This window comes from Bradyrhizobium sp. UNPA324 (genome assembly GCF_006658635.1).
In the GTDB taxonomy this organism is placed as follows: domain Bacteria; phylum Pseudomonadota; class Alphaproteobacteria; order Rhizobiales; family Xanthobacteraceae; genus Bradyrhizobium; species Bradyrhizobium nanningense.
The window spans coordinates 4373751-4486612 of sequence record NZ_LFJD01000004.1 but is presented as its reverse complement, the minus strand read 5'-3'; the positions used below and the strand labels follow the sequence as shown (position 1 = coordinate 4486612).

Here is a 112862-nt window from a genome sequence, read left to right as displayed (position 1 = left end):
CGCAGGGATAGTTTTCGACCAGGTTCCAGCGATAGGCCTGAAGCTTGTGAAAGACATGCTCGGCTAAGCCGGGCGGACCGAACAGCTGCACCGATTTCTCGTGCCCGACGAGCAAACGCAGCAGATGGTCGAAGCCAACGAAATGATCGATATGCGCATGCGAGACAAAGACCTGGTCGACGCGTCGGATCTTCCGTGGCGCCAGTGAAGCAATCTCTCCAATATCGAACAGCAGACTTCGCTTCTCGAACAGCGTTTCGACATAGACTGTCGGATCGCCGTAGCGGCCGTTAACGAGGCTCGGATGGAAAAGCGGTCGCATGACGAGCTATTCTGCTGCAACAGTTCCCAATGCGTCTCCCCTCATCTTAGCTGACGGCGATGGATTCCGCACCGGGCAGGACCGAGCTAGAATACATCATTCGGATCGAGGAGAGAGCCATGAAACTCGTTTCAAGCGCCTTCGCCGATGGTGCCGCAATTCCGCGACGGTTTACCTGTGACGGCGAAAATCTTTCGCCACCTCTGCAATGGAGCGACGCGCCGGAGGGGGCGCGGAGTCTTGTCCTGCTCTGCGACGATCCCGATGCGCCTGCCGGCAAATGGCATCATTGGGCAGTCTACAACGTTCCGCCGGCGGTCACGGAATTTGCGATCAACGCTGCGCAGAACGCCAGAATGAAGCAAGCCGTCAACGATTTTCGGAAGGTGGGCTATGGCGGCCCGTGTCCACCGCATGGCCATGGGCCTCATCATTATCACTTCCGACTGCTTGCCCTCTCGATCGAGGGCCTGCCGGCAAAGGCCAATGCATCCTGCGCCGACGTCGAGCGAGAGGCGCGCAAGCACGTGATCGCGGAAGCGACCCTCGTCGGTTGGTATGAGAGGTAGGCCGGCGAAAAAATGCCCTAGATGTCGTAGTAGAGATGGAACTCGTAAGGGTGAGGGCGCAGCCGGATTGGATCGACCTCTTTCTTTCGCTTGTAGTCGAGCCAGGTTTCAATCACATCCGCGGTGAAGACATCGCCGCGTAGCAGGAATGCGTGATCGCGCTCGAGCGCGTCAAGTGCCTGATCCAGCGATCCCGGCGTCGACTTCACCTCGTTCGCCTCCGCAGGCGGGAGGTCGTACAGGTTCTTGTCGATCGGGCTGCCCGGGTCGATCCGGTTGTCGATGCCGTCAAGGCCGGCCATCAGCATTGCAGCGAAGGCCAGGTAGGGATTGCAGGACGGATCGGGTGAACGAAACTCGACGCGCTTTGCGCGCGGATTCGGCGAATACATCGGAATCCGGCAGCAGGCGGAGCGATTGCGCTGGGAGTAGACGAGGTTGATCGGAGCTTCATAACCCGGCACCAGCCGCCGGTAGGAGTTCGTGGTGGGGGCGCAAAGCCCGCACAACGCCCAGGCGTGGCTCAATAGCCCGCCGATATAGTAGCGGCCGAGCTGGCTCAACTCGGCATAGTCAGCTTTGTCGTAGAATAGATTGGTCTCACCCCTCCACAGCGATTGGTGAACGTGCATGCCCGAAGCGTTGTCCTCGAACAGCGGCTTTGGCATGAACGTCGCGGTCTTGCCGTGCTGATGCGCGGTGTTCTTCACCACGTATTTGTAGATCATCAGATTGTCGGCCATGCGGGTCAGCGTGGTGAAGCGCATATCTATCTCGTTTTGACCGCCGGTCGCGACCTCATGGTGATGGGCTTCGATCTGGATCCCCAGCGATTCCATCGTCAGCACCATTTCGGTGCGTAGCGCCTGCATGCTGTCGGTTGGGGGAACGGGAAAGTATCCCTCCTTCGGGCGCGGTTTGTGGCCCAGATTCGGTGCTTCCTCTGCGCCGGTGTTCCAGCTGCCTTCGCTGGAATCGATTTCGTGCATGGCGTAGTTGATGCCCTGTCCGTAGCGTACGTCGTCGAATACGAAGAACTCCGCTTCCGGGCCGAAGTAGCTCGTATCGGCCCGCCCGGTGCCCTTGAGGTGGGTTTCGGCTTTCTGGGCTATGTAGCGGGCGTCCCGGCTATAGGATTGGCCGGTCACCGGGTCTCTGATGTTGCAGATGAGGACCAGCGTCTTTGCCTGACTATAGGGGTCTACGAAGGCCGTCGCCGGATCCGCGACAACCAGCATGTCGCTTTCCTGGATCTCCTGGAAGCCGCGGATCGATGAGCCATCGAATCCAATGCCCTCATTGAGGGCATCGGCATTCACCGCGCTTGGCGGGACGGAAAAATGTTGCCACATCCCCGGCAGGTCGGTGAACCGCAAATCGATCATCTGGACGTTGTCGTCCTTGATCGCCTTCACGAGATCGTCGGCTGTCGCACATTTCGCAACCATGGCTTCGCTCCCAGATCAGCGTCCTGAGATCGCGTTGCCGTTCGGCCGCAACCGAGCGGCTTGCGACGGACTGTGGTCCACGTTCAACGCTGGCGCCGCGTCAGCCTCAGTCCGGCATGGCGCAGCTCGCAGTCAGGCAGTTTTGCGCGCGCGGCGGCCGCTTCAGCTTTGGTGTGGCCCGCGCATGAGCTTCATGGCGTCTTCGATATGCCGCCAGGTTCGGGCCAGTTCGAGCTCGCCCTTTGACTCGAGATCGATGGCGTTTTGGGCGGCTTCGGCAATGGCTTTGGGGCCATGTGCTTCCAGCAACTGCCGCGCATAGTCGTGGATTTCCATTTCTCGCATGGCGTCATCTCCCTCTTGTTCCGGGCGCGAACTGGGTAGGCCGGGAGCGGTAGACATTGACACCTGTCAAGCTCGGACAATCTGCATCCTGGTGCGCCGCACTCGCAAGGGCCTTTGCAGGGCATGGGTGGCCAGGATTGAACGCAGGTTCCGGACCGGCAGTCGCGGCAACACAACGCAGGCCGGAGGGATGATTCTTCAACGGTGCGCCCCATATAAATACCAGAGGGGAGGTGAGCATTATGCGCATCCAACATTGGCAAGACGCTGCCAGCCTGTTGGTGGGCGTGTGGCTGGTCCTGTCGTCCTTCGTCCTGGGTTCATCCGGGGCGGCGGTCTGGATCACCATCGCGCTTGGGCTCGGCGTCATGCTGTTTGCCGTAGAGGCCTTTGTCATCCCGTCTTACCTGGAAGAGTGGGGCGAAATGCTGCTGGGCCTAGCGCTGTTGCTGGCGCCTTGGACCATTGGCTATGACCAGGCGTCAACCACGGCGAGCAGCGTATTGTCTGGTCTGCTGGTGATCCTGCTCAGTGGCTGGGAGCTGATGACCGATCGTGACTTCAGCGCCTGGTGGCACGATCGCTGGCATCACCCGGCCGGCTGAAACAGCAATCGGCCGAACTCTCCGCCGACCGCTATGCGCCGGCGGCCGGAGGCGAGGCTCGACTTGACCATGCCGCGGACAACGTGTGGGCGTGACGAGGATCCGAATGATCGTTATCGCGCTGAGGGGCCGATGCGGCCATGGTGCAGGGCCTTGCGGTCCTGCACCAAGACTATTCCGTCACGATGCCGTTCTGGGCTCGATCGGTTGCCAGATGCTGATCTTGCGCGTCTCCGGCATTAGGAAGACAGCGAGCACGAAGCACACCGCAGGCACCGCAATCGGGTAGATCAACGCGTAGCCGATGCTCCCGGTCGCCGCAAAAGCCGCCGACGTGATGAACGGCACCAATCCACCACCCCAGCCGTTGCCGATGTGGTACGGCACCGACACTGACGTGTACCTGATCCTGCCGGGAAAGAATTCCGCCAGAAACGCGCCGACCGGCCCGTACACCATCCCGACATAGCAAACCAGGATGAAGATAATGAAGATCGCAATGGGGTAGTTGATGTTCCCGGGCTGCGTGACCGTTCCCAGCCATAGGTACAGCGGATAGTACGTGATCGCTGCGAGCAACATGCCGCCCAGGATTACCGGCTTGCGGCCGATCTGATCCGACAGCCAGCCGAAGAAAATCAGGCTCGGTGTGGCAATCAGCAGCGCGGCTCCCACGATGTAGGCGGAGGTCAGCGGGTCCACCTTGGAGACCTGCTGAAGGAAGTACAGCGCCCAGAACTGACCGCTGTACCACACCACGCCCTGTCCGATCAGGACGACGATTGCGATCCCGATGAATTTGACGTTCGAGCTGAGGAAAGCCTCCTTCCACGGATTCGTCGTCATCTGGCCGCGGGCCCTGATCTCCTGGAAGATCGGCGTCTCCTGGAGCTGGAGCCGAATATAGATCGCGATGGCTACCAACAGGAATGACACCAGGAACGGAACGCGCCATGCCCACTCGTCGAAGACCTGATTGCCGAACCAGGTCCGTGTCAGGATGATCACGCCCAGTGACACCACGATGCCGAGAGTCGGAGAGGTCTGTAGCCAGCCGGTGTAGTAGCCGCGCTTGTCATCCGGCACATGCTCCGCGACATAGGTGATGGCGCCGCCATATTCGCCGCCCAGGCACAGACCCTGGATCATGCGCAAGCCGAATAGAACGAACGCCGCCGTGAGACCGATGGACTGGTAGGTCGGGATCAACCCGATTGCCCCCGTACCCAATCCCATTCCGCTCAGCGTGACCAGGAATGTATATTTTCGCCCGACCCGGTCGCCCATCCATCCAAAGAGGAAAGCCCCCAGTGGACGGATCAGGAATCCTGCAGTGAACAGCGCGATCGTGCTGAGGAGGGCTGCAACCGCGTGGGTCTGCTCGAAGAACTTAACCGACAGAACTGCGGCCAGGCTGCCAAAGATATAGAAATCATACCATTCGATGACGTTTCCCACCGACGCGGCAACAATCACGCGGCGAAAATCGCTCGGTACTTGAACTGCCATGTGCTGCTCCTATCAAATTCAAACGCTACTCCTGGCGCCTTTCAGCGCCCATTCGCGGCGGCGTACGACGCTACAGGCGAGAATTGCGAGTTGCGTCCGCTGGTCTCAGGGCTGCTTGAGTCACCTGAGAAAGAGCTCCAGCGGTCTCTTCGGTACCGCGAGCTATCACGCCTGCCCGTCGGCCGGGGAGGCGTAGAAGCAGTGTAATCCTGCCGGGGCTGGCTTCTTATGAGACTTTCGGCTCAATCGACCTGAAGCGAGGCTGCCCCGATCCGAGATGGAACGGTCGCCCATCGCGCCGGACGGTTTTGTCACGAACGAACGGAAAGGCCTCTCAGACGTTGTGTGGGTCCAACAAGGATCCCACCATGCAGAACATCGCAGAGCATATGGAAGTCATCGGCGCCGACGGCGTCCATGTCGGCACCGTCGACAAGGTCGAAGGCAACCGCATCAAGCTGACCAAGAAGGACAGCGGTGAGGGCAGCCACAAGGGCCATCATCATTTCGTCGACAAGGGCCTCGTTGCCGAGGTCGAGGGCAACAAGGTGCGGCTGTCGGCCAAGGCGTCGGTGGCCGTGACGATGGAAGAGGAAAAGTAGGGGCGCCTTCCCGCGTTCCCGATCTGTACCGCTATTCGCCTGACCGCACGTTCCGGTAGCTTCAGTGCCAATCGCGTCGCGTAAGGTGCAGGGAAATGGCGGAGCCGGGCCGGCCAGTACGCGCCCAGGGAGTTGTCGGGACGTGGCCGGTCGGCCGCGCTGCGCCCGCCCGCGGCTTTGTTCCGGCCGGCTTTGGCATCTGGCCTGCGATCGTCGAGACATTGCGGGAGTGGGCCCGCGCCGAAGCTGGCCCCGGGCGCCTGCTACCGTGGGTGCCGGTCGCCTTTGGCGGCGGCATCGCGCTGTATTTTGCCGCCGATCACGAGCCGGTGCTGTGGGTTGTCGCCACGACGGCCGCCGCACTCCTGCTCGGCGCGATCCTGTTGCGGCGGAGCCGGCTGTTCGCCGCGGCGCTCATGATTGCGGCGGTCGCTTCCGGCTTTGCCGTGGCGACCTGGAAGACCGCGCGCATCGCGCATACCGTTTTGGCAAAACCGCTCTATTCGGTGTCGCTGTCGGGATTCGTCGAGACGCGCGACATCCGTGAGCGCACCGATCGCTTCGTGCTGCGCGTCACCGCCATGGAGGCGCAGCGCAGCGACGTCAAGCTGGAACGCGTCCGCCTGTCCGTGCGCAAGGGCACCGCGCCCGAGGTCGGCAGCTTCGTTCAATTGAAGGCGCGGCTGATGCCGCCGCTCTCGCCGATGCGCCCGGGCAGCTACGACTTTTCGCGCGACATGTTCTTTCAGGGCATCGGTGCCTCCGGCTTCGTGATGGGCGCGATCACGGCTTCAATACCGCCTGATGAAGGCGGCCTGCGGCTGCGCTATGCCGCCTTCATGCAGGGCCTGCGCGATGCGATCGATGCCCGCATCCGCGTAACCCTCGAGGGCGACAACCGCGCGATCGCAACCGCGCTGCTCACCGGGCGGCGCGATACGATTTCCACGCCCGTCAATGACGCGATGTTCGTCTCGGGACTCGGGCACGTTCTGTCGATCTCCGGCTATCACATGGCGGTGGTCGCGGGCGTCGTCTTCTTCGCCGTGCGCGCGCTGCTGGCGCTGATCCCGGGCCTGGCCGTCGGCTTCGCCATCAAGAAATGGTCGGCCGCCGCCGCGCTGGTGGCGGCTGCGTTCTATCTGCTGCTCTCGGGGGCAGAGGTCGCCACGCAAAGATCGTTCTTCATGACGGCGGTGGTGCTGATCGCGGTGATGGTCGATCGCCGCGCCATCACCTTCCGCACGCTGGCCGTGGCGGCGCTGATCGTGCTCGCGCTTGCGCCGGAGGCGCTGGTGCATCCGAGCTTCCAGATGTCGTTTGCGGCAACGCTCGGGCTGGTCGCGCTGGTGCAGATCGGCATGCCGAACCTGTTCGCATCGCCCGATCATTCCGCGACGGCGCGCGTCGCGCTGTGGGGCGGCCGCGAGATCGCGATGCTGTTCCTGGCCTCGCTGATCGCGGGGCTTGCGACCACGCCCTATGCCGCCTTCCACTTCCACCGCGTCACGCCCTACGGTGTGCTCGCCAATCTCGGCGCTATGCCGGTGGTCTCGGCGCTGGTGATGCCGGCGGGGCTGCTCGGCCTGCTCGCAGCGCCGTTCGGGCTCGACGGCATGTTCTGGTGGCTGATGGGCCTCGGCATCGACTGGATGGTCGCGGTTTCGCGCTGGGTGGCGGCATTGCCGGGCGCAGTGGGCCACATCCCGGCGTTCGGCATCGCGCCGCTGATCGCAGCGAGCCTCGTCATCATCCTGATGGGCCTTTTGCGCACGCCCTTACGCTGGGGCGGTGCCGTGGTGCTGCTGACTGCCATCGCCTGGGGCCTGTCGGTGCGGCAGCCCGATATTCTCATTGCCGGGGACGGCGCGAGCGTTGCCGTGCGGGGCGGGGACGGGCGTTTGCACCTGATCAGGGCGGGCAAGGACAATTTCCTGCTGAAGGAGTGGCTGGCGGCCGACGCCGATCCGCGCGATGCCGGCAATAGCGCGTTGGCCGAAGCGGTGTCGTGCGACGAGGCCGGCTGCGTCACACCGCTCGCCGACGGGCGGCTGGTCGCGCTGGCCTCGCGCATCGACGCGCTGGCGGACGATTGCAGCCGCGCCGCGCTGGTCGTGACGTCACGGTCTGCGCCACCCGATTGCGCGGCGATGGTGGTGGACCGGCAGCGGCTCGTCCGCCAGGGCGCGCTGGCTCTGACGCAGCGTGGCGACGGATTTGCGGTCCAGGCGGTGAGGGCGAGGGGCACGAACCGTCCCTGGTCGCCGGCGGCCGCCGGCGAGGGAGATTTCGAAGGAGCCCTCATGCCGAGGGCGGCAGCTCCGCGCAGCAAGGATGCGACCCCGTCCGAGGCCGATCTTCAGGCGGAGGACTGAGCCCCTGTCAGCCCATCGGCAGGGGCGTGACCGGCGGCTGGCTGTCGGCGACGATCTGCGGCTTGTGCTCGCGCTCGCCGACCGCTTGGGTCACCGGCAGCTGCAGCACGGTTGCGCGCTGGCCTTCGACGAGCTGAGTCACCAGCACGTACTTGCCATCAGGGAATTCGATCGCGTCATGATGGCGATCGGGAATGTGCGGATCGATCTTGCCGAACTTGCCGACGCGGGAGTTGACGGTGCGCGTCCAGATCCAGCGATTGTCGTAACGGACGTTGTCGGCGAAGGCGAGCTCCGTTCCCGGCAGCAGGCAGACCGCAACGGAGAGATCGGCCTCGGAGGCGAAGCCGCGCGTCGAGGTGCCGCGGAAGGTTGTCGTGACGATCGTCTCGCCGACTTCAGCGGGGCGCGTCGCGACGGCATGCAGGCTATAGTCACACATCGGGTGCTCCTCATGCGAAGATAGCGACCCGCACCCCTCTTGGAGGCGCAGGCCTCTGTCAGAGTATAAGCACCAACGCTCTGCTTGGTTGTAGGCGAATCTGCGGCTGGGATCCGTGCGCTGCGATCACATTATCTTTCCCGGATTCACTAGGAACAAAGCGGGCTGCAGTGCATTTGGACGGCGTCGTGTCAATGTCGTCGTGTCAATGACGGCAAATGCGACAGCCTGCATCCCAGCGCGATCGCGAGACTGCGTAATTGCATTGCGGGCGCTGCGGCGTGCGGCATTCACTGCCGAGTTGTTGCGGACATGGTGATGCGCTTGCGCGGCAGTGTCCCCGCGTGCCCATCCGCAATCAGCTCCGCGACGGCTGCATCTGCATCCAAACGATCCAGCGCTCGGCTGTCCTCTCGAACCCGAAAGGCCGTGAAGCGATGTTGCTTGGTGCAGTCCGCCGAGGATGTCGCCTGGAGGAGGGGGGCGGATAATCTGTGCAGAACCGGAAAGACTATCCAGCCGGAGCGGACATTCATCCGCTCCAATCTCTGATCGGCGATGCCGATCGAAGGAGCACGTAGGCGCCAAATGCTTCCGGATCGAGTCCTTTCCGGAATTAGTACTTCCGGTAAAGCCCGATCAGCTTGCCCTGAATCTTCACGCGGTTCGGCGGCAGGATGCGCACCTCATAAGCGGCATTGGCGGGCTCGAGGGCGATCGAGGCGCCGCGGCGGCGGAAGCGCTTGAGCGTGGCCTCCTCGTCGTCGATCAGCGCCACCACGATGTCGCCGGTATCGGCGCTCTCGTTGCGCTGGATCAGCGCCATGTCGCCGTCGAGGATACCGGCTTCGACCATGGAATCGCCGCGCACCTCGAGGGCGTAGTGCTCGCCCGAGCCGAGCATGTCGGGCGGCACGCTGATGGTGTGGCTGCGGGTCTGCAACGCCTCGATCGGCGTACCCGCCGCGATGCGGCCCATCACGGGCACCGCAACGGGCCGCTCGCCCTCGTCCACGGATGGGCTGGAGCTCGCGCGGATCTTACCGAGATTGCCCTCGATGACGCTTGGCGTGAAGCCGCGCCGGGCGCCGGCGGCAGCCTGGAGCTCCGGCAGCTTGATCACTTCGATGGCGCGGGCGCGGTTGGGCAAGCGGCGGATGAAGCCACGCTCCTCGAGCGCGGTGATCAGGCGGTGGATGCCTGACTTCGAGCGCAGGTCGAGCGCATCCTTCATCTCGTCGAAGGAGGGCGGCACGCCGCTTTCCTTCAAACGTTCGCTGATGAACCGCAGAAGCTCGTATTGTTTGCGCGTTAACATCTCGACCAAAGTCCCCCGGTTGATGTCGTTCGATTCCGAGACGATGAGTTCAGCGATAAGCCGCTACATGCTCGAAACAAATCATGAACGGACACTATATGTTCGATACATGTTCCGCAACTGCTTAATTTACCGTGAACGAAGCGAAACTCGCGCAATGCGTGTGGCCGAGCGCTCAGACGGGGAGCCGTAGCACCTCGCAAGGGCTGCCGGCCTCGGCCTTCGGCGCGAACGGTGGGCGCACGAGAAGTACCTGTGCCGCAGCAAGATTCGCAAGCAGAGAGGAGTCCTGGTGGCTGACGGGAATAGCGACGGACGTGCCGTCGTCGCGCAGCTCCAGGCGCGCGCGCAAGTAATCCTCGCGCTGGTCGTTGGCGCCGAGGTCGCGGCCCAGCACGGCGCGCTCGCGACGATGATGAATCACTGAATGGCCCGACAAAGCGCGAATCAGCGGCACCATGAACAGGAACGCGCACACGTAGGACGACACCGGATTGCCGGGCAGGCCGATCACGCGCATCGCGCCGAGCCGTCCGTGCATCATCGGCTTGCCGGGCCGAATCGCGATCTTCCAGAAGGCCATCGAGATGCCTTCGCCCCGGAGCGCCTGCTGGACCAGATCGTGGTCGCCGACCGACGCGCCGCCGGTCGTGATCAGGATGTCAGCGCCGCTCTCGCGGGCGCGGCGGATCCCGGCGGAGGTGGCCTCCATGGTGTCCGCGGCGACACCGAGGTCGATGGTCTCGGCGCCCTCGCTGCGGGCGAGCGCGTGCAGGGCGTAGCCGTTGGAATAGACGATCTGGCCGTGCCCGGGCGTGGTGCCCGGCATCACCAGTTCGTCGCCGGTGGCGAGGATTGCGACCCTCGGGCGGCGGCAGACGGCGAGCTGCGGGTGGTTCATCGCGGCCGCAAGCGCGAGATCGCGCTCTGTCAGACGGGTTCCCTTGCGCAGGAGGACGTCGCCTTCACGGAAATCGACGCCGGCCGGGCGGATGTGCCGTCCGGTGATCGCGGCTTCCTTGATCGTGACGCTGGTGCCGTCCGCGACGGTGTCCTCCTGGATCACGACCGCGTCCGCACCGTCGGGTACGACGCCGCCGGTGAAGATCCGCACGGCTTCGCCGGCGCCGACCGCTCTCGCGAAAGGACGGCCGGCTGCGACCTCGCCGATCACAATCAGCCTGGAATCGATCGTCGCCGCATCAGCCGCGCGCACGGCATAGCCGTCCATCGCCGACATGGCCTGCGGCGGCTGGGTGCGCCGCGCCGCGACATCGTGCGCGAGCACGCGGTGATAGGCCTCATTGAGCGCGACCATCTGTTCAGGCAGCGGCTCTGCCCCCGCCAGCACCGCAGCAAGGGCATCGGAAACCGGCATCAGGGCCACAGGCGACTCCGCAACAAATCAAGGCTGGATCGGCATGGTTCTAGCCGAGCGGAGGGACCGACGCAAAAGGGGCCCTCAGTCGAGCGAGAAGACGCACCTCGTTTCGGCGCAACCTGGGCTTATCTTTCCGTCGATGACAAAGTTGCTCGAAGAGGCACTCCAAGCCGTGCGGCAGCTTCCTGCGGATAGCCAGGACGAGATCGCGCGCGCGATGTTGGCTCTGACCGGCAACGTAGGGGAGCCCGAGGAAATCGACCCCAGCCATCTTCCTGCGGTCCTTGAGGGGCTCGCACAAGCGAACCTCCGGCAGTTTGCCTCTGACGCCGAGATCGAGGCCGCGTTTCACCGCTTCGAGCGATGAAGCTCAGATTCACACCACGTGCTGCACAAGATCTGATTAGCATTGCCGACTATGTTAGGGAGCGCAGCCCGCGTTGCGCGTGCGCGCTGCGATCCTCGAATCGCTTCAAAATCTTGTTCGCTTCCCGCGACTTGGGAGGCCACAGAAAGTCGAGGGCGTGCGCAAGCTGGTGACGCGACGGTACCCTTGTCTTGTTTACTGCCAACTCGACGAAGAGGCTGGTGAAATCGTCATTCTGGCGATCCGGCATCCCTCGCGGGAACGAGAGCACTCGGACGCCTGAGGCCGCTTTTGAGTCCGTCGCGGCATGATCCGGAAGGCGAGACAGACCGGGATGAGGATGACCACAGCGAGCACGAGAAGGACGAGCGCCACGGCCAGCGTCGGTCAACGTGCGCTCGGATCGTTCGGGCTGACGTCCAATGCGACGTCGGGAGGTTTAGGGCCTTGGTCCTTGTCGGGGAGCGGATCGGCCTGCGATTTCAGGTCGGCAGCCTTGCTGATCAGCTTGGCGGACAGGTCAGAATCCGAGGTGTTTCTTGCGAATTCAAGCAGGAGAGAGGCTTGCTTGGTGAGGTAGGTTTTGCCCAACACGTCGATCAGTCCGATGTAGAAGTCCCAACGGACTCAAGAGTCGGAAGGGCGGTATTCCGTTCCCGGAACTCTGTATAAAAATGCACAAAGTGATCAAGTTCCACACTTTCGGAAAATTAGTTCCAGGAAGCCCTGCTCGCAGCTGGCTTCTGGTGACGGCGGGCTGGCGTCAGATGCCCAATGCTTTCAAGGCGTTGCCGACGTCGCGCGGCGACCTCACGTGCACTGCTGTCAATCCACGCGCCCGCGCCCCCTCGATGTTCTCTTCGAGGTCGTCGAAGAACACGATGCGCCCCGCAGGCAGGCCGATCGCGGCGACCACATGGTCGAAAGCCTCCGCGTCCGGTTTGCGCAGGCCGATGCTGGACGACAGATACAACTCGCGGAAATGACCGAGCAGATCGGCATATGCCTTAGAGAAATGATCGACATGCGGCCGGTTGGTGTTGGAGAAGGCGTAGAGCGGCATCTGTTTCGCTGCGCGCGGCAACAGCTCGGCGATGTCAGGCATCTCGCCGGCGAAGATCGCGTTCCAGCCTTCGAGGAACTGCGCGTCGGAAATCGCGATCCCGAGCGAGGAGCGCAGCGAGGCGAAATAGTCCGCGTCGCTGATCTTGCCCACTTCGTGCAGCCGATAGGCTTCGCTATCGCGTACATAGCGCGCGACGATACTTTCGGGTTGGCAGCCGGCATGCCCCGCCCAGCAGGCGATCGCCTTGGAGAAGTCGATGTCGAGCACCACGCGCCCGAGGTCGAACAAAAGCGCATCCGCGCTGCCGGGAGAGATCGATGTCATTGCGTCCTTTTCACTCGGTATCTGCCAATCAGTACCGATAAGGCTCGTGGTCGAACAGCGGGAATGCGCTGAACACGCTCGGCGCGTTGGTGGCGGTCGCCGGATGCAGGCAGGCTCTGTCGATCTCTGCAAACGACGTGGCGCCGAGCAGGCCGAGGCAGCGCAGCACCTCGTCCTCCAGGAGCTCCAGCATCCGCGCGATGCCGGCTTCGCCGGCCGCCGCCAGCGCCCAGCATTGCAGTCGGCCGATGCCGACCAGATCTGCGCCTGCCGCGATCGCCTTGACGATGTCGGTGCCGCGACAGATGCCGCCGTCGACCATGATCTTGGCGCGACCCTTCACGGCTTCGACGATCTCGGGCAGCACATGCATGGCACCGCGGCCATGGTCGAGCTGGCGGCCGCCATGGTTGGAGACATAGATCCATTCGACGCCGTGATCGACCGCGATCAGGGCGTCCTCGGCGGTGGCGATGCCCTTCAGGATCAGCGGGATCTTGAACTTGTCCTTGATCATCTTCACGGTCCGCCACTCCAGACCCTTCTGGAAATCGCCGCCGGTGGCGCGCAGGCGGCTCTCGCGAACGTAGCGCTTGGCGATGTCGCGTTCGCGACGGCTGTAATGGGCGGTGTCGACGGTCAGGCAGAACGCGGCGTAACCGTTCTTCTCGCTTCGGCTGACGACATCCGCGACGAAGGAATCGTCGCCGCGAACATAGAGCTGATAGAGCCGGAGCGCATCGGGCGCGGCCTCGGCGGTCTGCTCCAGGCCCGGCTCGGACACCGAGCTCAGCATGTGCGCCGCACCGAAGGTGCCGGCACCGCGCGCGACGCTCGCCGCACCATCCGGATCGAAGATTTCGAGCGCGCCGACGGGAGCCAGCACCACCGGAAGGCGCATCTTGCGGCCGAACTGCTGAACCGAGCCATCCACCTTGCGGACATCGCGCAGCACGCGCGGGCGAAAGGCGATCTCGTCCAGCGCCATGCGATTGCGGCGCATCGTGGTTTCGGTCTCGGCGGCGCCGACGATGTAGTCCCAGGCGTTCTGATTGAGGTTGGCCCGCGCTTTCCGGACGAATTCGTGCAGATTCTGGAACGGCTCGTTGCTGGCGCCGAGTTCGACGTTGCGTTCCGGCCGGATGCGGGGTGCTTCGTTCATTGTTGTCCTCCCGAGAATTTGAAGCCTTATGCCATCGCCTAACCCGTCCAGCCCTCCAAAACTATCCTAAAATTGCATAGCTGCGAGGCGTGGACCGGCCGATGATTCCCCTTGCGGGTGGCCAGTCCTGTAACGTTGCCAAAAGTTTAGGTCCGGGCGAAAGCGATTTCTGCGGTGGTCCCGTGGGCGTGGCATCCCGGCCTTGAAGAAACCAGAATGGTATTGTGAGAAGCGGACTGGATCGCCAATTGCATGGCGCCTCCCAAGTCTCGAGAGACAAGCTTAAAGCGAACCGCCCAAGCAAAAAGGCCAGCCCATCCATGCGGAAATCCCTGCTGTTCCCTCTGGGCACGCTCACTGGAGCGTGTCTCACCCTTCTGGTAGCCAGTCCGCACGGCGGCGTATGGGCGGCGCGGGCGGCAGCGAACGCGAATGATGCCTATTCCCAGCTCAATCTGTTCGGCGAAGTGTTCGAGCGCGTGAAGGCGAGCTATGTCGAGAAGCCCGACAATGCCAAGCTGGTCGAAGGCGCGATCACCGGCATGGTGACCTCGCTCGATCCGCATTCGCGCTACATGAACGCGAAGGCCTGGACCGAGATGCAGGAGACCACCTCCGGCGAGTTCGGCGGCCTCGGCATCGAGGTCACGATGGAGGACGGCCTCGTCAAGGTCGTCTCGCCGATCGACGATACGCCGGCCTCGAAGGCCGGCCTCATGTCCGGCGACCTCATCAGCAAGATCGACGGCGAGGCCGTGCAGGGCATGACGCTCGAGCAGGCCGTCAACAAGATGAAGGGCCCGGTCGATACCCAGACCAAGCTCAGCATCGTGCGCAAGGGCGCCGACGCTCCACTCGACGTCGCGATCAAGCGCGAGATCATCCATGTGCGCCCGGTGCGTTTCCATGTCGAGAACGGTGACATCGGCTATGTCCGCATCACCTCGTTCAACGAGCAGACCACCGACGGCCTGAAGAAGGCGATCGCCTCGATCACCAGGGACGTTCCGCAGGAGAAGCTCGTCGGTTACGTGGTAGATCTGCGCAACAATCCGGGTGGATTGCTCGACCAAGCCGTGTCGGTGTCGAGCGCCTTCCTGCAACGCGGCGAGGTCGTTTCGACCCGTGGCCGCAATCCGGAGGAGACCCAACGCTTCACCGCCCATGGCGGCGACCTCACCAAGGGCAAGCCGCTGGTGGTGCTGGTCAATGGCGGCTCGGCCTCGGCCTCGGAGATCGTGGCCGGCGCGCTGCATGACCACAAGCGTGCCACGATCATCGGCACGCGCTCGTTCGGCAAGGGCTCGGTGCAGACGATCATTCCGCTGGGCGCGGGAAATGGCGCGCTGGCGCTGACCACGGCGCGCTACTACACGCCGTCGGGCCGCTCGATCCAGGCCCAGGGCATCGCGCCCGACATCGAAATCCTGCAGGACGTGCCGCCGGAGCTGAAGGGCCGCATGGACACCATGGCGGAGTCTCAAATGCGCGGGCATCTGTCGGCCGGCGAAGGTGGCGAGCAGACGGGGTCACAGTCCTACGTCCCGCCCAAGGACGAGGACGACAAGGCCTTGCATGCGGCTTACGACTTCCTGCACGGCGTCACCGCGAACGCGGTTGCGGCGAAGCCCGCGTCGAAGGCTGCGGTGCCGAATTAGGACTACCGCTTCGAGACATCGATTGTCGCCCGGGAGTGCATCACCGCTCCCGGGCGATTTCGTTTGGGGACCTTGGCGGTGATCCTTTAGCCGGACCTAACCGGCTTCGCGGCGACGGCTTTCCTTGCCGCTGCGCTGGGCGAGCCGGCTGCGATGCAGCGCGAACAGCTCCAGCACCTTGTCGGCGGGCTTGGCGGCGCTGAACAGATAGCCCTGCATCTCGGAACAGCCGAGCGCCCGCAGCAGGCGCTGCTGCTCCTCGGTCTCGACGCCCTCGGCCGTGGTGGTCATGCGGCGCGCGGTCGCCAGATTGACGACGGCCTGGACGATGCTGGCGGAGCCGTCGGGACCGGCGATGTCGTCGACGAAACAGCGGTCGATCTTGATCTTGTCGAACGGGAAGCGGTGCAAATAGCTCAGCGACGAGTAACCGGTGCCGAAATCGTCGAGCGCGATGCGCACGCCGATGGCGCGGAGCTGGTGCAGTATCGTGAGCGCGGCATCGTCGTCGCGGATCAGCACCGCCTCGGTGATCTCGAGCTCCAGCCGGCTCGCCGGCAGGTTCGAAGCGGCGAGCGCCGCCATGATCTTCAGCGCCAGCGTGCCGCTCTTGAATTGCACCGGCGAGACGTTGACCGCGAGGCGGATGTCGTCGGGCCAGTTCGCAGCGTCCCGGCAGGCAGTCGCCAGCACCCATTCGCCGATCTCGTTGATCAGGCCGGTATCTTCGGCGATCGGGATGAACTCCGCCGGCGAGACCATGCCGCGCTCGGGATGGCGCCAGCGCACCAGCGCCTCGCAGCCGGTGATACGATCATCCTTCAGGCTGAGGCAGGGCTGGTAATAGACCTCGAGGCCGCCTTCGAGACCTCCTAGGGCGATGGCGTGGCGCAGATCGCTCTCGAGCTGCCGGCGCTCGCGCACCTTGGCATCCATCTCCGGCTCGAAGAAGCGGTAGGTGCGCCGTCCCGCCGACTTGGCGGCGTACATCGCCATGTCCGCGTTCTTGAGGATCTGGTCGAGCACCGTGCCGTGTTCCGGCGCGAGCGCGATGCCGATGCTGGCGTCGGTGGTGAGATGATGGCCCAAGCAGTCGAACGGCGCGCGGATGGCCGCGAAGACCCGCGCGACGAGCTCGCCGACCTGGTCCCGCGACGTCACCGCGCTCTGGACGATGGCGAATTCGTCGCCGCCGAGCCGCGCCACGAAATCCGCCGGGCCCGCACAGCAGCGCAGGCTTGCGGCAATCGATTTCAACAGTTCGTCGCCGACGAGATGGCCGAGTGCGTCGTTGACTCCTTTGAACTCGTCGATGTCGATGTAATGCACCGCGATCTCTTCGCCGTTGCCGACGGCGGCCAGCTCTTCGCGCAGGTGCTCGTGGAACATGGTGCGGTTGGGCAGATCGGTCAGCGCGTCGTAATGGGCGAGGTGGGTGATGCGTTCCTCGATGCGGCGGCGCTCGGTGATGTCCTCATGGGTCGCCACCCAGCCGCCGTCCGCGAGCGGCTCGTTGAGGATGTGGATCGAGCGGCCATCGGAGGTGTCGACCACCATGGAGTTGCGCGTATGGATGCCCTTCAGCACGCGCGCGACATAGCCGTCGACGTCGCCCGTGAACGAGCCGGTTGCCTTGCGATGGGCGATGATGTCGTGAAAACTGCAGCCGGGCTTCACGATCTCGGCCGACAATCCATACATTTCGATGTAGCGCTGGTTGCAGACCACCATCCGCCGCTCGGCGTCGAACAACAAGAGACCCTGCGTCATGTTGTTGACGGCGCGGTCGAGCCGCTGCTTCTCCAGCGTCAGCCGTTCGCGCGAGGCGCGGTGTTGCTCCAGCAGCTTGCGCACGATCGCGATCAGCACGCCGGCGATGGCGAGCGCGGAGGCGCCGGCGACCGAGATCAGCATGCCGATCTGCTCGCGCCAGTCGGTCAGGGCCGCCGCACGCGTCGTGGTGGCCATCATCAGGATCGGGAAATGGGGCAGTGCGCGCGAGGCGATCAGTCGATCTTCGCCGTCGATGGGGCTCGTGAAACGGCCAGCGAAATGATCGAGCCCGAAAACCCTCTGCTGTTCGAACGGACCGGTCTTGAAGTTTCGCCCCATCAATTCGCTGGAATGGGGATAACGGGCGAGCAGCGTGCCGTCCCGATGCAGCATCGAGATCGTCGCGCCTTCGCCGAGCGCAACGGTGGCGAAGAACTTCTCGAAGTTGGCGGGCTCGATGCCGCGTCCGACCACACCCAGGAACTCGCCGTTCGGCCCGACGATCTTGCGCACGATCAGGACGGTCCAGGCACCCGAGATGCGGCTGTGCAGCGGCTCGATCAGGACATCCGGCGAATTGGGATCGTACTTGAAGGTGCGAAAATAGGCGCGGTCGGCCATGTTGACCTTTGGGACCGGCCAGGCCGTCGACGAATTGATCAGATTGCCTTCGGCGTCGATGATGTTGACGCCGCCGATATAGGGCAGTGCCTCGATCTTCGAACGCAGCATCTGGTGGACGCCCTGACCAGAGAGGCGGGTGCGGAAGTCCGCAACGCTGACAATGCCGATCGAACGTGCGTGATCGACGAAGTCTCTCTGGATGACCGCGAAATCCTGCAATTGCTGGTCGAAGTGATGGGCGAGCATCAGCACGGTGTTCTCCAGCTCGCGGCTGGAATTGCGCAGCGCCCGCTCGCGGAAGTTCTGCGCCATCAGGACCGAGCCTACGGCGATGGCCGCGATCAGCAGCGTGCCGCCCACCACCAGCCAGCGGATCGGTCCGCTGCGCACGAAGGCTTGGTCAAACAGGCGACTGCCGAATCTCGTCATCATGCTGGATCATTGCCGTGCACACGCCGGGATCAATTCTCGGCCCCGAAAACATCCGTGGGTTTACGGGAACGGTGTGGAGGCGAAGTTAGGAAGCGCGGTTAACGGAGCGTGAACGGTCGCGTGCAAAAGCAATCGATGGGCGCGATGCAGCAGGCGTTCGCTGAAATGAGCGTGCTTCAGGCGCGGTAATGGCCGGACTTGCCGCCGAGCTTCTCGACCAGATGGATGCCTTCGATACGCACGCCGCGCTCGACCGCCTTGATCATGTCGTAGATGGTGAGGCAGGTGACAGACACCGCGGTGAGTGCCTCCATCTCCACGCCGGTCGGTCCGGTCACTTTCACGCTGGCCCGCACCACACAGCCCGGCAGCTTTGCGTCGGGCTCGATGTCGACAATGACCTTCGACAGCGCGAGCGGATGACAGAGCGGGATCAGCTCCGAGGTGCGCTTGGCGGCCATGATGCCGGCGATGCGCGCGGTGCCGAGCACGTCGCCCTTCTTGGCGTTGCCTGAGACGATCAGGTCGAGCGTCGCCTTGGTCATGACGACGCGGCCTTCCGCGACCGCGAGCCGCTCGGTCGCCGGCTTGTCCGACACGTCGACCATTCGGGCCTCGCCGGAGGCGCCGATATGGGTGAGGGCGGGGCCTGCCTTGGTCCTCGAGGATTTGGTCTTGGACGGCGAAGCCTTGCGCGCCATGTCAGCGCGTACCGGTCGCGCGCGCGCCCGTCTCGCGCGCGAGCAAGGTGCGCGTCGCCGCGGTGACGTCGGCCTGCCGCATCAGGCTTTCACCGACCAGGAAGGTCGACATGCCGACGCGCTCGAGCCGGGCGAGATCGGCGGGCGTGAAGATGCCGCTCTCGCCGACCATCAGCCGGTCGGCAGGGATCAGCGGCGCCAGGGCCTCGCTGGTGGCAAGCGTGGTCTCGAAGGTGCGAAGATTGCGGTTGTTGACCCCGATCATCGGCGAACGAAGTTTCAGCGCCCGATCGAGCTCGGCGCGGTCGTGGATTTCGATCAGCACGTCCATGCCGTAGGCGAAAGCGGCGTCTTCGAGATCCTTGGCGGTGGCATCGTCGAGCGCCGCCATGATGATCAGGATGCAATCGGCGCCGTGCGCGCGGGCCTCGACCACCTGATAGGGGTCGAACATGAAATCCTTCCGCAGCACCGGCAGCAACGTCGCCGCACGCGCCGCCACCATGAAATCGAGATGCCCCTGGAACGAGGGCGTGTCGGTCAGCACCGACAGACAGGCCGCGCCGCCGGCCTCATAGGCCTTGGCGAGCTGGGGCGGGTCGAAATCGGCGCGGATCAGCCCTTTCGAGGGCGAGGCCTTCTTCACCTCCGCGATCAGCGCGTAATCGCCGTTGGCGTGCTTGGCCTTGATCGCGCCCACGAAGCCGCGCGGAGCCCCTTGCGCCTTGGCTCTTGCCTCAATCGCCGCGAGCGGCTGCGCGCGCTTGGCGGCTGCGATCTCCTCGCGCTTGTAGGCTTCGATCTTGGTCAGGATGTCCGACATGTCAGGCTCAGCCGTTCGAGACCGCGATCAGGTGCTTCAGCTTCGCGTTGGCTGCGCCGCTGTCGATCGACTTCATGCCGATCGCGACGCCTTCCTTGAGGTCCTTGGCGCGCCCGGCCACGACCAGTGCAGCTGCGGCGTTCATCAGGGCGACGTCGCGGTAGGCGCTCGGCTTGCCGTCGAGCACGCTTTGCAGCGCGATCGCATTGGCATCGGCGTCACCGCCCTTGAGCGCGCCGGCCTCGCAACGCGGCAGGCCGGCGTCTTCCGGCGTCACCTCGAAATTCCGGATCTCGCCATTGTGGAGCGTGGAGACGAAGGTCGGGCCGGTGAGGGTAATCTCGTCGAGGCCATCGGAGCCGTGCACCACCCAGGCGGATTCGGAGCCGAGATTCTTCAGCACCTGCGCCAGCGGCTGCACCCATTGCCTGGAGAAGACGCCGACCATCTGCCGCTTCACGCCGGCCGGATTGGACAGCGGGCCGAGCAGATTGAAGATCGTGCGCGTCGCAAGCTCGACCCGGGTCGGACCGACGTTCTTCATGGCGGGATGGTGGGCGGGAGCGAACATGAAGCCGATGCCGCATTCGCGCACGCAACGGCCGACCTGATCGGGCCTGAGGTCGATCTTGACGCCGAGCGAGGCCAGCACGTCGGCGGCGCCCGAGCGCGACGACAGCGCGCGGTTGCCGTGCTTGGCCACCGGCACGCCGGCGCCCGAGACGATGAAGGAGGCGCAGGTCGAGACGTTGACCGAGCCGGAGCCGTCGCCGCCGGTGCCGACGATGTCGACCGCGTCAGGCGGTGCCGTCACGGTCAGCATCTTGGAACGCATCGCCGAGACCGCGCCGGTGATCTCGTCGACGGTTTCGCCGCGCACCCGCAGCGCCATCAACAGGCCACCCATCTGGGAGGGCGTGGCCTCGCCACTCATCATGGCGTCGAAGGCGGAAGCCGCTTCGTCACGCGACAGGCTGGCGCCGGTCGCCACTTTTCCAATGATCGATTTCAGGTCGTCCATCGCGTGCTTTCAACTCACTGGTTCGCGCCGGTCACCTGCGCGAAGGCGGCCTGATTAATGGTGGTCCCGATGTCGGTTTCAAGCTTGTTGACGTAGGAGGCGACCTGCTCCTCGGTCTGGGCGCGGTCGAGGCTCTCCTTCAGCTTCTTGACCGCGTCTGAGGCAACGTCGACCGCGGGATCGACGATATCGGTGACGCGGAAGACGATGACCTCGGTGCCGCCGGTCACCGGCGTCTGTCCGACGCCATCCTTGGCGGCGCGGAAGGCGGCCGCCACGACGGAAGCGGGCACGCTGGCGGGCGTATCGTCGCGCTTGAAGCCGGTCGCGGTCTCGACCTTGGCGCCGATGGCGGAGGCTTCATCGGCGAGCTTGCCGCCCGCTTCGAGCTTCTGCACCATCTCGGTCGCCTTGGTCTTGAGCTTGGTCGCGATCTGGTCCTGGCGCCAGCGCGCCTCGACCTGGTCGCGGACCTCGTCGAGATTGCGGTCGCGTGAGGGCGTGATGGCGAGCACGTCGTACCAGACATAGCCGCCCTTGAACGAGATCGAGTCGTTGTCGACGCCGACATCGGTGTTGAAGGCCTGCGACACCACGTCGAGGCCCTGCGGGATATTCGCGACCGGCTGGCCGTCCGGGGCGCGGCCGGAGCGGTCGACCGCGTCGATGGTCACGGCGGTGAGGCCGAGCTTCTGCGCCGCGTCGATCACGCTGGCGCCGCCGCCACGCTCGTCCTCCATCTTGTCGCGGAGATCGTTGACCTTGACGCGCGCGCGCTCGGTTGCGATCTCGCGCTTGATGTCGCCGGCAAGGGTTGCGTAGTCCGCCTCTTTGCCCGGCTCGATCTTGTCGACCTTGACGATGGATGTGCCGAGAGCGCCCTGGATCGGCTGGCTGATCTCGCCGGCGGGAAGCGCGAAGGCGGCTTCGCCTACCGCGGCATCCAGCGAAGATTTGGTGACGAGGCCAAGGTCGACATCGGAGGCGCTGAGCCCGCGCTCCTTGCCGAGGTCCTCGAACGACATGCCGCCGACGAGGCGCTCCCGGGCGGCCTGCGCTTCCGCCGCGTTGGGGAAGACGATCTGCTGGATCTGGCGCTTCTCTGGCGCGCCGAGCCGGTCCTTGCGCTGCTCGAACACTTTCTTGGCGTCCTCGTCCGACACCTCGCTCCACTTGCCGATTTCTTCCGGCGAGACCACCACGAAGGCGATCTTGCGATATTCGGGCGCGCGGAACTGAACCTTGTGATCCTCGAAATAGGCCGCGAGCGCCTCGGGCGAGGGCGCGTCGATCTGGCCTGCCTGGGCGGCATCGAGCCTGACGAACTCAATGGCGCGCTGCTCGTTCTGGAAGCGCGTCAGCACGTCGATCATGGCCTTCGGCGGCTCGAGGCCGGCGCCGATCGTGCCGGTGATCTGCCGGCGCAGCGACACCTTGCGCTGCTCGGACACGTAGCGCTGCTCGGTATAGCCGAAATTGCGGATCACGGCCTGGAAGCGGTTCGCATCGAAGTTGCCGCCAACACCCTTGAAGTTAGGGTCGTTCATGATGACCTGGCGGATCTGGTCATCGGACTGACCGAGCCCGAGCCGGCGTGCCTCCTCGTCGAGGGCAGCTTCCGCGATGGTCTGCTGCAGCACCTGGCGGTCGAGGCCGAAGGCGCGCGCCTGGTCGGGCGTCAACGGACGGCCGAACTGCCGGCTGATCTGCTGCAGGCGGTCGGTATAGATCTGGCGGAACTCGTTCAGCGAAATCTCGGTGTGGCCGATCTTGGCGACTGTGGACTGCCCGAAGCCGCGGAAGATGTCGGCGATGCCCCAAATGCCGAAACTGACGATCAACACGCCCATCACCACGGCCATAATGGTCTTGCCGAGCCAGTTTGATGAGGCTTTGCGCATTCCTCGAAGCATTTGGTCCAACTTGTCTGAGCAGGAGGGGAACGGGAACGCGTCTTAATGCAGATTCCGCAAAAGCGCGTCACCAAATTGATCAATCATCATAAAGTGGCGGCTTTCGCCCCGCAACCTCGGGTCCGCCGACGCTGACGGCGGCGGTTAAGAACCTCTGGTCTCTGGAACTGCGCCGGGTCCTCTGCTAGCGCATGCACAAACCTCATTCTGCTGGGAATCGACATGACCGACGCCATCCGCCCCCTGATCGCCGGCAATTGGAAAATGAACGGGCTGAAGGCCCAGGCTGCCGAGTTCGACGCCATGCTCAACGGTGCGGCAGATGTGGCCGCAAAGGCCGACCTGCTGGTCTGCCCGCCGGTGACCCTGATCGCAGGCTTTGCCGAGAAGGTGCGCGGCAAGACGGTCGCGGTCGGGGCTCAGGATTGCCATCCCAAGGCCTCCGGCGCGCATACCGGCGATATCTCCGCCGAAATGCTGGTGGATGCCGGGGCGAGCGCCATCATCGTTGGCCATTCTGAGCGTCGCGCCGACCACGGCGAGGGCGATGGCCTGATCCGCCAGAAGGCGGAAGCCGCCTGGCGCGCCGGGGCGACAGCGATCGTCTGCATCGGCGAGACGCAAGGCCAGCGCGACGCCGGTCAGACCCTGGACATTCTGCGCGGGCAACTCGTGGGCTCGTTGCCGGATGGCTCGACCGCCGCGAATCTCGTCGTGGCCTATGAGCCGGTCTGGGCCATCGGCACCGGCCTGACCCCCACGGTCAAGGATGTCGAGCAGATTCATGGGTTTATCCGGGAGCTCCTGACCATCAGGTTCAAGGCCGACGGTGCCAGGACGCGCATCCTCTACGGCGGCTCGGTCAAGCCTTCGAATGCGGCCGAGCTGATGGCGGTCAAGAACGTCAACGGGGCGCTTGTTGGCGGCGCCAGCCTGAAGGCGGCTGATTTCCTTGCCATTGCCAAGGGCTGCCCCTAGCTAAGTCCAAACCGCGGGACCGGCCCGATCGGGGGTGGCAATACCCCCTCCGATCGTGTAACACCGCGCAACTTCAGGAAAACCCGCGAAGCGCGATCGGCCGCCGTCAGGCGCCGCCCGCTTGTGACGGAAGGGCACTATGCAGACCGTTGTCATCGTCATTCACCTCATGATCGTCACTGTGATGATCGGCGCCGTCCTGCTCCAGAAGTCGGAAGGCGGCGGCCTCGGCATGGGTGGCGGCGCGGGCTTCATGTCGAGCCGAGGCACCGCGAATCTCCTGACGCGGACCACCGCGATCCTGGCTGGGCTCTTCTTCCTCACCAGCCTGTTCCTGTCATGGCACGCGGGCTACAGCCGCGCACCGTCGTCGATCATCGGCACCCCGGCGTCGCAGGGCCAGCCGGCCGGCGGATCGCCGATCGCGCCGCCGACCTCGGGCGGCATCCTGGATTCGCTCAAGAAGGCCGACGAGCAGCAGCAGGCCCCGGCCCCGACCGGCCCGCAGGTGCCGCGTTCGCAATAAAGCAGGGGGGCCATGCAGGGCGGCTGCTACCGTCCTGCATCAACAATCCCCATCAAGGCACTGTCACCACTCTTAGTTTTGGCTCACCCACAGGCCCGCAAAATCTTTGGGGCGGAATACGAATCGCTTTGGCGAATCGAATTCGAGGGATTAGAGGTTAAGTCCCATGGCGCGGTACATATTCATCACCGGCGGCGTGGTTTCTTCGCTCGGCAAGGGTCTGGCTTCAGCGGCACTCGGTGCGCTGTTGCAAGCCCGGGGCTACAAGGTCCGCCTCCGCAAGCTCGACCCCTATCTCAATCTCGATCCCGGAACGATGTCGCCGTATCAGCACGGCGAAGTGTTCGTGACCGATGACGGCGCGGAGACCGATCTCGATCTCGGTCACTACGAGCGATTCACCGGCCGACCGGCGACGAAGCAAGACAACATCACGACGGGGCGCATCTATCAGGACATCATCTCCAAGGAACGCCGCGGCGATTATCTCGGCGCGACCATCCAGGTGGTTCCGCACGTCACCAACGCCATCAAGGAATTCGTCCTCTCCGGCAACGATGACTACGATTTCGTGCTGGTCGAGATCGGCGGCACCGTCGGCGACATCGAGGGCCTGCCGTTCTTCGAGGCGATCCGCCAGCTCAAGAACGAGCTGCCGCGCGATCACGCCGTCTACATCCATCTGACGCTGCTGCCCTATATTCCGAGCGCCGGTGAATTGAAGACCAAGCCGACGCAGCACTCGGTGAAGGAGCTGCGCTCCATCGGCATTCAGCCGGACATCCTGCTCTGCCGTACCGACCGCGAGATCCCGAAGGAGGAGCGGCGCAAGTTAGGGCTGTTCTGCAACGTGCGCGAAAGCGCCGTGATCGAGGCGCGCGACGTCGACAACATCTATGCCGTGCCTGAGGCCTATCACAACGCGGGCCTCGACGACGAAGTGCTCGCCGCCTTCGGCATCGGCTCGCGGATTCCGCCGGAGCTGCGCAGCTGGCAAGAGATCAACGAGCGCGTCCGCAATCCCGAAGGCAACGTCACCATCGCCATCGTCGGCAAATACACCGGCATGAAGGATGCGTATAAGTCGCTGATCGAGGCGCTCTCGCATGGCGGCATCGCCAACAAGGTGAAGGTCAATCTCGACTGGATCGAGAGCGAGATCTTCGAGAAGGAAGATCCCGCGCCGTTCCTCGAGCACGTCAACGGCATCCTGGTCCCCGGTGGATTTGGCCAGCGCGGCGCGGAAGGCAAGATCAAGGCAGCGCAGTTCGCGCGCGAGCGCGACGTGCCGTATTTCGGCATCTGCTTCGGCATGCAGATGGCGGTGATCGAGGCCGCGCGAAACCTCGTCGGTATCGAGGACGCCAATTCCACGGAGTTCGGCCCGACCAAGGAGCCCTTGGTCGGCCTGATGACGGAATGGCTGCGCGGCAACGAGCTCGAGAAGCGTTCGCAGGCCGGCGACCTCGGCGGCACGATGCGGCTTGGCGCATACCCTGCGGCGCTGAGCCGCGGCAGCCGTGTCTCCCAGGTCTATGGCGGCGCCACCGAGATCTCCGAGCGCCACCGCCATCGCTACGAGGTCAACACCGCCTACAAGGATCGTCTCGAGCAGCACGGCCTGAAATTCTCAGGGCTCTCGCCCGATGGCGTGCTGCCGGAGATCGTCGAATACGAGGATCACCCCTGGTTCATCGGCGTCCAGTTCCACCCCGAGCTGAAGTCGCGGCCGTTCGAGCCGCATCCCCTGTTCGCCTCGTTCATTCAGGCGGCGATGGTGCAGAGCCGGCTGGTGTAGTCGGCTCGCCCGCCTTTGAAGGGCGCGCAATTTGTTGCGACAACTCCCCCGCCGCAAGAACAACAATGCATGGAGTGAACTCCGATGATCTACGAAATGCGCGTCTATCGCTGCTTGCCCGGCCGGCTGCCGGCGCTCTTGAAGCGGTTCGAGACCGCCACGCTGAAAATCTGGGAGAAGCACGGCATCAAGCAGGCCGGGTTCTTCACGACGCTGATCGGCGAATCCAATCAGGACCTGACCTATTTCCTGGCCTGGGACTCGCTCGCCGAGCGCGAGAAGAAGTGGGGCGCGTTCGCGACCGATCCGGACTGGATGAAGGCCCGCGCCGAGAGCGAAGCCGACGGTCAGATCGTCGCCAATATCGTCAGCCAAATCCTGACGCCAACGGCGTTCTCGGCGGTGAAGTAGCGATTCCCGCCGCAGCGGGGAACCCCAGCGCAACCCTGATATTCTGACGGCCCGGACCGAATAGGGTTGATCCGACCCTTATCGCGGCTATGGTCGCGCCGAAACGAGGGATTTGCCTTGAGCTCTTCGCATTCAGCGGCGCCGGTCGTCACCATTGGCAGCGTCAAATTCGGCAATGACCTGCCGATCTCGGTCATTGCCGGACCCTGCCAGCTCGAAAGCCGCCAGCATGCGCTGGAGGTTGCCTCGGCGCTGAAGGAGATCGCGGCGCGGCTGAACATCGGCCTCGTCTACAAGACCTCGTTCGACAAGGCCAACCGCACCAGCGCGTCGGCGGCGCGCGGGCTGGGTCTTTCGCAGTCGCTGCCGATCTTCGCCGAAATCCGCGCCTCACTCGGCCTGCCTGTGCTGACCGACGTGCATGAGGCCACGCAATGCGCCGAGGTCGCGCAGGCGGTGGACATCCTGCAGATACCCGCCTTCCTGTGCCGGCAGACCGATCTGCTGCTGGCTGCGGCTGCGACCGGCAAGGTCGTCAACGTCAAGAAGGGCCAGTTCCTCGCGCCCTGGGACATGGCGAATGTCGTCACCAAGATTACCAGCGCTGACAATCCCAACGTGCTCGTCACCGAGCGCGGAGCGTCCTTCGGCTACAACACGCTGGTCTCCGACATGCGCGCGCTGCCGATCCTGGCGCGCACCACCGGCGCGCCCGTCATCTTCGACGCCACCCATTCGGTGCAGCAGCCGGGCGGGAAGGGGACCTCGTCGGGTGGCGAGCGCGAATTCGTGCCGGTGCTCGCGCGTGCTGCAGTTGCGGTCGGCGTCGCCGGCGTCTTCATCGAGACCCATCCCGATCCTGATCGCGCCCCCTCCGACGGGCCCAATATGGTGCCGCTGCGCGAGTTCGAAGGGCTGATCGCCAGGCTGATGGCGTTCGACGCGCTGGCAAAGAATCCGCGCTGATGCAGCAAGGCGAGCTGCGGCCGCACGATCACGGCTTGCCGACGGCGCTCTATGTCATCTCAGGGGCAAGCTTCGCCGCAGCATTGTCGGCGCGCGCGCTCGATCCGGTGCTGCCGCACGTCGCCGAGGATTTCGGCGTCAGCATCGCCACCGCCGCGGGCTTTGCCGCAGTGTTCGCCTTCACCTTCTCGATCATCCAGCCCATCGTCGGCGCCGCCGCCGATCTGTTCGGCAAGACGCGGCTGATGATCGGCTGCCTCGCGCTGCTCGGCCTCGCCAACATCCTGGGCGCGCTCTCGTCCTCGTTCTCGGTTCTGTTCGCGACCCGCATCCTCGCCGGCATCGGCTCGGGCGGCGTGTTTCCGGTGGCGCTCAGCCTGACCAGCGACCTCGTCGGGCCCGAGAAGCGCCAGGTTGCGATCAGCCGCACGCTTGCGGGGGCCATGACCGGCAATCTGCTCGGCGCCTCGGCTTCAGGTCTGATCGGCGATTTCCTCGGCTGGCGCGGTGTGCTGGCGGTGCTCGGGGGGCTCGTGATCGTGGCGTCGATTGCGGTCGCGGCCGGCTTTCGTGGCGCCAAGGTCAAGCACCCGCCGAAGACGAGCCTGTCGGCGCTGAAGGCCGGCTATCGCACCATCTTCACCAACCCGAATGCCTATGTTTGTTATTCGGCGGTGTTCATCGAAGGCTGCTGCGTGCTCGGCCTGTTTCCCTACATCGCCTCATTTCTGTTCGAGCTCGGCCAGACCTCGCTCTCGATCGCCGGTGTGGTCATCGCAGGCTTTGCGGTCGGCGGCCTGTTCTACACGCTGACGGTGTCGCGCCTGCTGCCGTGGCTCGGCGTGAAGGGAATGATGATCGCCGGCATGACGCTGGTCGCCTCGCAGCTCGTCGCCGTGGCCTTCGGCCCGCGCTGGGAGATTCAGGCGCTGAACCTCGTCGTCATGGGCTGGGGATTCTATATTGCCCATGGCTGTCTTCAGGTGTTCGCAAGCGAACTCTCGATTGGGGCGCGGGCGACGGCGCTGTCGCTGCATTCGTTCTTCTTCTTCATGGGGCAGACCGTGGGACCGCTCGCCTACGGCTTCGGGCTCGAACACGCTGGCAAGCTCCCGACCCTGTTTGCCAGCGCGGCGGTCATGGTCGTGCTGGGCCTTGTCTGTGCCCGGCTGCTCAAGCCGCGGGCACCCTCCGACGCGCGCACCTGACGGACGGCGATACGATGCAGTCCGGTTGGATCGCTGGACTCGGTGGAGGAGGCTAGCTCACGCAGTTCTTGCGATACTCGGCCGGCGTGACGTTCATGTGTCTGCGGAAAATCCGATTGAGATGGCTTTGATCGGAAAATCCGCTCAAGAGCGCAATTTCCTTCAACGCGAGCCGATCCTTGCGCAGATGTTGGCGGGCGCGCTCCACCTTGCGGCTCAGGACATAGGCATGCGGCCGCATGCCATAGTGCACCTGGAACTTGCGCGCGAACTGCACCGGCGAGCAGTTGCAGATATTGGCCAGCTCCTCGAGCGTGATGTTCCTGGAGATGTTCTGTTCGACATAGTCCTCGATCAGCCTTGCATGGGCTGGCCTGAAGCGCCCCTGCGGACAGGGCAGCTTGAATTCCACCGAGGCATATTTTCGCAAGATGTGCACGCTCGCCTGAAGCGCCAGCGCATCGTAGCAGAGCCGGCCGCCCGGACCGCCTTCGGACACTTCCTGCACCATCCGGTCGCCGATCCAGGTCAGCACCGGATCTTCGATTCTGAGCAGATCGTGGAGTTCGACGCTTCCTGAGTCGCGGTCGAATGCCTCGCTCGCGGTCTTCGTCATCAGGCTCGGCGAGATGTAGAAATGGCTGACTTCGAGGTCATTGCTCCAGCGCCAGTTCGAAGGCTCCGCACGTGTCAGCAGGGTTGTGACACCACGTCCAACGTGATCCTGCTTCCAGGCGCCGGTCACACGGCGGTTCATCGACGTTGTGCCTTCGCGATAGACGACGATCAGGAAGTTCTCCGACGGCGGCACCCAAATGTCGGACGGCGCATAGCGGAAGACGCGCAGCCGAAAGTCAGTTTTGCCCACCGCGGAACTGTCCAGCATCAATTGGCCGGGAGCGTAGCGTGGCAGCTCCTCGACCGTGATGAATTGGCCCATCGCGCGAGACTCCTTCCCCGAATTCTAAGGCGCGGTTGACCGCTTCTGCTTCTCATTGGCCGAACGGCGGAGACGAGCATAAGCCGGTTTTGCCATTTGCCAAGCGAGCCGTGTTGCCGAACTGCAGTACCGGCAAGAGAGCGTGCGGCTTCGTTCAAAGAATTGTCCGATTTGTTCAAGCTCCAGCCGCCGGAATACTCATAGCTTTCCCCCAATCCCGTACTGACGGGATCAACAATGACGCGCTGCACCACCATCCGATCGTATGACGGGTGGGGAAGGTCGTGCGCACTCAAAACCATCGAGGAGGAAAAAATGGCGGAAGCGCTGACCAAATCCAACGGAAGCAACGGTTCGCATGGAACCGCGAGGCTCGATGCCGTGATTGTCGGAGCCGGCGTCGCCGGGCTCTACCAACTCTATCGTCTGCGCGAGCAGGGATTGAGCGTCAGGGGGATCGACGCCGCGTCGGGCGTCGGGGGCACCTGGTATTGGAATCGATATCCCGGCGCGCGCTTCGACTCCGAGGCCTACATCTATCAGTATCTCTTCTCAGAGGAGCTCTACAAGGGTTGGAGCTGGAGCGAGAAGTTTCCGGGCCAGCCCGAAATCGAACGCTGGATGAATTACGTCGCCGACCGTCTCGATCTGCGCAAGGACATCCAGTTCAGCACGACGGTCGAGAGCGCGCATTTCAACGAGGCCACGCAGCGCTGGCTGGTCACGACCGACCGGGGCGACGTGATCGACACCCAGTTTCTAGTCACCTGCTGCGGCATGCTGTCGGCTCCCTACGTTTCGTTTCCGGGGCAGGAGACTTTCAAGGGGCAGTTGTTCCATACGGCGCGCTGGCCGAAGCAGCCTGTCGATCTCGCAGGCAAGCGCGTCGGAGTTATCGGCAACGGTGCGACCGGCATCCAGGTCATCCAGACGATCGCCGGCGATGTCGGCCATCTCAAGGTGTTCATCCGCACGCCGCAATACATCATCCCGATGAAGAATCCGAAATTTGGAGCCGCGGATGTCGAGGACTACAAGGCGAGATTCAAGTCGCTCACCGAACGCCTGCCGCGCACCTTCACCGGCTTTGAATACGACTTCGAGCACGCCTGGGCAGACCTCACGCCGGAGCGCCGCCGCGCGGTCATCGAGGCTTGCTGGAATGACGGTTCCCTGAAGCTATGGATATCCTCGTTCGCCGAGCTGTTCTTCGACCCGGAGGTCAATGCCGAGATCTCCGCATTCGTGCGCGGGAAGATGCGCGAGCGGCTCGGGGATCCGAAACTGTGCGAAGCGTTGATTCCCGCCGAATATGGGTTCGGAACGCACCGTGTACCCCTCGAGCAGAACTTCCTCGAGGTCTTCCATCGTCTCAACGTCGAGATCGTCAGCGTCAAGAGCAATCCGATCGATCGCGTAACGCCCACGGGTATTCAGACCGCTGACGGTACGGTCCATGAGCTGGATGTCATTATCCTTGCAACCGGCTTCGACGCCGGCACCGGTGCCTTGACGCGCATCGATATCAGGGGCCGCGGCGGCCGATCGCTGAGGGAGGACTGGGGCAGGGACATCCGCACCACGATGGGCCTGCAGGTGCACGGCTATCCCAACCTGTTCACGACCGCCGTTCCGCTCGCTCCGTCGGCCGCGCTGTGCAACATGACCACGTGCCTGCAGCAGCAGGTCGAATGGATCGATGACTGCATCAAGTACATGCGCAGCAAGGATCTGAAGGTGGTCGAGCCGACAAAGGACGCCCAGGACGGCTGGGTGGCCCATCACGACGAGATCGCGAACGCGACGCTGATCGCGAAAACCAATTCCTGGTACCTGGGCTCGAACGTCGAAGGCAAGCCGCGCCGTGTCCTGTCGTATTGCGGCGGCGTCGGCGCGTATCGGCAGAAGTGCGACGAGGTCGCGATGAACGGTTACGAGGGCTTCGCGATGCAATGAGCGCTCGCCACGCGAGCATCGACCACATCAATCAATCCAGCACGGGAAGGAAGATCATGATCATGAATTTTGGCGCGACGGCAGATGCCGTTCTCGACGGCGTCGTCACATCCACACCGCGCGTGCCCGGCGTTGTTGCAATGGTGACGGACCGCCGGCGCAACATCTATGAAGGCGCGGCCGGCAAACGCCGTCTCGATCAGACGGCGGACATGACCACCGACAGCGTCTTTGCCATTTTCTCCACGACCAAGGCGATTACCGGCACGGCCGTTCTGCAACTCGTCGAGGAGGGCAAGCTCGATCTCGATGCGCCCGCGAAGCGCTACGCGAACGAGATCGGAGAGCTGCAGGTGATCGAGGGCTTCGATGCGGCGGGTGAGCCAATCCTGCGTGCACCGAAGCGCGATATTACCACGCGCATGCTGATGACCCACACGGCGGGCCTGAGCTACGATTTCATCAACCACACCTATAACCGACTGGCCCAGGAGAAGGGGCAGCCCAACGTGATCACCGCGACCAAGGCCTGCCTGATGACCCCGCTGCTGTTCGATCCCGGCGAGCGCTGGGACTATGGGACAAATCTCGACTGGTGCGGCCAGATCGTCGAGGCCATCACGGGCAAGCGACTCGGTGAAGTCTTCAAGACGCGCATCTTCGAACCGCTCGGGATCAAGGACATGACCTTCGAGCTGACCGACGCGATGCGCCAGAAACTGGCCGGCATCCACGCGCGAAACGCCGACGGGTCGCTGACGCCGATGGATTTCGAGCTTCCGGCAAAGCCCGAAGTCCATATGGGCGGCCACGGCCTGTACGGCACGGTCGGCGACTACATGCGTTTCATCCGCATGTGGCTGAATGACGGGGCTGGCGAGCACGGGCGCGTGCTGAAAGCCGAAACCGTGCGGATGGCGGAGAAGAACCATCTGGGCGACAGGAAGGTAACGCCGATCACGGGTGTCATCCCGTCGCTGTGCAACGACGCGGAATTCTTTCCGGGCCAATCCAAATCCTGGGCGCTGAGCTTCATGGTCAACGATGAGGAAGCCCCGACGGGACGTCCCGCCGGCGCGCTGGGCTGGGCCGGGCTGGCCAACCTGTTCTACTGGATCGATCGGCAGAACAACGTCGGCGGGTTCTGGGCCACCCAGATTCTGCCCTTCGGCGATCCGACATCGTTCATCGGCTATATGAACTTCGAGACGGCGTTCTACCAGAGCCTGAGGCAGCGCTTGGCGAGCTAGGACCATGATGCGAGAGCGACCTCGTCGCTGTCGACCGAGGCCGTTTCTCTCGATGGTCAAACGTGACCGAGCTAGGCCCTGACCCCGCCCGCGATACGGCGCGACGCCTTGCTCGGGCACCCACAGGCCCTTAGACCGTGGGACCGCTCGCCTACGGCTTCGGGCTCCAGCACGCCGGCAAGGTTCCAACCCTGTTTGCCAGCGCCGCGGTCATGGTCGTGCTCGGCCTTGTCTGTGCCCGGCTGCTCAAGCCGCGGGCACCCTCCGACGCGCGTACCTGACGAAAGCGCGCCGGACCCCTGCAACTCAATCGGACGCCATGCCTTCGGCGTGCTACAGCCAGGGATGACAAAGTTTCTGATCGCCGCGCTGCTCGCCATTGCTCCGGTCGCCGCGCAGACGTCTAAGCACAGCCCAAGCCACCCGTGACGGATCGCGAGCAGGTGCAAGCTGACCGCGCGAAAGCGGCTGCCGAGGACAAGAATGCGCCGACCACGCGTCCATGGGACAGAGATGCCAGCGGCAAACGTCCCTGGGAAAGGTCATCCATCTCCAAGTAGCGCGGCGCGAGTCGTGACCAGGTTCGCGCGCTTCGATATTCACGCGTCCTCAGCCGCGTCCGCGATAGGGCGCAACCCCTTGCTCCGGCACCCACAGGCCCTTCGGCACGCGGCCGGTCTGCCAGAACACGTCGATCGGAATGCCGCCGCGCGGATACCAATAGCCGCCGATGCGCAAGAATTTCGGCTTGATCTCGCTCGCGATGCGCTTGCCGATCATCACGGTACAGTCCTCGTGGAAGGCACCATGGTTGCGGAAGCTCGCGATGTAGAGTTTGAGCGATTTCGACTCCAGCAGCCACGCACCTGGCGCGTAGTCGATCATCAGATGCGCGAAATCCGGTTGGCCCGTGACCGGACAGAGCGAGGTGAATTCCGGCACGGTGAAACGCACCAGATAGTCGGTGCCCTTTTGCGGATTGGGCACGCGGTCGAGCTGAGCGTCTTCCGGTGTGTGCGGCCACTCGACCGCACGGCCGAGCTGGAGGGATTTCTTCGCCATCGTCGTCACATCCTGTGGAGCATGATCCGGACCCGGAGGGCCGCGTTAGCGCAAAGTGGGCACCGGTTTTCCGAAAGATCATGCTCAGTCAAAAACGGCTAGAGCGCGATAAGATCGCGCTCTAGAGGATGCCGGGATGGACGCAAATGCCGCGGCCGTCAACCGGCGGCGATCGTCTGGATCATGACAATGCGATCGTTACCGGACTCGCAGCCCCAGAGCTCACCCGCCCGTCCGTCGAGCTGGCGCACATTGGCATTGGCCTTGTCGCTGGCGAACGTGTTGAACGTCTCGGTCGAAGGATCGAAGCGGACGATGGCGTTGGCGGAGAAATCGCTCAGCCAGACCTTGTCCTTGTCGTCGACATAGACCGCGTAGGGGCGGGGGCGCTCGCCCGGCAGCTTCCACGTCTTCCACGACCCATCGGCGGGATCGTGCACCGAGACATGGCCGCTGTTCCATTCGCTGACCCAGATCCGGCTTTTCGAGTCCGACCACACGCGCCGTGAGCCCTGGCCCGGGGTCGGTGGCTCGACGATGCTGGCATTGCCGGTCGCACGGTCGATCCTTGCGATATGGCTGCCGGCGAGCGAGGCGTACCAGACATCGCCCTTGGGGGTGACCGTGATGCCGTACGGGCCGACGCCCTTGGGCGCCCTGAACACCTTCATGTCGCCAGACGTCGGCGCGAGGCGGCCGTAATAGCCGGACTGGCCGGTGAACCAGTAGGTGCCTTCCTTGTCGAACACGCCGGTGTTGAGATTGGCAGCAGCGAACTTTTCGGGCAGGCGGAACAGCTTGACCGCGAGGTCGGACGGATCGACCCGCGCGATGGCGTTCTGGCCGCCCTCGGCGATCCAGGGCGCGCCGTCGGGGCCGATGGTCACGCCATGCGGAGCCGCGCCCTGACCGAGGCTGACCGTCTTGAAATGGCCATCGCGGGGATCGAGCCTGCCGAGCAGGCCCTTGCCCTGCGCCGTGAACCAGACCGAGCCGTCGGGGGCGGGGGCCAGATCGTGCAGGCCGATGCCGGCACTGATTTGGAAGTATTTTGTCCGGAACGGGCTCTCCTGGGCAAAACCTGGGCGGGCCGCCAGCAGGGCGGCGCTCGAGGCGAGAAACTGGCGGCGATTCATGGCGTTACCCCGACTGTTTGGGATTGAGGATGGACGCACGGATCTGGTCCTCAAACCTAATCCTGGGGACTTCACGCGTCAGTCGAAGCCCGCCGTCCAAGCGTTCACATTTGCTTGCGGCCCGTGTAAGACCCGCGGCACCGATCAGCCCTAACGAACGGAAGTGCACATCATGACCGCCATTATCGACATCATCGGCCGCGAAATCCTCGATAGCCGGGGCAATCCCACCGTCGAGGTCGATGTCGTGCTGGAGGATGGCGCGCTCGGCCGCGCTGCCGTGCCCTCCGGCGCGTCTACGGGTGCCCATGAGGCCGTCGAGCTGCGCGACGGCGACAAGGCCCGCTATCTCGGCAAGGGCGTCACCAAAGCGGTCGGCGCCGTCAACGGCGAGATCTTCGAGGCCCTCAGCGGCCTCGATGTCGAGCAGCAGGCCCAGATCGACCAGATCATGATCGATCTGGACGGCACGGCGAACAAGAGCCGGCTGGGCGCCAACGCCATCCTCGGCGTCTCGCTGGCTTGCGCCAAGGCGGCCGCGAACTCGCTCGACATGCCGCTCTATCGTTACGTCGGCGGCACCTCGGCGCGCCTGTTGCCGGTGCCGATGATGAACATCATCAATGGCGGCGTCCACGCAGACAACCCGATCGACTTCCAGGAATTCATGATCCTCCCCGTCGGCGCCTCGTCCTTCGCCGAGGGTCTGCGCTACGGCGCGGAAGTCTTCCACACGCTGAAGTCCGAATTGAAGAAGGCCGGCCACAACACCAATGTCGGCGACGAGGGCGGCTTTGCCCCGAACCTGCCCTCGGCCGACGCCGCGCTCGACTTCGTCATGAACGCGATCGGCAAGGCCGGCTTCAAGGCGGGAAGCGACATCGTGCTCGGCCTCGACTGCGCCTCGACCGAGTTCTTCAGGGACGGCAAGTACGTCTATGAAGGCGAGGGCAAGGCCCGCTCGATCTCCGAGCAGGCCAAGTACCTTGCTGACCTGGCCTCGCGCTATCCCATCGTGACGATTGAAGACGGCATGTCGGAAGACGACATGGACGGCTGGAAGGAGCTCACCGACCTCGTCGGCAAGAAGTGCCAGCTGGTCGGCGACGACCTCTTCGTCACCAACGTCAAGCGCCTCGCCGACGGCATCAAGGCCGGCCGCGCCAACTCGATCCTGATCAAGGTCAACCAGATCGGCACGCTGACCGAGACGCTCGCCGCCGTCGAGATGGCGCACAAGGCCGGCTACACCTCGGTGATGTCGCATCGCTCCGGCGAGACCGAGGATTCCACCATCGCCGATCTCGCGGTCGCCACGAATTGCGGTCAGATCAAGACCGGCTCCCTTGCACGTTCCGACCGCACCGCCAAATACAACCAGCTCCTGCGCATCGAGCAGCAGCTCGGCAAGCAGGCGCTCTACGGCGGCAAGGCGGCACTGAAGGCGCTGGCATAAGCCAGCGTCACCGCGCGAGGCGCGAAAAACGAAGACAGGGGAGGACCGACATGAGCGACGGCAGGACCGGACTGCAACTGCGTTCGCTGCTCAAGAAGAGCGGCGAGCTGGAATTGTCCCTCGTGAATGTCCCGACGCCGGAGCCGGCCGACGACGAGGTCGTGGTTCGGGTCGAGGCCACCCCGATCAACCCCTCCGACCTCGGGCTCCTGATCGGGCCCGCCGACATGTCGGCCGCCAAGGCCTCCGGCACCAAGGAGATGCCGGTCATCACCGCGACGATGCCGGAGGCCGCGATGCGGATGATGGGGGCCCGGCTCGATCAATCGCTGCCGGTCGGCAACGAGGGGGCCGGCACGGTGATCGGTGCCGGATCGTCGGACGCGGCGAAAGCCCTGATGGGCAAGACCGTGTCGATGATCGGCGGTGCGATGTACACGCAATATCGCGTGCTGAAAGTGCGCGACGTCATGGAGCTGCCGGCGGGCACCACGGCGGCCGACGGCGCGTCCTGGTTCGTCAATCCGCTGACCGCGCTCGGCATGACCGAGACGATGCGGCGGGAGAACCACAAGGCGCTCGTGCACACCGCGGCTGCGTCCAATCTCGGCCAGATGCTCAACAAGGTCTGCATCAAGGACGGCATCGGCCTCGTCAACATCGTCAGGAGCAAGGAGCAGGCCGACATCCTGCACACGATCGGCGCCAAATACGTCGTGGATTCCAGCGCACCAAGCTTCACGGACGATCTTACCAATGCGCTGGTCGAGACCGGCGCCACGATCGCGTTCGATGCCATCGGCGGCGGCAAGCTGGCCAGCCAGATCCTGACCGCCATGGAAGTTGCGGCCAACAAGACCGCGGAGGAATACAGCCGCTATGGCTCCAACGTGTACAAGCAGGTCTACATCTACGGCAGCCTGGACAACCGTCCGACCGAATTGAGCCGGTCGTTCGGACTAACCTGGGGCGTCGGTGGTTGGCTGCTGACGCCGTTCCTCCAGAAGATCGGTCCGGCCGAGATCAGCCGCTTGCGCCAGCGCGTGGCGTCCGAGCTCAAGACCACCTTCGCCAGTCACTACACCAAGGTGGTGTCGCTGACCGAGGCGCTCGATCCCGCCAACATCGCCGTCTACGCCAAACGCGCCACCGGCGAAAAATTCCTCATCAACCCAAATAAATAATCGTGATGTGCGAGGGCACGTCACCGCAGGAAGGTCTTGCCTTCTGAGCAAAGCGGGAGATTATTTCGCCGCTATTGAATGCGGAAACCGCAAGGGCTCAGAAGGGGACCTCTCCATGACCGATTTCAATCGTCGTCATCTGCTCGCAGGCGCCGCTGCCGCCGCTGCGGCTGCCGTGACCGGGCTTCGCCCGTCCATGATCAATGCCGCAGTGCCGCAAGCGGGGATGCAGGCGCCCGGCTTCTATCGCTACAAGGTCGGCAGCTACGAATGCACCTCGATCAACGACGGCGCGCGCACATTTCCGATGCCGGACAAGTTCGTCGCCAATCTGTCGAAGGACGAAGCGCTGGCCGCGGGCGCGGCGGCCTACATGCCGAAGGGCATGGTCACGGTGCCGTTCAACCCGCAACTCGTCAATACCGGCTCCAAGCTTGTCCTGATCGACACCGGCAACGGCATTGCGAATTTCGAGGCGAGCAAGGGTGCGGTCGGCCGCACGCTGCAAAACCTCCAGGCTGCAGGCGTCGAGGCGAAGAACATCGACGTCGTGCTGCTCTCGCATCTGCACCCCGATCACACCAACGGCATTCGCCTTGCCGACGGCGCGCTCGCGTTCCCCAATGCGGAGATCATGGTGCCGGGCAAGGACTGGGAATTCTGGACCAGCGAGGACAACGCGGCCAAGGCCGAGTCCAATCCGATGATGAAGAACTACTTCGCCAACGTGAAGAAGACCTTTGCCGGCCTGGAGTCCAAGGTCACCAAATACGAGTGGGGTAAGGAGGTCGCGCCGGGCATCACCTCGATCGCAACGCCGGGCCATACGCCGGGCCACACCTCGTTCGCGGTCGCATCGGGCGATGCCAAGGTGCTGATCCAGTCCGACGTCACCAACATTCCGGAATTCTTCCTGCGCAATCCCGACTGGCACGTGATGTTCGACAACGATGCCGCGCTGGCGCAGGAGACGCGCCACAAGTTCTACGACATGGCGGCGGCGGAGAAAGCGACCGTGATCGGCTTCCACTTCACGTTCCCGTCGGTCGGCCACGTCGAGAAGGACGGCGCCAAATATCGCCTGATCCCGTCGGCCTGGAATCCGACGATCTGACCGGGTGGGACGTCTGTGCCAGAGATCAGGCCGCCGCATGGCGGCCTGATTGTTTTGGGCGACCATCTGCTTTCGCGAAACACAGCGTTTCCAAATCGGGTCAGTTCATGCACTTGCATCAATTGGCCCGGATCGCTTAAGTGGCCCGGCACTTCCCCTCAAGGTTTCAAGGACACCTCATGGCTCACACCATCGTCACGATCGCCGGCAGCCTGCGCAAGGAGAGCTTTTCGCTGAAGATCGCCAACGCGCTCGCCAAGCTCGCGCCTGATACGCTGAAGCTCGAGGTTATCACGCCGGCGGGGATCTCGTTCTTCAATCAGGACCTCGAGGGTGCACCGCCCGCGGACTGGCTGGCCTTCCGCGACAAGCTTCAGAGATCGAACGGCGTCCTGTTCGTCACCCCCGAATACAATCGCTCGATCCCGGGCGTCCTCAAGAACGCCATCGACGTCGCCTCGCGTCCCTATGGCAAGAGCTCGCTCCTCGGCAAGCCGGTCGGCATCATCTCGAACTCGCCGGGACCGCTTGGCGGCGTCAGCGCGGCCAAGCATCTGCAGAATATCCTGCCGGGCATTTCCGGTCTGCTGCTCCAGCAGCCGGAAATCTACCTCAACGCCGTCGGCGATGCGTTTGATACGGACGGCAACCTGATCAAGGACTCCCTGAAGACGGTGCTGCAGCAATACATCGGCGCCTTCGCCGCGCACGTGGCGAAGAACCAAGGCTGAGCACGCACTCTCTCCGTCATGGCCGGGCTTGTCCCGGCCATCCACGGCTTTGCGGATCAAGACCAAGAACGTGGATGCCCGGGACAAGCCCGGGCATGACGACGGGTGGGGGGCTTGATTAGCACTCCCTTAACCAACCTGTCCCATCTTCCCAGGATGGTCTCCCGCGCACGCCTGAAATCGATCCTGACCGGACTTGCCCTCTACGCGATGGCGGCCGCGATCGTCGGCTATTTCGGCATCAACGCCTATACCGGCAAATACGGCCTCAACGCCCGTCAGGAACTCGACCAGGAGATCATCGCACTGACCAGCGAACTGGCCCAGCTCAAGCGCGAGCGCGCCAAGAGCGAGCAGCGGGTGTCGCTGCTGCGGTCCGAGCGGATCGACCCCGACATGCTGGACGAGCGGGCGCGCTTCCAGCTCGACTATGTCAATCCGCGCGATTTGGTTCGGATGATCCCGGCGAAGTAGCGTTTTCCGCAAGCTTCGAAACCGACACGAAAGCCGCTGCCGAAATCCGACCATTGTGCCCGCGGCTCCTGCGAAGGTCGTAAGTCCGGAACCTGCCGGTTGCCTTGACGGCAGCGCCGCGACGGGCTCATGGCTTTCCGTGGCGCTCTTTCGAAGTTGACGCAGATCAAACAGGTGGCGCCGGCACGTTCTAGTCTATCATCCGGAGGAAACTGTGATGAATGGGTCGGTGCCCCGGCATCACGCGGCCCGTGTCGAGGCCGCCATCGCGTCAGGCCAGGCGGCACGATCCGCGCTCGTGGCCTCGTGGCGCCGTTCGTCCAGATTGCATCATCTCGATCCCGGCGGCCGCACCTCGCCGATACGGCTGACCGAAACCGAGCTGCACCAGGCGCGCGAGCGCGTCGCGCCGCTTCTGGCTGCCGCGCAAGGCGCGATGGACCGGCTGTATCAGGCCGTTGGCGCCAGCGGCTGCTGCGTGCTGCTTGCCGACGGCGAGGGTGTGCCGGTCGATCGTCGCGGCACAGCGGCGGATGACGCGACGTTTCAGTCCTGGGGCCTGTGGACCGGTGCGCTCTGGAGCGAGGAGCACGAAGGCACCAACGGCATCGGCACCTGTCTCGTCGAGCAGCGTGCGCTGACGATCGACCGCGACCAGCATTTCTTCGCCCGCAACACGCTTCTGAGTTGCACCGCGGTTCCGATCTACGACCATGAGGCGGCGCTTGCCGGCGTGCTCGACGTCTCCTCCTGCCGCGCCGACCGGACCGATGCATTTTCCAGTCTGATCGCGCTCGCGGCGGGCGAGGCGGCCAAGCGGATCGAAGCCGATCTGTTCCGTAAGGCGTTCGCCCATGCCCGCATCGTGCTGACGCAGGCCGCGGACGGTCAATGCGGGGGACTCGTCGCGGTCAATGCGGACGATCTCGTGATCGGCGCGACCCGCTCCGCCCGGCTGGCGCTCGGAATTGCCCCTGGCCGGGCATTGCAGCCGGTACCCGCAGCCGATCTGCTCGGCGGCGATACCGCGCGCGATCATCTTGCCAGCGGTCAGCGCGCCGTGGTGCAGCGGGCGTTGCTCCGCGCCGGCGGCAATGTCTCGGCGGCCGCCAAGGCCCTCGGCGTCAGCCGGGCCACGCTGCATCGGAAGCTGAAGCGGTTCGAGCTGAACCACTGAGCCGCGTCGTATCTCTCAGCCGTCATTGCGAGGAGCCCGCGACAAAATTGCGAAGCAATTTTGCGCTGGCGACGAAGCAATCCAGAGCCCCTCCATGGAAAGATTCTGGATTGCTTCGCTGCGCTCGCCATGACGCCGTGGAAGCTGCCAGCGCTCAATCTCGCACTGCCTTGCCCCCCGACCTGTCGCAGAACTGCGACAGGTCTGCTCCGCCATCGCTCCTACCTGGGCTGACAAAAAACACCTCTCGCATCATCGTCCGCGCAAGTCGCGGGCCACGCGACGAATTGCGCAAATAGCAATCAACGGGAGTGATCAATGAACAAGGTGGAATTCCTCAATCTCACGAAGAATCCCTTCGCCGCGAGCTACGACAATTTCATCGGCGGCAAATGGGTGGCCCCGCGTTCCGGCAAATACTTCGACAACGTCTCCCCGGTGACCGGCCAGGTCGTCTGCAAGATCGCGCGCTCCGACGCGCAGGACATCGAGGCCGCGCTCGATGCGGCGCATGCGGCCAAGGGCGCCTGGGGACGGACCAGCGTCGTGGAACGCGCGATCATCCTCAACAAGATCGCCGATCGCATGGAAGAGAACCTCGAGCGGCTCGCGATCGCCGAAACTTGGGACAACGGCAAGCCGATCCGCGAGACCCGCGCTGCCGACCTGCCGCTGGCGATCGACCACTTTCGCTATTTCGCCGGCGTCGTGCGCGGCCAGGAAGGCACGATCGGCGAGATCGATGATGACACCGTCGCCTACCACTTCCACGAGCCGCTCGGCGTCGTCGGCCAGATCATTCCCTGGAACTTCCCGTTGCTGATGGCCTGCTGGAAGCTCGCGCCCGCGCTCGCCGCCGGCAATTGCGTGGTGCTCAAGCCGGCCGAACAGACCCCTGCATCGATCCTGGTCTGGGCCGATATCATCGGCGACCTCCTGCCGCCCGGCGTCCTCAACATCGTCAACGGCTTCGGCCTCGAAGCTGGCAAGCCGCTGGCATCCAGCCCGCGCATCGCCAAGATCGCCTTCACCGGCGAGACCACGACGGGCCGGCTGATCATGCAATATGCCAGCCAGAATCTCATCCCCGTCACGCTCGAGCTCGGCGGCAAGTCGCCGAACATCTTCTTCAAGGACGTGCTGGCCGAGGATGACGATTTCTTCGACAAGGCGATCGAAGGCTTCGTGATGTTCGCTCTGAACCAGGGCGAGGTCTGCACCTGTCCGAGCCGGGCTCTGATCCATGAGTCGATCTACGAGCGTTTCATGGAGCGAGCGCTCAAGCGCGTTGCCGCCATCGTCCAGGGCGACCCGCGCGATGCCGCGACCATGATCGGCGCGCAGGCCTCCGGCGAGCAGTTGGAGAAAATTCTTTCCTACATCGACATCGGCAAGCAAGAAGGTGCCAAGATCCTGGCCGGCGGCGCGCGTGCGAAGCTTTCCGGCGATCTTGCCGGCGGCTTCTACGTCCAGCCCACGGTGTTCCACGGTCACAACAAGATGCGGATCTTCCAGGAGGAGATCTTCGGACCGGTCGTGTCGGTCACGACGTTCAAGACCGATGAAGAAGCGCTGTCGATCGCCAACGACACGCTCTACGGCCTCGGGGCCGGCATCTGGAGCCGCGACGCCAACCGCTGCTACCGCTTCGGCCGCGCCATCCAGGCGGGCCGGGTCTGGACCAACTGCTACCACGCCTATCCCGCGCACGCGGCATTCGGCGGCTATAAGCAGTCGGGCATCGGGCGCGAGACCCACAAGATGATGCTCGATCACTATCAGCAGACCAAGAACCTCCTGGTCAGCTATAGCCCGAAGAAGCTCGGCTTCTTCTGATCGACTAGCAGGGCGGCGCAATCCATTCTCCCATTGCGCCGCCCTGCGTACTGGCGGGGCACGGCTCATGCACGACAAGGTCAGCGCCACGGACGCAGCGCTCGAGCTCCTGGCCGAGATCTGTGCGGATCACGGCCCCGTCCTATTTCATCAGTCCGGCGGTTGCTGCGACGGCTCGTCGCCGATGTGCTATCCGGCCGGCGAGCTCGTCATCGGTGAGACCGACGTACTGCTTGGTTATATCGGCGGCATGCCGTTCTATATCAGCGGCCCGCAATTCGAGGCTTGGAAGCACACCGACCTCATCATTGATGTCGTTGCCGGGCGCGGCGGAATGTTCTCATTGGACAACGGACGGGAGAGGAGGTTCTTGACCCGGTCCCGAATCTGTTCGCGCGGCGGCGGCGATTAGATTTGTTGCCCGATCAGCGCCAAAGATTTTCCAATATTTCGACCACGTTGCAGTGCGGCATAATGAAAGTCGTGCCATGTCGCCGCGGTGCTTTCCAAGGGCGTTTGACTTGGGTTAGAGAGGGCGAGAGTTTTCTCTGACCCGGAATTCCTATGGCCGCACCCAAGAAAGCCGCCGCAAGCACTCCACAGGACAAGACCGACGGCGGTTCGCCTCCGGAATTCACCAGGGAGCAGGAGCTCAAGGCGCTCCGCGACATGCTCCTGATCCGGCGGTTCGAGGAAAAGGCCGGCCAGCTCTACGGCATGGGCGCGATCGGCGGTTTCTGCCACCTCTATATCGGTCAGGAGGCCGTGGTGGTCGGCATGCAGATGGCCCTGAAACAGGGCGATCAGGTCATCACCGGCTATCGCGATCACGGCCACATGCTCGCCACCGGCATGGACGCCAACGGCGTCATGGCCGAGCTCACGGGCCGCCGCGGCGGCTATTCCAAGGGCAAGGGCGGCTCCATGCACATGTTCAGCAAGGAGAAGCACTTTTACGGCGGCCACGGCATCGTCGGCGCCCAGGTCTCGCTCGGGACGGGCCTCGCCTTCGCCAATCACTATCGCGGCAGCGACAATGTCAGCGTCACCTATTTCGGCGACGGTGCGGCCAATCAGGGCCAGGTCTATGAGAGCTTCAACATGGCGGAGCTCTGGAAGCTGCCGGTGATCTACGTCATCGAGAACAACCGCTACGCCATGGGCACCTCGGTCTCGCGCGCCTCGGCCCAGCAGGATTTCTCCAAGCGCGGCGCGTCCTTCAACATCCCCGGCAAGCAGGTCGACGGCATGGACGTCCGCGCCGTGAAGGCTGCGGGCGAGGAGGCGGCGGCCTGGTGCCGCGCCGGCAAGGGCCCCTACATCCTGGAGATGCAGACCTACCGCTATCGCGGCCACTCGATGTCCGACCCTGCAAAATATCGCACACGCGAGGAGGTCGAGAAGGTCCGCCACGACCAGGACCCGATCGAGCAGGTGCGCAACCGCCTGTTGGCCGCCAAGGTCGGTGAGGCCGATCTCAAGGCGATCGACGCCGAGGTACGCGACATCGTCAACGCCTCCGCCGATTTCGCCCAGCATGATCCCGAGCCGGATGCCGCCGAGCTCTGGACCGACGTTTACCGCTGAACGCGCGCAAGCTTTCGTTTGGAGAAGATATGCCAATTCAAGTGCTGATGCCCGCGTTGTCGCCCACGATGGAGAAGGGCAATCTCGCCAAGTGGCTGAAGAAAGAGGGCGAGACGATCAAGTCCGGCGACGTCATCGCCGAGATCGAGACTGATAAGGCGACGATGGAGGTCGAGGCGACCGATGAGGGGACGCTCGGCAAGATCCTGATCCCCGAGGGGACCGCCGACGTCGCCGTGAACACGCCGATCGCGACCATCCTCGCGGACGGCGAGAGCGCGGCGGATCTCGCCAAGGCGCCCGCGCCGGCCCAGCAGGAGAAAGCCGCGGAATCGGCAGCCCCGGCCGCCGCAAAGGCCGAAGCACCTCGGCCCAAAGCCGCTCCCGCGCCGCAGGCCGTCGCTGAACCCGATCCGGAAGTGCCCGCTGGCACCGAGATGATCACGCAGACCATCCGTGAAGCGCTGCGCGATGCCATGGCCGAGGAAATGCGCCGCGATGCGGATGTCTTCGTGATGGGCGAGGAGGTCGCCGAATATCAGGGCGCCTACAAGGTCACGCAAGGGTTGCTCCAGGAGTTCGGCGCCAAGCGCGTCATCGATACCCCGATCACCGAGCACGGCTTTGCCGGCGTCGGCGTCGGCGCCGCGATGACAGGCCTCAAGCCCATCGTCGAGTTCATGACTTTCAACTTCGCCATGCAGGCGATCGACCAGATCATCAACTCGGCGGCCAAGACGCTCTATATGTCCGGCGGCCAGATGGGCTGCTCGATCGTATTTCGCGGCCCGAACGGAGCCGCCGCCCGCGTCGCCGCCCAGCACAGCCAGGACTATTCGGCCTGGTACTCCAACGTTCCCGGCCTCAAGGTCGTCGCCCCGTTCTCGGCGGCCGATTACAAGGGCCTGCTCAAGGCCGCGATCCGCGACCCCAATCCGGTGATCTTCCTCGAGAACGAGGTGCTCTACGGTCACACCGGCGAAGTCCCCAAGCTCGACGACTTCGTGATCCCGATCGGCAAGGCCCGCATCGTGCGCTCCGGCAGCCACGTCACCATCATCTCCTGGTCGAACGGCATGACCTACGCGCTCAAGGCCGCCGACGAGCTCGCCAAGGACGGCATCGAGGCCGAGGTGATCGATCTGCGCACGCTGCGCCCGATGGACACCGAGACCATCGTCAACTCGGTCAAGAAGACCGGCCGTGCCGTGACGGTGGAAGAGGGCTGGGCCCAGAGCGGCGTCGGCGCCGAGATCGCCGCGCGCATCATGGAGAACGCGTTCGATTATCTGGACGCGCCTGTTACGCGCGTCTCCGGCAAGGACGTGCCGATGCCCTATGCCGCAAATTTGGAGAAGCTCGCGCTGCCCTCGGCGGCGGAAGTCGTCGAGGCCGCCAAAGCCGTCTGCTACAGGTAGATCATGGCGGGTCCGAAGGAGCAGCCACTGCCGCCCGACGTCATGACCCGCGAAGACGCGGTCGAGATTTTGCGCGTGTTCGTGCTGGATGGCGGGCTGTCGATGGCGTTCCAGCGCGCCTTCGAGGAGCCCGACATGTGGGGCCTGTTGCTGGTCGATCTCGCCCGCCACGCCGCGCGCGCCTATGCGCGCGAGAGCGAATATACCGAGGAGGACGCGCTGAACCGGATCCTGGAGATGTTTCAGGCCGAGATCGAGCGTCCCACCGACACCGGCACCACGACGCCGCGCGGCAAGGGGCACTGACCGTGGCGATCGAATCCCATCATTTCGATTTCATGCTGGAGGCGATCCGCGAGGCCGAGGCTTCGATCGCGCAAGGCGGACTGCCGATCGGCGCCGTGCTGACGCGCGATGGCAAGATCATCGCCCGCGGCCACAACAACCGTGTGCAGGAGAACAACCCGATCCTGCACGGCGAGATGAGCTGCCTGCGCGAAGCCGGCGCGATCTCGTTCCACGACACGATCATGTACACCACGCTGTCGCCATGCGCGATGTGTGCCGGCGCGCTCGCGCTGTTCAAGGTCAAGCTGGTGGTGATCGGAGAGTCCGTCACCTTCGCGGGCTCCAAGGACATCCTCGACAAGTTCGGCATCCCCTGGATCGACCTTGCCGACGACCGCTCCATCGCCATGATGAAGAATTGGCGTTCCATCCCCGCCAATGAGCGCCTCTGGCAAGGCGACATCGGCAACTAAACCTGGTCTGTTCGTCTTCGGCCGTCGAAGACGAATTTTTGCAAAGTTCTTCTTGAGGTCAGCATGCCCATCAACATCCTGATGCCCGCTCTCTCGCCGACGATGGAGAAGGGCAACCTCGCCAAGTGGCTGAAGAAGGAAGGCGACAAGGTCAAATCCGGCGATGTCATCGCCGAGATCGAGACCGACAAGGCGACGATGGAGGTCGAGGCCATCGACGAGGGCACGATCGCCAAGATCCTGGTGCCCGAGGGCACGCAGGACGTCCCGGTCAACGACGTGATCGCGGTGCTGGCCGGCGAGGGCGAGGACGTGAAGGCGGCAGGTAGCGCCAAGCCCAGCGCTTCGGCCGCGCCTCCGAAAGCTGCTGAAGCACCCGCTGCGGCGCCGGCTCCCGCGCCTGCGCCGGCCGTGCCTAAGGCGGCCCCGCCGCCCGCTGCTGCACCGGGGCCGCAGGCCGCTCCGGCCGCGCAGAGCAACGGCCATGGCGGCCGCGTATTCTCATCGCCGCTGGCGCGGCGCCTTGCCAAGGAAGCCGGCATCGACGTCGGCATGGTCACCGGCACCGGTCCGCACGGCCGCGTGGTCGCCCGCGACGTCGAGCAGGCCAAGTCGGGCAAGGGCCTCAAGGCGCCCGCGGCTGCGCCGTCGGGCGCGCCCGCGATCGCGCCGACCATGTCGGACAAGCAGATCCTGTCGCTGTTCGAGCCCGGCTCCTACGACATCGTCCCGCATGACGGCATGCGCCGCACCATTGCGCAACGTCTGACGGCGTCGATTCAGAACGTCCCGCATTTCTATCTCACCATCGACTGCGACATCGGCAAGCTGCTCGCCGCGCGTGAGGAGATCAATGCGGCAGCTCCGAAGGACAAGGAGAAGAAGCCGCTCTACAAGATTTCGGTCAACGACTTCGTCATCAAGGCGATGGCGGTCGCGCTGCAGAAGATCCCGAACTGCAACGTGAGCTGGACCGAAAGCGGCATGGTCAAGCACCATCATTCCGACGTCGGCGTTGCCGTGGCGATGCCCGGCGGCCTGATCACGCCCATCATCCGGAAAGCGGAGACCAAGACGCTCTCCATCATCTCCAACGAGATGAAGGATTTTGCCGCGCGCGCACGGTCCCGCAAGCTGAAGCCGGAGGAATACCAGGGCGGCACTACCGCGGTCTCCAACCTCGGCATGTTCGGCATCAGCCACTTCACCGCCGTGATCAATCCACCGCATGCGACCATTCTCGCGGTCGGCACCAGCGAGGAGCGGCCGGTGGTACGCGGCGGCAAGATCGAGATCGCGAATATGATGAGCGTGACCCTGTCCTGCGATCACCGCGCCATCGACGGCGCGCTCGGCGCCGAGCTGATCGGCGCGTTCAAGCAGCTGATCGAAAATCCCGTGATGATGATGGTCTGAGATGGCGCATGACGACGCGCTGGCCCTGGATCTCGATGCTGGTTTCGCTGATCCTCACGCTCAATCCATACGGCATCGAGATTATTGAGGCCGCCTTCTTTGCCGGCGAGGCGCTGTCGCGCAGCATCTGGGCGCCGATCGCACTCACCATCTTCGCCATCATGGCGGCGGTCATTCTCATGGAATGGCTGATCAGAATCTACATCTTCAGACGCCGCGCCCGCGGCGCAACGACCGCTTGAGTTGAACGGGAGCCGCCATGGCCGATACATCCTTCGACGTCATCATCATCGGCTCCGGTCCCGGCGGCTATGTTACCGCGATCCGCGCCGCCCAGCTCGGCTTCAAGGTCGCGATCGTCGAGAAATCCTATCTCGGCGGCATCTGCCTGAACTGGGGCTGCATCCCGACCAAGGCGTTGCTGCGCTCGGCCGAGATCTACCACTACATGCAGCACGCCAAGGATTACGGCCTGTCGGCGGAGAAGGTCTCGTTCGATCCGAAGGCCGTGGTGCAGCGCTCGCGCGGCGTCTCCAAGCGGCTCAATGACGGCGTCGGCTTCCTGATGAAGAAGAACAAAGTCAGCGTGATCTGGGGCGCGGCTTCGATCGACGCGCCCGGCAAGGTCACCGTGAAGAAGTCCAACGTCGAAGCTCCGAAGGGCTCGCTGGGCGAGGGGACCTACCAGGCCAAGCACATCATCGTCGCAACGGGTGCGCGGCCGCGCGTGCTGCCGGGGCTCGAGCCCGACAAGAAGCTGGTCTGGACCTATTTCGAGGCGATGGTACCGGAGCGGATGCCGAAGTCGCTGCTGGTGGTCGGCTCCGGCGCGATCGGCATCGAGTTCGCCTCGTTCTTCCACACCATGGGAAGCGACGTCACTGTGGTCGAGGTGCTGCCGCAGATCCTGCCCGTCGAGGACGCCGAGATCGCGGGCCTCGCGCGCAAGCGCCTGGAGAAGCAGGGCATCAAGATCATGTCCTCGACCAAGGTCACCAAGCTGGAGAAGAAGGCCGACAGCGTCGTCGCCACCATCGACGACGGCAAGGGCAAGCCTGTGACCACCGAGTTCGAGCGGGTGATCTCGGCGGTCGGCGTCGTCGGCAATATCGAGAATCTCGGCCTGGAAAAGCTCGGCGTCAAGACCGACCGCGGCATCATCGTGGTCGACGGTTACGGCAAGACCAGCGTTCCCGGTATCTATGCGATCGGTGACGTCGCAGGTCCTCCCATGCTCGCGCACAAGGCCGAGCATGAGGGCGTGATCTGCGTCGAGGCGATCAAGGGCCTCAAGCCGCATCCCATGGACAAGAACATGATCCCGGGCTGCACCTATTGCCAGCCGCAGGTCGCCTCCGTCGGCCTCACCGAAGCCAAGGCCAAGGAGAACGGCCGCGAGATCCGCGTCGGCCGTTTCCCCTTCGTCGGCAACGGCAAGGCCATCGCGCTCGGCGAGGACCAGGGTTTGGTCAAGGTCATCTTCGACAAGAAGACTGGCCAGCTGCTCGGCGCCCACATGGTCGGCGCGGAAGTGACCGAGCTGATCCAGGGCTACGTCGTCGCCATGAACCTGGAGACCACGGAAGAAGAGCTGATGCACACGGTATTCCCGCATCCGACCCTGTCGGAGATGATGAAGGAAGCCGTGCTGGATGCGTATGGAAGGGTGCTGAATATCTAACCGCCGCCGTCATTGCGAGCGAAGCGAAGCAATCCAGGCTGCCTCAACGGAAAGACTCTGGATTGCTTCGCTTCGCTCGCAATGATGAGCAGAGAGAGCTGTTTGCAGAATAAGAAGGAAACCACCCCATGCACGACAACGACAACCTCACCATCGAACGCCCGACCTTCGTCACCCATCTCGAATGTGCGATGGAGGGCGATCACTACGCCGCCGACCAGGTCCATAATCTCTCCAAGGCCGGCAAGCCGCTTCTCGTCCGCTACGATCTCGCCGGCGTGAAGAAGGCGCTGACCAAGGACGCACTCGCGCAGCGGCCCGGCGACATGTGGCGCTACCGCGAGCTGCTGCCGGTGCGCAAATGCAAGGACATCGTCTCGCTCGGCGAAGTCACGACGCCACTGATCCGGCTGCCGAAGCTCGGCAAGAAGCTCGGTGGCGGCGAGATCATCGTCAAGGACGAGGGCCGTTTGCCGACCGGCTCGTTCAAGGCGCGCGGTCTGGTGATGGCGGTGTCGATGGGCAAGGCGCTCGGCATCAAGCACATGGCGATGCCGACCAACGGCAATGCCGGCGCGGCGCTGGCGGCCTATGCGACGTCCTGCGGCATCAAGACCACGATCTTCTGCCCGGCCGATACGCCGGAGGTAAACGTCAGCGAGATCGAGTTGCAGGGCGCGACTGTCTACCGTGTCAACGGCTATATCGACGATTGCGGCAAGATCGTCGGCGAGGGCAAGGCAAAAGTTGGCTGGTTCGACACCTCGACGCTGAAGGAGCCGTACCGCATCGAGGGCAAGAAGACGATGGGCCTCGAACTCGCCGAGCAGCTCGACTGGGACGTGCCCGACGTGATCTTCTATCCGACCGGTGGCGGCACCGGTCTGATCGGCATGTGGAAGGCGTTCGACGAGCTGGAGAAGATCGGCTTCATCGGGAGCAAGCGCCCGCGCATGGTCGCGGTGCAGGCCTCCGGCTGCGCGCCGATGGTGCGGGCCTATGAGGCTGGCACCGAGCACGCCACGCGCTGGGAGGACGCGCACACTATCGCCTCCGGTATACGCGTGCCGCAGGCGATCGGCGATTTCCTCATCCTGCGCGCGGTGCGCGAGAGCAAGGGCTTTGCCATCGCCGTCGACGACGACAAGATTTCGGCGGCGCTGAACGAGGTCGCGCGCGAGGAGGGGCTGCTGCTGTGTCCCGAGGGCGCGGCCACTTACGCCGCCTACAAGGAAAGCCTGGCCGATGGCCGGGTCTCGAAGGGCGACCGCGTGATGCTGTTCAACTGCGCCACCGGCCTGAAATACCCGCTGCCGCCGGTCACTCGCACGCTCGACCGGCACAAGCCGATCGATTATTCCCAATTTTAGCGCGGCAATACGCCACGAATGATCCCTCTTCCCGTACGCGGGAAGAGCAAAAATAATATCGACATCGCTGGGGAGAAGACAATGAAAGCCGCCTGGGCTGCGCTGTTTGCTGTTCTCGCTGTGACCGGCGCCGCGCGCGCCGACGAGTTTCCCTCCCATCCCATCACCATCATCGTGCCGTTCGCGGCGGGCGGCCCGTCGGATGCGATGGCGCGCGTGCTGGCCGAGCGGATGCGCACCTCGCTTGGCCAGGCCGTCGTGGTCGAGAACGTCACCGGCGCGGGCGGCTCGATCGGCGTCGGCCGCGCGGTGCAATCGCCGCCGGACGGCTACACCATCTCGTTCGGCCATCTCGGCACCCACGTCGCCAACGGCGCCGTCTACAAGCTCAAATACGACCTCGTCGCCGATCTCGAGCCGGTGGTGCTGCTGCCGAGCAATCCGATGATCGTCGTCAGCAAGAATGCGGTGCCCGCGACCTCCCTGAAAGAGCTTCTGGAGTGGTTGAAATCACGGCCGTCGCCGCCGACAGCGGGCACCGCCGGTGCCGGCTCCGGCAGCCACATCGCCGGCGTCTATTTTGAAAGCGTTTCCGGCATCAAGCTGCAATATGTGCCCTATCGCGGCACCGCGCCCGCACTGAACGATCTCATCGCCGGCCAGATCGACGTCATCGTCGACCAGACCTCCAACTCGATCGCCCAGGTCCGCGCCGGCACCATCCGCGCCTATGCCGTCACCGACAGCAAGCGCCTGGCCTCGGCGCCCGACATTCCGACCGCGGAGGAGGCGGGCCTGAAGGGCTTCAACATGACGCTGTGGTCGGGAATGTGGGTGCCGAAGGGCACGCCGAAGGAGATCGTGACGAAGCTCAACGCCGCGGCCGTGGACGCGCTGAACGATCCCGCCGTGAGGAAGCAGCTCGAAAACCAGGGGCTGGAGATGACACCGAAGGATCAGCTCACGCCCGAGGCGCTCGGCGCCCGACAGAAGGCCGGGATCGCAAAATGGTGGCCGATCATCAAGGCGGCGAACATCAAGGTGGATTGACGGCCGGGCGATCACCCCCTGGTTTCGTCATCTGCCGCCAGCGCCCGGTCCAGGCATTGCATCATATCCGTAGGGGCGAACGGCTTGCCGAGAAAACAGGTTGCGCCGGCCTTGAGCGCGCGCGCACGCACGCTCTCGTCCGGGAAGCCAGTGATCAAGATGAACGGCGTAGCCGAGCCCTGCGCGCGCATCTGAGTCAGCAGATCGATACCGGTCATCAACGGCATCTGCACGTCGGCGATCACGCACGAGGTGTCGGTCGAATCGGTCGACCTCAGAAACTCTTCGGCGGAGGCGAATGTGTGGACGATGTATCCGCGGGATTTCAACAGGTTGTTGATCGCGGCCCGCACATAAGGGTCATCGTCAAGCACCGAAATGACCGAAGCCACTGACAAGACGTCCGCTCCTCGTCCCGGATTACGCTTGCCGTCGCCGCGGCTGTACATAAACACGCAAGGTGGACCTGCCAGTCACGATTGGAAACTCATACTTAGGTTTGTGCGTCCGGCTTGTTGGCCCCAATCCCGAGCGCCTCGCTCATTCTCACCAGATCGGCCAACGACTTCGCGCCCATTTTCCGCATGATCTGGCCGCGATAGATTTTGACGGTGATTTCGGCCAATCCGAGCTGGGCGGCCACTTGCTTGTTCATCAGGCCGGACGTCACCAGTGACAATACATCTCGCTCCCGAGAGGACAGTGACTCGAAGCGTGATCTCACGGTCGAGACCGTCCTGTTGAGCTCGCGGCGCTTGCGGTCCCGCTCGATAGCGGCCTGAACTGCGTCCAAGATGTCCTGGTCGCGAACCGGCTTGGTCAAGAAGTCGATTGCGCCGCTCTTCATGGCCCGAACCGTCATGGGAATATCACCATGTCCCGTAATGAAGATGATGGGCGTGTGGATGTTCGCCTTGGCAAGATCCGACTGCAGGTCGAGGCCGCTGGTTCCGGGCAAGCGGATGTCGAGCACCAGGCAACTGGGAACTTCCGGGGGCTTGGCGTGGAGGAGTTGCAGTGCCGAGCCGAATGCTTCGACCTTGAGGCCGACCGACTCGAAAAGATTGGTGAGAGCGCGGCGAATCGACGCGTCGTCGTCGACGATGAAGACGATTGGCTGGTCGCCGTCCTGCTGCGGCGCAGGCTCCGCGCGCTCGGTCACGATGTTTCCTCTCGATGGAGGGGCAGGATGATCTGAAAAGTCGCACCCCGCTCCTGGCTCGGTGCGGCGGAAAGCTGTCCGCCATGGGCCTCGATGATGGATCGACAGATCGACAGTCCCATGCCCATGCCGGAGGACTTCGTCGTAAAAAACGGCATGAACAGGCGGTCTATCGCCTGTTCGCTGATGCCGAATCCGCAGTCGGAAACGCTCACCAACATCGCGCCATCACCGCTCGTCCCTGAACGGATCGTCAGCTCGCGCGGGCGATCGTTGACGTCTTCCATCGCCTCGATCCCGTTCATGATCAGGTTGATCAGCACCTGTTGCAACTGGATTCGATCGCCAAAGATCTTCGGCAGTGCCGACGACAACTCCATTCGCACCGATACGGCGTGGCTGGCCATCTCGCGCTGAACGAGCGCGACGGCCTCCCGTACGACCACGTTGGCGTCGAGTGGAACCATCTCGATGCCGGACCGCTTGGCGAGCGCCCGGACGTGGCGGATCACGTCGCTGGCACGCGTGCCGTCCTCGATGATCCACTCTACGGATCGGCGGGCCGCTTTGAGATCGGGCGGACTGCGCTGCAGCCAGGCGAGGCAGGCGTCGGCATTTGCGATGACTGCGGCGAGCGGCTGATTGATTTCGTGGGCAATGGAAGCGGTCAGCTCACCCAGTGTCGTGACACGCGTCACATGGGCGAGCTCGGCCTGGGCCCTCCGCAGCGCCTCTTCGGCCTGATTGGTCCGGATCGCGGCGGTCACGTCGGTGCAGACGCCACGATAGCCCAGAAAAACGCCGTCCGCGTCGAAGAACGGCTTGCCGCTGGTCCGGACGTAGATCGGCTTCCCGTTGCGGTCTTTGCTGCGATACACCAAGTCGCGAAACGGGACGTGGGCGTCGAGCGCCGCCCGATGCTTTTGCCATTTTTCCGGTTCGAGATCGGCATCCGGCGCGATGTCCCAACGCGTAAGTCCGATCAGGCCCGCGGGGGCGGCGATGGTATCTGAGTGTTCCGATATCTGGGTAACGCGATGGTCTGGCCCCGTCTCCCAGAACCAGTCAGAGGCGGTTTCGGCATAGTCGCGGAAGCGCTGCTCGCTGTCACGCAGTTTGCGCTCTGCCTCCTTGGTCGCCGTGATGTCGGTCACCGATCCGACGAATTCGACGTGACCGTTCGCATCCCGCATCGCCCGGGCTACCGCTCGGACGTACTTGATCGAGCCGTCGGGCATCACGAGCCGGTATTCGTGATCGAAAGCCTTTTCCTCGCGTGCCGCCCGACCCGTGGTCCGTTGCACCGCAAGCCGGTCCTCCGGATGGATACGCTCGAGCATGAGCGGGATCTCGGGCTTCGTCCCCTCCTCGAATTGGAAGATGCGATAGGTCTCCTTGGACCAGGTGATCTCGCCGGTCGCGGCCTTCCAGCCGAAACTGCCGGTGTGGCTCAATTCCTGCGCCTGGGCGAGATAGGCCTCGCTCTGTCGCAGCGCATTCTCCGCTTCCTTTCGCTCGGTGATGTTCTCGCAGGCCACCAGGACGATCGGTCCGCCATTGGCCCGCAGCATGGTCTTGGCGTTCTCGCGCACCCATAGCACCGAGCCGTCCTTGCGAACCTTCCGGATTTCCCAGGTGTGTGATTGATCAATGGTCTTAAGGCACAGCGCGACACACGTCCGGACGAAATCGCGATCTTCCTCGAAGAAGACATCCAGCACCGATCGGCCGATCAATTCCGCGGGCTTGTAGCCCAGCTGCGCCGCGCCGAACGTGTTCACGTTGATCACGGTTCCGGCCGGATCGACCATGAAGTACATGACCGGGTTGTGTTCGAAGACCTGCTGCCACTGCTTGACCGCCTCGAGCAGACCGGCGTCAGGCTCAGTGCGCGGCCTGGCGGTGACAACCTGCCTGACACAGCCGACGAGGAGTTGCGCGGCTGACTTCCCGAACGTTGCTGCCCGGCCCGGCTTCATCGCAGACGCTCCCGGCGCTCTCTGCGTGAACACGAGTAGAGCACGTTGCCGCGAGGGGAGCAATTCCGGCCAAAGTCGGACGGGCAATCATGGCGTGCGCCTCTGAACCGACCGCTGCGCTGTCCATTGCGGCGCACCGAGTACGCCATGCCGGCGGGATCTTCACGGTGACCGTGCATCCGGAGCATGGTGCGCCGTCTCGTTGAACATGAGCCGGGGGAGCCCTGAGCGAGTACGGGACAAACCTAGGTATAGGGCCTCCATGCCTAATCATATCGGCCATTTACCTCCGTACAATTGAGCATCTCGTGCCCGGCGAACTAGCCTCATGACCAATCGGGAGTGTCGACCAGCCGATCGCAGCGAGCGCACGAGAACCGGTCTGAAGCTTGCGGCCGAGATGTTTGACCGACAGGCAACGACCGGGGGCAAACCGCCGCAATTCTCGAGATGCAGCCGCCGCCGCGACAATGCACGACCCGCATGAGGTCGAAGGGAACGAACTGGCAAAGCGCAAGCAATCAAGCGACAGAGGGAGATAACAATGTGCGATACATCAGTACTTCCTGAGCGTGGCCTATCCCAGTCCGAACGTTGCCCTTCAGTCAATGGCTGTGCGGTGTGCGGCGGCAAGTTCGGTCTGATCCGCTACTATTCCTGGCGCACCGCGCTCTGCTCCAAGAGGTGTGTCGATCGCTTCCGTACCCGTCGCGAACGCGACCGCCGGTGGTTGTTCCGGGTACAGGTTGCCTGAGGCCGAATTAGAGAACTGACATCGTTCCGAAGGTCTGACCCGGGAGCCCGTGCGTTGAAGCGCTCATGCAAGCTCTTGTGCTCGCTAGTCCTCCTCGGCTCCGCTGCGGTCCAGGCACAGGAGACTGGACAAGGTGCCGTTCATCGCCAGCATCCACCCCAGGACCAGGCGCTGCACGAGAAATTCTATTCGACCTGGCACATGCCGGACAATCCGAGCCTCAGTTGCTGCAACAGCGCTGACTGCTATCCGACCGACATCAAATACGTCGACGGCCAGATCTATGCTCGGCGCCGGGAGGACGGGAGATACATTCTGATCCCACCCCAGAAGGTGGAGCGAAACAGGGATAATCCGGACGGCCGAAACCATCTTTGCGCTCCACCACCCGCACTGTCTCCGTTGGACAGCGTTTACTGCTTCGCCTTGGGAGGTGCCACATGAGATTCGCCTTCGTGCTCGTGAACGACCGGACCCCGTTCCGGCACACCTGGTGCATGCAGTGCTGTGAGCCGATCAGCGGCGGCTATCTCCGCGAGATCGCGACCCGTCTGCCTTACTGCGACTATCAGTGCTACGCGCTGTTCTGCGAGGCGCTCGCGACAGATGGCGTGAGGGCGGCGTCATGAAATTCGTGGTGGTCAATCACGAGCCCCCGTTGCGCGCGGCCACGTGCAGCACCTGCTCGCGGTCGCTCCGCTCCGGCTATGTCCGGCATGCGCGCACACAGCGCCGTTTCTGTGACTACGATTGCTACCGGCGCGGCGAACTCGTCACGTTCTTCACGCAATGGTCAATGCCTGGGCGCACAGAGCCGGCCGCCGCGAACGTCGAGCTTGCCGCTCGCAACATGATCGAGACGATGGCGGTCCTGGGGGCGGTCTGGTGCTGGAGCTGCACGATGCACGCTTGGACCTTCGCAAGAGCTTTGACCGGCGCATCCCTGGAAGGTCGCGATCTGATCACGATGGAAGGAGGTGACATCTAGCTGCGCGACTGCACTCGCGTGGAAGCCGCAGCGACGCAACCTTGCAGGCGCCGGTGTCCAGCCCCGGCGGCGTCGACTAGGGAGCGGACGCTGCGGCCGCCACGGGTGCCATTGCTCCGGCCTCGTGCGTGACGACGCGCTGATCGCTCTTGCCGGCGACCATGCCGCTGCCCTCGAGCCTTGCGCGGTAGACCAGCACGTTCTCCATCACGCGCTGGACGTAGTTGCGCGTCTCGGACAGCGGGATGCGCTCGACCCAGTCGACCGGATCGACCTTGGGATCCCTGGGATCGCCGCGCGCCTGCACCCATTCGCGCACGCGGCCGCGGCCGGCATTGTAGCCGGCGAAGGTCATGATCTGGTTGCCGCGATATTCCGACAGCAGCGCGCTGAGCTCGGCCGCGCCCATCTGGGTGTTGTAGACGGGATCGGAGACCATCTTGTCCCAGTCGTAGGTCAAGCCGAAGCGTTTTGCGGTATCGCGCCCGGCTTCCGGCGTCACCTGCATGAGGCCGACGGCATTGGCGGCCGACTTGTCGCGCTGGTCGAACGAACTCTCGGTGCGCGCCACCGAATAGATCACGCTGGTCTCGATCGCCGGCGCGACCTGCTTGTGTTCGGGGATGCCGATGGTGGGGAAGGCGTAATGGTCGAGCGCGAGTCCGCGCGCCAGCGCCGTCTTGCCGACCTCCAGCATGACGCGCGCATCGTTGCGCTGGCCGGCGAGCTCGCCGAGCGCTTCAAGCGCTGTAATATCAGTGCTCTCCTTGGCAAAGTCCTCGGCGTAATAGAACACCACGTCGCGCTCGCCGATGCCGTAGAGCATGTCGGCGGCGCGCACGCGCTCGTCCGCGGGCGGCGTCTCGGCGGCGGCCAAGACGGGCGAGGGCGGACGCAACTCGATGCGGTCGAGGCCAAGCCTTGCACGCGCCAGCTGGCCGTAATAGGCCGTCGGATAGCGCGATGCCGCCCGATAGCTCATGCGCGCATCGGCAGTCGCGCCCATCGCCTCGGCGGCGCGGCCGCGCCAGTAATGGGCGCGCGATAGCGCGATCGGATTGGCCGAGCCTTCGTCGACGGCGGCGAAGTGCGCCATCGCCGTCTTGGGATCGTTCAGAAAGCGCAGCGCGATCCAGCCGCACATGAAATGATAGTCGACGCGATAGACTTCCTTCTCCGGCACCGCGGCTGTGCGCACCACGTCATAGGCGGTCCTGGACTTGCCCTGGTCGAGCAGCTTGCGGGCGAGCAGGCGGCGCTCGCGCCACCAGACATCGGTATCCTGCGCCGCCATGGTCTCGGGCGCTGCGGCCAGGATCACCTCGGCGGCGTCGTCGATGCGGTCCTTCTGCAGGTGCCATTGCGCGTGGCACAGCACATAGCCGAGATCGCGGCGCGCTTCGCTCGGCACATCCTCGAGATAATCCTTGGCCTTGCTGGCCTTGCCGGTCACGGCGGCGCAGGCCTTGACGATCGCAAGCGCGTCCTCGCCGAGCCGTTTTGCGGCGCGCCGCGCGCCGGCGTAGTCCTTGGCGCCGATCCGCTTGTCCATGCGGGCGCGATGATCGTCCGCGGTGAGGAGATCGCGGAACGCCTCGTAGGAATCCTCCTCGCTGCGCTCGGACAATTCATCCGTGCGCCAGGCCTCGCGCACCAGCCGCGTGGCCCGGTCGGTGTCGCCTTCGGCGAGCAGCACGCGGGCGAGCGCGAACTTGCCCTTGGCGCTGGTCGGACGATCCATCGTGAATTTGTGCACAATGGCGGCGTCGCTCTTCTCCTGCCACAGCCGCGCCTCGGCACGGCGGCGCAGCAGCGCGCGGCTCGGCCAGTCCGGATTGGCCGTGAGGAAGGCGGCGTAGCGCTTGAAATTCGCGGTGCTCTCGGAATGGCGCAGCATGAACCAGTCCGCGAGCTTCTGTCCGGCGGGATCGATGATGCGGTCGCGCGCCGCGCTCGCGTCATCGCTCTTGCCCTTGCGCGCGAGGTCGATCGCGTCCTTCAGCGCGGCGAGGTCGCCGGTCAGCGCCGGTGCGGCCGGCTTGTCCGCAGGCAAGTCGTCGGTCTTCTTCGACCTGCGCTTGGCCTCGGCATGCTTGCCGTGGCGCGATTTTGCCGAGGACTTGGCCGCCGCATGACGCGGCTTGCCGGCTTTCGCCTCATGCGACTTCTTCGGCGCGGATGATTTGTGGCTGCTCTTGGCCGCCAGCTCGGTGGGGAGGAGGGCCAATGCGGCCACGGCAACGACACACGCGAGCGAGCGTAGGCACTGGTTCATTCGATGGTCCCCCTGCGAAACCACTACAAACCAAGGTCCGCGACGACATGCGGCTTGAGAATCAAAGACGACACCAAACGATGCCACGGTATCGTCTCCCATTCCTCACGCTGTCGCAACAATGCGGCAAAATCCGGATTGGAACTCGGGAACTCACCAAGTGTCGGCACAGGCAATTCTTTAATCTTTTGTTAACGTATTGGGCCCGCGCGCCGCGCCAAACGGCTCCCGGCGTCACGGAGGCACAGATGCACGTGTTCCGGCGGCCAAATCAGGTGTATTGAGTTCCCTAGTTCCGTCCTTTCAGCCTTTGCTCCCGTACCTATGCCGATTTTCAACCAGTCGATCCGGCGCAAGATCGTCGGCATCGCCCTCGGATTGATCGTCCTGATGCTGGTCACCTCGATCCTGTCGATGGTGATGTCGAGCCAGGTCGGTGTCCTGCTCGACGAGCTGACCAACCGCTACATTCCGGCCTATAGCCATCTGGCCCGCGCCAACATCCGCTCGCTGGAGCGGGGGCTGGCGCTGCGGCGGATGGTCATGACCAGGATGGAGGCCCCGTCGGACGAGGAGGCCTATGCGGCGCGCCTTCGCGACTTCGAGGAATCGGACCGCAAGATCGAGGAGGAGGCCGAGGCCGCGCGTACCCTCGTCAACGCGATCATCGACGACCCCAGAACCTATTCCGACAATGCCGCGCTGGGGCGGATCGATATCCGCATCGAGACCGCCGTCACCGAGCTGCGGCGCGATCTCAACGAGGACCATGCAAGGCTGCTCAAGCAGGTCGATGCCAAGCAGATGGCGGAGGCCCGCGGCACGCTGGAACACATCGACGTGCTGCGCGATCAGTTCAACCGGAAGGTCGATGCAATCCGCGCCGACATGCTGACGCAGGTGTTCTTCTCGACCTCGCAGGTGATCAGCCGCCAGCATCAGGCGATCGTCGTTTCGGGCGTCGTGACGTTGCTCGCGGCGATCGTCGGCTTTGTCTTTGCCCTTCTGGTGTCCAGCGGCATCACGCGCCCGGTGCGGCTGCTGCTCGCCGGCACCCGCGAGGTCGAGGCCGGCCGCTTCGACAAGACCATCACCGTCTCCACTCAGGACGAGATCGGCGAGCTCGCCGCGGCCTTCAACCGCATGACCGAGCAGCTCAGGCACAACGAGCGCATCCGCGAAACCTTTGGCCGCTACATCGATCCCAAGGTGGTGCAGGGGCTGATCGACCGGCCGGAGGTCGCGATCGACGGCGAGCGCCGGGTCATGACCATCATGTTCTGCGACATGAGCGGCTTCACCTCGATGAGCGAGGGCATGACGCCGCGCGGCCTCGTCAAGGTGATGAACCACTATTTCACGGTGATGTCCGCCCCCATCAGGAGCAATCGCGGCATCATCGACAAGTATATCGGCGATGCCATCATGTCCTATTGGGGCCCGCCCTTCATCGAGGATGACGAGCAGGCGCTCCTTGCCGGCATCGCGGCGATCGAGATGGCCGACCAGGTCCCCGCGCTGCAGCGCCAGCTGCCCGACCTGCTCGGCATCCGCGCCATGCCCGCGCCGTGCGACTTGCGGATCGGCATTGCCACCGGCGAGGTGCTGACCGGCAGCATCGGCTCCGAACTGATGATGAGCTTCACCGTGATGGGCGATGCCGTGAACCTGGCCTCGCGGCTGGAAGCCGTCAACAAGGTCTATGGCACCCGCATCCTGATCTCACAGGCCACCGCCGAAGCGATCGGATCGCGGCTCGAGCTGCGCGAGATCGATCGTCTGGCCGTCGCCGGCCAGACCGCGCCGCAGGCGATCTTCGAGGTGATGGCGAGGGCGGGCGCACTCACCGATGCGCAGGACAGCTTGCGTATGCACTATGTCGAAGCGCTCGCCGCCTATCGCGCCCGGCGCTTCGATGCGGCGCGTGCTGCCTTCAACGCGGCGCTCGAAGCCGTCCCCGGCGACGGCCCCTCGCTCACGATGCTCGGGCGCGTCGCGCAGTTCGAGGCGAGCCCGCCGGGCGAGGGATGGGACGGCGCCTGGCGCCTCGACAGCAAATAGGCTGCCGCACCGGAAAAATTGCTTCTGCTCGATAACGATGTTCGCCGTGACCTATTTCCCGGGCTTAGGTTGGATGTCCTTGAGGCGTCTGATGGGGACACGCCGATGCCAGAACTTCAGGATAGGCTGGAACGGTTCGAGACACTCACCGCCGAATGCGAGCTGATCGCCAAGCTCGCCACCGACAGCACCAAGCGCGAGTTCTATCTGAAGCTTTCGGAGCAGTACCGTCAGCTGGCGGTGGACATGCGGCAGGCGATCGCGACCAAGGCTGCGGCCTGAGGCCGGCAGCAATCCGTTCTTAAGATTTGGCGCGCATCCTTAGGCATGCGGGCGTCGCTGATCGGCGATGCCAGCGGTGGGAAGGCCGGGGCTCGCTGCAATGCAACGTGCCTCGTGAGTGCCATTTGCCATGCCTGACAGGGCGATTCCATGCGCCTCGTTGCCGTGATCATCATCGCGCTCATGACGGCGGCCTGCGACCAGGAGCAGGACATCACCGGCTCGACGCCGGTCTGCGCGCTGCGGAACTACAGCTACAACCCCCGCGACATGAACCAGTGCGTCAACGCCTGCAAAGCATGCGATCACGGCACCACCGTCACCTGCTCGACCTCCTGCACCCTCAAGGGCGCGCGCTGAGATCCCGACGCCTGCGGCGGCGGGAACGCGAGCCCGAGGTCGCCGGCTGATCGGGCGGAACTGACGGTGCTTGGGCACCGGAACGATTCACTTGGATTAATCATTGAAGGAGGCGGCAGGACGCGGAGTCCGATGGAAATGGGTATGCTCGATCCAGGTCGATTTCTGGTGTCGTGCTCGCATTGCGATGCCTGGCCGATGGCGGCCAATGTGAAGCGGTCGAACTGGTCGGCATCCCCGCATGAGGTCCGTTTTGTCTGCACGCGCTGCCGGCGCGAGGAAACCGCGATCGTCTCGGCCTCCGGCGAATTGACCCCGATCAAGCGCGTCGATGTTCCGCCACGCGATGTCGCTGTCGCCTGGGCGCAGGCCCAACGTTTGCGAGGGCGAACCTGAGCGGCCGGCACCCGTTTCGTGGACTTGCATTGGCCGGTGCGTCGATGCCGGCTCGCGGCGCCGACATCGATCGACCACTCGATTGACTCTCCGGTGGAACGACACGTAAATGATCGCGACGGTTCTCCCCATGGAGATCAAAAGGGAATGTGGTGCGGGAGGTCCCAACGCCGGGATTTGTCTCAACGCCACGGCTGCCCCCGCAACTGTAAGCGGTGAATCTTTCGTCCTGTGCCACTGGGAATCTCGGTCCTGGGAAGGCGACGCAAGGTAATGACCCGCGAGCCAGGAGACCTGCCGTCAGCCGTGGTCACACGCGAAGATGTCGGTCGGGGAGTACAGACATTGGCTTCACCGGAGCGGTTCATTGCTCCGCCGTGAAACCTCGTTCGCTGTGACGTGCCACTGACGTCATACCGAGGTTACAACATTGTCCCGTTTCGTCTCTGCCGTCCGGCGCCTCCGCGCTGGCCTGTTCGCGTCTGTCTCACTCCACTCGCTCGATCTATCCTCCGCCTCCGCCCAGCAGGCTCTTGCCGAGCAGTTGCCGCCGATCGAAGTGAGCAAGCCCGACGATCAGAACCGCACGCGGGCCAGAGCGATCGGTGAGGGCGACGCGACGAGGCCGCGGCGAACTGTGAATCTCGCGCCGGCAGGCGATGGCACCGGCTCATCCGGCTCGGAAGCTGTTGCCGCCAACAGCGGCATCATCGGGACCGCCACGACCGTCATCACGGCCGCGGATATCGCGCATTCGCCGTCGCAGACGCTTGCCGAGATCATCGCCGCGCAGACCCCGGGGGCCCAGATCACGACGTTCTATGGCGGCCAGATCGGCGCCAAGACCAGCGTGGACCTGCGTGGCTTCGGCGCCTTTGCCACCGCCAACACGCTGGTGCTGGTCAACGGCCGGCGGCTCAACGACGTCGACATGGCGCAGGTGGACCTCTCCACCATCCCGCTCCATTCGATCGAGCGTATCGAGGTCACGCGCGGAAATTCCGGAGCGGTGCTCTACGGCGACAACGCGGTCGGCGGCGTCATCAACATCGTCACCAAGACCGGAATCGGCGGACCGCCCGTGACGGCGCGCATCGAAGCCGGCTTCGGCTCGTTCAACACCAAGCTCGGCAACGTCTCGACCTCGCTCAATTCCGGTCCGTGGTCGACCTCGTTCTACGGTAATGCCGTCAGGACCGACGGCTATCGCGACAACAATCGCTATTCCCAGGAGAACGGCGTCGGCAATCTCAACTACACCACATCAGGCCTGACCGCTTTTCTTACCGTCACCGGCGACAATCAGGAGTTGCGACTGCCGGGCGGCCGCACCGTCGATCCCTCCATCGGCCTCGATGAGCTCAAGAGCAACCGCCGAGGGACCAGCACGCCGTTCAACCACGCCAACCAGCAGGGCTTTGGCGCGACAGCCGGCTTCGCCAAGACCCTGGTCAACGGCGTCGATCTCATCGTCGACGGCGGTGTGCGCGACAAGAAGCAGCAGAGTGCGTTCTTCTCCAGCCCGACGCCGGTTCCGGCCTTCTTCACGTCGACTTATGTCGATTCCAATCTGACGACATGGTCGATCACGCCGCGGCTCAGTGTGAAGAGCCTGCTGCTCGGCATGCCATCGCAGCTCCTGACCGGCATCGACTATTACGATGCGAGCTTTCAGCAGAACCGCGGCGCGGGGCAGCGGCTCGCCGCCTGGCACAATTACGACCTCAGGCAGCAGACGGTCGCGGGTTATGTCCAGCACACATTGGGGGTGCTGCCCACGACCGATGTCTCCTACGGCGCACGTGTGCAGAATGTCCGTCTTGAGGCACGCGACAATTTCGACGCGGCGGCGCCGTTCAACGCCGACATCGGCGCGCTGCCGCTGACGAGCGACGAGACCCAATATGCGCTGCATCTCGGGGCCGAACATCGCCTCAATGACACGGTCTCGCTGTTCGGCCGCGCCGCGCGCGCGTTCCGCACGCCTGACGTCGACGAGCGCCTGTCCTCGGGGCCTTCCTTCGATCCCCTGACCTTCGCGGCGATCCCGCAAACGTTCCAGCTCAAGACCCAGACCTCGCACGACATCGAGGGCGGTCTGCACATCAAGGGCGGGGGGCTGCAGCTGCAGAGCAGCCTCTATCTGATGGACCTCACCAACGAGGTCCATTTCAGCCCGGTCCTGTTCTACAACACCAATCTCGATCCGACCCGGCGCTACGGCTCGGAGACCAGCCTGTCCTATCGCGTCAACGAGGCCCTGCTGCTGCGCTCCGGCATGGCTTATACCCGCGCCGTCTTCCGCGAAGGCGTCTGGGCCGGCAACGACGTGCCGCTGGTGTCGCGCTATACGGCGAGTGCGGGTGTCACCTGGAACATCCGGCAGAATTATCTGGTGCTCGATGCCACCGCGCGCTTCTGGAGCGAACGGCGCATGGACAACGACCAGGCGGGCACCCAGAAGCCGATCCCGGCCAATGGCACGATCGACCTCAAGCTCAGCGGTCAGTATGAGCGCTATTTCTGGTCGCTCAGCGTCAACAATGTGCTGAATGCACTTTACTACGACTATGCCATCGCCAGCACCTTCACGGACGGCCGTTTCAGCGCCTATCCGCTGCCCGGCCGCACCTATCTGCTCAAGGCCGGCGCTACGTTCTGATCAAGGCTTTCACCTCGCCAGGGCCGTCGCACGCCCTCAAATGGACTGGAATTCGAAGAAGGAGATCACTCATGCCTCTTAGCATCATGACTCTTAGCATCATGACTCGCGGCATCCTGCCGTCTCGCGGCGACGGCTGCCGGATTCACCCGGTCGCGCCGCGCCTTGCGCCGATGTTCTGCTTTGCGCTGCTGACCGCATCATGCGCGCTTGCAAGCTTCGCATTTGCCTGTGCGACGCCGTTTGCGGCCTTCGCGGTCGTTGCCGCGGCGATGCTGCCGCTGCGCCCGGCGCTGCTCGTCGTCACCGGCGCCTGGCTGGTCAACCAGACCATCGGTTTCAGCGCGCTGCATTATCCCATCGACGGCAGCACGATCGCCTGGGGCTTCGTCATCGGCGCGGCTGCGCTTGTGTCGACCGCCGCGGCGTCGGCCGTCCTCCGCATGCTGCCGCAGGGCCGCACGCCGCCGATGATGATGGTCGCGCTCGTCGCCGCCTACGGGACTTACGAGCTCGCGCTGCTTGCCGCGACGCCGGTCCTCGGCGGAGAGGGCGCTTTCACCCTCGCCATCGTCTTGCGCATTGGGCTGACCAGCGCCGTCTGGCTGGCCGGCCTCGTCGCCGTCTGCGAGATCGTCCGCCTGATCGATCCGTTCGGGCGGAAGGGCGCAATGTCGGCCTGAGCGATCTGCAGTTACACACGTGGTGTCATCGCCCGGTTCAACCGGGCGATCCAGTATTCCAGTGGCGCCAGCGATAGAACCGAGAGGCCGCGGCGTACTGGATTCCCCGCCTTCGCGGGGAATGACAGCGTCACTTGGAGAAGCAAGCTGACGCCTCAAACGCCGTCATTGCGAGGAGCCCTTGCGACGAAGCAATCCAGAATCCCTCCGCGGAAGGATTCTGGATTGCTTCCGCCTTCGCCAAGGCTTCGGCGGACAAGTCGCTTCGCTCGCAATGACGAGCAGGAGAAAGCGCGCGGCCACACTCACTCTCATGCCCCGGACGCAGCGCAGCGCTCCTTCAGCGGTGCGCTGCTGAGCCGGGGCCCATCCATCCGCATCGTGCCGTGTCGCCCTGGGTCCCGGCTCTGCACCGCAACGCTCAAAGCGTTGCGGCTGGTCCGGGACACGAGCGGAGCCGGCGATGAACAGTTGCGCCCCCGAGGTCGTCTCGACCAGGCTGTGCTCAGGTCGCCCAGCCCATGCCGGCTAAATATTCGGCAATCATGCCCGCTGGCGCCGATGGACTTGCCCGCCGCAATCCGGTTCAATGGACCGATCGAGCTTTAGGCGACAACGATGTCGAGATATCTGCTGATCCTGCTGCTACTGGCCTCACCGGCGGCCGCGCAGGTCAAGATGACGGCGAAGACCGCGGCCGGACGTCAGGATCCCTGTGCTCCGATCGGGCGTACCGCAGACGGCAAGCTGGTCTACTCCATGGCATGCGAAAACCTGCCGGCACCGCTGCCGCCGCCGCAGGCGGAGCTGAAGGAGGCGCTGCAGCCTGCCGCCGAGCCGGAACCGGAGACGCGGCGGAGCGGCATTTTCGGCTGGTCCTACGACCGCAGGTGATGCGGCTGCGCCACTTGCGCGAAGCCGCCGGGAGTGCTCTTGCTTGAGAGCTTCCGGGGCCCACAGGCCCCGATCCAGAGAGATGAGATGAGCAAACTCGTTATCCGAGCCGGCGATTTCACCTTCGATGCCCGCTTCGAGGAGCAGCTGGCACCCAAGACCGTCGCGGCCTTTCGCAAGTCACTGCCGTTCGAAAGCCACATCATCCATGTGCGCTGGAGTGGCGAGGGCGTGTGGATGCCGCTCGGCGATCTCGATTTCGGCGTCGGCTACGAGAACCACACCAGCTATCCCGCGCCCGGCCAGATCATTCTCTATCCCGGCGGCATCAGCGAGACCGAGATCCTGCTGGCCTATGGCAGCGTGCATTTCGCGAGCAAGATGGGCCAGCTCGCCGGCAACCATTTCATCACGCTGACCTCTGGCCTGGAGAATCTCGCGCCGCTGGGCAAGAGTGTGCTGTGGAAGGGCGCCCTGCCGATCCGCTTCGAGGAAGTCTAAGTGACCGATACAAGCTACCCGCGCGATCTCCGCGGTTACGGCCGCAACCCGCCGCACCCGCGATGGCCCGGCGATGCCCGAGTCGCGGTGCAGTTCGTCGTCAATTTCGAGGAGGGCGGCGAGAACAACATCCTGCATGGCGACCGCGCCTCGGAAGCGTTTCTGTCCGACGTGCTCGGCGCGCAGCCTTGGCCCGGCCAGCGCCACGCCAATATCGAATCCATGTTCGAATACGGCTCGCGCGCCGGCTTCTGGCGGCTGTGGCGGATCTTCACCGCGCGCAACTGGCCGACCACGGTGTTCGGCGTCGCCACCGCGCTGAAGCGCAATCCCGAGATCGTCGCGGCGATGAAGGAAGCGGGCTGGGATATCGCCAGCCACAGCCTGAAATGGATCGAGCACAAGGACATGACCGAGGCGCAGGAGCGCGCCGAGATCGCGGAGGCGATCCGCGTCCATACCGAAGCCACCGGCGCGCGTCCACTCGGCTGGTACACCGGACGCTCCTCGATCAACACCAACCGTCTGCTGATGGAAGAGGGCGGCTTCCGCTATCTCTGCGACTCCTATGCCGACGATCTGCCGTACTGGGTCAAGGGTGCGAGCGGCAAGCAGCTCGTCATTCCCTATACGCTTGACGCCAACGACATGCGGTTCATCAACCCGCAGGGCTTTGCTGAAGGCGAGCAGTTCTTCACTTACCTCAAGGACGCCTTCGACGTGCTCTATGCCGAAGGCGAGACCGCGCCGAAGATGATGTCGGTCGGTCTGCACTGCCGCCTCTCCGGCCGGCCGGGCCGCGCTGCGGGCCTGATCCGCTTCCTCGACTATATCGCCAAGCACGAGCGCGTCTGGGTGCCGACGCGATTGCAGATCGCGCAGCACTGGCACGCCAGGCACGCGCATCTTGCCGCCGACGCATTTGAGATCGGTTGACGATGCCGCAGATCTCTCTGTCCGATCTCAATGCCGCTGCCAAGGCCGATTTCGTTGCCGCGCTCGCCAACGTCGTCGAATATTCGCCGTGGATCGCCGAGCAGCTCGCCGACAAGCGGCCGTTCGCCGGCATCAACCAGTTGCATGCGGCGCTGATGGCGGCGATCCAGAGCGCCGACCCCGATGTGCAGCTGGCGCTGATCCGGGCGCATCCGGATCTCGCCGGCAAGACCCAGCGTGCCGCGGGGCTCACGGCGGAATCGACTGCCGAGCAGAACAGCGCCGGCCTCGACCGGCTGTCGGATGCCGAATATGCCGCGTTCGAGCGTGTCAACGACGCCTATCGCGACAAGTTCGGCTTCCCCTATATCGTCTGCGTGCGCCGGCACACCCGGGATTCCGTGCTGCACGATTTCGAGATCCGGTTGCGCAATATCGCCAAGACCGAGACGCGCCGTGCGATCGAGGAGATCGGCCGTATCTCGGCGCTGCGGCTCGATCAGCTCGTCATTGCCGACGACAAGTTGAAGGTGCATGGCCGGTTGTCGACGCATGTGCTGGACAATCACATTGGTAAGCCCGCGGCCGGCATTCCGGTGGAGCTCGTGGAGTTCTCCGCGCTTGGCGACAACCGCGTCATCGCGCGCGCGGTCACCAATGCGGACGGCCGCACTGATCAGCCGCTGATCGGCGGCCGCCCGCTGCCGATCGGCCGCTACGAGCTCAGATTCAGCGTTGCCGGATACTACGCCGAGCGCAACGTGCAGCTCGCCGACCCGCCGTTCCTCGACGAAATCCCGCTGCGCTTTTCGATCAGCGAGCCGGAAGGGCACTATCACGTGCCGCTATTGGTCACGCCGTGGAGCTATTCGACCTATCGCGGCAGCTAGCCCCCAAACTTGTCGAGCAGGTCCGGAAACAGCCGGTCCGGCTTGAATGGCGGCGCCGTGAATCGGATGCCGGTGGCATCGGCAATGGCGTTGCCGAGCGCGGCGGCGACCGGATTGTACGGACTCTCGCTCATCGACTTCGCCCCCAGCGGGCCGATGGTGTCGGACGTCTCGGCGAAGAACACCTCGGTGCGCGGCACGTCGGCGAAAGAGGGCAGGTGGTAGTCGCGGAATTTCGCGTTGATGACGCGGCCCTCGGCGTCGATCACCATCTCCTCGTAGAGCGCGGCGCCGAGCGCCTGCGCGACGCCGCCTTCGACCTGACCGCGGCATTGCGTGGGATTGGCGATGACGCCCGCATCCGCGGCATGCACGCTCCTGAGAATCCTGAGCTCGCCGGTGCCCTTGTTCACGGCGACGCGAAAACCCTGCACGTTGAAGCTGACCGACCGCGGCGTGCCGCTGGAATTGCCGCTGCTTGCGAACGGCTGTCCACGTTCACGCGCGAGCTTCGCCAACTCGGTAAAGGGCATGCGACGAACGCCGCTGACGACGGCGTTGTCCTCGAGCACACAGGTCCCGATGTCACACAGCCACGCGCTGGCGGCGGCTGCCTTCAGCTCGGCCGCGAGCTGCATGGAAGCGGCATGCGTCGCCTTGCCGGCGACGAAGGTGCCCGCGCTGCCATAGGCGCCGGTGTCATGGCCGCCATGGGCAGTATCGGATTGGCGCAGGCGGATTCGGTCGACGGTGGTCGCCAGCGTGGTCGCCGCGATCTGCCGGTGTACGGTGCTGGTGCCGTTGCCGAACTCGGCCGTGCCGACAGTGAGGTCGAAACCGCCGTCCTCGTTGAGCGCGATCACAGCGTCGGCGATGTGCCCGGCCGGCGGCACGGTGTCGATCATGGTCAGCGCGATACCGTCGCCGATCAGCCATTCCGGCGACAGGTCCGGCTGGGGACCATCGGCTTGCATGGTGCGCTCGACGAGGTCGAGACACTGGTCGAGCCCGTAAGAACCGTAGACCACGTCGTGATATTCGGACGGCGGCGGCGACAGCATCGAGTCACCGGGCTTGACGACGTTGCGCCGGCGCATCTCGTAGGGGCTGATGCCGAGTTGCCGCGCAAGCTCGTCGATTGCGGCTTCCACGGCGATCAGCGCCTGCGGCAGGCCGTAACCGCGAAACGCGCCCGCTGGCACCGTGTTGGTGTAGACGGCGACGCCATCGACCCGCTTGTTCGGACAGTTGTAGACGCTGATGGACTCGGCCAGCGCATGGAGCATCACGGGGCCGGCGTGATTGCCGTAAGCGCCGGTGTTGGAGAGCACATCAAGCTGGAGCGCGGTGAGCTTGCCGTCGGCGTCGGCGCCCGCCTTGATGTGGATCCGCATCGGGTGCCGCGTCGAGGTCGCGATGAATTGCTCCTCGCGGGTGAACTCCAGCTTCACAGGTTGTCCGGTCTTCAGCGCAGCGAGGGCCAGAATGTCCTCGGCGAACATCTCCTGCTTGCTGCCGAAGCCGCCGCCGACGCGCTCGCAGAACACGCGAACCTGGTCCAAGGGAAGCTGGAAGATGTCCGACAGCGCGCGCCGGGTCAGGAACGGCACCTGCGTCGAGGTGCGGACATTGAGCACGCCCGCTTCATCGAGCCAGGCGAGGCCGCCATGCGTCTCCAGGGCTGCATGCTGCACGCGATGGCTGTGGAAGGTGGCTTCGTAGGTGACGGCGGACGTGGCGAGCGCTGCTGCGACATCGCCGTACTCGCCATGCGTCTCCGCAGCAAGGTTGCGCTGGGAATCGGCGATGCGGTTCGCGGTGGTTCGATCAGGATGAATGATGGGTGCGCCCGGTGCCATCGCTTGCTCGGGATCGATCAGCGCCGGCAGAATCTCGTACTTGACCTTGATCCGCCGGCAGGCCTCCTCGGCGGCGGCTTCGCTCTCGGCGACGATGGCGGCAACCCGCTGCCCGACGAAGCGGACGACGTCGTCGAGAACACGGGTGTCCTCGGGATCCATCCAGTCCTTCTCGTGCCGCGCGGTCGAGATCAGGACCGACGGTGCATCCTCGTGCGTCAGCACCGCGTGCACGCCGGGAACGCTCAGCGCTTCGGACTTGTCGATCGCGACGATCCTGGCATGGGCATGAGGCGATCGCGCCAGCTTGATATGGAGTAGGCCGTCGATCGCGGTGTCGAACGTGTAGCGCGCCGTGCCGCGGACGATATCGGGGCCTGCCGGCGCCGGCAGGCTGCGGCCGAAGGCTGCTCCGGCCTCGACGTTCGCCTCGACATTGGACTTGCCGAGCAGGGCATCCTCGATCGTGCGATAGCCGGTGCAGCGGCAGATGTTGCCCTTCAGCGCCGCGCCGAGATCGGCGCGTTGGGCCTGGTTCAGTGAGGCACAGGTCAGGATCATGCCAGCTGTGCAGAAGCCGCACTGAAAACCCTGCGCGTCGAGGAAGGCCTGGTGCATCGGATGCGTGCCGTGGTCTCCGCCAAGACCTTCGATCGTGGTCACAGGGCGTCCCTCGGCCCGGAACGCCGGGATCAGGCAGCTATGCACCGGCTCGCCGTCGAGCAGCACGGTGCAGGCGCCGCAGTCGCCGGCATCGCAGCCCTTTTTCACGCCGAAATGGCCGAGCTCGCGCAGGAACGTGCGCAGGCATTGGCCGGCGCGCGGCTCCTGCGCAAATGTCTTGCCGTTGATCTCGAAACTCACGGCGTTGCTCCCAAGAGCTCGCGGCGAATCTCCTCGGCGAGCCGCAGTGTCATGTACTTGCGCCAGAGCGGCTGGCCGTGGAGGTCGGTATGGTACAGATCGTCCGTGATCTGCTGTGCGATTGCCTCGCGCAGGGCGTTCGCATCCGGGGCGCCGCGAAAGGACAGCTGGATCGGCCGCACCGTCGATGCGGTCACCGTGAGCGTCAGCATGCCATCGCTATCGAGACTGCCGATCAGCAGCGCCGCCGAGCGGCCGACCGGTGCCAGCGAGATCTGGCGAAATGCCGTGCGGCGTTTCAATGCGACAATCGGAATATCGATCTGGCGAAGCAGGTCACCCGGCGTCAGGCGATTGCGCTGGTTGCCGGTGACGAAGTCGATGACCGGAATCTTCTGCTCGCCGCCACCGGCCTTCCAGATGGTGCAGATGCCGTCGAGCGCGGAGGTGAGCGAGATCATCGGCCCTGCCGGCAGCGACATGCAGAGATTGCCGCCGACCGTCGCGGTCTTCCAGATCTTGAACGAGGCGAGAAAAGCCCGGCAGCACTGTCCGATCTGCGGCGCTGCGAGCCAGTCGGGCGGGCAGGCTAAACCATCGAGCTGGGCGATGGTGCAAGTCGCGGCGATGCTGAGATGGCCCTCGGTGACCGTCAGCGCCGGCCATTTCAGATCGGTGAGATCGATCAGCCGTGTCAGGTGGGTTTGCGGTTCCGAGAACAGCCAGGTGCCGCCTGCGAGCCAAGCATCCCCTGCCGTCCAAACCGGCAGCTGTGTGCGCGTTTGCGGATGGGCGACCGCTGTGATGGTATTCAAGTCCATGGCTGCGCCCACGCTTGCGTCGGGTGAATCGTCCAACAGAAAGTCTTGCAAGACTGGAGCCAAGTCGCAAGAAGAAGTCGAAATGACGAGTCGCGGCAAGACCGCGATCGGACCCGCCTCCGCCTTGCGGTCCCGTCGTCAGCGAATGTGAGGAGAAGCGGGATCATGAGCGATGCAAGGCCGATCTGGATCAGGGATCCCCTGGCCATCCTCGCCGACGGTGCCGAGCGTGGGATTGTGGTGACGAACGGCCGGATCGTCGAGTTGGTGCCGGCCGGCGGCACGCCTGCGACCGCTGATGTCGCGGTGCTCGATGCGAGCGAACACGTCGTGCTGCCGGGCCTGATCAATACCCATCATCACTTCTACCAGACGCTGACGCGGGCGGTGCCGGCGGCGATGGACCGCGAGCTGTTCCCCTGGCTCCAGGCGCTTTATCCGGTGTGGGCGCAGCTGACGCCTGACGCGCTCGAGCTCGGTGTCAGCGTGGCGATGTCCGAGCTTCTGCTGTCGGGCTGCACCACTACGACGGATCACCATTACGTCTTCCCGGCAGGGCTCGAGGACGCCGTGGATATCGAGGTCGGCGTTGCAAAGCGGCTCGGCATGCGCGTGCTGCTGACGCGTGGTTCGATGAACCTGTCGCAGCGCGACGGCGGCCTGCCACCCGACAGCGTGGTGCAGGACGAGGATACGATTCTCGTCGACAGCGCGCGCCTGGTTGCAAAGCATCATCAGCGCGGTCCGGACGCCATGGTGCAGATTGCGCTGGCGCCGTGCTCGCCGTTCTCGGTGACGTCCTCCCTGATGCGCGCCACCGCCGATCTCGCCGGCAAGCTCGATGTGCGTCTGCATACCCACCTCGCCGAGACCGAGGACGAGAACAAGTTCTGCGAGCAGATATATGGCTGCCGTCCGCTCGACTATCTCGAACAATGCGGCTGGCTCAATGCGCGAACCTGGCTCGCCCATGGAATCTTCTTCAACGCGGACGAGATGAAACGGCTTGGCAAGGCGAGGACGACCATCAGCCATTGCGCGTGCAGCAACCAATTGCTTGCCTCCGGCTGCTGTCCGGTCTGCGAGATGGAGGAGGCCGGCGTCGGTATCGGCATCGGCGTCGACGGCTCGGCCTCCAACGACGGCTCGAACCTGATGCAGGAGGTTCGCGCCGCCTTCCTGCTGCAACGAGCGCGCTATGGCGTGACCAAGGTCAGCCACAAGGATGCGCTGCGGTGGGCCACCAAGGGCTCAGCGGCCTGCGTCGGCCGGCCGGAACTCGGCGAGATCGCCGTCGGCAAGGCCGCCGATCTCGCGCTGTTCAAGCTCGATGAGCTGCGCTTCTCCGGCCATGGCGATCCCCTGGCCGCGCTGGTGCTGTGCGGAGCGCATCGGGCCGACCGGGTGATGGTGGCAGGACAATGGGCCGTGATCGACGGTGCGATCCCGGGCCTCGATGTCGCCGATCTCATCCGCCGCCACGGTTCCGCGGCGCGGGCCATGCAGGCGGGATAGGGGCTGAATTGAAAGAGGGGGCGACCACAAGTGCCGGGTGCTTCTGGCCACCCCCTCCGAACCTCCTCCGGGAGGAGCAGGTGATCTGGTCAAAGCAAGAAGCGTGCTACTTGCCCGGCAGCTTGTCGTCGATGCCCTTGACGTAGAAATTCATGCCGAGGATCTGGCCGTCGTCGAGATGTTCGCCGCCCTTGCACTCCACCGGCTTGCCGTCCTGCCCAACGATCGGGCACTTGAACGGATGCAGCTTGCCTGCCGTGATCGCGGCCTGGGCATCCTCCGCCAGTTTCTTCACCTCGTCGGGCATGTTGGTATAGGGCGCCATCGCGAACATGTGGCTGTCGAGGCCGCCCCAGCTGTCCTCGGACTTCCACGTGCCGGCGAGCTCGGCCTTGACGCGCTCGATGTAATAGGAGCCCCAGGTGTCGAGGATCGAGGTGAGCTGGGTCTTCGGCCCGAACTTGATCATCTCGGAATCCTGGCCGAAGGCCAGCTTTCCGCGTTCGCTGGCGATCTGCATCGCGGCAGGCGAATCCGTGTGCTGCATGATCACGTCGGCGCCCTGATCGATCAACGCCTTGGCGGCGTCGGCCTCCTTGCCGGGGTCGAACCAGGTGTTGGCCCAGATGATCTTGACCTTGATGTTCGGGTTGATGGTCTGCGCCGCCAGCATCGTCGCGTTGATGCCGGAGACGACCTCGGGAATCGGGAACGAGCCGATATAGCCGAGCACGCCCGACTTCGACATCTTGGCGGCGATCAGGCCTTGAATGTAGCGGCCCTGATACCACCTGGCCGAATAGGTCGACATGTTCGGGTTGCGTTTGTATCCGGTGGCGTGCTCGAAATGCACGTTCGGATATTTCTTGGCGACCTTCAGCGTCGGGTCCATGTAGCCGAACGACGTCGTGAAGATCAGCTTGTTGCCGGCGCGGACGAGCTGCTCGATCGAGCGTTCGGCGTCGGGACCTTCAGGCACGTTCTCGAGATAGGTGGTCTCGATCTTGTCGCCCAATTCCTTCACCAGAGCCTGGCGCGCGAGATCGTGCTGATAGGTCCACCCCAGGTCTCCGATCGGGCCCAGATAGATGAAGCCGACCTTGAGCTTGTCGGCGGCCGAGGCGGCACCGATGCTCCCGGCGAGCAAGAGTGTGGCGGCCAGCGCAAGAAGTGATTTCCTCATCATCGATCTCCAAACATCAGGGGAAAGCCACGATCCGCAACGCGCGCGCCCCATCGCGCCCGTCGCGAAAATAAAATTCAGCGGTCAGGCACGAACACGGTCCCGAGCGCGGCCGGTGCGGTCGAGCCGCCGCTGCGCGCGCGCGAGAGCAGAACCAGAACGACGATGGTCGCGAGATAAGGCAGCGCCGACATGAATTGCGAGGGAATGCCAACGCCCCAGCCTTGTGCATGCAGCTGCAGGATCGTCACCGCACCGAACAGATAGGCACCGACCACGAGCCGGCCTGGCCGCCATGACGAGAACACCACCAGCGCCAGCGCGATCCAGCCACGGCCCGCAGTCATGCCGGGGATGAAGAACGGCGTATAGGCGAGCGGCAAATAGGCCCCGGCGAGCCCGGCACAGGCGCCGCCAAACATCACGGCGAGGGTGCGGATGCGCAGCACGGGATAGCCGAGCGCATGGGCGGAGACATGGTTGTCGCCGCAGGCGCGCAGGATCAGCCCCCTGCGCGTGTGATACAGGAACCACCAGACACCGACGAGGAGTGCAATGGAGAAGTAGACGAAGCCGTCTTCGCCGAACAGCACGCGGCCGACCAGCGGGATATCGGTGAGGCCGGGAATGGAGAGATGAACTGCCGGCGTGATCCGCTCGCCGACAAAGCCGGCACCGATCAGTCCGGACAGCCCGACGCCGAGGATGGTCAACGCGAGGCCCGTCGCGACCTGGTTGACGGCGAGCCCGAGCGCCATCAATGCGAAGAACAGCGACATCATCGTGCCTGCGACGATGCCGAACAGCGCGCCAATGAAGATCGATCCAGTGAGCCAGGCGCCGGCAAAGCCGCAGGCCGCGCCGACGATCATCATGCCCTCGACGCCGAGGTTGAGCACGCCGGAGCGCTCGGTCACGAGCTCTCCGGTCGCCGCGATCAGGAGCGGAGTCGAGGCGGCGAGCACCGAAAGGATGATGGCTTCAACCAGCTCCACTGGTCACCTGTCGGTTTGGGAACACCAGCTTGAAGCGATAGAGGATCAGGGAATCGCAGGCGAGCACGTAGAACAGCAGAATGCCCTGAAAAACCTTGGTGACGTCCAACGGGATCTTCATTGTGATCTGCGCCTGCTCGCCGCCGATAAAGGTCAAGGCAAGGAAAAGGCCTGCAATTAATATTCCAAGCGGGTTCAGCCGGCCGAGGAAGGCAACGATGATCGCCGTAAAACCGTAGCCCGGGGAGATGCCAGGCTGGAGATGGCCGACGGGACCTGCAACCTCGATGATGCCGGCGAGGCCCGCGAGCGCGCCTGATACCGCGAAGGTCAGGATGATCAGCCGATCGGCTTTGAAGCCGCCGAACCGCGCCGCGCGGGGGGCTGCGCCGACGACGCGGATCTCAAAACCCTTGATGGTTCGCCCGAGCAGGATTGCGGCTGCCGCCACGACAAGAAGCGCGAGGATGGAGCCGAAATGAAGCCGGCCGCCCTCGATCAGCAGCGGGACGGTCGCCACCGGGTCGAACTCGGCCGTGGTCGGGAAGTTGAAGCCGTGCGGATCGCGCCAGGGTCCGCGCACGAGATAGTCGAGGAAGAGGTCGGCGACATAGACCAGCATCAGGCTGGTCAGGATCTCGCTGGCCCCGAACTTCACCTTGCAGATCGCCGGGATCAGCGCATACAGCGCACCTGCAGCGGCGGCAAGGACAAGCATGACGGGCAGCACCCAGGCGCCGGCGTCGGTGCCTTGCGTCCTCACGGCGATCCAGCTTCCGGCCACCGCGCCGATCAGGAATTGGCCTTCGGCGCCGATGTTCCAGGCATTGGCGAGATAGCACAGCGACAGCCCGATCGCGATCATCACCAGCGGCGTCGCCTTTACCGCGATCTCCTGGAGCGAATAGCCGTCGGTCAAGGGCGCGATGAAATAGGCGTGCAAGGCGAGCAGCGGATTCTTGCCGAGGATCGCGAACAGGATGACCATGGTCGCGATCGTGAGGCCGATCGCAATCAGCGGCGAGACCAGCGCGATCGTGCCAGAGCGCTCGGCGCGCTTCTCAAGCACCAACTGCATGTGCGGCCTCCTTCGGCTCCAGGCTGCTGCCGCCCATGAGAAGACCGAGCTTTTCGCGCGTCGCCTCGCTCGCGGCGAGCGGCGCTGATAACCTGCCGTGGAAAATCACGGCGATACGGTCGGCGATCTCGGCGAGTTCGTCCAGATCCTGGCTGGTCACGAGCACGGCGGCACCCGCGGTCGCGAGATCAAGCAGCGCCTGGCGAATGACGGCGGCGGCTCCGGCGTCGACGCCCCAGGTCGGCTGGCTCACGACCAACACCGCGGGGTTGCGCAGGATCTCGCGTCCCACGATGAATTTCTGCAAATTGCCGCCGGAGAGGGATGCTGCTTCGGGATCGCGCTTGGCCTTGCGGACGTCGAACGTCTCGGTTGCACGGTCGACGGTCTTCAGCGCGGCGGCGGTGTTGATGAAGCCGCGATGGACCATGCCGCTCGCGGCATGTCCGGTGAGCAGCGCGTTCTCCGAGAGTTTCATACGCGGCGCCGTGCCGTGGCCGAGCCGCTCCTCGGGAACGAAGGCGGCCCCGAGCTTGCGCCGCTCCGTGATCGAAAGGTGGCCGGCGGCAATGCCTTCGATCACCACGGTGCCCGGGTCCTTCGACAATCGCTCACCGGACAGCGCGGCGAACAATTCGTCCTGGCCGTTGCCGGCGACGCCGGCGATACCCAGGATCTCGCCGCCCTTCAGTTCGAACGAGATGTGCTCGAGCCGCACGCCATGGGCTTCGCCAGGTGCGAGCGACAGATCATTGACGACGAGCCGCGGGACGGTGGTCGTCCGGCCTGCCGCCGCCTTCACCTCCTTGATCTCTCCGCCGACCATCATGCGCGCGAGCGAAGCGGCGGTCTCGCGCCGGGGATCGCAGGTCTCGACCTTCCTGCCGCCGCGCAGAATCGTAGCGGTATCGCAGAGCCGCTTCACCTCCTCGAGCTTGTGGCTGATGTAGAGAATGGCGCGGCCTTCGGCCCTGAGGCGTTCCAGCACGATGAAGAGCTGGTCGGCTTCCTGCGGTGTCAGGACGGCGGTGGGCTCGTCCAGGATCAGGAATTTCGGGTCCTGCATCAGCGCACGGACGATCTCGATGCGCTGGCGTTCGCCGACCGACAATTGCCAGACCTCGCGCTTGGGATCGAGCGGAAGGCCGTAAGTCTTCGACACCTGCGCCAGCCGCGCGGACATGTCGTTGAAGGATTCCCGACCATCGAGGCCGAGCGCGACGTTCTCGGCGACCGTGAGATTGTCGAACAGCGAGAAGTGCTGAAATACCATGCCGATGCCGCGCTTGCGCGCTTCCGAGGGGCCGGACAGCACGATTCGTTTGCCCTGCCAGCGAATCTCGCCGGCACTGGGCTGGATCAGCCCGTAGATCGCCTTGACCAGCGTCGACTTACCGGCCCCATTTTCACCAAGCAGCGCGTGGATTTCGCCGGGCCAGATATCGATGTCGATGGAATCGTTGGCGAGGAAATCGCCATAACGTTTGGTGAGCCCGATCGTCCGCAGCAGCGGGGACTCGCCGAAATTCAGGCCGTCAGGTGTCGAATCCAACATTCGCTAATGCGCTTGCATGGGTGAAGTGTCTCGATAGTGGTCCAGTTTGAACGCCGGCGTAAGGTGTGAAAATGCGTCATCCCTTGCTCAACGCTTTGGCAGGCGCCGGGTGGCGGTGCGCTTGCTCTCGCCGGAGGAAGATCCGGGGCTCAAGCGCCCTCGCATTGCCCTGCGGCGCGGTTTCCGCGGGCGCCTGTTGCAGATTTGTGACGGTCTAAGCCAAATCGGAACCCGCTATGCAGACGTGACGCCGCAGTGAGCAAAGTTGCGCCATCACGCCGACGCACTGCGGATCGACGCAACATCGGCTCCCAACCATCGCGCTCGGCAATCGCCGCTCGATATAAAAGAAGAGCGAAATCAAACGGGAATGTCCGGCAATAGCCGGCTTCGCCTTGCCGCATGCTCCGGTGAGGTGGCGCGCAAAAACCTTCTAATTTCACGATAGAAAGCCCGCTTCTTGCCAAAACAAGCGGCATGCATTGAAAAAAGTTGAGGCTTCTCCCTCCGGGAGATCGGCGCAAGTCTCGCACCCAAGGGCGTTCATTGACGTGTCCAAACTTGGGGGTATTCAGGATGTTGTTTCGTTTCAGGGCAATTGCAGCCGCGGCGCTGTCAGTTGCTACGCTCGCCACCGGTGGCCTGGCTCGGGCCGCGGACTTGCCGGTCAAGGCTGCCAAGAAGGCGCAGGACCTTCCGTTCTTCCTGGTGATCGATAACCGCGTCACCTTCTCGTACATCTTCAACGCCTCTCAGCCCGGTGCGTGGTCGTTCCGGCCGGATGGGTCGATCGACAGCAAGACCACCAAGCAGGTCTACTCGTTCACGCATTTCGATCTCTGGGCATACGGCACGAACTTCTTCACCATCTCAATGTTCAAGTCCGATCACAATGACCCGGCCGGACCCTGCACCAACGCGGGCACGATCTTCGGCGCGCCGGCATCGTGCGCGGGTGCGACCGAAATCTATGGCCTGTTCCGCTCGACCTTCGGCTGGAACGAGATCTTCGACACCAAGGCTTTCAGTGCGGGGCCGCTGCACAACATCTCGTTCGAGGTCGGCATGGATGCCAATACCGAAAACAGGTATTTCGGCGCCGCCAAGCGCGACGTCGTCGGCGGTCTGCAGTTTGCGTTCGATCTGCCCTACAAGGGTTACGTCAACGTCGCGCCGCTCGTGTATTGGGAGTTCGCCAATCACAACTCATTCAGCCAGTGCGGCCTGTTCGGTGCGGGCGTTCCCGGCGTCACGTGTCTTGCGGACGGCAACACGTCGTTCAAGCCAACCTGGGCGGTTGAAGTCAATTACTACATGGACCTCGGCTTCCTGCCGCCGAACATGCAATATTTCTCGATCAGCGGCCGCGCCGGCTGGTACGGCAAGAAGGGCACCGACACCGAACCGCTTCCATATAGCCCGGCGAACGGCGTCTATAATACAGCGGTCGAGTTGAATTCGGAGCCCATCCGCCTGACCTTCGATGCCTCGAAGGCCGCCTGGGGCGACAAGTACTCCCACTTCGTGGACGTCTGGGTGGCTTACCGCTACTGGCAAAACAAGTTCGGTCTCGATCACAACCTTGCCGTCGGCTGTACCACCTCCGTCGGTGGCCGGACGGTGAGCACGGGGTCCTGCACTGAGTCCTCGCTCTATTCCGGTATCACCGTGAAGTTCTGATCGGTTGAGGTCGAAAGGTTCGGATGGCGCCGCGTCGAAATGCGCGGCACCATTCGCGCTTGCCAAGAGGGCTCTCGTAGGGTGGGCAAAGCGAAGCGTGCCCACCATTTCTGCTGCGGTGTTGGGATAGATGGTGGGCACGGCGCAAGCGCGCCTTTGCGCACCCTACGGTAGCGGTTGTTCAAACATCTACTTCGTCCACACGCCGTCGTGCAGCGCTTCGGCTTCGTGCTCGAGCAGTGGGCCAACGACCTCGGTCGGCCGCTGGCCGCTGGCAAAGACTTCGCGGCACGGCAGATCGAGGGTCGGATTCTCCGGATGGTTGCCGGTGACGCCGCGCAGGCGATGCTCGCTGAGGCCATAGACGACGCGGCCGATGCCGGCCCAGTAGATCGCGCCGGCACACATCGCGCAGGGCTCTGCCGAGGAATAGAGCGTCGCTGTTGCCAGCACCTCGCGGCTGAGCGCGCGGCAGGCCTGGGTGGCCGCCAGACGTTCGGCATGCGCGGTGCCGTCGTGATCCGGCATGTAACCGTTCTCGGCCTCGATCAGGACCTTGTCCCCGGCGACGACGATACAGCCGAAGGGATGATTGCCATGGGTGAGGGAGCGGCGCGCGACACCGAAGGACAGACGCAGAAAGTGTTCGTCGCGTTCCATCGAGCCTCCTCGGTCAGTGTCGCTCCGTGCGCCGGCCCACCACGGCGAGATCGGTCTCACTAGCCCAAGCTTGATACACGAACTCACCGTGGAACAGCACCGCTAACCACGCGCTGGTTGCGGCAGGACGGCGGCTGCCGCGGGAAGGACTGCCCGGGGCAGGTTGATGCAAGCCGGAGGCCGACACGTCATCTGGAAGAAATACGAATCAGCCATGCTTTGGGAGGTGGCCGCACCATTGGGAGTGACCCTAGCCCACACATGAATAGCGATATCTCGTTGTCCTCAGATCGCGGAAATCGATTTTACCAGGGGGTGGCTGCGACCTTCTTCGCCAACGCCCTCCAGGCGGTCAATTTTCTCGGGGATCGATTCCTGAGAAGATCGCATCATTCGTTATCGACCATCGAGGACCTCTACCGGCACGCGATGGACAGCGCCTTTTCGGTGACCGAGGCCTTCCTCGTCACGGGCGCGCCGCACGCGTCCGCCTATTACCCGCGCGATTTCGCCTGGTTCTATCCTGATGTTCTCGACGGAGAAACCATCATGGATGCGCAGGACGCGGTGCGGCGGGCGCGGCTGCTCGACAAGAGCATCCGCTTGTTGCTGGAGGCGGTTCGCGCCGACGTCGTCACGACGACCATCGTCCCGGCCGGGCGCGGTCGATATCTCGGTGTGAATTATTTCTCACGTCCGTCGGATACTCTGCTCGGCATTCTGGCCGGCCTGCAGCAGATGATCTCCGCCGATCAAAAGGCGCCGTTCTATTTGGCGATGTCACAATGCGCGCATGCCGGCCGCCTGCTGCTGGCCGAATATGGCGGTGACCTGAAACGTGCGATCCTCAAGCTCGCAAGCGAGCTCGAGCCGTTCGAGCATGACGGCACCTCCTATTTGCTGTGTGACGCAAGTGGCCCTCGCTCCGCCGCTACGGATACCCGCGCCGAGCGCCGGCGCTTCGTGACCAATGCCTGCGTCCATACGACCTTCGTGTGGAGCGTGCAGCTCGGAATCGTCGACGAGAACGAGCTGAAGCGGCTGCTCGAGCGCGACCTCGTGCAGTACAAGAAAGATCTGCTCCGTCTGTTCGGCCGGAACGGATACATCAGGCATTCTCTGGACGGTCCGGAGGGCCCGCCGGCGTCCTCGGTCGCGCTGGATTTCGTCAGCATGCATTGCGGCTTCTGGAATCTGAACGATGCGAGCGAGCGGGCTCTGTTCGCGGCCACGGCGGATCTGATCATCGCGGAGCCGCGCTTTCGCATACCCAGCACGTTCCACTTCCTGGTGTCCGCGGATAATCCGCGGAACAAGATGATCCACAAGATCGCGGCTCCTGCCTACCAGGGACGTTCCTCCTGGCCGACGTTCAACGTCGAATTTGCGGATCGCATGCTGGACTATGACGAATTCTCGGGCAGCGATACTTACCGGTCCTGCGCCCAGGGAATATTGAAGGACATACGGACCGCGACCGAGCTGCACGGCGGTTATCAGGAGCTGATCTCCGAGCAGGGTCTGAAATATCGCACCTGGGCCTACAAAGGCGCGGTGGCTCACTCCTGGTTTCCGCGCTTCCTGTCGGTCTGGAGGAGGGCGTACGGATCGCCGCTCCTGCAGTGGAACGAGTGACCTGCGCGGCGACATGCCGGCAGGGAATGTCGCAAATTGATCGGCGAACCTGTCACGCCACGAGATCCAGCAAGCGGCAGGAGCCGCGCACGAGCACCTTGCGCCCGGCCGGCGTTATCGCAGGTACACCGTCGTTGATGGCAACGAGGCCAAGCTCGACGAGACCTTCGACGAGATAGGACTTCGAGAGGCGACCGTTCGACAGCGGGTTACGAAGTGTACGCAGCGCTTCCCACTGGTCCGGCGCAAGTTCGAAGTCGAAATCGTTGCTCATGTTGCCTCAAGAGATCGTGCCGCTCGCGCCTCTGTTAGCGAGGCTGCATGAAGACCATGCGACGACAATGAGTCGGGAATTCGGTGGGTTGTTTAGAACGTCTCTTCACAAATTGCCGCACTTCGTTGCGACACGCGAGATAGATCGCTTGACCGCGAAGTTCGTCCCGTGGCTCGATCACTAATTGATGATCCGCAGTTGATGCTGCGCTGCGAGCTACCGCAGTGCACGGGAAGTGTCACTGTCCCATGATGCGTCGCGATAGGCACGGAAATCATAAGGCAAGCTATCCCGGACTCTGCTAGGTTGTTTCCTGGGGAATGACTTCACGCGACCGGAGTGGCGTGCATGAACAGGCTGGTTGAAATTCGCAGTCAGGAATCCCTGTGCCGAGAGCGTGCGGCGCGCGATTTTAATCGCCGGCTGTTCTGGCTCGCGCAAGCCGAGGAATGGGAGCGGCGCGCGCTCGACGAAATTGCCTATCACTTCCGGGAGTGTAACGTCGGCCAGGCGGAGCTTGCGCGCAACTGAGGTTGGCCGCGAGCCGGACCTACTGGTAAGTCGCCACGATATCCGACACGGCGCGCTCGAGCTGTTGCGCGGTGGCGCATTGGCGCACGACGGTGCAGAAGGTCGCGTAACGCGGCATCTCGGAATCGCCAAAGCCCCAGGCAAGCCGTCCTTCGGGATTGAGCCAGACCAGCCGCTTCGAGCGTTCGGAGATGCGGCGCAGGATGTCGGCGCGCGGGTCGAGATTGTTGCTGCGGGCATCGCCGAGCATGATCACCGTGGTCCGCGGCGTCAGCGCGCTCATAAAGTCCTTCTCGAAATCGATCAGCGAAGAGCCGTAGTCGGACGAGCCGAAGCCGACCTTGGACATGATCTCGGCCATCGCCTCTTCCGGCGATTTCGTCTCCAGGATGTCGCTGACCTCGATCAGATGCGAGGAGAAGGCGAAGGAGCGGACGTCGTCGACCACTTCATGCAAGGAGTGGATCAGGAGCAGGAAGAAATCCGAGACCTGGGCGACCGAGCCGGAGACGTCGCAGAGCGCCACGATCTTCGGCCGGTCGCGATGCTTGCGTTTCCACGCCGTGAGGAAGGGCACGCCGCCCCACGCCGCGTTGCGGCGCAGCGTGCGGCGCACGTCGAGATGGCCGCGGCGCTGGCGCTTGCGCGGCTTGGAATAGCGCTCGCGCAGGCGGCGCGCGATCTGGCGGATGAGGGCGCGCATCTCGGCGACCTGGCGCCGCTCGATGCGGGCAAGCGGCGCGTTGCGCAGAATCTCGTTGCGGAGATTTTCAGCCTCCTCGCGGGCATAGAGCGCAAGTCCCTGCGAGACCGTGTCGCGCACTGCCTCGCGCAAGGCGTCGAGCGCGGCGCGCAGACGCTCGGCCAGCGCGGGATCGGTCGCAGTGAGCCGGTCGAGATCGTCGCGCAGGCGCTGGAGGCCTATGGCGTCGAGGATGCGGCTGGAGAAGATGCCGCGCTGGGTGGAGTAGCGGATGTCAGACAGGGAGGCCGTACCGGAGGCGCTGGCGATGGCGGCTGCGATCGCATTGCGGTCCTGCGACAGCAGCATCTGCGCAAGTGGACCCAAACCCTCGGGAGCCTGACCTTCGCCCGGCTCGCTGGCCGAGCTGGAGGAGGGCGACTGATCTGCGTCCTGCGATGCGCCGTCGTTGCTCGTCTCAGGCTGATCCTGCCGCGGCTCCGGCCGACTGAAGAAGAGATCGAAACAGTCGCCGAGCGCGAGCTTCTCGTCCTGCGACTTGGCAAGCGTCAGCAGCAGCGCGTCGCGCAGCACGGCACGGTCGGAGATGCCGACTTGCGCGACCGCGCGCATCGCATCGATGCTTTCGGCGGGCGAAACGTGAACGCCGACGCCCCGCGCTGCCCGAAAGAAACGATGGAGGTTATCGCGCATCGGCGTCAACCGAAGACGTTGGACCGTGCCGCCTTGGCAATGAAGGTCGTCACCTGCGGCGATGCGGCCTCGATGTCGGCTTCGTATTTCAGGAGCACGTTCAGGGTGTCCTTGACGATATCGGTGTCGAGCTCGGAAGCCTGGAGCAGCACCAGGACGCGTGCCCAATCGATGGTCTCACTGACCGACGGCAGCTTCTTCAGATCCAGCGAGCGGATCTCGTGGATGAAGCCGACCATCTGCCGGCGCAGCGCCTGCGAGATGCCGGGCACGCGGCTTTCGACGATGCGCTCCTCGAGCCGCTGCTCGGGGAAGCCGATATGCAGATGCAGGCAGCGCCGCTTCAAGGCATCACCGAGGTCGCGCTCGCTGTTGGAGGTGAGGATCACGGTCGGCGGGGTGATGGCCGAGACGGTGCCGAGCTCGGGGATCGTGACCTGGAAGTCGGACAGGATCTCCAGCAGCAGCGATTCAAATTCCGCGTCCGATTTGTCGATCTCGTCGATCAGGAGCACGCAGCCGCCCGGCTGCTCCAGCGCTTGGAGAAGAGGACGCGGCTCGACGAATTCCTTGGAGAAAAACACGTCGCCAAAATCGTGGAGCTGGTCGAGCGCGGCATGCAGCGTCTGCGCCCCGCCCAGGACCTCGCCGAGCTTGTCCTTGAGGATCTGCGTGTAGAGAAGCTGCTTGGCGTATTTCCACTCGTAGAGCGCCTTGGCTTCGTCGAGGCCTTCGTAGCATTGCAGGCGGATCATCTTCATGCCGCGCCAGGCGGCGATCGCCTTGGCAAGCTCGGTCTTGCCGACGCCCGCGGGGCCCTCGACCAGGATCGGCTTCTCGATCTGCTGCGACAAATAGACGGCGGTCGCGATCTGCCGGCTCGCGATATAGCCCTGCGCGGCGAGGCCGCTCTCCACTGCCTCGATCGAGGTCGAGGCCTTCTGATCAGCCACGAAAGGGCGCTCCCAAAGGTCTTGCTTGAGGCTTGTTCTGCCTGCGTTCCCGGCAAAGAACAAGCCTCGTTTGGGAGACATCAGACCCGCACGAGCGGCGGTTTTTCCGCTGAACGCAAATAGTTGAGCGGTTCACCGTTCGCGATCAGTGCCGCAACACTTCCGGCTTGCGGATGGTCTGCCTGACCTCGGCGCCGCAATCGGCGCATTCATAAACAAAGTCGATCTTGGCAAGGCTCCAATGCGGCTCGACCTCGCGCACATACATCGGCAGGAACCCCATGCAGGTGGGACAATTCACGGGCGCTATTTCGCCGTCCTGATGATGCTGTACATAAGCTGGCATCTCGGCTCTCCTTCGCAGGCGACCACCAAACCCCGCGCAGAAGCTACTGCCGGTCGCTTCAGGCGCGTCATCAACTCTTTCGAACGGAGATGGAACGGCGGAGGTTTGTCGCTCGCTGTGACATTCTTGTAACGTGTCTGTACTGTAACGGGCGGACCGAATGCCTATTTCTGCGGCCAATCCGGCTTTTTCGGATCCTCACCCAACGATAAGGGAGCAACGCCCATGACGCATGCCATTCGTTTTCACAAGACCGGCGGTCCGGAAGTCCTGGTCTGGGAGGAGGTCAACGTCGGCAAGCCCGGACCGGGCGAGGCGCGCATCCGCCACACCGCGGTCGGCCTCAACTTCGTCGACATCTACAACCGTTCGGGCCTGTACCCGGCGCAACTGCCAAGCGGGCTCGGCAGCGAGGCGGCCGGAATCGTCGAGGAGGTCGGAGCCGGTGTCACCGATCTCAAGCCGGGCGATCGTGTCGCCTATGGCGCCTCGCCGCTCGGGGCCTATTCAGAGGGGCGGCTGATCCCTGCGGACCGTTTGCTGAAACTGCCGGACGGCGTCGACGACAAGACCGCGGCGGCGATGATGCTCAAAGGGCTCACCACACAATATCTGATCCGGCAGACCTATCGGGTGAAGGCCGGCGACACCATCCTGCTGCACGCGGCGGCCGGCGGCGTCGGCCTGATCCTGGGCCAGTGGGCCAAGCACCTCGGCGCGACCGTGATCGGTACCGTCAGCAACGACGAAAAGGCCAAGCTTGCCAAGGCGCATGGCTGCGATCACGTCATCATCTACACCCGCGAAGATTTCGTGAAGCGGGTCGACGAAATCACCGGCGGCAAGAAGGTGCCGGTGGTCTATGACTCCGTCGGCAAGGACACATTCCTGAAATCGCTGGATTGCCTCGCGCCGCTCGGCGTCGCCGCGTTGTTCGGTCAATCCTCCGGTGCAGTCGAGCCGCTCAATCTCGGCCTGTTGGCCCAGAAGGGTTCGCTCTACGTCACCCGTCCGACGCTGTTCACCTATGCCGCCAAGCGCGAGAACCTGATCACGATGGCGAACGAACTGTTCGACGTCGTCAAGTCCGGTGCGGTCAAGATCGAGGTACACCAGACCTATCCGTTGAAGGAGGCCGCCAAGGCGCATGCCGATCTCGCCGCGCGCAAGACCACGGGATCGACCGTGCTTACGGTGTAATGTCCGGCCGGATGGTGACGCAGGCGACCAGGCCTTGCGTCACGTCCGCTCGTGCTTGCGCAGGTCCCGGACGTGGTCGAGGCGCACTGCCTGGAGATCGACCTCTTCGGGCGGGATCTGGGGGAGGGTGGCCTCGCTCAGGATGGCCTCGGTGACGTCCTCGACCGAGTTCTCGGCGATCTCGTGGATGAACGAGACATTCCGGTATTCGCCCGACACGATGCGGGAGACGACCTCGCGTCTGGTGATCTCGGGATCGACGACTGCCTCGCGCCCCCGCCGTCCGTAGTCGATCATCACGACGAAATACTGCATGAAACGACCCCGCCGCGTCCCGTCACTCGGGAACGCGGCAGAGTATTTCCGAAAATCGGAATCAAGTCAAGCGCAATTTCCGAATAACGGAAACTGATGTCACTTGCCCTTCTTGCGGGGGCGTGCCGATTTCGCGCGCAGCCGCTCGAGCTGCCCTTTGGGCATCGACAGGCAGATCTCCCCGACCCAATCGAGCTTGACGCCGACGATCGGCTTGGCATTGAAGCTGGTGAGATTGACGACGGACGGAGTTTTCCCCCGCTCGATGGTCTTCAGATAGCGCTCGCCGGTCTTGAGCCGCACCACGGCCTCCTCGCCGTAGAAGCTCGACAGCGGATGACGCTGGTCCTTGTAGACCACGATCACGTCGCCGCTCTCGTATTTGGGCAGCATCGAATCGCCCACGATCTCGAATGCGACGGTTTCTTCCATGATCGGGAAGGGCAGCGCGATGTCGCCGAGCCCCTCCGGCGGAACCTGCTCGTAATCCGGCTCGATCACGGCGCCGGCGCCGACCCGGCCCATGATCGGCGCGAGATTGAGCTCAAGATATTCCATGATCGGAATGATCTCCGAAGCCTTCACCAGACGTTCGCCGCCGAGAATCTCCGAGACCGCGCCGGGCCGCACGCCCATGGCCGCCGCCAGGCCGCCCTTGCTCTTGCCGGTCTTCTCCAGACCCCGCTCGATCATTGCAACGTCCAACATGGTGATTCCCTCGATTGCACACCGTCTTGCCTCTTGTAATCCGAAATTCGGAATTGATGCAATTATGAATATCAGAATTATCGCTTGACTTGATCTTCGGAATACCGGAATGTGTGTTCGCCTCCCGTCGTTCGATGAGAGGAGGCGCATCACAGGATAACAGCATGGAACCGGGCCATTGGCCGTCGGAGCACTCCGACGCGCTTCGCGACTATTTTCGCAAAGGCATGTCTTATGCGGAGATCGGAAGACAGATTAACGCAAGGTTTGGAACGACTTACACGCGCAACGCGGTGATCGGCCGCGCCAAGCGGCTCGGGCTCGTCGTACCGGAATGGATCGCTAGCCCATCGGTCGCGCCATATTTGCCTGGTGAAGCTCCGGTTTCACCACGCCGCGCGGTGTTACCGAACCTGAACGTGCCGCCGAAGTCCGCAATGAAGCCGGCAGCGCCTGTCAAGTTACGCTGCGTCGGCGTTCAGCCGCGCCTGATCCAACTGGTCGAACTCGAGCCGGCCGACTGCCGCTATCCCTATGGCGGCGACAAGGACGGGGAGGAGATCGCCTTCTGTGGTCATCCCTGCCGGCCGGGCTCCAGCTATTGCGCGCCGCACGCGCGCCTGACGCACCGCTCCGGGGCTGCGTCCGCCCGTGTCCCCGGTCCCGTCGTGCTGAGGCTGGTCTCCGCTGCCTGAGCTTCCCCGTTCCATCGTCAGTTTCGCAAGGAGTATTAGAGTGGCTCGTGTCCGACGCAACAAGTCCTACAGATTGGCGCAGATCTACGACCGGCGGCCCCGCGAGGTGCCGTTCAATGCCGAAGTGGCGGAAGTCGAGGTCGACAATCCGCTGGCGCTCGATTCCGGTGAGAAGATCCTGGCCATCCGGTCGATCCGTGGCGATCCGCTGGGACGGCTGCACGCGCATCATCAGATCGACGAGGCGCAATACCGCGGCGGGCGTGCCTTCCAGAACGATTGGGAGAGGGCGGAGCGGGGACCTCAGGCGATGGACCCGACCCGGGAATATGTTGATGGCACGCGCACGCGCGAGCCCGTCACCGAGAGCCAGCGCCAGGCGGTGTTGCGGTTGAATCGGGTCGAGCGCGAACTTGGCACCGACGGCGCCGCGCTGGTGCACGACGTGCTGATCCTGGGCCTGACCATGGATCAGATCGGCGCGCGTCGCGCCGTCCGAACGCAGCGCTGGAACGATTATTTTGCGCGGCGTTTTCGCGAATGTCTGGACCGGCTGGCGCTGATCTACGGCTTTGCGACGGAAACGGGGACACAACGGGCAGGCCGGCGCGGTTGAAGACGGCACGCCGCCGGCCTCGGCCGCCGGCGTGCCCAGTCGGTTGTTTAGGGATGCGGTACGATCAGGTAAGGCGTCGTGTACGGCTCGACGCGGAGCGAGGCGTTGGCCAGAAGCCCGATCTTGGCGGTCGGAGCCTGCTGCAATTCGCCGTTCGGGCCACGATGCACGTTGTATTGCCAGACCGTGAGATCGCCCTTCTGCGCCAGCGCGTGCGCAACCGCGCTGGCATCGTTGCCGCCGAGCCCCTTAAGTTCCTCCGCCGATAACCCGACGACGATTTCGTCCTTGATGGTGATGATCTTGAACAGGTTCATCTTGGTCTCCTGCGCCCATGCGCCTGGTATCGAGAGGGAGAAAAGCGCGACCGCGGCGCCCTTGATGAGATCGCAGCGAGAAAGCATGCCGTCGTCCTTTGGTGCTGACGCGCGCCCGAATCGGAGAGTTTTCAGCCATGGCGCCCGTAATCTGCGTGGCCGTGTCGCAACGGCTTGGTCGCTCGCTCATGGACAATGGTTCACGGGCGGACACATATCCGGACCGACGAGGCGACAACCGCGCCGAGATCAGGACGCGGGAGATCAGCTTGCGAGATCGATCTTCATTTCGTCGCTGATACAACCGCCGGAGCTGGACTCAACAATTACGTGTATGCGCCGGAGAAGCGCTCATGCGCAGCCAATGTCCATTCATGTCGGAAACAAGCCGAAACGTTGTGCCAATTGACAGCGGTCGGGGCTGTATGCGTGATTGATGCCGCTTCTTGACGCAGGTGGGTGACGGCAGTCGATATTCCTGTTATCCGGAATTGCCGTGCTGCGATGCAGACGAAGCATCGCTGCACCCACGGTTGGACTTGCTGGACGGGTTGTTCCTTGGCATAATTGCAACCAAATGATTGAGCGCGTTGTGGGACATGTTGTCCAGCGCGCCAGCCGGTCGGGGCCACCTGGCCGAGAGTTCGTCGCTAGAGGTCCCGTTGTGGCGTCTTGTTACAGCGTTAGCTTCTCGGGTGGATCAAGGCCGACGCTTGTCATAGGTGCGAGATGAAGAACCTCAATTTCGCGGCTGAACTGCACCTCAAGCTCGGCGCGCCCGCAAGCGGCACGGTCGAAAGTCTTCGCCTGCTGCGCGCGTTCCTGAAGCTCGCGCCGCGACAGCGTTTCGAGGTTATCAAGCTGGTCGAAGACCTCGCCACCGAAGAAGCCCTTCCCGAGCACCCCTTGTCCTGAGCCCGGCCGCGCGCCGGCCTCATGCCGGCTCTTACGCTTTCCTGCCGTAGCCGGACCGCCGGCGAGGTTTCCCCCAGGCTGGCCGCTGGAAGGCGATCCGGCAAGTGTGGTATTCAATTGGGGAAAATGGGAGGACTGCGACCATGATCGAACCGAAGCTCGAAGTTCCGGCCGAACTGCGCGACCTGGCCGAGAAGACGATTGACCAGGCGGAAAAAGCATTCGGAATGTTTTTCGAAGCGGCCACTAAATCGATGTCGTCGGTTCCGGGCGCGGGGACCGAGGTGTCGAAGCAGGCGCTGGTTTTCACCGAGCAGAACATGAAGTCGGCGTTCGAGCATGCGCGCAAGCTGGTTCATGCCACCGACCTTCAGGAAGCGATGCGAATCCAGTCCGATTTCCTGCGCAGCCAGTTCACCAGTGCTGGAGATCACATGCGTCAGATGACCGGCAGTCTCATGCAACCGGGCAAGGGCAAATCCTGATCCTGGCTGTCCACAGCGTGCCCACACATTGAACTTGCGCGGTGTGGCGATCCGGATTTCGTTGCTGGCGCCGATCCATGCCGGCCACCGAATGATCCTTCGCCGTCCGGCATCCCTTCTGCTGATCCCTGTCGGTCCTCCGGCAGGGATCTTTATGTGTGGCAGGTGCCGTGCTCGGCGCTCTCCTATCGAAGCGATGCGATGTAGGCCGCGATGTCGCCCGCTTCGGTCCGGCTCAAGGGGAAATTCGGCATCTTCGGGTGGGGATCGAGCAGGAAGAAGGCGAGCCTCTCCGGACTGAAGTTTGGCCTGTGCGCGACAGAGGCAAAGGAGGGGACGTCGGCGCTCGCCTGGGTCTGGCCGTTCGCGACGATATGGCAGCTTGCGCACCAGCGCTTGGCGAGGTCGGCACCGTGATCGGCATCAGCTGCGAGCGCAGACGACGTGCCGACGCTCGAGGTTACGGCAAGCAGCAGGCAGATTCGTCTCAAATGCTGGTGCATAGGGTAACCTTCATGCATTCGTTGGCGTCCGGCATGCCTATCCGCAGCATGATCCCGGAAATTGCGAGAGATCAATGCGGGCTATGATCGACCGCAGCAGCTTGCGAACCGAACGATAGAGATGCCGTACCACTGCCGGCATTCTTGCCGTGGGCAGGTTCAGGCTTCTTGCATCGAAACCCTTCGTATCAAGACTTCCGATAGGATGCGACACCTGTCTCTCCGAGGTCATATGGCTTTTCTATCCTGCTGCTTCGGAGCCGCCTTGATCTGCCGCAAGGCCGTTCCCGGCTAATAGTCGCCCGGGTTCATGATCATCGGGCTTTTCGTATCAGCCGGTGCGAGCGCGCTGCTGGCGCTGTCGCGCAGGAAGCGGTCGAGTGTTTCCTGGATCTTCTCCTTGACCGAGTTAGGGCCGCGATCGCTCATTTCCGTGTGCTGTGCGCCGGTGTGGACGATGTCGATGCCGCGCGCCTTGGCCTCTTCTGGCGTCGGCAGCACGCCGGGATCGGTCACGAAATGCGGGTCCTTCGACCGGAACGACAGGATCTTCAGGCCGCTACTGGCCACGAAAGGAACCCGAAGATTGTCGAGCGTGATCACCTTCGACACCAGTTCCGGGTGCTGATGGGCGACATACATGGAGACGTCGCCGCCGTTGGAATGGCCGACGAGGGTGATGTGGTCGTAATCGACGTTCTCCTGCTGCCTCTTCAGTTTGTCCAGTACGAAGAGAATGTTGGCCTCGCAGCGGATATAGACCTCACGCCGGCCGACATATTGCTGACCGACGTGGGTCATCAGCGGCGGGTCACTCGGCAGGTCCTGCTGGATGCTGGCAACCAGATAGCCGCGCGCGGCGAGCACATTGGCGAGGAAGGAATATTCGGTGGCCTTGACGGTGTTGCCGTTACTGATGATGGCGAGCGGGAGTTTCCAGAGGCCGAGATTGGACTTGGCCTCGTAATCGCGCCGTACCGCCAGTTCGACCGAGATCGGCCGCTGCCGCGAGGTGTCGAACAGCGCCAAAGTCTCATGGCGGATCGCGAACCGGCTGACGACGAGATATTCCCCGACGCCGAGGATGCAGAGAAACGTCAGGATTGCAAACACCCTCTTCATGGCTTCGTCTCAAATCACGTTCGGCTGAACATGGTCATTGGGAACTCCCGGATCGAGCGATCGTGAGTAGGTTACGGGATTAAATTTAGGCAAGTCTGTGGAGCAAGGCCGCGAAAGGGCCGCATGCCGGGGCGACTTGCGCAAACGACCGGGCGGCTAGAGACAGCCCGACCTGCCGCGTTCGGGGCAGAGCCGGAATGCGCTCGACAACGTGAGCAGGAAGCGGGGGCTGCGGCGCTCGTTGTCCGGCGCCCGGAAGCTCAACGGCACCGCCACGCCGAGATCGGCCTGGACATCGTTTGGCAGGAAGAAGCGGACGCCGGCTCCGGCCGATGTCAGCGACAGGCCTTCACTCAAACGGTAGCCGTCGTTCCAGACGGCGCCGGCGTCGCCAAAGGCATAGAGCTGATAGCCGGTCCAGTAGTGGAAATTGAGCTTCTGGTCGAAGCGCAGTTCGAGCGAGCCGGCAAGGCCGTTGTCGCCGCTGATCTCGGCTGCGCCATAACCCCGGCCGAAGGCCGCGCCGCCGAGATAAAACTGCTGCGAGGTGAACAGCGGCCGCGACGCTGTCTGGCTCGCTGCGGAGAGCTTGAGCGACCAGGCATCGTTGAGTGTCTGGTAGCGTGTGAACCAGAGGTTCAGCACCGAGAAGTTCGACGAGGCGCCGTCGCGCGACAACAGATCGTCGCCGAAATGCGAGGCACCGAAGACATCGAGACCCTGGCGGTAGGTCAGCGTCGCGAAATTGGTGCCGCCGAAGTGATCCTGCAGCCTGTAGTCGGCGGTCAGGCTCGCGGTCCTGATGTGGTCGTTGTACCAGGGGCCGTAGAGGTCGTGCTCGGACACATTGCTGAAGCTCGTCGCCGCAGTCAGCGTGAGCGTGGAGGATTGCGACTGCAGCGGAACGACGCCGGCGCGAAGCTCGAAGGCCTCGGTCGTCGTGATGTCGCTGTCGAGGCGGCGGGCATCGCCCGGTCGGACCGCGCTGTACAGGACGGAAGCACCGAGACGTACGCCGTCGACGCCGACGGGCGCGTCATAGGACATCCGTGCAAAGCCGAGCTCGCGAGGATCGTTGGCAATCGTCGACAGGTTGACGGCCAGCGTGTCTCCAGGCGTGAGGTAGGAGTTGAACGCGCCGGTGGCGTAGGTCTGCCACGGGCCGACCGAGGATGATCCGAGATTGTCCAGGCCGAACGAGGAGAAGACGTGCCAGGTCTTCAAATAGACGGTGAGACGGAAGCGGCCGGACCCGCTGCCGATTTCCTCCAGCGCGCTATCGGTGATCCGAACGCCCGGCCTGGCGTTGATGAGGAAGAGCTGGCGTTCGAGTGTCGGGAGGCGCGACGGCTGCTCGGCGAGAACCGGCCCGAGTATCGGCCTTACGCCGAACTGCTCGGCGCCCTCGCCTTTCAGCTCGACCTGCACGATGGCGCCTTCGATCACCTGGATCCGGACCCGGCCGTCGGCAATGTCCTGCGGCGGCACGATCGCCCGGCTCAGATGAAAGCCGTCTGCGCGGTAGAGATCGCTGATCGCGCCGGCGATCCCGGCGAGATCCGCCTGCGAGACCTTCTTGCCGAGATAAGGCTGATAGACTGCGGCAATGCGATCGCGGGAGACGGCGTGGGCGCCGCTGACGTTAACGCCGCGCAGGACGAATTGCGGCTTGGTCTCGCCGCCGGTGTTAGGTTGGCCAACCGTCGGCAGGCTGACCGGGGGGCGGTTCAGCCTTTCCCGTTCGGTTTGGTTTTCAAAGTATTTCTCGGGCTGGCGCGGATCGAAGCCCGGCTGGTTCGCTTGTTGCGCGAACGCTTGGGGAACACCCGCAAAAATCGGGACCAACAACGCCAATGCGGTAATGAGCTGCCGCCTCCCGGCGCACGCGGCGAAACTTTCCCCGTAGTTTGACGGGGGAATTGCCACGGGACGGTAAGGGTTCGTTAGCCGCATGATTTTTCTTAGTTTTTTATGGTCAATGATTGGTTAATCTCGCCCCTCCACTGGCCGCTTCCCGCTAATCCTCTCTTGAGTGATTTCGGATACCCCTCAGATCCGGCTAACGCGGGACTGAGGATCGTCATGCTCGGCAGAATTGGAATGCGGTGCGCTGTCGTGGCGGCGCTGACCCTTGGAACGGCATCCGGTGCGTTCGCCGCGGAGGATGGCGTCTGGTCGATCAGCAAGGCCACCGGCGAGGTGTGGGTCGCAACCGACGGCGCGCAACAGGTCTCGCTGAACCAGGAAGAGACGCTCAAGCCCGGCAATACCATCCGGACCGGCCGCAATGGCCGGGTGCTGCTCGTCCGCGGCGAGGAAACGATTCTGATCTCTCCCAACTCGGTGGTCGGCTTGCCGGCCGAGAAGAAGGAGGGGCTCTCGACCACCATCATCCAGCAGGCGGGTTCGATCCTGCTCGAAGTCGAGAAGCGCAACGTCAAGCACTTCGAGGTCGAGACGCCCTATCTCGCCGCCGTGGTCAAGGGAACGCGGTTCAGCGTCACGGTGGGAGCAGGGACCACCAAGGTCGGCGTGCTCCGCGGCCAGGTCGAGGTCTCCGACTTCAAGACGGGGCAGATTGCCCAGGTCATGAAGGGACAAGCAGCAACCGTCTCCGAGCACGGCAAGCCCGGCCTCAGGCTGAGCGGTGCAGGGACGTTCAACCCGATCGAGCACGGCAAGCCGCGCGCTCCGACGATCGAGCGTGTGCCGGTGCCAAAATCAGGCCTGTCGGCGCCGCGCAATGCCGCGAGCGGCCATACGATCCACGCGCTCGGGCCAATCGACAAGGCGGCCGGCGCGCCGAAGCCATCGCATCAGGCGGCTGGGGGTCATGTCTCCAAAGCCGGCGCCGTGCGCATCTCGAACTCGCTCGGCGAGGTCAAGCTGAACTTCCACAAGGTCACGCACGGACTTGCCCACGGCGCGGTGGCTCCCGGACAGGTGCGCAACGCAAACGCCAGCCCGGGTGCCGAGACCGTCTGGAGCGATGGCAAGACCGGCATGAGCGCGTCCAACAGCGCCGTCCAGACGGCGGTGACGACCAGCGGTGCGGCAACCTCGGTCAGCAACGGTGCGTCGAACCCGGGCGCTGCAATCGCCGCAGCTGCGGCCAACAACGGAAATGCCGGCGGCAACGGCAATTCCGGCAATGGCAACAACGGCAATGCCAATGGCAGTGGCAACGGCGGCGGCACCGGCAACAGCGGCGCCACCGGCAATGGCTGGAGCAACACCGGTAGCGGCAATGCGGGCGGGGGCGATCACGGCAGCGATGGCCGTGGCCACAACAGACACTAAGGTATTTCCTGGGGGATGAGGGGCGCACCCGCGGGAGCGGGGCGGGGGAGGATCGGAGTGAAACGCTATCGGCCGCATATTCTAGTTGTGATCGCGCTTGCGATCGTGCTGTCCACGGGATGGCATGGTGCGCTTCGCAACGCGCTCACCGATCTGCGGTTCGCCTGGCAGTCGCGTGAGGCCACCGGCAAGGTCGTGGTGGTGGCCATCGACGCACCATCAATCGATCAGATCGGAGTGTGGCCCTGGCCGCGCCGGCTTCACGCAGACCTGCTGCACAGGCTTCAGGCGGCGGGCGCGGGGGACATCGCGTTCGATGTCGATTTCAGCACGCCGTCGGATCCGGCTTCCGACGATGCTTTCGTCAAGGCGCTTCGCGATGCCGGCGGCTCGACGATCCTGCCGTCCTTCAAGCAGCCGACGCCGAATGGTGGCGCTGCGCACGTCAATCGTCCCCTGAAGCCGTTCAGCAACCAGTCGTGGCCGGCGGTCGTGAACGTCGCAGTCGAATCCGACGGACTCGTTCGCCGCTATCCATTCGGCGAGAAGCTCGGCGATGCCTTGATGCCCTCGATGGCCGTCGTGCTGGCCGGGCAGGACGCCAACCGGCGGTCGCCCTTCCTGATCGATTTCGGCATTCGTGCCGCCTCCATTCCGAGCGTCTCCTATGTCGACGTGCTGCGGGGCGATGCCGCCGCGCTCGACAAGCTGAGAGACAAGAAGATCATCATCGGGGCCACCGCGCTCGAGCTCGGCGACCGTTTCAGCGTTCCCAACGGCAAGATCGTCTCGGGGCCGGTGCTCCAGGCGCTGGCCGCGGAATCGATCCTTCAGGGCCGGATGCTGCGCTGGACGTCCGATATCGGCATGATCATGGGCCTGGGCGTGATCTGCCTGCTGATGATGTATTCGTGGCGCCGCTTCGCACCAGGAATTCGCGTTGCCGTCCTCATCGCCGCCGGGGCGGCTATCGAGCTGGCCGCAGCCTTCGTGCAGGCAAGATGGTCCCTCGTGATCGACACATCGCTATTCCATATCGCGATCATCGCCTATCTGACCGCGATCGCGCTGGACGAAATCGATTTCCGTGGTCTTCTCGGACGCATCGCCGAAAGCCGCTTCCACCGTATCGCGATGTCGCTTGGCGACGGTCTCGTCTGCACCGACGAGAATCACCGGATCACGGTTTGGAATCCCGGCGCGAGCGCGATCTTCGGCTACACGCCGGCAGAAATGATCGGTCGTCCGTTCGAAACGCTGTGCGCTATGCCGGTGGCGGAAGGCGATACGAGACCGTCCATGCACGACGCCGCGCGCCAGGCGCTCCTGGTTCCAGGTGGGGCGGTCGTCGTCGAGTTCGAGGGCCGGCGCAAGAATGGTGAAACCCTCCCCGTCGAGGCAAGCTTCTCGGGTTGGCAGGGAACGGACGGCTTTCAGTACGGTGCGATTCTGCGCGATATTTCGGTCCGCAAACGTGAAGCTGAACGCGTCAAATATCTTGCCGAACATGATGCGCTGACCGGTCTTGCCAATCGCAATACGCTGCAAGCCCGACTGGTCGGCATGATTGCGGATGCGGAGCGACAGCCTCGCGAGGTCGCCTTGCTCGTGATCGGGCTCGACGGCTTCCGGCAAATCAACAACATGCTTGGGCATTCAGCCGGTGACCACGTGCTGCGGGCCGTCGCCGAGCGTCTCCGGATCGAAGTCGATGGCAAGGCAGTCGTTGCCCGGCTCGGCGGTGACGAATTCGCCATCGCGCTCGACTGTGCAGAGGCCGGCGAGCCGCTCGCGGCGTTCGCCGAGCGGATCGCGCGCGCGTTCGAAACACCGCTTGCGACGGGCACGCGGCAGCACCGCGTCAGGATCAGCATCGGAATTGCCGCCTATCCTGAAGGCGGACACAACGCCGACGATCTCCTCAGCAATGGCCATCTCGCGCTGAGCCGTGCCAAGGCGACGCGGCGCGGCGGCCATGTGCTCTTCGAGGCTGTGATCAGGCAGGAGCTGGAGAACCGGCTGACGTTGGAGAGCGAGTTGGCGCTTGCCGCGGATCGCGGTGAGTTCGAACTGTTCTACCAGCCCCAGGTTCGTCTGATCGACGGCAGCCTTGTCGGGGCCGAAGCGCTCATCCGTTGGCGGCATCCGGTGCGCGGCTACGTCTCGCCCGGAGAGTTCATGCCGGTGGTCAACTCCTCGGCCCTGTCCGAGCGGATCGCGAATTGGGTGATGGAGACCGCGTGCCGTCAGGCGCGTGACTGGGAGCTGTCCGGCAATGGCGTGCGCGTCGCCATCAACCTCTCGCCCTCGCAGCTTCACTCCGGCGACCTCGCGAATTCGGTCGCGGCCTTGCTCGAATCGACGGGGCTGACGCCCTCGTTGCTCGAGCTCGAGGTCACCGAAGACATTCTGCTCCATGACGAAGACCGCGTCCTCGCCATGTTCAAGCGAATCCAGGAGCTCGGCGTCAGAATCCTGTTCGATGATTTCGGCACCGGTTATGCAAGCCTGAGCTATCTGAAGAAGTTTCCGCTCGACGGGCTGAAGATCGACCGGTCGTTCGTGTTCGGTCTGCTCGCGAATTCCGACGATGCCGCGATCGTCGGCTCGACCATCGGCCTCAGCAAGCAACTCGGCCTCACGGTCGTGGCCGAAGGCATCGAGAACCGTGCAACCGCCGACTTCCTGGTCAGCATGGGATGCGAGGAAGGGCAGGGCTACTTCTTCGGACGTCCGATGCCTGCCGAGGCATTCGACAGGCAATTTCTGGTGACTGGGCTCGACGTGGTCACCGCGGCCTGAGCAGGGCGGCCTGGTTTCTAGCGCCGCCGCGCGATCGCGACGCCAAAGAGAAATGCGACGAACAGGCTGGCAAGCGGCGCTTCGCGCGTGATCGCCGCGACCGTTGCAAGGGTTCCGCCGGGCTGGCGCGATTCCTCGATCGTGGAGGTGAGGCGGTCGACGGCCGCATGCAGGCCTCCGGCGACTTCACCGATCGTGCGGGAGACATCCGCTGCCGTATCGATGGCACGCTCGGCCATGCCGGGTTGGGACGTGGATTGCGGTATCTCCGTGCTCAAGGGCGTGACCTCCAGGCCTGATGATGAAGACCGGCACCTTTGGCTATCCGCGCGAGCGCTCGTTTTGAACAGCGGGTCTGACGACCTTTGGCTATCCGCGACAGGCGCCGTCAATTAACGGCGGGTGCCGGCCTTGGATGGGCAATGCAGCGCGAGAGCTTTTGTTCCTCCCGAAGCGAAGCCCCCCGTGAAGCGACGGGCGCGAATCTCTGTTAGGTTGGCTCAAGCTTGTTGACTGAGGAGGCAGCCGTGACCGATCGGACCATGACGGATCGAGCCCGGCGCATCGCTTTGCTCGGCGCTCCCATCGATATGGGCGCATCGCAACGCGGCACCTTGATGGGCCCTGCGGCGCTGCGGACCGCAGGCCTTGCGACACTGCTCGAAAGCCTGGATTTCGAGGTCGTCGACTACGGCGATCTTTCCGCAAGCGAGGTCCGGGACCTCGCCGACAGGCCGCCGGAACGGGCCAATCACTACCGCGATATCCAGCGCTGGACACGCGTTCTGAGCCGCAAAGGCTACGAGATCGCGAAAACCGGTGCCCTGCCGATCTTCCTGGGCGGCGATCACACGCTGTCCATGGGGTCGGTCAATGCCATGGCGCGTCATTGGCGGGAGCGTGGACGGGAGCTGTTCGTGCTCTGGCTCGATGCCCATGCCGACTACAACACGCCGGAGACGACGATCACCGCGAACATGCACGGCATGTCGGCCGCGTTCTTGTGCGGCGAACCCGGCCTCGACGGCCTGCTCGGCGACGATCCCCGCGCGTCGATCCATCCGGACAGGCTCGACTTGTTCGGCGCGCGTTCGATCGACAAGCTGGAAAAAGAGCTGATGCGCGCGCGCCGGATCAGGGTGGTCGACATGCGTCAGATCGACGAGTTCGGCGTCGCCGTGTTGATCCGACGCGTCATCGAACGGGTCAAGGCGAGCAACGGCGTGCTGCATGTCAGCTTCGACGTCGATTTCCTCGATCCGTGCGTCGCGCCGGGCGTCGGCACCACGGTGCCAGGTGGTGCGACCTATCGCGAGGCACACCTGATCATGGAGCTGTTGCACGATTCCGGCGTGGTCGGATCGGTCGACATCGTCGAGCTCAATCCCTTTCTGGATGAACGCGGCCGGACGGCGCGCACGGCCGTCGAACTGATCGGCAGCCTGTTCGGCCAGCAGATCACCGACCGACCGACGCCGAGCAACGCGATCGCTCCGGGCGAGTGAAGCCAGGGGCCGACAGGACCATGAGCTTGCGCCTTGTTGGCCGCTTCGCGGTCGACCAGCCGGTCGACCACGCCGGAGACGTCCGATTGTGACCCCAGAGCCGAACAAGTGCCTCGCGCATCACTTGGATCGGCACTGGTCTTGGGGCACGACTTTCGTTCGCAAGTAACTGTAGGTTGCGGTTAGTAGGCGGACCAAGGAGGCGGAATTGAGTACGATAGTCGAGATTCAAGCCACAGACCCGCTTATGTCGGCAGTATATGCCTTGCGACATAATGTGTTCGTAGTCGAGCAAGGTGTCCCGGAAGAACTTGAGGTCGACGAGGACGATAGGGTCGCCACTCATCTTGCCGCGGTGTCTGACGGCCACGTCATTGGCACGTTGCGCATTTTGCTCCATGGACGTACCGCGAAAATCGGCAGGATGGCTGTATCAGCGTCGTCGCGGACAGAGGGCATTGGGAGAGAGTTGATGGAGTCCGCCGCGACCACTGCCTCCAGCCGCGGTGCCGAGGAAATTATTCTCGGCGCCCAACTCACCGCATACGGATTTTACAAGCGATTAGGATACATGGAGGAAGGAGCGGTGTTCGATGATGGAGGCATACCACACGTGATGATGCGCAAGAAATTGCAGCTATGAACTTCCGATTGGCTGAAGCGACCGAAGGTCGACCATGTCTGCTTGTGGCCCAGAGCCGACCTTCAGCGCTTACTCTGACGAAGTCCGCAAGTGACGCAGAGCGGACGTAACCCACTTTATTCAAAATTCATCATTGCCCGCCCGATAGGATGGAGATTCACGCAGGGCTTTGGTTACGCCTCTCATTCGGGCATTTGAACCAACATCAAATCCGGCCACACTACATACCAAGTAGCGCTCATCATGCCTGCGCCCGGCCCTCAACCCTGCCGAATCGACGAGCAATACGGCCTGGTAATCCAATCCAGGACTTGATGAATGGATGCTCGAATGCAGTTCTTCTTTTATGAGATCGTCGCTCGCGTCGTCGCAGTCTATTTGTGCGTCGATTGCGTCCGCAAAGTGCGGTCTGGACTTGTCGAGAGAAAAATCACGTCCTTCTTTCATAGTGCTGATACTCTGGACTGGTTTGTAGACGGTCTTATGGGCTGGCCGAGTCAGGTTTTTCGTAGAGACACCGCGCCGGTCCGGTACTGGATGGAAATGGGGCACCAGACAGTAGCCTTTCTTGCATGCCTCGCTGTTGCGATACTTGGGTGGTGGCAGCCAAGCGCCTGAGCATCCAGTTACGGCCCATCGCGCCGTTCCGAGCATTGATCGAAATGGCCGCAATCGAAGGGTAGTCGGATCACCCGCGAAATCGGGAAGGCAGGCGCCCATGAAGCGTAGCGCAAGATCGCAGTCCGTCGCCGGTTATCCGGTCGGATCGCCTGGGCGGCTTCCGCATCATAGCGCCACGGCGGAGCCCTTTCTCCAGCCGGGAGAGCGAGCCACCTGATAGCTAAGGACCGGGTGGTCCGGTATATTTCGATGAAGTTTGGTAGGTCCGATTGTGGGCCCGCAGCGGACCTTCACGGCAATGCCCGCTGAGGGCCGCTGTTGCCCCATCTGAGCTGGTTTCAGCCCTATCAAGGTACTCGTTTTAGCCGATAGGATGCTGTTTCTCGACCGTGAGAGAGCCTATGAAGCGGCGAAAAGCTCTTGGTGTTATCGGCGGAGCAGCAGTGTGGCCGCTCGCGGTGTTGGCGCAGCAACCCAAGCACGTTCCTCGAATTGGCTTCCTGGTGACAGGTTCGATCGAATCTCCCGAGACGCGCGCATCTCTCAAAGCTTTCGGTCAAGGTCTACGCGAATACGGCTATATTGATGGTCAAAACGTGCTCGTAGAGGTCCGAGCGGCGGACCTGAAGGTCGAGCAGTTTCCGGCTCTGGCAAGTGAACTGGTCCGTCTTAAGGTCGATCTCATCGTTGCGTCGAATTCGCTCGCCGCGCGCGCCGTACAGCAAGCGACCACTACTATTCCAATCGTCGTGCCGGTTATGGGCGATCCTGTCGGAGACGGGCTCGTTGCCAGCCTCGCTCGACCGGGAGGGAACATCACAGGCTTAACTTTCCTTGGCCCGCAGCTTGTCCCCAAGCGCCTAGCCCTGCTCAAGGAAGCGCTACCCACGATTTCGCAGGTCGCCGCCCTCTGGCATCCCGGTGCCTATGGCGAGCGCACGATGAATGACATGATGAACGAAGCAGAGGCGGCGGCACTGACCCTGGGAGTTCACCTTCGACTTGTTGCCGTGCACGCTCCCGATGATCTAGATCGCGCCTTTTCCACGGTTGCCGCCGAACGGGCGGATGCCCTTCTCATCTTTCCTAGCCCGATGCTTTTCAACCAAAGAAAACGCATTGTCGATCTCGCGGCAGACAATCGGCTGCCATTAATGGCTATGGGCAAAGAGTTTGTACAACTCGGTGGGTTCATGTCCTATGGAGCGGATATTACCGACTTCAACCGGCGCTGTGTCGCCTACGTGGATAAGATACTCAAAGGCGCGAAGCCTGCTGACTTGCCCGTCGAACAACCGACCAACTTTGCACTTTTTATCAACCTCAAAACCGCAAAGACCCTTGGCGTCGAAATTCCTCCCTCGCTGCTGGCCCGCGCCGACGAGGTCATCGAATGAGAGAGATTGCTTGCGAGTTCGGCCCTTCGGCGAAGTGGCGATATCGCTCCGCTTCGCGCTTTCGACAAGACTACTGGCCTTTCGATAGCGAAGTGAAAGAGCCGTATCGCAAAAGCAATGGCCGCCCGGAGGCGGCCAGTTCTTGGTCTACATCTTCGCTATTTTCTTAAGGCGTCAGCAGTATCCCGCGCTGCGTCCTTCACATCTCCTGCAGCGTTATGGGCGGATCCCTTAGCCTTATCCATTTTGCCTTCTGCCTCGAGGTCCTTGTCTCCGGTAAGCTTGCCAGCCCCCTCTTTGATCGCGCCTTTTGCCTTGTCGGCGGCGCCCTTCACATGTTCACGGTCCATGATCGTTACCTCTCCTATCCGGAAGACAAGCACAACGAAATCGGTGCGCGGTCGTTCCTGCGAGACGGGCACCGCGTGTCCGTACAGTTGTAGCGGCGGATGAAGAACACGGATTGCGTTCCGTCCTGCTTTCACTGTGAAATTTGTCAACGCTGCAGTCGCAAGTTTTCATCAGTCTGGCGGAAACGTTCGGGGATGCCCACGTTGATTGAGCGGCGGGGCCTCGATGGAGAAACAGCCATGCGATACCTATCTGTGGCATTGCTTGTCGCACTTCCAGCCATATCGATGCCTGCTGCCGCCCAGCAGCAAACGGAGGCGACGTCTCAATCCGGTGTTGCTCAAAACGTGCAAACTGAAGCTGATAAGGGCATAAAGACCCGCAATTCCGGGGAGTCCGGGTATGTTGGCAACCAGGACCGGCCTGGCGCGGCTTCTCATGCACCGGGAGAGACAACCAACGCGGTCGGGACCACAACCGGTAGCAGTGCGCCCGGCAATCAATCAAACATGAATAGTTCGCAGGCCGATTACAACGCTTCCTTGAAGGATGGCTCTGCGCCAAAGAAATAACAGCTTGCGACGACCGCCTTGGAACAAGAGATCGCCCGCGATCTGCCAGCGGCACAAGGAGTGAAACCCGCGAGAAGGCCAAGCGGGTTTCTTTGTTTGTGCAGGCGTTGCCGCTTTAGGAGAACTCGGCTCTTGGTCCTAAGCGGACGCCATGCAAATGCGCCATACCGCTCCCACACGAATACGATTAGTCCGACTACATGTCCTTCAAGATTGATGGCCGCCGCCGCAACGAACTCGGCGCTAAAATCGGTGGCAAACAGGTGTTGAGGCGCTCCGAACGGGCAAAATGCCAACCCTAAAGGACAAGCTTCGATGCAAACCAGAGCACGACACACAAGCAGATGCCGATTCCCACATATGGCAACGCAACGCGCATCGGTCCCTCCTTGGCTCTGAGACGCTACGGGCCGCAGCGCGATTTGCATGTTGGCGATGCCATGACCATCCAATCGGCTCCTGCACGAACTGTGACGAGCAATCGCGGGCAATAGCGGCGGGACGGCTGCGATTCTCTGCGTTACCCACGACGCTGGGCTGAGATCGGACCGGGACGAGATTCCTCCTAAGGCCGCGGCAGAGCTGGGAAGTGCTGCGGCCGTGCAGGCTGCATCGGCAGATTAGCAGGCTCGTCGCCAAACTCCTCAGAACATCCATTTAAAATATTAAGTGCCCTTGATTTAAAATGTGATTTAAATGTAGCAACGAAACGTTGTAGATGTCCACCGTGCATCTTCACGTGAATCGGAATAAACGGAGGGGGCCATGGCGGTTTTATTCGGCGATACGACTGGATCGCTCACGGGACGCCAGCATGGCGGAAGCCAAACTCTGGTTGGTTCTGAACCGACGAACCTATTGTTCGGGGATGCGGGTTTGGACTTACTCGACCACGCAATCGGCGGTAACGACACATTGGTAACTTCCGGCGCGGGAAGTCTGTTCGGCGACGCGGGCGGTAATATTTCCGATCATGCACGGGGCGGCGATGATACGTTGTCAGCCCAGGTGCTCGCGTCTGCTATCACCATTGGCGAGACTTTCATCCTGAATATGTACGGCGATGCTGGCGGTGATATCTCGGCTTGGGCTATTGCCGGCGATGACACCCTTAATCTCGAACTGCCCCCGACCTTTACACCCGGGGTGAAAGTGAATGCCTACGGCGATGCCGGCGAAATCTTGTCCGGTCACGCCCGTGGTGGCGACGACCATTTTAGCGTTTCCGGTGGCGGGCATCAGGCGGTCACCGTGTACGGAGACGCCGGCGGCAACCTAATCAATCGCGCGGCGGGGGGCAACGACACGTTCGTTGGCCACGTCGGACCGGACAGTAATGTAGTGTTCTTTGGCGACGCGGGCGGTAGCTTGCTCGGGCATACCCGTGGCGGCGATGACAGCTTCACTGCGAGCGGATCTGAGTACAACAGCTATCTCTATGGCGATGCCGGCGGCGACATGGCTGGTCATGCGGCTGGCGGCAACGACAGTTTCGCCGTGAGCGGAACCAATCCGTTCAATTTTGTCTTTGGCGATGCCGGTGGAAACATGTCCGCCTTTGCCACCGGTGGGAATGACACCTTCAATGACTCAAGTGATGTAACCCTGACCGATCGAAATGTCTTCGCCGGCGACGCTGGCGGGAACATGTCCGGTTCCGCCCGGGGCGGGGATGACACGTTCAACAAGACCGGCTTAGGGGGAAGTACATTCTATGGCGACGCCGCAGGCGATATGTCTGATCAGGCCGAGGGCGGCGATGACACTTTCCAGGCTTCTGGCACCCAGCACCAAAATATCTTCTACGGAGACGCGGGCGGCAACATGGGTGATCGAGCCGTTGGCGGCGACGACATCTATATCGGTGGCAAGGTATTCTCTCAGCTCGCCAATCAGGCGTATGGAGATGCGTTGACCATGTCAGGCCACGCCGCAGGCGGTAACGACACGCTGGTCGGCGGCGATGATCCGAATCCGCATCCGGCAGGCAGCTACGAGACCATTCTCGTCGGCGATGCCCGATCCATGTCCGATTACGCACGCGGCGGCAGCGACAAGATTGTCAGCGGCACCGGAAATGATGACGTCTGGGGAGATGCCCAGATGATGCTCAATTTTGCGGAAGGAGGGAACGATACGTTCGTATTCAATTTCGCGAACGGCCACGACAGGATCGAGGATTTTGGACAGGGTCTCTCGAATCTGGGAATCGACCTCATCGATGTCTCTGCGCTTGGTATCCAGAGCTTCGGTGATCTCGCTATCTCGCAATTCGATCCGATGACACATGAAAGTTTGATTACCTTCAGCCCAGGTAACGATGTCACTGTTCATAGTGAGGAAGCACTCAGGCCTCAGGATTTCGTTTTCGCACCCCATCAGTACGATTTGTTGACGTGAGCCGCCCCTCGCATTGCTGCTGTAGGCCGTGAAGTGTTAGGGAAAATTAGCTCGGTGACCATGACCGGCTTAGAGTGCTGCGGGGCGTGATGCTCCAAGCCCTCGAAAGGACTTACGGGGCACCTCGCCCAAGTCAGCTATTGGCCCTTCGCTGACCTTCTCGGACGGCCTATGGATGTCAGCTTTTGACCCGATTGAGGCATCGGTCGCGTTCCAGCGTACCCGATATGAAGAGCTACAACCCGCCGATTCAGGCACCGACCAAATTTGACCGGTGATCAACTTCAAGACAGCCAACCAGGGAACTGATTACGCGCCGGTTGTCACGATGCAGTTGATCACAGACGGGTAATCACTTTGCTCCTGTAAGCGAATAAATTCTTTGATTGCGCGATAACACGTCGGCATCGACGAACTTCCACCCATGCTTTGGTTCGCCCAACGATCCAACATGACATGCGTCTTGACAATTTCTGAGTTCGCCGCGCGCAGTATGCCGATGGAAGGCGAAGCCGTTTCAAATAGATACTTGTGGAAGCTGATCACGAAAGTATCGCTTCTCGGCAACCCGTTGCCATACGGAAGAGTATCCACATCCCGCACAGTCTTTATTTTGTCATAGAGCCACTGCGAATCGATCAACGCTTTCCCAATCCCTCTTCCCTCAACGCCAAGCGGAGCAATCCACTCGGGACCTGGGGCTATGGTGGACCAAAAGATCACGCGATCATCACGGCGGTTCTCCATCGCCTTGAGCATGCAGAGGAATCGTTCCTTTTGTGGATCGTTCGAATGCTCCACCTCGTACTGGAGCTTCTTGAGTTTGTCGGGCCAGGGTATGGGCGCAGGTGGGGGTGGAGGCGGCGCAGCGGGAAGATAGATTTTGCGCAGCTTCGGGTCAGCCCCGATAAATGCGTAATTGCGCCCCCCGTCAATGCTATGGCGGCAACCCACGAGTTCTCGCAAATACCAATTCACCTCCTCGGGAACGTGCGTTTGGAAGTTGAACTCGATTAACGCCCACGCATCTATGTGCTCGCGCGCCGCAATTTTCCACCAGTCGTCTGTGTCTAAGACCGGATATTCGCGTCCGCCTTTGGGCGGCCACAAGCCGCGTTTCTGCACTGGATTAAGCGGAACTTTGATATTGACCATTCGACGCCTCCCGCACAGTCCGAACCGCAGCGCGATACGCACCGGCCACGGTAGCGAAAGAAATGAAGTTTCGCCGGAAACATCGGAATGGCAACACGTCGGCGACGCGCCGGGTATGACCTATCTCACAGTTGTTCTGGCAGCAGCCACTCGCGAACAATGCCGCTCCTTGACCCTTGGCTGGCCTTCTCGCGCAACCTATTGAGCGTCAGCTTCTGACCAAAGCGGAACGTGCATCGCTTCCGGCCCTAGCCGGGCTTTTTATTTGCTCTCTTTCTTGGCCTCGGCCTCATAGCCTTGCGCTTGTCCTTCGAGCCGCGGCCCGGCAGGAACATTCCCGCAATTGCCAAGTTTTCCCGATGCCCTTCCCCAAGGGCGACCCCCGTATTGCCCCAGCTCGAATGCCCCCCAATATCACCCCGAGCTGGGGCTTTTTTCCCGAGACCGGGCGGCGACGCGGCCGGAACTTTGCCGACGCATCACCGTTCCCGGTGCGCAGGCGCGAACGTAGGCGGACACCATGAAATGGATGCTTGTGGTCCTCGTCGGTGGCGTCGCGCCCGTCAACACCGATCTCGTATTCGACAAGTTCAGCGACTGCCTGTCCGCCGAGGCGCAAATGCGACAGCATTACTCTGACGCGTTCGATGCCTGGGACCGTTTGGCCGCAGCAAGAATTGACCGGCGCAGCGACTATAGGAAGGCCCGCGACCTCGAGGCGAAGAGACTGCTGAGTAACGTAGGCACCTGTGTGCCCCACGGTGGGGGAGATTCCGTTGCGCCGGCGGAGCCGCCCAAGCCGCCCGCCGCATCGTCGCAGCAACCTGCTGCGCCGTCGCAGCCAGCACCGCGAACCTAGCGAAACGCCGCGCCTCATTGAAAAAGGCCGCGCTCGTTCGGAGCGCGGCCGCATTCGTGATGACGCGCGAAGCGCTCACCGGTGGTGATGATGCCAACGTTGCCGCACGACGGGATATGATCCGCGGTAATAGGCGTAGGCGGGTCGCACGACGCGGCGATAGCGATAGCCGTAGGAAACGGGCTGCGTGTAATAGGTGGTTGCGGTGTATCCGCCGCCCCATTGATACGTTGCATCGTACGCGTCGTCGTAGGCGTATGGGCCGCCATAGTAACCAGCGCCGTAATAGCCTGGACCGTAGCCGTAATAGCCATATCCGGGCCCCCATCCATACGCCGAGGAGGCAAGCCCGCCGATCACGGCACCTGCGACAAGGCCGCCAGCGATGCCCGGTCCCCAGCCTCGCCAGTGGGCCTCAGCCGGAGACGTCGCAGCGATCGAACTCACACCAAGAGCGCCGGCCATCAGGGCCGACATTGCAATCTTCTTCATCGAGACACCTTTCACACATCGCATTGCTTCCACCCCCGAGATAACGGGAAAAAGAAGCAATGGTTGCTCGCTGCCAGAGCGTTCGCAGCACGCGCGATGTGATCCGTTCGACTAAAGATAGCCGGGAAAAACTGGAAACATTCAGGAATGCCTTGAGTTGGCAGCGACTGGATGCGGTGTCTGGAGAGCAAGCATCGTGGACGACGCCGTCTTGAAGAACGCCACTGAAATCGCCTGGACGGTGTACCGGGCGCGGCATCCCGACGTCGACGCATTCGACAGTCGGCGATGTCTGCTGGAACGCCATTTGCACAGGAGATGGGAAGAGCGCGAGAGCGATGCCGAAGAACTCGCCAGCTTCGGGATAGCCTACCTGGACCGGCTTCCCAGCGACGAATGTTGACGAGCATGAAAACGCTCGTCGCGCGCTTAGTCCGCGGAAGCACAAGGCCGAGCTGGACGCTGCTCGCGATCTCGTTTCTCATCTCGGCGGTCATCGTGATCGCCTTGCGCATCATCTTCGGGAGTTAGTCGCGGACACGGCGCGGACTGCCGGTCCGGATCGCGCGGGAGGCCCTAGGAGGAGGGACTGCAGTCCAGCACCTTGATCCTCCCGGCGGCGTCAAACGCCAAGACGGCGCTCATGACACCCGTACTGGTGACGTAAGAGATCACGGTTCTGTCGTCCGAGGGGTTGAGATCGTCCAACATTCCGGCCGGATATTTTCGAAGGCGGTCGATCCAATAGGCACGAAGTGCCTCGCGGCCGGTGACGGTTTGGGCGCCACCGCAACCGCAGTGCACCACGGCATCATCGGCATGGAGGTCCAAGATCGCTTCGATATCGCCCGCGCGATAGGCATCAAGCCAGTCAACCGCAATGGCCATCGGGTCAAAGGAGGGACTTTTCACCTATTACCGTCCAAAAGATTTAGGCCGCGGACCCCGCTAAGCCTCTTTTTTCCATGGATTAATTGTATTTTAATGCCCCACCCGGCCGCGGCCATATGCCGAAGGACATAGAGGACCGGGCCGGGGCAAAGTCGATGTTGGACACCTCCGCCAAGCAAGGGATCTTCAAGCCGATCCGGCTTGTGCTCGTCGATCGGCAACCGATCGTCTTGCAGGGACTGAAGTCGATCCTCGGGAGCCAGCAGGACTTCGATGTGGTCGCGTCGACCAGCGACGGGACCAGCTGCCTCGAGGCCCTCAGGAATTTGTCGCCCGACGTCGTGCTCATTGCCGACAACCTGCCGGATCTGACGGCATCCGACATCCTCGTGATCGCGAAAGCCGAGCAGCTCTCCACGCGCCTGGTGTTCTTTACCGAATCCGACATCAACGAGGATCTGACCGCAGCGATTGCCGCCGGCGCCTGCAGCGCAATTTCGAAATATGCCGCTCCCGGCCCCATGCTGCGATCACTGCGGCTGATGGCGAAGAGCGGTGTGTCGCTGGAGCCGTCCGATCTCTCGCCCACCGGTAATGAGGCTGATGGCGGCGGCAAGATCGAAAAGACGCTGGAGCTATTGACGCCCCGGGAGCGTCAGATCGTTCGACTGGTCTCGGAAGGAATGTCGAACAAGGAGATCGCGCGCCAACTCGACGTTTCCCAAGGGACAGTCAAAGTCCATCTGCACAATATCTTTCAGAAGCTCGAGATCACCAACAGAACGGTGCTTGCAACCATCTCATTGTTGCAACGCACCTCTGGCTTCAGCGCGCTCGCTCTGGCCTTTCTGGCGTTCGCAATTGCCGACGAGCTCAAGGCGTCGGAGGCGAACGACAGGTTTGCGAATGATGATGGTCCAGATCAGACGGGCGAGCAGGCCGGATATGAGGTCTGGAAGAAGGCCATTCTTCAACACCGCATCGTCTCGGAATCCGGCGAGACGCTCCCGCTCACCGAGAGCGGCTTGCTTGCCAAAGCAAGCCAAGCCACGAACCCGGCTGCGGCAATGGAAGCGCTGCGCGCGGCCGAGCAATTCCTGGGCGCGAAGCCGTGGAAAGGCGGCGCTCCTGTTGGATCCGGCTCGCCAAATCTTGCTGCGCCTTTGCTGCGAGCAACCAGCGACACTCCAACCGGAGGTGACCCTGCCGCGGAAGATCACCTTCCGCGGCTCGCTTCCAATCCGATGTCCCTTCAGGGCGGCTATGGCACCTTCGCCGCTCTCGCCGGTGCGTTGATCTACGCCCTGCACGATCCCCATCTCACCGCGCAGGCGCGTGAGTTGGATCTTAGGTCGATCGACAGCCTCCTGAGTGGCACCGGAGAAAATACGACCACAAAGCTGGCCGCGATCACGCATGTCGGCACCGATCACGCAGGCAACTCAGTCCCGGGTGTCCTCTCGCACGATCTCAGCCGGCCTTCCGGCTTTGTGACTGGAAGCGACAACGTCGCGCATCAGGGCGTTCGGGGGCATACGGGCCAGGACGCCGCGGCCGACAACGGCCAAAAACTTGATGACGTCTTGGATCGTGGTCACGCTTCCGGTCCGGGCGAATTTAGCCGCGATCAATTGATGGGCGGCAACGTCGAAAACATTGTTCATCGCGGCCCGCCCGATTCCAAGTCCGGCGCTTCCAACGCCGTCCAGGATGTCGCACCCGGGCCGAGCAGGATCAATCTTGCAGCGTTTGGGGCGCTGGCTTGGCTGCATCTGACGGCGGCAGCCAAATCGATCCCGCCACATACCCTCGCCTGGATCTACGATCCCGCCAGCAATCAAACGATCGTCTATCTGAATCCGACCGACCACGTGCTTGAGGTCGGGGATCGCGGCCTGATGGAAATCCATTTGCAGGGGATCGTTGCCATTGCCGAGACGGAGGTCGTGGCTCCGCCAGATGGCGCAGCTGTCGCGGTCACCCTGGAGCAGCTCGAACAAGCGCTGATATCGGCGATCGCAACCGATGAGATTGCTTCGAGTACGGACAGTAACCATGCGAGCGAGACTGCACTTGCGGCGGCCGGAATCTGGAGCGCTCTGGACGATGACGGCCTGAGCTTCCAATTCGCACAAGTTCGGACTGGCTTTGGAACGTCGGCAAAGTCCAGCGCCTTCACGAGCGGTTCGGGGGACAGGACGGAGGACAGTGCCGGTAGGTCCGGTATGTCAGCTTACGGATCATCAGTCGCGCCTGGTCATGGTGCGGCGCCTCCGGCAGCCGAAAATCTCACATTAAAGAGCGAGCCGGTCAATTCGAACACCAGTGCTCTGTCGACCAAGCAGACCGAGATTGTCCTATCGGGCCTCGAGACGGCCGACAGCACCGGCCACGGCAACTCTGATCACGCCTCGGAGCCGGGGTCGGCAAAGCCGGCAGCCATGGAAATGGCTGAAGCGGAGTCCAAACCCGGCAATGGTGTCGGGAATGACAATGAGCATCGTTCCCAGGATGCGGACGTTTTGCCAGCGGCAGCGAAGGCGGCGGAGCCTGGTAGCGACGAA

109 protein-coding genes and 1 riboswitch (1 of these 110 only partly in view) are annotated in these 112862 nt (G+C 63.4%); of the genes, 64 read left to right on the top strand and 45 right to left on the bottom strand.

The window, feature by feature from the left end; genetic code table 11:
* Window positions 1-322, bottom strand: partial view of a ribonuclease Z gene (locus UNPA324_RS21590; protein WP_141935836.1) — the start only. Its footprint begins 683 nt before the window's first position; only the first 322 of its 1005 coding nucleotides appear in the window; its start codon is at window positions 320-322; its stop codon lies off the left edge, out of view.
* Between the two features lie 119 nt (window positions 323-441).
* Between UNPA324_RS21590 and UNPA324_RS21585 the strand changes: the two genes are divergently transcribed.
* Window positions 442-891 carry a YbhB/YbcL family Raf kinase inhibitor-like protein gene (locus UNPA324_RS21585; protein WP_141935834.1) on the top strand — a complete coding sequence of 150 codons (450 nt, stop codon included), beginning with the start codon at window positions 442-444 and terminating at the stop codon, window positions 889-891.
* 17 nt (window positions 892-908) lie between these two features.
* Here the strand turns inward: UNPA324_RS21585 and glnA are convergent, their stop codons facing one another.
* Together glnA and UNPA324_RS21575 are read right to left on the bottom strand one after the other, a co-directional pair.
* Window positions 909-2339, bottom strand: a complete 1431-nt coding sequence (glnA, locus tag UNPA324_RS21580) for a type I glutamate--ammonia ligase (RefSeq protein ID WP_141935833.1) — start codon at window positions 2337-2339, stop codon at window positions 909-911.
* Between the two features lie 162 nt (window positions 2340-2501).
* Window positions 2502-2684, bottom strand: a complete 183-nt coding sequence (locus UNPA324_RS21575) for a hypothetical protein (RefSeq protein ID WP_157334255.1) — start codon at window positions 2682-2684, stop codon at window positions 2502-2504.
* A gap of 242 nt (window positions 2685-2926) precedes the next feature.
* Here UNPA324_RS21575 and UNPA324_RS21570 point away from each other — a divergent pair, with 242 nt between their 5' ends.
* Complete coding sequence (locus UNPA324_RS21570) at window positions 2927-3289, top strand: SPW repeat domain-containing protein (RefSeq protein ID WP_164936245.1); 363 nt, start codon at window positions 2927-2929, stop codon at window positions 3287-3289.
* A 180-nt stretch (window positions 3290-3469) separates the two neighbouring features.
* Here the strand turns inward: UNPA324_RS21570 and UNPA324_RS21565 are convergent, their stop codons facing one another.
* A complete protein-coding gene (locus tag UNPA324_RS21565) occupies window positions 3470-4798 on the bottom strand; it encodes an MFS transporter (protein WP_128919357.1) in 1329 nt (442 codons plus the stop codon).
* A gap of 368 nt (window positions 4799-5166) precedes the next feature.
* Between UNPA324_RS21565 and UNPA324_RS21560 the strand changes: the two genes are divergently transcribed.
* Window positions 5167-5400 carry a DUF2171 domain-containing protein gene (locus tag UNPA324_RS21560; protein ID WP_141935831.1) on the top strand — a complete coding sequence of 78 codons (234 nt, stop codon included), beginning with the start codon at window positions 5167-5169 and terminating at the stop codon, window positions 5398-5400.
* Between the two features lie 95 nt (window positions 5401-5495).
* Complete coding sequence (locus UNPA324_RS21555; RefSeq protein WP_141935828.1) at window positions 5496-7775, top strand: ComEC/Rec2 family competence protein; 2280 nt, start codon at window positions 5496-5498, stop codon at window positions 7773-7775.
* 7 nt (window positions 7776-7782) lie between these two features.
* Here the strand turns inward: UNPA324_RS21555 and UNPA324_RS35230 are convergent, their stop codons facing one another.
* From UNPA324_RS35230 to UNPA324_RS21540, 3 genes are all read right to left on the bottom strand, one after another.
* A complete protein-coding gene (locus UNPA324_RS35230; RefSeq protein WP_164936246.1) occupies window positions 7783-8217 on the bottom strand; it encodes a hypothetical protein in 435 nt (144 codons plus the stop codon).
* 616 nt (window positions 8218-8833) lie between these two features.
* Window positions 8834-9535 carry a transcriptional repressor LexA gene (gene lexA / locus UNPA324_RS21545; protein WP_128919360.1) on the bottom strand — a complete coding sequence of 234 codons (702 nt, stop codon included), beginning with the start codon at window positions 9533-9535 and terminating at the stop codon, window positions 8834-8836.
* A 175-nt stretch (window positions 9536-9710) separates the two neighbouring features.
* Window positions 9711-10922: a molybdopterin molybdotransferase MoeA gene (locus UNPA324_RS21540; RefSeq protein ID WP_141935826.1), complete on the bottom strand. Its 1212-nt coding sequence runs from the start codon at window positions 10920-10922 to the stop codon at window positions 9711-9713.
* 133 nt (window positions 10923-11055) lie between these two features.
* Between UNPA324_RS21540 and UNPA324_RS21535 the strand changes: the two genes are divergently transcribed.
* Together UNPA324_RS21535 and UNPA324_RS21530 are read left to right on the top strand one after the other, a co-directional pair.
* A complete protein-coding gene (locus UNPA324_RS21535; protein ID WP_141935822.1) occupies window positions 11056-11283 on the top strand; it encodes a hypothetical protein in 228 nt (75 codons plus the stop codon).
* A gap of 79 nt (window positions 11284-11362) precedes the next feature.
* A complete protein-coding gene (locus tag UNPA324_RS21530) occupies window positions 11363-11566 on the top strand; it encodes a type II toxin-antitoxin system RelE/ParE family toxin (protein WP_245471874.1) in 204 nt (67 codons plus the stop codon).
* 104 nt (window positions 11567-11670) lie between these two features.
* Here the strand turns inward: UNPA324_RS21530 and UNPA324_RS21525 are convergent, their stop codons facing one another.
* The 3 genes from UNPA324_RS21525 to UNPA324_RS21515 all read right to left on the bottom strand — a co-directional run bounded on the left by UNPA324_RS21525 (window position 11671) and on the right by UNPA324_RS21515 (window position 13835).
* Window positions 11671-11877, bottom strand: a complete 207-nt coding sequence (locus UNPA324_RS21525) for a hypothetical protein (RefSeq protein WP_128919363.1) — start codon at window positions 11875-11877, stop codon at window positions 11671-11673.
* A 169-nt stretch (window positions 11878-12046) separates the two neighbouring features.
* Window positions 12047-12673 carry an HAD family hydrolase gene (locus UNPA324_RS21520; protein WP_128919364.1) on the bottom strand — a complete coding sequence of 209 codons (627 nt, stop codon included), beginning with the start codon at window positions 12671-12673 and terminating at the stop codon, window positions 12047-12049.
* Window positions 12674-12701: 28 nt separating this feature from the next.
* Window positions 12702-13835 (bottom strand): alpha-hydroxy acid oxidase, encoded by a 1134-nt coding sequence (locus tag UNPA324_RS21515; protein ID WP_141935820.1) that lies wholly within the window; start codon window positions 13833-13835, stop codon window positions 12702-12704.
* Window positions 13836-14155: 320 nt separating this feature from the next.
* Between UNPA324_RS21515 and UNPA324_RS21510 the strand changes: the two genes are divergently transcribed.
* A complete protein-coding gene (locus tag UNPA324_RS21510) occupies window positions 14156-15493 on the top strand; it encodes a S41 family peptidase (protein WP_128919366.1) in 1338 nt (445 codons plus the stop codon).
* A gap of 96 nt (window positions 15494-15589) precedes the next feature.
* Here UNPA324_RS21510 and UNPA324_RS21505 read toward each other — a convergent pair whose 3' ends face one another.
* The 5 genes from UNPA324_RS21505 to UNPA324_RS21485 all read right to left on the bottom strand — a co-directional run bounded on the left by UNPA324_RS21505 (window position 15590) and on the right by UNPA324_RS21485 (window position 22780).
* Window positions 15590-18322 carry a bifunctional diguanylate cyclase/phosphodiesterase gene (locus tag UNPA324_RS21505; RefSeq protein WP_141935818.1) on the bottom strand — a complete coding sequence of 911 codons (2733 nt, stop codon included), beginning with the start codon at window positions 18320-18322 and terminating at the stop codon, window positions 15590-15592.
* Window positions 18323-18498: 176 nt separating this feature from the next.
* A complete protein-coding gene (gene moaC / locus UNPA324_RS21500) occupies window positions 18499-19023 on the bottom strand; it encodes a cyclic pyranopterin monophosphate synthase MoaC (protein ID WP_128919368.1) in 525 nt (174 codons plus the stop codon).
* 1 nt (window position 19024) lies between these two features.
* The gene (gene trpC, locus UNPA324_RS21495) at window positions 19025-19846 is read right to left on the bottom strand and encodes an indole-3-glycerol phosphate synthase TrpC (RefSeq protein ID WP_128919369.1); all 822 of its coding nucleotides are present in this window, start codon (window positions 19844-19846) and stop codon (window positions 19025-19027) included.
* A 7-nt stretch (window positions 19847-19853) separates the two neighbouring features.
* Complete coding sequence (gene trpD / locus UNPA324_RS21490) at window positions 19854-20867, bottom strand: anthranilate phosphoribosyltransferase (RefSeq protein WP_141935815.1); 1014 nt, start codon at window positions 20865-20867, stop codon at window positions 19854-19856.
* 14 nt (window positions 20868-20881) lie between these two features.
* Window positions 20882-22780: a peptidylprolyl isomerase gene (locus UNPA324_RS21485; protein ID WP_128919371.1), complete on the bottom strand. Its 1899-nt coding sequence runs from the start codon at window positions 22778-22780 to the stop codon at window positions 20882-20884.
* 222 nt (window positions 22781-23002) lie between these two features.
* Between UNPA324_RS21485 and tpiA the strand changes: the two genes are divergently transcribed.
* From tpiA to UNPA324_RS21455, 6 genes are all read left to right on the top strand, one after another.
* Window positions 23003-23758 carry a triose-phosphate isomerase gene (tpiA, locus tag UNPA324_RS21480; protein WP_141935813.1) on the top strand — a complete coding sequence of 252 codons (756 nt, stop codon included), beginning with the start codon at window positions 23003-23005 and terminating at the stop codon, window positions 23756-23758.
* A gap of 139 nt (window positions 23759-23897) precedes the next feature.
* The gene (gene secG / locus UNPA324_RS21475; protein WP_128919373.1) at window positions 23898-24284 is read left to right on the top strand and encodes a preprotein translocase subunit SecG; all 387 of its coding nucleotides are present in this window, start codon (window positions 23898-23900) and stop codon (window positions 24282-24284) included.
* 166 nt (window positions 24285-24450) lie between these two features.
* On the top strand, window positions 24451-26082 hold the full coding sequence (pyrG, locus tag UNPA324_RS21470) for a CTP synthase (protein WP_128919374.1): 1632 nt from the start codon (window positions 24451-24453) through the stop codon (window positions 26080-26082).
* A gap of 84 nt (window positions 26083-26166) precedes the next feature.
* Window positions 26167-26493: an NIPSNAP family protein gene (locus UNPA324_RS21465; RefSeq protein ID WP_128919375.1), complete on the top strand. Its 327-nt coding sequence runs from the start codon at window positions 26167-26169 to the stop codon at window positions 26491-26493.
* Between the two features lie 117 nt (window positions 26494-26610).
* Window positions 26611-27459, top strand: a complete 849-nt coding sequence (gene kdsA / locus UNPA324_RS21460; RefSeq protein WP_128919376.1) for a 3-deoxy-8-phosphooctulonate synthase — start codon at window positions 26611-26613, stop codon at window positions 27457-27459.
* Complete coding sequence (locus UNPA324_RS21455) at window positions 27459-28667, top strand: MFS transporter (protein ID WP_141935811.1); 1209 nt, start codon at window positions 27459-27461, stop codon at window positions 28665-28667. Before kdsA ends, UNPA324_RS21455 begins: the two co-directional genes overlap by 1 nt.
* A gap of 52 nt (window positions 28668-28719) precedes the next feature.
* Here the strand turns inward: UNPA324_RS21455 and UNPA324_RS21450 are convergent, their stop codons facing one another.
* Window positions 28720-29607: a helix-turn-helix domain-containing protein gene (locus tag UNPA324_RS21450; RefSeq protein ID WP_141935810.1), complete on the bottom strand. Its 888-nt coding sequence runs from the start codon at window positions 29605-29607 to the stop codon at window positions 28720-28722.
* Between the two features lie 315 nt (window positions 29608-29922).
* Here UNPA324_RS21450 and UNPA324_RS21445 point away from each other — a divergent pair, with 315 nt between their 5' ends.
* Complete coding sequence (locus UNPA324_RS21445) at window positions 29923-31563, top strand: flavin-containing monooxygenase (RefSeq protein WP_141935808.1); 1641 nt, start codon at window positions 29923-29925, stop codon at window positions 31561-31563.
* Window positions 31564-31619: 56 nt separating this feature from the next.
* Window positions 31620-32813 carry a methyl acetate hydrolase AcmB gene (gene acmB, locus UNPA324_RS21440; RefSeq protein ID WP_128919379.1) on the top strand — a complete coding sequence of 398 codons (1194 nt, stop codon included), beginning with the start codon at window positions 31620-31622 and terminating at the stop codon, window positions 32811-32813.
* 609 nt (window positions 32814-33422) lie between these two features.
* On the opposite strand, the gene queF is transcribed toward acmB, so the two are convergent.
* Window positions 33423-33875 carry a preQ(1) synthase gene (gene queF, locus UNPA324_RS21425; RefSeq protein WP_181769466.1) on the bottom strand — a complete coding sequence of 151 codons (453 nt, stop codon included), beginning with the start codon at window positions 33873-33875 and terminating at the stop codon, window positions 33423-33425.
* A 158-nt stretch (window positions 33876-34033) separates the two neighbouring features.
* Window positions 34034-35011 (bottom strand): Vgb family protein, encoded by a 978-nt coding sequence (locus UNPA324_RS21420; protein WP_141935804.1) that lies wholly within the window; start codon window positions 35009-35011, stop codon window positions 34034-34036.
* Between the two features lie 172 nt (window positions 35012-35183).
* Between UNPA324_RS21420 and eno the strand changes: the two genes are divergently transcribed.
* The 17 genes from eno to UNPA324_RS21335 all read left to right on the top strand — a co-directional run bounded on the left by eno (window position 35184) and on the right by UNPA324_RS21335 (window position 52266).
* Window positions 35184-36467 (top strand): phosphopyruvate hydratase, encoded by a 1284-nt coding sequence (eno, locus tag UNPA324_RS21415; protein WP_128919383.1) that lies wholly within the window; start codon window positions 35184-35186, stop codon window positions 36465-36467.
* Window positions 36468-36517: 50 nt separating this feature from the next.
* Complete coding sequence (locus UNPA324_RS21410; protein WP_141935802.1) at window positions 36518-37651, top strand: zinc-binding dehydrogenase; 1134 nt, start codon at window positions 36518-36520, stop codon at window positions 37649-37651.
* Window positions 37652-37766: 115 nt separating this feature from the next.
* The gene (locus tag UNPA324_RS21405) at window positions 37767-38765 is read left to right on the top strand and encodes an MBL fold metallo-hydrolase (protein WP_128948515.1); all 999 of its coding nucleotides are present in this window, start codon (window positions 37767-37769) and stop codon (window positions 38763-38765) included.
* 179 nt (window positions 38766-38944) lie between these two features.
* Window positions 38945-39496: an NADPH-dependent FMN reductase gene (locus tag UNPA324_RS21400; RefSeq protein ID WP_141935800.1), complete on the top strand. Its 552-nt coding sequence runs from the start codon at window positions 38945-38947 to the stop codon at window positions 39494-39496.
* A gap of 156 nt (window positions 39497-39652) precedes the next feature.
* Window positions 39653-39970: an FtsB family cell division protein gene (locus UNPA324_RS21395; RefSeq protein ID WP_128919387.1), complete on the top strand. Its 318-nt coding sequence runs from the start codon at window positions 39653-39655 to the stop codon at window positions 39968-39970.
* Between the two features lie 217 nt (window positions 39971-40187).
* Window positions 40188-41147: a helix-turn-helix domain-containing protein gene (locus tag UNPA324_RS21390; RefSeq protein WP_164936248.1), complete on the top strand. Its 960-nt coding sequence runs from the start codon at window positions 40188-40190 to the stop codon at window positions 41145-41147.
* A gap of 318 nt (window positions 41148-41465) precedes the next feature.
* Complete coding sequence (adh, locus tag UNPA324_RS21385) at window positions 41466-42983, top strand: aldehyde dehydrogenase (protein WP_128919389.1); 1518 nt, start codon at window positions 41466-41468, stop codon at window positions 42981-42983.
* A gap of 67 nt (window positions 42984-43050) precedes the next feature.
* Window positions 43051-43395, top strand: a complete 345-nt coding sequence (locus UNPA324_RS21380; protein WP_128919390.1) for a DUF779 domain-containing protein — start codon at window positions 43051-43053, stop codon at window positions 43393-43395.
* Window positions 43396-43547: 152 nt separating this feature from the next.
* A complete protein-coding gene (pdhA, locus tag UNPA324_RS21375; protein ID WP_128919391.1) occupies window positions 43548-44570 on the top strand; it encodes a pyruvate dehydrogenase (acetyl-transferring) E1 component subunit alpha in 1023 nt (340 codons plus the stop codon).
* A 29-nt stretch (window positions 44571-44599) separates the two neighbouring features.
* Entirely contained in the window at window positions 44600-45988 is a 1389-nt protein-coding gene (locus tag UNPA324_RS21370; RefSeq protein ID WP_141935798.1) for a pyruvate dehydrogenase complex E1 component subunit beta, read from the top strand.
* Window positions 45989-45991: 3 nt separating this feature from the next.
* The gene (locus UNPA324_RS21365; protein WP_092181243.1) at window positions 45992-46294 is read left to right on the top strand and encodes a DUF5076 domain-containing protein; all 303 of its coding nucleotides are present in this window, start codon (window positions 45992-45994) and stop codon (window positions 46292-46294) included.
* A 2-nt stretch (window positions 46295-46296) separates the two neighbouring features.
* A complete protein-coding gene (locus tag UNPA324_RS21360) occupies window positions 46297-46749 on the top strand; it encodes a nucleoside deaminase (RefSeq protein WP_128919393.1) in 453 nt (150 codons plus the stop codon).
* Window positions 46750-46812: 63 nt separating this feature from the next.
* Window positions 46813-48165 carry a pyruvate dehydrogenase complex dihydrolipoamide acetyltransferase gene (locus tag UNPA324_RS21355; RefSeq protein WP_128919394.1) on the top strand — a complete coding sequence of 451 codons (1353 nt, stop codon included), beginning with the start codon at window positions 46813-46815 and terminating at the stop codon, window positions 48163-48165.
* An 8-nt stretch (window positions 48166-48173) separates the two neighbouring features.
* Window positions 48174-48407: a hypothetical protein gene (locus tag UNPA324_RS21350; protein WP_128919395.1), complete on the top strand. Its 234-nt coding sequence runs from the start codon at window positions 48174-48176 to the stop codon at window positions 48405-48407.
* Window positions 48408-48424: 17 nt separating this feature from the next.
* Window positions 48425-49846, top strand: a complete 1422-nt coding sequence (gene lpdA, locus UNPA324_RS21345; RefSeq protein ID WP_128919396.1) for a dihydrolipoyl dehydrogenase — start codon at window positions 48425-48427, stop codon at window positions 49844-49846.
* A 128-nt stretch (window positions 49847-49974) separates the two neighbouring features.
* Entirely contained in the window at window positions 49975-51216 is a 1242-nt protein-coding gene (locus UNPA324_RS21340; protein ID WP_128919397.1) for a threonine synthase, read from the top strand.
* A gap of 81 nt (window positions 51217-51297) precedes the next feature.
* A complete protein-coding gene (locus UNPA324_RS21335) occupies window positions 51298-52266 on the top strand; it encodes a tripartite tricarboxylate transporter substrate binding protein BugD (protein ID WP_181769465.1) in 969 nt (322 codons plus the stop codon).
* Window positions 52267-52277: 11 nt separating this feature from the next.
* Here UNPA324_RS21335 and UNPA324_RS21330 read toward each other — a convergent pair whose 3' ends face one another.
* The 3 genes from UNPA324_RS21330 to UNPA324_RS21320 all read right to left on the bottom strand — a co-directional run bounded on the left by UNPA324_RS21330 (window position 52278) and on the right by UNPA324_RS21320 (window position 55407).
* Window positions 52278-52664, bottom strand: a complete 387-nt coding sequence (locus UNPA324_RS21330; RefSeq protein WP_164936250.1) for a response regulator transcription factor — start codon at window positions 52662-52664, stop codon at window positions 52278-52280.
* Window positions 52665-52759: 95 nt separating this feature from the next.
* Window positions 52760-53428 (bottom strand): response regulator transcription factor, encoded by a 669-nt coding sequence (locus tag UNPA324_RS21325; protein ID WP_128919399.1) that lies wholly within the window; start codon window positions 53426-53428, stop codon window positions 52760-52762.
* On the bottom strand, window positions 53425-55407 hold the full coding sequence (locus UNPA324_RS21320) for a PAS domain S-box protein (protein ID WP_128919400.1): 1983 nt from the start codon (window positions 55405-55407) through the stop codon (window positions 53425-53427). Before UNPA324_RS21320 ends, UNPA324_RS21325 begins: the two co-directional genes overlap by 4 nt.
* A 1194-nt stretch (window positions 55408-56601) precedes the next feature.
* Between UNPA324_RS21320 and UNPA324_RS21305 the strand changes: the two genes are divergently transcribed.
* Both UNPA324_RS21305 and UNPA324_RS21300 read left to right on the top strand, forming a co-directional pair.
* Entirely contained in the window at window positions 56602-56790 is a 189-nt protein-coding gene (locus UNPA324_RS21305; protein WP_128919403.1) for a hypothetical protein, read from the top strand.
* A complete protein-coding gene (locus UNPA324_RS21300) occupies window positions 56787-57149 on the top strand; it encodes a hypothetical protein (protein ID WP_141935794.1) in 363 nt (120 codons plus the stop codon). The genes UNPA324_RS21305 and UNPA324_RS21300 overlap by 4 nt, the downstream gene beginning before the upstream one ends.
* Window positions 57150-57225: 76 nt before the next feature.
* On the opposite strand, the gene UNPA324_RS21295 is transcribed toward UNPA324_RS21300, so the two are convergent.
* A complete protein-coding gene (locus UNPA324_RS21295) occupies window positions 57226-59424 on the bottom strand; it encodes a lytic transglycosylase domain-containing protein (RefSeq protein ID WP_141935792.1) in 2199 nt (732 codons plus the stop codon).
* A gap of 324 nt (window positions 59425-59748) precedes the next feature.
* Here UNPA324_RS21295 and UNPA324_RS21290 point away from each other — a divergent pair, with 324 nt between their 5' ends.
* The 10 genes from UNPA324_RS21290 to uraD all read left to right on the top strand — a co-directional run bounded on the left by UNPA324_RS21290 (window position 59749) and on the right by uraD (window position 69089).
* Complete coding sequence (locus UNPA324_RS21290) at window positions 59749-61485, top strand: adenylate/guanylate cyclase domain-containing protein (RefSeq protein WP_128919406.1); 1737 nt, start codon at window positions 59749-59751, stop codon at window positions 61483-61485.
* A gap of 105 nt (window positions 61486-61590) precedes the next feature.
* Window positions 61591-61767 carry a hypothetical protein gene (locus UNPA324_RS35225; protein ID WP_164936251.1) on the top strand — a complete coding sequence of 59 codons (177 nt, stop codon included), beginning with the start codon at window positions 61591-61593 and terminating at the stop codon, window positions 61765-61767.
* Window positions 61768-61917: 150 nt separating this feature from the next.
* Window positions 61918-62127, top strand: a complete 210-nt coding sequence (locus UNPA324_RS21285; protein WP_128919407.1) for a hypothetical protein — start codon at window positions 61918-61920, stop codon at window positions 62125-62127.
* A 144-nt stretch (window positions 62128-62271) separates the two neighbouring features.
* Window positions 62272-62523: a hypothetical protein gene (locus UNPA324_RS21280; protein ID WP_245471875.1), complete on the top strand. Its 252-nt coding sequence runs from the start codon at window positions 62272-62274 to the stop codon at window positions 62521-62523.
* 102 nt (window positions 62524-62625) lie between these two features.
* Window positions 62626-62839, top strand: a riboswitch (cobalamin riboswitch).
* 114 nt (window positions 62840-62953) lie between these two features.
* The gene (locus tag UNPA324_RS21275) at window positions 62954-65185 is read left to right on the top strand and encodes a TonB-dependent receptor (RefSeq protein WP_141935790.1); all 2232 of its coding nucleotides are present in this window, start codon (window positions 62954-62956) and stop codon (window positions 65183-65185) included.
* A gap of 101 nt (window positions 65186-65286) precedes the next feature.
* Window positions 65287-65868, top strand: coding sequence for a hypothetical protein (locus UNPA324_RS21270; protein ID WP_141938953.1), 582 nt, complete (start codon window positions 65287-65289; stop codon window positions 65866-65868).
* A 618-nt stretch (window positions 65869-66486) separates the two neighbouring features.
* Window positions 66487-66762 carry a hypothetical protein gene (locus UNPA324_RS21265; protein WP_141935788.1) on the top strand — a complete coding sequence of 92 codons (276 nt, stop codon included), beginning with the start codon at window positions 66487-66489 and terminating at the stop codon, window positions 66760-66762.
* A gap of 87 nt (window positions 66763-66849) precedes the next feature.
* A complete protein-coding gene (locus UNPA324_RS21260) occupies window positions 66850-67263 on the top strand; it encodes a DUF3830 family protein (RefSeq protein WP_141935787.1) in 414 nt (137 codons plus the stop codon).
* On the top strand, window positions 67264-68199 hold the full coding sequence (gene puuE, locus UNPA324_RS21255; RefSeq protein WP_128919812.1) for an allantoinase PuuE: 936 nt from the start codon (window positions 67264-67266) through the stop codon (window positions 68197-68199).
* A gap of 2 nt (window positions 68200-68201) precedes the next feature.
* Window positions 68202-69089, top strand: coding sequence for a 2-oxo-4-hydroxy-4-carboxy-5-ureidoimidazoline decarboxylase (gene uraD / locus UNPA324_RS21250; protein ID WP_141935785.1), 888 nt, complete (start codon window positions 68202-68204; stop codon window positions 69087-69089).
* Here uraD and UNPA324_RS21245 read toward each other — a convergent pair.
* Both UNPA324_RS21245 and UNPA324_RS21240 read right to left on the bottom strand, forming a co-directional pair.
* A complete protein-coding gene (locus tag UNPA324_RS21245) occupies window positions 69086-71812 on the bottom strand; it encodes a molybdopterin-dependent oxidoreductase (RefSeq protein WP_141935783.1) in 2727 nt (908 codons plus the stop codon). The two genes, uraD and UNPA324_RS21245, sit on opposite strands and share 4 nt — an antisense overlap.
* Window positions 71809-72633: an FAD binding domain-containing protein gene (locus UNPA324_RS21240; protein WP_128919815.1), complete on the bottom strand. Its 825-nt coding sequence runs from the start codon at window positions 72631-72633 to the stop codon at window positions 71809-71811. Before UNPA324_RS21240 ends, UNPA324_RS21245 begins: the two co-directional genes overlap by 4 nt.
* 165 nt (window positions 72634-72798) lie before the next feature.
* On the opposite strand from UNPA324_RS21240, the gene UNPA324_RS21235 reads away from it, so the two are divergent.
* Window positions 72799-74148: an 8-oxoguanine deaminase gene (locus UNPA324_RS21235; RefSeq protein ID WP_181769464.1), complete on the top strand. Its 1350-nt coding sequence runs from the start codon at window positions 72799-72801 to the stop codon at window positions 74146-74148.
* 106 nt (window positions 74149-74254) lie between these two features.
* Here the strand turns inward: UNPA324_RS21235 and UNPA324_RS21230 are convergent, their stop codons facing one another.
* The 4 genes from UNPA324_RS21230 to UNPA324_RS21215 form a co-directional block, all read right to left on the bottom strand.
* On the bottom strand, window positions 74255-75331 hold the full coding sequence (locus UNPA324_RS21230) for a BMP family ABC transporter substrate-binding protein (protein WP_164936300.1): 1077 nt from the start codon (window positions 75329-75331) through the stop codon (window positions 74255-74257).
* Window positions 75332-75408: 77 nt separating this feature from the next.
* A complete protein-coding gene (locus UNPA324_RS21225) occupies window positions 75409-76326 on the bottom strand; it encodes an ABC transporter permease (RefSeq protein ID WP_141935779.1) in 918 nt (305 codons plus the stop codon).
* The gene (locus UNPA324_RS21220; RefSeq protein ID WP_128919819.1) at window positions 76313-77404 is read right to left on the bottom strand and encodes an ABC transporter permease; all 1092 of its coding nucleotides are present in this window, start codon (window positions 77402-77404) and stop codon (window positions 76313-76315) included. Before UNPA324_RS21220 ends, UNPA324_RS21225 begins: the two co-directional genes overlap by 14 nt.
* Complete coding sequence (locus UNPA324_RS21215) at window positions 77388-78959, bottom strand: ABC transporter ATP-binding protein (protein WP_128919820.1); 1572 nt, start codon at window positions 78957-78959, stop codon at window positions 77388-77390. Before UNPA324_RS21215 ends, UNPA324_RS21220 begins: the two co-directional genes overlap by 17 nt.
* 576 nt (window positions 78960-79535) lie before the next feature.
* Here UNPA324_RS21215 and UNPA324_RS21210 point away from each other — a divergent pair.
* On the top strand, window positions 79536-80639 hold the full coding sequence (locus UNPA324_RS21210) for a hypothetical protein (RefSeq protein WP_128919821.1): 1104 nt from the start codon (window positions 79536-79538) through the stop codon (window positions 80637-80639).
* A 189-nt stretch (window positions 80640-80828) separates the two neighbouring features.
* Here the strand turns inward: UNPA324_RS21210 and UNPA324_RS21205 are convergent, their stop codons facing one another.
* Window positions 80829-81299, bottom strand: coding sequence for a nucleoside deaminase (locus UNPA324_RS21205; protein ID WP_128919822.1), 471 nt, complete (start codon window positions 81297-81299; stop codon window positions 80829-80831).
* Between the two features lie 261 nt (window positions 81300-81560).
* On the opposite strand from UNPA324_RS21205, the gene UNPA324_RS21200 reads away from it, so the two are divergent.
* Complete coding sequence (locus tag UNPA324_RS21200) at window positions 81561-82934, top strand: hypothetical protein (protein WP_128919823.1); 1374 nt, start codon at window positions 81561-81563, stop codon at window positions 82932-82934.
* Window positions 82935-82986: 52 nt separating this feature from the next.
* On the opposite strand, the gene UNPA324_RS21195 is transcribed toward UNPA324_RS21200, so the two are convergent.
* Complete coding sequence (locus tag UNPA324_RS21195) at window positions 82987-83208, bottom strand: hypothetical protein (RefSeq protein ID WP_141935777.1); 222 nt, start codon at window positions 83206-83208, stop codon at window positions 82987-82989.
* 348 nt (window positions 83209-83556) lie between these two features.
* Between UNPA324_RS21195 and UNPA324_RS21190 the strand changes: the two genes are divergently transcribed.
* Complete coding sequence (locus UNPA324_RS21190; RefSeq protein ID WP_128919825.1) at window positions 83557-83739, top strand: hypothetical protein; 183 nt, start codon at window positions 83557-83559, stop codon at window positions 83737-83739.
* 19 nt (window positions 83740-83758) lie between these two features.
* Here the strand turns inward: UNPA324_RS21190 and UNPA324_RS21185 are convergent, their stop codons facing one another.
* The 3 genes from UNPA324_RS21185 to UNPA324_RS21175 form a co-directional block, all read right to left on the bottom strand.
* The gene (locus tag UNPA324_RS21185) at window positions 83759-85135 is read right to left on the bottom strand and encodes a vWA domain-containing protein (RefSeq protein WP_141935775.1); all 1377 of its coding nucleotides are present in this window, start codon (window positions 85133-85135) and stop codon (window positions 83759-83761) included.
* 5 nt (window positions 85136-85140) lie between these two features.
* Entirely contained in the window at window positions 85141-86088 is a 948-nt protein-coding gene (locus tag UNPA324_RS21180; RefSeq protein ID WP_164936301.1) for an AAA family ATPase, read from the bottom strand.
* A gap of 145 nt (window positions 86089-86233) precedes the next feature.
* Window positions 86234-86434 (bottom strand): hypothetical protein, encoded by a 201-nt coding sequence (locus tag UNPA324_RS21175; RefSeq protein ID WP_128919828.1) that lies wholly within the window; start codon window positions 86432-86434, stop codon window positions 86234-86236.
* 225 nt (window positions 86435-86659) lie between these two features.
* Between UNPA324_RS21175 and UNPA324_RS21170 the strand changes: the two genes are divergently transcribed.
* Window positions 86660-87634 carry a quinone oxidoreductase family protein gene (locus UNPA324_RS21170; RefSeq protein WP_128919829.1) on the top strand — a complete coding sequence of 325 codons (975 nt, stop codon included), beginning with the start codon at window positions 86660-86662 and terminating at the stop codon, window positions 87632-87634.
* Between the two features lie 39 nt (window positions 87635-87673).
* Here UNPA324_RS21170 and UNPA324_RS21165 read toward each other — a convergent pair whose 3' ends face one another.
* Window positions 87674-87949: a hypothetical protein gene (locus UNPA324_RS21165; protein WP_128919830.1), complete on the bottom strand. Its 276-nt coding sequence runs from the start codon at window positions 87947-87949 to the stop codon at window positions 87674-87676.
* Between the two features lie 99 nt (window positions 87950-88048).
* A complete protein-coding gene (locus UNPA324_RS21160) occupies window positions 88049-88657 on the bottom strand; it encodes a S24 family peptidase (RefSeq protein ID WP_128919831.1) in 609 nt (202 codons plus the stop codon).
* A gap of 164 nt (window positions 88658-88821) precedes the next feature.
* Here UNPA324_RS21160 and UNPA324_RS21155 point away from each other — a divergent pair, with 164 nt between their 5' ends.
* Complete coding sequence (locus UNPA324_RS21155) at window positions 88822-89352, top strand: GcrA family cell cycle regulator (protein ID WP_128919832.1); 531 nt, start codon at window positions 88822-88824, stop codon at window positions 89350-89352.
* Window positions 89353-89392: 40 nt separating this feature from the next.
* Window positions 89393-89968, top strand: coding sequence for a hypothetical protein (locus UNPA324_RS21150; RefSeq protein ID WP_141935773.1), 576 nt, complete (start codon window positions 89393-89395; stop codon window positions 89966-89968).
* 47 nt (window positions 89969-90015) lie between these two features.
* On the opposite strand, the gene UNPA324_RS21145 is transcribed toward UNPA324_RS21150, so the two are convergent.
* Entirely contained in the window at window positions 90016-90372 is a 357-nt protein-coding gene (locus UNPA324_RS21145) for a hypothetical protein (RefSeq protein ID WP_128919834.1), read from the bottom strand.
* 642 nt (window positions 90373-91014) lie between these two features.
* On the opposite strand from UNPA324_RS21145, the gene UNPA324_RS21140 reads away from it, so the two are divergent.
* Both UNPA324_RS21140 and UNPA324_RS21135 read left to right on the top strand, forming a co-directional pair.
* Window positions 91015-91200, top strand: coding sequence for a hypothetical protein (locus UNPA324_RS21140; RefSeq protein WP_007601490.1), 186 nt, complete (start codon window positions 91015-91017; stop codon window positions 91198-91200).
* 143 nt (window positions 91201-91343) lie between these two features.
* Window positions 91344-91685, top strand: a complete 342-nt coding sequence (locus UNPA324_RS21135) for a phasin (protein WP_094972645.1) — start codon at window positions 91344-91346, stop codon at window positions 91683-91685.
* Between the two features lie 185 nt (window positions 91686-91870).
* Here the strand turns inward: UNPA324_RS21135 and UNPA324_RS21130 are convergent, their stop codons facing one another.
* The 3 genes from UNPA324_RS21130 to UNPA324_RS21120 form a co-directional block, all read right to left on the bottom strand.
* Window positions 91871-92188: a c-type cytochrome gene (locus UNPA324_RS21130; RefSeq protein ID WP_128919835.1), complete on the bottom strand. Its 318-nt coding sequence runs from the start codon at window positions 92186-92188 to the stop codon at window positions 91871-91873.
* 291 nt (window positions 92189-92479) lie between these two features.
* Complete coding sequence (locus tag UNPA324_RS21125; protein WP_141935771.1) at window positions 92480-93310, bottom strand: alpha/beta fold hydrolase; 831 nt, start codon at window positions 93308-93310, stop codon at window positions 92480-92482.
* A 156-nt stretch (window positions 93311-93466) separates the two neighbouring features.
* The gene (locus tag UNPA324_RS21120; protein WP_141935769.1) at window positions 93467-95263 is read right to left on the bottom strand and encodes a ShlB/FhaC/HecB family hemolysin secretion/activation protein; all 1797 of its coding nucleotides are present in this window, start codon (window positions 95261-95263) and stop codon (window positions 93467-93469) included.
* A gap of 129 nt (window positions 95264-95392) precedes the next feature.
* On the opposite strand from UNPA324_RS21120, the gene UNPA324_RS21115 reads away from it, so the two are divergent.
* Together UNPA324_RS21115 and UNPA324_RS21110 are read left to right on the top strand one after the other, a co-directional pair.
* Window positions 95393-96610, top strand: a complete 1218-nt coding sequence (locus tag UNPA324_RS21115; protein WP_141935767.1) for a FecR family protein — start codon at window positions 95393-95395, stop codon at window positions 96608-96610.
* A 57-nt stretch (window positions 96611-96667) separates the two neighbouring features.
* A complete protein-coding gene (locus UNPA324_RS21110) occupies window positions 96668-99412 on the top strand; it encodes an EAL domain-containing protein (RefSeq protein ID WP_181769463.1) in 2745 nt (914 codons plus the stop codon).
* Window positions 99413-99429: 17 nt separating this feature from the next.
* Here UNPA324_RS21110 and UNPA324_RS21105 read toward each other — a convergent pair whose 3' ends face one another.
* Window positions 99430-99690: a hypothetical protein gene (locus UNPA324_RS21105; RefSeq protein ID WP_141935762.1), complete on the bottom strand. Its 261-nt coding sequence runs from the start codon at window positions 99688-99690 to the stop codon at window positions 99430-99432.
* A 249-nt stretch (window positions 99691-99939) separates the two neighbouring features.
* Between UNPA324_RS21105 and rocF the strand changes: the two genes are divergently transcribed.
* Both rocF and UNPA324_RS21095 read left to right on the top strand, forming a co-directional pair.
* Window positions 99940-100917 (top strand): arginase, encoded by a 978-nt coding sequence (gene rocF / locus UNPA324_RS21100; protein ID WP_141935760.1) that lies wholly within the window; start codon window positions 99940-99942, stop codon window positions 100915-100917.
* A gap of 208 nt (window positions 100918-101125) precedes the next feature.
* On the top strand, window positions 101126-101560 hold the full coding sequence (locus UNPA324_RS21095; protein ID WP_210246764.1) for a GNAT family N-acetyltransferase: 435 nt from the start codon (window positions 101126-101128) through the stop codon (window positions 101558-101560).
* A 120-nt stretch (window positions 101561-101680) separates the two neighbouring features.
* Here the strand turns inward: UNPA324_RS21095 and UNPA324_RS21090 are convergent, their stop codons facing one another.
* The gene (locus UNPA324_RS21090) at window positions 101681-102007 is read right to left on the bottom strand and encodes a hypothetical protein (RefSeq protein ID WP_128919842.1); all 327 of its coding nucleotides are present in this window, start codon (window positions 102005-102007) and stop codon (window positions 101681-101683) included.
* A 575-nt stretch (window positions 102008-102582) separates the two neighbouring features.
* On the opposite strand from UNPA324_RS21090, the gene UNPA324_RS21085 reads away from it, so the two are divergent.
* Window positions 102583-103578 (top strand): ABC transporter substrate-binding protein, encoded by a 996-nt coding sequence (locus tag UNPA324_RS21085; RefSeq protein WP_128919843.1) that lies wholly within the window; start codon window positions 102583-102585, stop codon window positions 103576-103578.
* 158 nt (window positions 103579-103736) lie between these two features.
* Here UNPA324_RS21085 and UNPA324_RS21080 read toward each other — a convergent pair whose 3' ends face one another.
* Window positions 103737-103928, bottom strand: a complete 192-nt coding sequence (locus UNPA324_RS21080; protein WP_141935758.1) for a CsbD family protein — start codon at window positions 103926-103928, stop codon at window positions 103737-103739.
* Window positions 103929-104123: 195 nt separating this feature from the next.
* Here UNPA324_RS21080 and UNPA324_RS21075 point away from each other — a divergent pair, with 195 nt between their 5' ends.
* Both UNPA324_RS21075 and UNPA324_RS21070 read left to right on the top strand, forming a co-directional pair.
* Window positions 104124-104501 (top strand): hypothetical protein, encoded by a 378-nt coding sequence (locus tag UNPA324_RS21075; RefSeq protein ID WP_128919845.1) that lies wholly within the window; start codon window positions 104124-104126, stop codon window positions 104499-104501.
* 765 nt (window positions 104502-105266) lie between these two features.
* Entirely contained in the window at window positions 105267-106901 is a 1635-nt protein-coding gene (locus tag UNPA324_RS21070) for a hypothetical protein (protein ID WP_128919846.1), read from the top strand.
* A gap of 309 nt (window positions 106902-107210) precedes the next feature.
* On the opposite strand, the gene UNPA324_RS21065 is transcribed toward UNPA324_RS21070, so the two are convergent.
* The gene (locus UNPA324_RS21065; protein WP_128919847.1) at window positions 107211-108056 is read right to left on the bottom strand and encodes a hypothetical protein; all 846 of its coding nucleotides are present in this window, start codon (window positions 108054-108056) and stop codon (window positions 107211-107213) included.
* 520 nt (window positions 108057-108576) lie between these two features.
* On the opposite strand from UNPA324_RS21065, the gene UNPA324_RS21060 reads away from it, so the two are divergent.
* A complete protein-coding gene (locus tag UNPA324_RS21060; protein WP_128919848.1) occupies window positions 108577-108915 on the top strand; it encodes a hypothetical protein in 339 nt (112 codons plus the stop codon).
* A 75-nt stretch (window positions 108916-108990) separates the two neighbouring features.
* Here the strand turns inward: UNPA324_RS21060 and UNPA324_RS21055 are convergent, their stop codons facing one another.
* Entirely contained in the window at window positions 108991-109407 is a 417-nt protein-coding gene (locus tag UNPA324_RS21055; RefSeq protein WP_246667194.1) for a hypothetical protein, read from the bottom strand.
* A gap of 196 nt (window positions 109408-109603) precedes the next feature.
* Here UNPA324_RS21055 and UNPA324_RS21050 point away from each other — a divergent pair, with 196 nt between their 5' ends.
* Entirely contained in the window at window positions 109604-109810 is a 207-nt protein-coding gene (locus UNPA324_RS21050; RefSeq protein WP_245471812.1) for a hypothetical protein, read from the top strand.
* A 5-nt stretch (window positions 109811-109815) separates the two neighbouring features.
* Window positions 109816-109938, top strand: a complete 123-nt coding sequence (locus UNPA324_RS35970; RefSeq protein WP_283810259.1) for a hypothetical protein — start codon at window positions 109816-109818, stop codon at window positions 109936-109938.
* Between the two features lie 45 nt (window positions 109939-109983).
* On the opposite strand, the gene UNPA324_RS21045 is transcribed toward UNPA324_RS35970, so the two are convergent.
* A complete protein-coding gene (locus UNPA324_RS21045; RefSeq protein WP_245471813.1) occupies window positions 109984-110319 on the bottom strand; it encodes a nuclear transport factor 2 family protein in 336 nt (111 codons plus the stop codon).
* A gap of 134 nt (window positions 110320-110453) precedes the next feature.
* Between UNPA324_RS21045 and UNPA324_RS21040 the strand changes: the two genes are divergently transcribed.
* The coding region (locus tag UNPA324_RS21040) for a response regulator transcription factor (protein WP_141938945.1) at window positions 110454-112862 on the top strand (2409 nt) is incomplete at its 3' end.

Coding starts and splice junctions, on each gene's coding strand:
- UNPA324_RS21585 (WP_141935834.1), top strand. CDS start 442: ATGAAACTCGTTTCAAGCGCCTTCGCCGATGGTGCCGCAATTCCGCGA.
- glnA (WP_141935833.1), bottom strand. CDS start 2,339: ATGGTTGCGAAATGTGCGACAGCCGACGATCTCGTGAAGGCGATCAAG.
- UNPA324_RS21575 (WP_157334255.1), bottom strand. CDS start 2,684: ATGCGAGAAATGGAAATCCACGACTATGCGCGGCAGTTGCTGGAAGCA.
- UNPA324_RS21570 (WP_164936245.1), top strand. CDS start 2,927: ATGCGCATCCAACATTGGCAAGACGCTGCCAGCCTGTTGGTGGGCGTG.
- UNPA324_RS21565 (WP_128919357.1), bottom strand. CDS start 4,798: ATGGCAGTTCAAGTACCGAGCGATTTTCGCCGCGTGATTGTTGCCGCG.
- UNPA324_RS21560 (WP_141935831.1), top strand. CDS start 5,167: ATGCAGAACATCGCAGAGCATATGGAAGTCATCGGCGCCGACGGCGTC.
- UNPA324_RS21555 (WP_141935828.1), top strand. CDS start 5,496: ATGGCGGAGCCGGGCCGGCCAGTACGCGCCCAGGGAGTTGTCGGGACG.
- UNPA324_RS35230 (WP_164936246.1), bottom strand. CDS start 8,217: ATGTGTGACTATAGCCTGCATGCCGTCGCGACGCGCCCCGCTGAAGTC.
- lexA (WP_128919360.1), bottom strand. CDS start 9,535: ATGTTAACGCGCAAACAATACGAGCTTCTGCGGTTCATCAGCGAACGT.
- UNPA324_RS21535 (WP_141935822.1), top strand. CDS start 11,056: ATGACAAAGTTGCTCGAAGAGGCACTCCAAGCCGTGCGGCAGCTTCCT.
- UNPA324_RS21520 (WP_128919364.1), bottom strand. CDS start 12,673: ATGACATCGATCTCTCCCGGCAGCGCGGATGCGCTTTTGTTCGACCTC.
- UNPA324_RS21515 (WP_141935820.1), bottom strand. CDS start 13,835: ATGAACGAAGCACCCCGCATCCGGCCGGAACGCAACGTCGAACTCGGC.
- UNPA324_RS21510 (WP_128919366.1), top strand. CDS start 14,156: ATGCGGAAATCCCTGCTGTTCCCTCTGGGCACGCTCACTGGAGCGTGT.
- UNPA324_RS21505 (WP_141935818.1), bottom strand. CDS start 18,322: ATGATGACGAGATTCGGCAGTCGCCTGTTTGACCAAGCCTTCGTGCGC.
- moaC (WP_128919368.1), bottom strand. CDS start 19,023: ATGGCGCGCAAGGCTTCGCCGTCCAAGACCAAATCCTCGAGGACCAAG.
- trpC (WP_128919369.1), bottom strand. CDS start 19,846: ATGTCGGACATCCTGACCAAGATCGAAGCCTACAAGCGCGAGGAGATC.
- trpD (WP_141935815.1), bottom strand. CDS start 20,867: ATGGACGACCTGAAATCGATCATTGGAAAAGTGGCGACCGGCGCCAGC.
- UNPA324_RS21485 (WP_128919371.1), bottom strand. CDS start 22,780: ATGCTTCGAGGAATGCGCAAAGCCTCATCAAACTGGCTCGGCAAGACC.
- tpiA (WP_141935813.1), top strand. CDS start 23,003: ATGACCGACGCCATCCGCCCCCTGATCGCCGGCAATTGGAAAATGAAC.
- secG (WP_128919373.1), top strand. CDS start 23,898: ATGCAGACCGTTGTCATCGTCATTCACCTCATGATCGTCACTGTGATG.
- pyrG (WP_128919374.1), top strand. CDS start 24,451: ATGGCGCGGTACATATTCATCACCGGCGGCGTGGTTTCTTCGCTCGGC.
- UNPA324_RS21465 (WP_128919375.1), top strand. CDS start 26,167: ATGATCTACGAAATGCGCGTCTATCGCTGCTTGCCCGGCCGGCTGCCG.
- UNPA324_RS21455 (WP_141935811.1), top strand. CDS start 27,459: ATGCAGCAAGGCGAGCTGCGGCCGCACGATCACGGCTTGCCGACGGCG.
- UNPA324_RS21450 (WP_141935810.1), bottom strand. CDS start 29,607: ATGGGCCAATTCATCACGGTCGAGGAGCTGCCACGCTACGCTCCCGGC.
- UNPA324_RS21445 (WP_141935808.1), top strand. CDS start 29,923: ATGGCGGAAGCGCTGACCAAATCCAACGGAAGCAACGGTTCGCATGGA.
- acmB (WP_128919379.1), top strand. CDS start 31,620: ATGATCATGAATTTTGGCGCGACGGCAGATGCCGTTCTCGACGGCGTC.
- queF (WP_181769466.1), bottom strand. CDS start 33,875: ATGGCGAAGAAATCCCTCCAGCTCGGCCGTGCGGTCGAGTGGCCGCAC.
- UNPA324_RS21420 (WP_141935804.1), bottom strand. CDS start 35,011: ATGAATCGCCGCCAGTTTCTCGCCTCGAGCGCCGCCCTGCTGGCGGCC.
- eno (WP_128919383.1), top strand. CDS start 35,184: ATGACCGCCATTATCGACATCATCGGCCGCGAAATCCTCGATAGCCGG.
- UNPA324_RS21410 (WP_141935802.1), top strand. CDS start 36,518: ATGAGCGACGGCAGGACCGGACTGCAACTGCGTTCGCTGCTCAAGAAG.
- UNPA324_RS21405 (WP_128948515.1), top strand. CDS start 37,767: ATGACCGATTTCAATCGTCGTCATCTGCTCGCAGGCGCCGCTGCCGCC.
- UNPA324_RS21400 (WP_141935800.1), top strand. CDS start 38,945: ATGGCTCACACCATCGTCACGATCGCCGGCAGCCTGCGCAAGGAGAGC.
- UNPA324_RS21395 (WP_128919387.1), top strand. CDS start 39,653: ATGGTCTCCCGCGCACGCCTGAAATCGATCCTGACCGGACTTGCCCTC.
- UNPA324_RS21390 (WP_164936248.1), top strand. CDS start 40,188: ATGAATGGGTCGGTGCCCCGGCATCACGCGGCCCGTGTCGAGGCCGCC.
- adh (WP_128919389.1), top strand. CDS start 41,466: ATGAACAAGGTGGAATTCCTCAATCTCACGAAGAATCCCTTCGCCGCG.
- UNPA324_RS21380 (WP_128919390.1), top strand. CDS start 43,051: ATGCACGACAAGGTCAGCGCCACGGACGCAGCGCTCGAGCTCCTGGCC.
- pdhA (WP_128919391.1), top strand. CDS start 43,548: ATGGCCGCACCCAAGAAAGCCGCCGCAAGCACTCCACAGGACAAGACC.
- UNPA324_RS21370 (WP_141935798.1), top strand. CDS start 44,600: ATGCCAATTCAAGTGCTGATGCCCGCGTTGTCGCCCACGATGGAGAAG.
- UNPA324_RS21365 (WP_092181243.1), top strand. CDS start 45,992: ATGGCGGGTCCGAAGGAGCAGCCACTGCCGCCCGACGTCATGACCCGC.
- UNPA324_RS21355 (WP_128919394.1), top strand. CDS start 46,813: ATGCCCATCAACATCCTGATGCCCGCTCTCTCGCCGACGATGGAGAAG.
- UNPA324_RS21350 (WP_128919395.1), top strand. CDS start 48,174: ATGACGACGCGCTGGCCCTGGATCTCGATGCTGGTTTCGCTGATCCTC.
- lpdA (WP_128919396.1), top strand. CDS start 48,425: ATGGCCGATACATCCTTCGACGTCATCATCATCGGCTCCGGTCCCGGC.
- UNPA324_RS21340 (WP_128919397.1), top strand. CDS start 49,975: ATGCACGACAACGACAACCTCACCATCGAACGCCCGACCTTCGTCACC.
- UNPA324_RS21335 (WP_181769465.1), top strand. CDS start 51,298: ATGAAAGCCGCCTGGGCTGCGCTGTTTGCTGTTCTCGCTGTGACCGGC.
- UNPA324_RS21320 (WP_128919400.1), bottom strand. CDS start 55,407: ATGAAGCCGGGCCGGGCAGCAACGTTCGGGAAGTCAGCCGCGCAACTC.
- UNPA324_RS21305 (WP_128919403.1), top strand. CDS start 56,602: ATGAGATTCGCCTTCGTGCTCGTGAACGACCGGACCCCGTTCCGGCAC.
- UNPA324_RS21300 (WP_141935794.1), top strand. CDS start 56,787: ATGAAATTCGTGGTGGTCAATCACGAGCCCCCGTTGCGCGCGGCCACG.
- UNPA324_RS21295 (WP_141935792.1), bottom strand. CDS start 59,424: ATGAACCAGTGCCTACGCTCGCTCGCGTGTGTCGTTGCCGTGGCCGCA.
- UNPA324_RS21290 (WP_128919406.1), top strand. CDS start 59,749: ATGCCGATTTTCAACCAGTCGATCCGGCGCAAGATCGTCGGCATCGCC.
- UNPA324_RS35225 (WP_164936251.1), top strand. CDS start 61,591: ATGCCAGAACTTCAGGATAGGCTGGAACGGTTCGAGACACTCACCGCC.
- UNPA324_RS21285 (WP_128919407.1), top strand. CDS start 61,918: ATGCGCCTCGTTGCCGTGATCATCATCGCGCTCATGACGGCGGCCTGC.
- UNPA324_RS21280 (WP_245471875.1), top strand. CDS start 62,272: ATGCTCGATCCAGGTCGATTTCTGGTGTCGTGCTCGCATTGCGATGCC.
- UNPA324_RS21270 (WP_141938953.1), top strand. CDS start 65,287: ATGACTCGCGGCATCCTGCCGTCTCGCGGCGACGGCTGCCGGATTCAC.
- UNPA324_RS21265 (WP_141935788.1), top strand. CDS start 66,487: ATGTCGAGATATCTGCTGATCCTGCTGCTACTGGCCTCACCGGCGGCC.
- UNPA324_RS21260 (WP_141935787.1), top strand. CDS start 66,850: ATGAGCAAACTCGTTATCCGAGCCGGCGATTTCACCTTCGATGCCCGC.
- uraD (WP_141935785.1), top strand. CDS start 68,202: ATGCCGCAGATCTCTCTGTCCGATCTCAATGCCGCTGCCAAGGCCGAT.
- UNPA324_RS21240 (WP_128919815.1), bottom strand. CDS start 72,633: ATGGACTTGAATACCATCACAGCGGTCGCCCATCCGCAAACGCGCACA.
- UNPA324_RS21235 (WP_181769464.1), top strand. CDS start 72,799: ATGAGCGATGCAAGGCCGATCTGGATCAGGGATCCCCTGGCCATCCTC.
- UNPA324_RS21230 (WP_164936300.1), bottom strand. CDS start 75,331: ATGAGGAAATCACTTCTTGCGCTGGCCGCCACACTCTTGCTCGCCGGG.
- UNPA324_RS21220 (WP_128919819.1), bottom strand. CDS start 77,404: ATGCAGTTGGTGCTTGAGAAGCGCGCCGAGCGCTCTGGCACGATCGCG.
- UNPA324_RS21215 (WP_128919820.1), bottom strand. CDS start 78,959: ATGTTGGATTCGACACCTGACGGCCTGAATTTCGGCGAGTCCCCGCTG.
- UNPA324_RS21210 (WP_128919821.1), top strand. CDS start 79,536: ATGTTGTTTCGTTTCAGGGCAATTGCAGCCGCGGCGCTGTCAGTTGCT.
- UNPA324_RS21205 (WP_128919822.1), bottom strand. CDS start 81,299: ATGGAACGCGACGAACACTTTCTGCGTCTGTCCTTCGGTGTCGCGCGC.
- UNPA324_RS21200 (WP_128919823.1), top strand. CDS start 81,561: ATGAATAGCGATATCTCGTTGTCCTCAGATCGCGGAAATCGATTTTAC.
- UNPA324_RS21195 (WP_141935777.1), bottom strand. CDS start 83,208: ATGAGCAACGATTTCGACTTCGAACTTGCGCCGGACCAGTGGGAAGCG.
- UNPA324_RS21190 (WP_128919825.1), top strand. CDS start 83,557: ATGAACAGGCTGGTTGAAATTCGCAGTCAGGAATCCCTGTGCCGAGAG.
- UNPA324_RS21185 (WP_141935775.1), bottom strand. CDS start 85,135: ATGCGCGATAACCTCCATCGTTTCTTTCGGGCAGCGCGGGGCGTCGGC.
- UNPA324_RS21175 (WP_128919828.1), bottom strand. CDS start 86,434: ATGCCAGCTTATGTACAGCATCATCAGGACGGCGAAATAGCGCCCGTG.
- UNPA324_RS21170 (WP_128919829.1), top strand. CDS start 86,660: ATGACGCATGCCATTCGTTTTCACAAGACCGGCGGTCCGGAAGTCCTG.
- UNPA324_RS21165 (WP_128919830.1), bottom strand. CDS start 87,949: ATGCAGTATTTCGTCGTGATGATCGACTACGGACGGCGGGGGCGCGAG.
- UNPA324_RS21160 (WP_128919831.1), bottom strand. CDS start 88,657: ATGTTGGACGTTGCAATGATCGAGCGGGGTCTGGAGAAGACCGGCAAG.
- UNPA324_RS21155 (WP_128919832.1), top strand. CDS start 88,822: ATGGAACCGGGCCATTGGCCGTCGGAGCACTCCGACGCGCTTCGCGAC.
- UNPA324_RS21145 (WP_128919834.1), bottom strand. CDS start 90,372: ATGCTTTCTCGCTGCGATCTCATCAAGGGCGCCGCGGTCGCGCTTTTC.
- UNPA324_RS21140 (WP_007601490.1), top strand. CDS start 91,015: ATGAAGAACCTCAATTTCGCGGCTGAACTGCACCTCAAGCTCGGCGCG.
- UNPA324_RS21135 (WP_094972645.1), top strand. CDS start 91,344: ATGATCGAACCGAAGCTCGAAGTTCCGGCCGAACTGCGCGACCTGGCC.
- UNPA324_RS21130 (WP_128919835.1), bottom strand. CDS start 92,188: ATGCACCAGCATTTGAGACGAATCTGCCTGCTGCTTGCCGTAACCTCG.
- UNPA324_RS21125 (WP_141935771.1), bottom strand. CDS start 93,310: ATGAAGAGGGTGTTTGCAATCCTGACGTTTCTCTGCATCCTCGGCGTC.
- UNPA324_RS21120 (WP_141935769.1), bottom strand. CDS start 95,263: ATGCGGCTAACGAACCCTTACCGTCCCGTGGCAATTCCCCCGTCAAAC.
- UNPA324_RS21115 (WP_141935767.1), top strand. CDS start 95,393: ATGCTCGGCAGAATTGGAATGCGGTGCGCTGTCGTGGCGGCGCTGACC.
- UNPA324_RS21090 (WP_128919842.1), bottom strand. CDS start 102,007: ATGAAAGAAGGACGTGATTTTTCTCTCGACAAGTCCAGACCGCACTTT.
- UNPA324_RS21085 (WP_128919843.1), top strand. CDS start 102,583: ATGAAGCGGCGAAAAGCTCTTGGTGTTATCGGCGGAGCAGCAGTGTGG.
- UNPA324_RS21080 (WP_141935758.1), bottom strand. CDS start 103,928: ATGGACCGTGAACATGTGAAGGGCGCCGCCGACAAGGCAAAAGGCGCG.
- UNPA324_RS21075 (WP_128919845.1), top strand. CDS start 104,124: ATGCCCACGTTGATTGAGCGGCGGGGCCTCGATGGAGAAACAGCCATG.
- UNPA324_RS21070 (WP_128919846.1), top strand. CDS start 105,267: ATGGCGGTTTTATTCGGCGATACGACTGGATCGCTCACGGGACGCCAG.
- UNPA324_RS21065 (WP_128919847.1), bottom strand. CDS start 108,056: ATGGTCAATATCAAAGTTCCGCTTAATCCAGTGCAGAAACGCGGCTTG.
- UNPA324_RS21060 (WP_128919848.1), top strand. CDS start 108,577: ATGAAATGGATGCTTGTGGTCCTCGTCGGTGGCGTCGCGCCCGTCAAC.
- UNPA324_RS21055 (WP_246667194.1), bottom strand. CDS start 109,407: ATGAAGAAGATTGCAATGTCGGCCCTGATGGCCGGCGCTCTTGGTGTG.
- UNPA324_RS35970 (WP_283810259.1), top strand. CDS start 109,816: ATGAAAACGCTCGTCGCGCGCTTAGTCCGCGGAAGCACAAGGCCGAGC.